We start from the raw sequence: 114,356 nt of genomic DNA, 5'->3' as shown, positions 1-114,356 counted from the left end.
TGACCGTGCCTGTTAACAGCCACCCTCGTCCGGTCATTCTGACCGAATCAGTCGACGCGGCGCGATGCGCCCGTCTTCGCTCACTTCACCGATACCGATAAAGCGACCGTTGTGATCTTGTACCCGCACCATCCCGAACTTCGGTGCATCCGGGGCACGTACCGGCTGGCCATTGAGCCAATAGAACGCACTGTGCTCCGAGAACTGCAGCAGCGGCCAATCCAGCAGGCCGCTGTCCGATGGCATCAAAAAGCGATCTACCGCTTCGTTGCCACCCTCGGCGTGCACTGCTTCAAGCTCCTCCAGGGTGACCGTCTGGGCCAGACTGAAAGGTCCGGCCTGGGTCCGGCGCAGTTCTGCGACGTAAGCACCGCAGCCCAATTTTTCGCCGATATCTTCCACCAGGGTGCGGATATAGGTGCCTTTGCTGCAGTCCACCGCCAGGCGCGCAGTGTCGCCTTCAAAGGCGAGTAATTCCAAGCGCGCAATAGTAACAGAACGCGGTTCGCGCTCCACCACTTCCCCTGCACGAGCCAGTTTATAGAGGGGCTGCCCATCGCGCTTGAGGGCGGAGTACATCGGCGGTATCTGTTTGATTTCGCCGCGAAACTCCGGCAATACCGCTTCGATATCGGCACGACCAACGGTCACCTCGCGCGTCAGCAAAACTTCGCCTTCAGCGTCCGCGGTGGTGGTGGTCTTGCCCAACTGCATCAGGGTTTCATAACCCTTGTCGGAATCGAGCAGGTATTGCGAGAACTTGGTGGCCTCACCAAAGCACAACGGTAGAACGCCGGTGGCCAGGGGGTCGAGACTGCCGGTGTGACCGGCCTTCTCGGCATTGAGCAACCAGCGGACCTTCTGAAGAGCCGCGTTGGAGGTGAAACCCAGCGGCTTATCCAGGAGGATGATGCCGCTGACGTTACGACGAATACGCTTGACCTGAGCCACCGCTTACTCCTTGGCGTCTTCAGGGGCTGGCGTGTCGCCGTGCTGGCTGTCTTCAGCCACCGCACGTTCAATCAAAGCCGACAGGTGCGCCCCGCGGGCCACGCTTTCGTCGTAATGGAAATGCAGTTGCGGCACGCTGCGCAGCTTCATTTCGCGAGCCAGCTGCATGCGCAGGAAACCTGCAGCCGAGTTCAGCGCCTTGATGCTCTGAGCGATTTCTTCGGCGTTTTCCTGGCCCATCACGGTGATGAAAATCTTCGCGTGACCGACGTCACGACTGACTTCCACGGCGGTGATGGTCACCAGGCCGACGCGTGGATCCTTGACTTCACGACGGATCAGTTGCGCCAGTTCGCGCTGCATCTGATCACCGATGCGTTGGGTACGGCTGTATTCTTTTGCCATGTCTTGTTACCTGTTACTGCCTCACGGTGAAACCCGTGTGGTCTGAAAGCGGCAAACGCCCGGCCTGACAGAAGCCAGACCGGGCGTTGCGTTTAGAGGCCGCTGACGGCGCCGTGCATTTGCATGCGATCGGCCCGCAGGGCTCTTGAAGTGCGCGAGTTAGAGGCTGCGAGCAACCTGGACCTTCTCGAAGACTTCGATCTTGTCGCCGACTTTGACGTCGTTGTAGCTCTTCACGCCGATACCGCATTCCATGCCGGCACGCACTTCGGAGGCGTCATCCTTGAAGCGGCGCAGGGATTCCAGCTCGCCTTCGAAGATAACGATGTCTTCACGCAGTACGCGGATCGGACGATTACGGTGCACGACACCTTCGATGACCATGCAACCGGCAATCGCGCCAAACTTCGGCGAGCGGAACACGTCGCGAACTTCGGCAACACCCAGGATGTTCTCCCGAACGTCGCTGCCCAACATACCGGTCAGGGCTTTCTTGACGTCTTCGATGATGTCGTAGATCACGTTGTAGTAACGCATATCCAGACCTTCCTGCTCGACGATCTTACGGGCGCCAGCATCGGCACGCACGTTGAAGCCGAACAGTACTGCGTTGGAGGCCAGTGCCAGGTTGGCGTCGCTTTCGGTGATACCACCGACGCCGCCACCCACTACGCGCACTTGCACTTCGTCGTTGCCCAGGCCATTCAGAGCACCTTGCAGAGCTTCCAACGAACCACGGACGTCGGATTTGAGGACGATGTTGAGCGTCTTCTTCTCTTCCTGGCCCATGTTTTCGAAGATGTTTTCCAGCTTGCCAGCGTGAGCACGGGCCAACTTGACTTCGCGGAACTTGCCTTGACGGAACAGCGCCACTTCACGGGCCTTCTTCTCGTCGGCCACTACGCTCATCTCGTCGCCAGCGTCCGGCGTACCGTCCAGGCCGAGAATCTCGACCGGAATGGCAGGACCGGCTTCCTTGATTGGCTTGCCGTTCTCGTCGAGCATGGCCCGCACGCGGCCGTAGTTCGAGCCGACCAGCACCATGTCGCCTTGACGCAGCGTACCGTCCTGAACCAGTACGGTAGCTACCGGGCCACGGCCCTTGTCGAGACGGGATTCGACCACGACGCCACGGCCAGGGGCCGAAGGAGTCGCTTTAAGTTCCAGTACTTCGGCCTGCAGCAGCACCGCTTCCAGCAGGTCATCGACGCCGGTACCCATTTTCGCGGAAACCGGTACGAACGGCGTATCGCCACCCCAATCTTCCGAGGTCACGCCGTGAACCGACAGCTCACTGCGGATACGGTCCAGATCGGCGCCTGGCTTGTCGATCTTGTTCACCGCAACAACCAATGGAACACCAGCCGCTACCGCGTGCTGAACAGCTTCAATGGTCTGCGGCATTACGCCGTCGTCCGCCGCGACCACCAGGATCACGATGTCGGTAGCCTTGGCACCACGAGCACGCATGGCGGTAAACGCGGCGTGACCTGGGGTGTCGAGGAAGGTGACCATGCCACGCTCGGTTTCTACGTGGTAGGCACCGATGTGCTGGGTGATACCACCGGCTTCACCCGCGGCCACTTTGGCGCGACGGATGTAGTCCAGCAGCGAGGTCTTACCGTGGTCAACGTGACCCATTACGGTCACGACCGGCGCACGGGCAACCGCTTCACCTTCGAACTTCAGGGACTCGGCCAGGGAATCTTCCAGGGCCGTGTCGCTGACCAGGGTCACTTTATGGCCCAGCTCTTCAGCAACCAGCTGGGCAGTTTCCTGATCCAGCACCTGGTTGATGGTGGCTGGAGTGCCCAGCTTGAACATGAACTTGATGACTTCAGCAGCCTTGACCGACATCTGTTGGGCCAGTTCGCCCACGGTGATGGTCTCGCCGATTTGCACGTCACGTACCACTGGCCCGGTTGGGCTCTGGAAACCGTGAGCGTTGCGTTTCTTCAGCTTGGCCTTGCCGCGACCACCACGACGGAAGCCATCGCTTTCTTCGTCGGTGGTACGTGGCGCAACCCGAGGCGCCGGCGCCTTTTCCTTGACCGAAGCGCGATGTGGAGCGTTTTTGCGCTCGCCATCACCGCTGCGACGGTTGTCGTCGTTGCGAGGCTTATCTGGACGGCGCGGCTCATCTTTCTTGCGCTCAGCAACAGGTGCCGGAGCCGCTACCGGAGCTTCCCGTACAGTTTCAACAGCGGCAGGCGCTGGTGCTTGCGCGGCAACAGGCTCAGCAACCGGAGCAGGCTGGCGACGCGCTTCTTCTTCGGCGCGACGCTTGGCTTCTTCTTCAGCCTTTTGACGGGCAGCATTTTCTACTGCGCGACGCTCTTCCAGCTCACGTTGACGCTCGGCTTCGATTTCTTCCGGGCTGCGCTGTACGAAGACTTTCTTCTTGCGCACTTCAACGCTGATGCTCTTGCTACCAGCAACACGCAGGGTGCTGGTGGTCTTGCGCTGCAATGTAATCTTGCGTGGTTCTTCCACTTTCGCCTTGTGGCTGCTTTTCAAGTGAGTCAGCAACGATTGCTTCTCACTGTCGCTCACATGTTCCTCGGCGGCGGTGTGCGGCAGACCTGCCTCACGCATCTGCTGCAGCAGGCGTTCTACCGGTGTTTTGACCTCATCGGCCAGTTGTTTCACCGTGACTTGCGTCATGCACTTCTCTCCTCAGGCCGCGCCTAATTACTCGAACCAATGGGCTCGGGCGGCCATGATCAACTTGCCGGCACGATCATCGTCAATGCCGTCGATGTCGAGCAGGTCGTCAATAGACTGCTCGGCCAGGTCTTCGCGGGTAATTACGCCGCGCACCGCCAGTTCCATCGCCAAATCCTTGTCCATACCCTCAAGCGAGAGCAGGTCTTCGGCCGGATGGGCGTCTGCCAGCTTTTCCTCAGTAGCGATGGCTTTAGTCAACAAGCGATCCTTGGCCCGAGCGCGAAGCTCGTTGACGATGTCTTCGTCAAAGCCGTCGATGTTGAGCATTTCTTCCAGCGGTACGTAGGCAATCTCTTCCAGGCTGGTGAAGCCTTCATCAACCAGAACCTGTGCCAGTTCTTCATCGACTTCCAGCTCATCGATGAAATTGCGCAGGATGTCGCCGGTTTCTGCTTGCTGCTTGGCCTGGATGTCCGATTCGGTCATCACGTTCAGGGTCCAGCCAGTCAATTGGCTGGCCAGACGCACGTTCTGACCACCGCGACCGATGGCCTGAGCCAGATTGTCTGCGCCAACGGCGATGTCCATAGCATGGGCATCTTCGTCAACGATAATTGCCGCGACTTCAGCCGGCGACATGGCATTGATCACGAACTGCGCCGGGTTCTCATCCCAAAGGACGATATCCACACGCTCGCCGCCCAACTCACCGGAAACGGCCTGGACGCGCGAACCACGCATACCAATGCACGCGCCCTGCGGGTCGATGCGCTTGTCTTTGGAACGGACTGCGATCTTGGCCCGCGAACCCGGATCACGGGAAGCGGCCATTACTTCGATCAGGCCTTCGGCAATTTCCGGCACCTCGATCCGGAACAGCTCGATCAGCATTTCCGGCGCGGTACGCGACAGGATCAGCTGCGGGCCGCGGTTCTCGGTGCGGATTTCCTTGAGCAGCGCACGCAGACGCACGCCCACTCGGAAAGTCTCACGGGAGATGATGTCTTCGCGGGCCAGCAACGCTTCAGCGTTGTTACCCAAGTCGACGATCACGTTGTCACGCGTCACTTTTTTCACGGTGCCGGAGATGATCTCCCCCAGACGCTCGCGATAGGCATCGACCACCTGTGCACGCTCGGCTTCACGAACTTTCTGCACGATGACCTGCTTGGCGGTCTGAGCAGCGATGCGGCCGAATTCGATAGATTCGATTTTTTCTTCGATCACATCACCGACTTTAGCGTCGGGATGGGTCTCGTGAGCCTTGCTCAGCCAGGTTTCCACCGCTGGATCATCCAGATCGGCTTCGTCCACCACCGTCCAGCGACGGAAAGTTTCGTAAGAACCGGTGTGGCGATTGATTTCCACACGCAGGTCCACTTCGTCTTCGAAACGCTTTTTGGTAGCCGTGGCCAGAGCCAGCTCCAACGCTTCAAAAATCACGCTTGCCGGTACACCCTTTTCATTGGATACCGACTCAACAACCAGCAGTACTTCTTTGCTCATCGTACGCCTCGCCTTTCGCAAGCCATTGGATCCGCGGGATCCGCGTCTCAGTCAAAACTGGGAATAATGTTGGCCTTGTCGATCATATCGATCGGCAATAGGAACTCGTGGTCTTCCACCTGCACCACAACGTCCTGCTCCTCCACCCCGCGGAGAAGGCCCTGAAAATTACGCCGACCTTCGAAGGGCGAGCGCAGCTTGATCTTCACTTGCTCACCGACATACTTGGCAAACTGTTCAAGGGTGAACAGCGGGCGTTCCATGCCAGGAGAGGACACTTCTAGGGTGTACTCAACGGAGATCGGATCTTCTACGTCAAGAACACCACTGATCTGACGGCTGACGATGGCGCAATCATCCACCAGCACACCGCCTTCTTTGTCGATATAAACGCGCAACAATGAGTGGCGACCCTGAGCCGAAAACTCAATACCCCAGCATTCATAGCCAAGGGCCACGACCACCGGGGCCAACAAGGCCTGCAACTGTTCTAGCTTGCTCGACACCTGAACCCCCTCGTGCATGCTTGTGCAAATAAAAAATGGGCGAAACGCCCATCCCGGAAACGCCGTTGAATAGCGGCGCTGTAAAGTGTCCAGCTAACAAAAAGCCCCTGAAAAGGGGCTCCGCTAAAACTGGTTGCGGGGGCCGGATTTGAACCGACGACCTTCGGGTTATGAGCCCGACGAGCTACCAGACTGCTCCACCCCGCGACAAAGCTGGGGCGGAAGTATACGACTGATCCCTTTTTGGGTCAATGTAACCTTCCACCTACAAGAAAGCCCGCGACGGCGGGCTCTCCTGATAATTGGTACCGAGAAGGGGACTCGAACCCCTACACCCTATGGGCACAACCACCTCAAGGTTGCGTGTCTACCAATTCCACCACCTCGGCATAGACTACGTTACTGCGCAAAACCCTTCTTACTTTTGCTCTGGAGCTGGAGGTACGTCAGTCGCATTAGTTGCCGACTTTTGCTCTTGGAGCACCGGGACATCATCAGAAGCCGGTTGTTGCTTTGGAACTTCAAGCACCGCTGGATCTGGCAAACCTACTTGAGTCAGCTGATGAGCTTTCTCTTTAGCAAAGTAACCTAACCCCAAGCTGGTTATGAAGAAACCGGCGGCAAGTATAGCAGTAAACTTACTAAGAAAGGTAGAGGAACCTTGGCTTCCGAACACAGTATTTGAAGCACCTGCACCGAAAGACGCGCCAGCATCGGCACCCTTACCCTGCTGCAGCAAAACCAGAGCAACTACGCCCAGGGCACCCAGCAGATGAAAAACGACTACGACTGTTTCCAGCATTTTTTCAGTTTCCCGCGGCGCGACAAATCGCACCGAACTCATCTGCATTCAGGGAAGCTCCACCAATGAGCCCCCCATCGATATCCGGCATGCCGAACAGTTCGACCGCATTGGCCGCCTTCACGCTGCCGCCGTATAGAAGCCGCACACCTCGTGCCACTTCAGAATTTTCTGCCGCTAACTGAGCGCGAATGGCTGCATGCACATCCTGCGCCTGCTGCGGCGTCGCAGTCAGTCCAGTACCAATGGCCCAGACTGGCTCATAAGCGATAACAGCATTGGCGAATGCGCCAACACCCAACTCTTCGATGATACTGCCCAGCTGACGCCCGACAACCTCAAGAGTCTTCCCCGCCTCGCGCTGCTCAAGGGTCTCCCCCACACACAGAACCGGCTTTAAGCCACAGGCCTGCGCTGCTGCGAACTTGCGATTGAGAGTCGCGTCACGCTCACCCATGATAAGGCGGCGCTCGGAGTGCCCAACCAGCACCAGGGAACAACCTACGTCCACCAACTGACTCGGGGCGACTTCACCCGTCAACGCGCCCTGCATCGGCTCCACCGCCGAGTTCTGCGCGCCAACCTGAATCGACTTACCTTTCAGACCGTCAACCACTTGATTGATATACAAGCAAGGGGGGAATACCGCGACATCAACACCGCTTGGCAAGGCCAAATGACGAAGGCCATTGATCAGCTCAGCGACGCTGGCGCGGGTACCGTGCATCTTCCAGTTACCAGCTACCATAGGGCGACGCATGCTGTACCTCGTCGGTCAAAGTGGGCGCAGATGTTACCCAACCAAAACAACACTGGCAAGCCGAAATCAGGCAGAAACTTCAGCAACCAGTTTTGCCAACTCATCAGCATAGGCACGAACCTGGGTCTCGTCGGCACCTTCGACCATCACTCGCACCAAAGGCTCAGTCCCGGACTTACGCAACAAGACCCGGCCACGACCTGCCATAGCGCCAGTAACACGCTCACAGGCCTCTTTAACCGCTGGGTGCTCAACCGGGCTATCACCCCCGCCAAAACGCACATTGATCAACACCTGGGGACACTTGCGCAACCCCTGGCGAGATTGAGCCAGGCTTTCATCCCGACTCTTAAGCGCCATCAACACCTGGAGCGCAGCAATGATTGCATCACCTGTAGTGGCATGACGGAAGCACACGATGTGGCCGGAGTTCTCCCCTCCCACCAACCAGTTACGCTCCATCAACTCGGCAATTACATAACGGTCGCCGACATTTGCCCTGACAAATGGAATACCCAGATCAGCAAGCGCCAACTCCAGTCCCAAGTTGCTCATTAGCGTGCCGACTACGCCGCCCTGGAGCTTACCGCGCTCATGCAGGTCCCGCGCGATAATGAACAGCAGCTCGTCACCATCAACAACTGCGCCAGTCTGATCGACCATCAATACTCGGTCACCATCGCCATCAAAGGCGATACCCAAGTCTGCATGCTCGGCCAGAACAGCAGCCTGCAACTGCTCCATATGGGTCGAACCGCAGTTGTCATTAATGTTCAACCCGTTGGGCTGCGCAGACAATACAGTGACTTGCGCGCCCAATTCTCGAAACACACTCGGCGCCACCTTATAGGTCGCGCCGTGAGCGCAGTCGAGAACAATTTTCAAGCCAGCAAAACTGGTGCTGGATGGCACACTACTCTTACAGAACTCGATATAGCGTCCTGATGCATCGTTGATCCGTGACACCTTACCGAGCTTGCTCGACTCCACCACGGTCATCGGCGCATCCAGCAACTCTTCGATCATCAACTCAACATCGTCGGGCAACTTGGTGCCCTGCCCCGAAAAGAACTTGATGCCGTTATCATCATGGGGATTGTGCGAGGCACTGATGACAATCCCAGCCTCGGCATGAAAGGTTCGCGTCAGATAGGCAATCGCCGGAGTCGGCATCGGCCCCAGCAGCAGGACATCCGCGCCTGCAGCAGACAGCCCCGCCTCCAGAGCCGACTCAAACATGTATCCGGAGATGCGCGTGTCCTTGCCCACCAACACGCGGCAAGCGCCCATGCTACGAAAAGCCATGCCTGCAGCCCAACCCAGCTTGAGCATGAAGTCAGGAGTAATCGGGAATTCGCCCACACGACCACGGATACCGTCGGTGCCAAAGTATTTCTTAGTCATAAGTACTCCATCATTCTTATTCAGCGGATTCCACTGCCGCAATCATTCGCACCACATCCACTGTCTCGGCGACATCATGGACACGGATAATTTTCGCCCCCTTGGTCACCGCCAGGGCCGCGAGTGCCAGACTGCCATGCAATCGCTCAGCGACCGGCCTATTCAATACCTGACCAATCATGCTTTTGCGCGAGACACCAACCAATAAAGGTCGCCCCAGGCCATGCAAGACCTCCATATGCCTGAACAGGCTCAGGTTATGTTGCAGGGTCTTGGCAAAGCCAAACCCGGGATCCAGAACAATCCGCTCAGCACCGATCCCCACCGCCGCACACGCAGCCATGCGCTCAGCTAAAAAGCCAGCAACTTCCTGGGTAACATTCTGGTAGTGCGGGTTGTCTTGCATGTCACCCGGCTCGCCGAGCATATGCATCAGGCACACCGGCAAACCAGTAGCCGCCGCAGCGTCCAGCGCCCCATCACGGCGCAGCGAACGCACGTCGTTGATCAACCCTGCGCCAAGGCGAGCGGTTTCACGCATCACTGCTGGCGTGGAGGTATCAACCGAAATGATCACATCCAATTCGCGATGAATTCGCTCGACGACAGGGGCCACGCGCTCCAACTCTTCCACCGGCGATACTGCGCGAGCCCCCGGACGAGTTGACTCGCCACCGATATCGATCAGCGTAGCCCCCGCCAAGACCATAGCCTCTGCATGCCGCAAGGCGACATCAAGCTGACTGAAGCGGCCACCATCAGAAAAGGAGTCAGGGGTTACGTTCAAAATACCCATGACATGCGCACGGGCCAAATCAAGAACCCGGTTGCCGCAAGGCAACCGGGTAGAGGAAGGGACAGAAGTCATCTAAAACCTTAGTGGTCGGCAGCAGGGCCGCCAATGGGTGTTTCCGGACGCTCGTTCTGCACGACTGGTGGAGGAGTACCCGAACCACCCTCCCAATCACGAGGCTCACGTGGAGTGCGGCCCGCCATGATGTCGTCGATCTGATCAGCATCAATGGTTTCGTACTTCATTAAAGCGTCCGCCATGGCATCCAGCTTGTCGCGGTTGTCCGTCAGGATCTGTTTAGCGGTGCCATAGCACTGATCGATGATGCTGCGCACCTCGGAGTCGATCAGCTTCGCCGTTTCAGCGGACAAGCTAGCGTGCTGACTGCCAGCGCTGCGACCCAGGAACACTTCGCCCTCTTCTTCCGCGTACATCAGCGGACCAAGCTTTTCGGACAACCCCCACTTGGTCACCATGTTCCGAGCGATCTGACTGGCACGCATGATGTCGTTAGAAGCACCTGTGGTCACACCATCAAAGCCCAGAGTCATCTCTTCGGCGATACGACCGCCATAAAGCGAACAGATCTGGCTAATCAAGGCCCGCTTGGACAAGCTGTAACGATCCTCTTCCGGTAGGAACATCGTGACCCCCAATGCCCGACCGCGAGGAATGATCGACACCTTGTAAACCGGATCGTGCTCAGGCACGACACGCCCCACAATGGCGTGACCAGCCTCGTGGTACGCCGTGTTCTGCTTTTCTTTCTCGGACATGACCATGGATTTGCGCTCGGCGCCCATCATGATCTTGTCTTTGGCCAGCTCAAATTCCTTCATCTCGACAATGCGCTTGCCGGTACGCGCGGCAAACAACGAGGCTTCGTTCACCAGGTTAGCCAAATCCGCACCGGAGAACCCCGGAGTACCGCGAGCGATCACCGCCGGCACCACGTCTTCGCCCATTGGCACTTTGCGCATGTGCACTTTGAGAATCTGTTCACGACCGCGAATATCCGGCAAGCCAACCACAACCTGACGGTCGAAACGACCAGGGCGCAGCAGCGCAGGGTCGAGCACGTCAGGACGGTTGGTAGCAGCAATAACAATAATGCCGTCGTTCATTTCAAAGCCGTCCATCTCAACCAGCAACTGGTTGAGAGTCTGCTCGCGTTCATCATGACCGCCACCCATTCCAGCACCACGGTGACGACCGACAGCATCGATTTCATCGATGAAAATGATGCAAGGAGCGTGCTTCTTGGCCTGTTCAAACATGTCACGAACACGGCTGGCGCCAACACCCACGAACATTTCGACGAAGTCGGAACCGGAAATGGTGAAGAATGGCACCTTGGCTTCACCCGCAATGGCCTTGGCCAGCAGAGTCTTACCAGTACCCGGCGGCCCCACCATCAGCACACCGCGAGGAATACGACCGCCCAGGCGCTGAAACTTACCCGGGTCGCGCAGGAACTCAACCAGCTCACCCACTTCTTCCTTGGCCTCGTCGCAACCTGCAACGTCAGCCAGCGTGGTTTTCACTTGATCTTCTGACAGTAGGCGCGCCTTACTCTTGCCAAAACTCATCGGCCCGCCCTTACCGCCGGCACCGCCTTGCATCTGCCGCATGAAGAACATGAAGACAGCGATAATTACCAAGATTGGAAAGCTGGCGACCAACAACTGAGTCCAAATGCTCTGTTGCTCTGGCTGCTTGCCTTCGACCACAACATGGTTATCCACCAGGTCGCCGATCAGACCGTTATCCTGGATCGCGGGACGGATAGTCTTGAAGCTATCACCATCATTGCGCTTGCCGGTAATCACGTAGCCGTCAACGGCCACGCGCTCAACCTTGCCATCCTTAACTTGCTGGATGAAGTCGGAATAGTTGAGGGTCTGCGGCTCGTTAGGGCTGGAGAAGTTGTTCATCACCGTCACCAGGACAGCCGCGATGATCAACCAAAGGATCAAATTCTTTGCCATGTCGTTCAATTAACTACCCTCTGAAGCAAGCTCCGCTGCTGGCGCGCGCTTCGCATGATATTCACCGGCCTAACTTACTACATTACCTACAGCTCTGGCAGGCGCTGTCTGTAACCCTATGTGAAACTTAGACTACACAATATGCGCTTAATCCGACGGGGCGAAATACGAAATCCCTATCACCCCGGTCAAAAATCCTACTTACTCACTGCGACCACGGAAGCCGCGCCCCAGCAAATATTGCTCGCGGGAACGGTCACGGGAAGATGACGGCTTACGCATCTGCACTTTCTCGAACATCTGCCGAACACTCTTGTGGTACTCATCAAAACCTTCCCCTTGGAAAATCTTGATCAGAAAATCACCACCAGGACGCAACACACGCCCCGCAAGATCCAGCGCCAACTCGCACAAGAACATTGCGCGAGGCATATCGACGGCCGCTAACCCACTCATATTGGGGGCCATATCGGAAATCACAAGGTCAACCTCAGAATTTCCGACCGCGTCGAGAATCTGCGCTAACACCGCATCCTCGGTGAAGTCCCCTTGAATAAAGGTCACGTCGGGAATGCTGTCCATCTCCAGAATATCGGACGCAATCAGTCGCCCCTGACCACCAATCAGACGACTGGTCACCTGCGACCAACCACCCGGAGCAGCACCGAGATCGATCACACTCATTCCAGGGCGGATAAGGCGGTCCTTTTCCTGGATCTCCAGCAGTTTGTAGCTGGCACGAGAACGGTACCCATCTTTTTGCGCCATTTTGACGAAGGGGTCGTTGAAGTGCTCTTTCAGCCAGTTATGGCTTGTCTTGGAACGGGCCACGGGCCACCTCAAAAATAAAACCGGTCGTGATTAACTGGGCGGCCCCGGACTCGCTCGGGTAAACTGGCCGCCGCTTTTTACAAGATCAGACGCAGGGGTCAGATTATGCCGCTCACTCAAGAGCAGAAGAAACAGTACAAATCCATTGGCCACCATCTGAAACCAGTATTGACTGTGGCTGACAACGGTTTGACCGAAGGTGTATTAGCCGAACTTGAACGCGCCTTGAGCGATCATGAGCTGATCAAGATCAAGCTCAACATCCCTGAGCGCGAATCGCGTCTGGAAACCATTGCCGAACTGTGCAAGGTCGGCAAGGCAGATCTGGTGCAGGTCATCGGCAAGATGGCGCTGATTTACCGCAAGAACGCCAAGGTAAACAAGCAATTGTCGAACGTCCATCGTTTCCACTGACGTCGACCCGGGCTAAGGGTGTGCCTGACGCACCCTGACACCCCATCCGGGCACCGGCTGCAAGACCAATACCAGACCGGAAAAGCCTAGAATCAGATAGCTGAACAACTGCCAGCGCTGAGCCTCCGGCAAAAAAATGCGCACCGCGAAATACATGCCGCACGCATAGATCGCCATCAACAGCAGTTGCCCCCGAATATCCCGCCATAGACTTCTCAGCCCTTCAGACTGAATCAGCACCAAGATCTGCAGGATCAGGCACACCGCCGAAAAACCAACCAGCAATGCACTCAGCAGCGTCGAAATTTCTTCGATCAGTAAGGGAGCGAGACCAACGAGCCCCAGAGCGGGCAGCAAGCCCAAATGCAGCAGCCATAAGCCACCGACCCACAACATCTGGGTCAGTTGCCAAAGCATGGCGCCCGCATGCAGCGGGCGCCTTCTTTCAGATGTGACGGACTTCAACAATCTCGTACTCGATAACGCCACCTGGCGTTTTAACCGCGACCACATCACCCTCTTCCTTGGCGATCAAGGCACGAGCGATCGGCGAGCCGACAGAGATTTTACCGAGCTTGATATCAGCCTCATCCTCACCCACGATCTGGTAGGTCACGCTTTCGTCGGTTTCGACGTTGGCGATCTCAACCGTGGTGCCAAAGATCACCTTGCCGGTATGAGGAATGGTCGTGACGTCAATCACCACCGAATTCTGCAGACGGCCTTCGATATCACGGATCCGCGCCTCAACCATGCCCTGCTGCTCACGAGCGGCATGGTATTCAGCGTTTTCCTTCAAGTCCCCCAACTCGCGGGCCGTGCCGATGTCCTGACTGAGCTTCGGACGCACGACCTTGGTCAGGTGAGCATGCTCTTCTTCCAGGGCGCGAGCGCCCTGGACGGTCATTGGGTATTTATTCATGCCTTCAATCCTGCGTGTAGATCCTGCAAGCGACGCACGGTTTTTTCCGGACCGAACTTCAACGCTTCGCAGATGGCTTCGCCAGCAGCAATGGTAGTGGTGCAGTAGATCTTATGCTGCAAGGCATTACGACGAATGGAGTAAGAGTCAGCAATCGACTGACGACCTTCGGTGGTGTTGATGATCAGGGTGACTTCGTCGTTCTTGATCATGTCGACCACATGCGGGCGACCCTCGGTTACCTTGTTCACGCGACGCACTTTCAGACCTGCCGCCTCGATCAGCTTGGCGGTGCCCGCAGTAGCGACCACTTCGAAGCCCAAGTTGATCAGATCGCGAGCCACGCCCGCAACCAGAGGCTTGTCATCGTCACGCACGCTGATGAACGCGGTACCGCCAGTCGGCAACACTTCGCTGGCGCCCATTTGCGCCTTGGCGAAAGCCTCACCAAAGGTATCGCCCACCCCCATCACCTCACCAGTGGACTTCATCTCTGGCCCAAGGATCGGGTCCACACCCGGGAACTTGGCGAATGGGAACACCGCCTCTTTCACGCTGTAGAAGTTCGGAATGATTTCCTTAGTGAAACCCAGTTCTTTCAGGGTTTTACCGGCCATGACGCGAGCCGCAATCATCGCCAGGGAAACACCGATGCACTTAGATACGAACGGAACGGTACGGGAGGCACGCGGGTTGACTTCGATGACGTAGATGTCTTCGCCCTGCAAGGCCAACTGAACGTTCATCAGGCCGACCACACCCAGCTCCAGGGCCATTTTCTTGACTTGCTCACGCATCTCATCCTGGATGTGCGCCGGCAGCGAGTACGGTGGCAGGGAGCACGCGGAGTCACCGGAGTGAACACCGGCCTGCTCGATATGCTGCATGATCGCGCCGATCACTACGTCGGTGCCATCGCAGACCGCATCCACGTCCATTTCGATGGCGCAGTTGAGGAAGTGGTCCAGCAGCACCGGGCTGTCGTTGGAAACCTGCACTGCTTCACGCAGGTAGCGCTTGAGCTCTTCTTCCTCGTAGACGATTTCCATCGCCCGACCGCCCAGAACATAGGACGGACGCACCACCAACGGATAACCGATCTTGGTCGCGGCACGAATCGCTTCATCTTCGCTACGCACGGTGGCGTTTGGCGGCTGACGCAGGTTCAGGCGCTCAACCATTTGCTGGAAGCGCTCACGGTCTTCTGCACGGTCGATAGCGTCTGGGCTGGTGCCGATGATTGGCACGCCGGCCGCTTCCAGGGCACGAGCCAGTTTCAGAGGCGTCTGGCCGCCGTACTGCACGATCACGCCTTTTGGCTTCTCGACGCGGACGATTTCCAGCACGTCCTCCAGGGTTACTGGCTCGAAGTACAGGCGATCGGAGGTGTCGTAGTCGGTGGAAACGGTTTCTGGGTTGCAGTTGACCATGATGGTTTCGTAACCATCGTCGCGCAGCGCCAGGGCGGCGTGCACGCAGCAGTAGTCGAACTCGATACCCTGGCCGATACGGTTTGGACCGCCGCCCAGGATCATGATCTTGTCACGGTTCGACGGCGCAGCTTCGCACTCTTCTTCATAAGTGGAGTACAGGTACGCGGTGTCGGTAGCGAATTCGGCGGCGCAGGTGTCGACGCGCTTGTAGACCGGGAACACTTCCAGCTTATGGCGGTGAGTGCGCAGGTTCTTCTCGGTCACCCCCAGCAGCTTGGCCAGACGCTGATCGGAGAAGCCTTTGCGCTTCAAGCGGAACATCAGGTCGCGGTCGATAGCCGACAGCCCCAAGGTCTTGACCTTCTCTTCTTCCTTGATCAGATCTTCGATCTGTACCAGGAACCAAGGATCGATCATGTTCATGCCAAAGATCTGCGCGACGGTCATGCCGGCACGGAAGGCATCAGCCACGTACCAGATACGCTCGGCACCTGGCACGGTCAGCTCGCGCTTGAGCACGTTCATGCTTTCCGAATTGCTCAGGTCGAGCTTCGGATCCAGGCCGCAAACGCCAACCTCCAAGCCACGCAGGGCTTTCTGCAGGGATTCCTGGAAGGTCCGACCAATGGCCATGACTTCACCCACCGACTTCATCTGGGTGGTCAGGCGTGCGTCAGCCTTGGAGAACTTCTCGAAGGCGAAGCGTGGCAACTTAGTCACCACATAGTCGATGGATGGTTCGAAGGACGCCGGGGTCTTGCCGCCGGTGATGTCGTTGGACAGCTCATCCAGGGTGTAGCCCACTGCCAGCTTGGCCGCGACCTTGGCGATCGGGAAGCCGGTAGCTTTCGAGGCCAGCGCCGAAGAACGGGACACCCGCGGGTTCATCTCGATCACAACCATGCGGCCAGTGTTCGGGCAAATGCCGAACTGCACGTTGGAGCCGCCGGTTTCAACACCGATCTCGCGCAATACCGCCAGGGAGGCGTTACGCAAAATCTGGTATTCCTTGTCGGTCAGGGTCTGTGCCGGGGCTACGGTGATCGAGTCACCGGTGTGCACACCCATCGGGTCGAAGTTTTCGATGGAGCAGACGATGATGCAGTTGTCCTTCTTATCGCGGACCACCTCCATCTCGTACTCTTTCCAGCCGATCAGCGATTCGTCGATCAGCAGTTCCTTGGTCGGCGACAGGTCCAGACCGCGGGCGCAGATCTCTTCGAACTCTTCCCGGTTGTAAGCAATACCGCCACCGGTGCCGCCCATGGTGAAGGACGGACGAATGATGCAAGGGAAGCCCAGCTTGTCGAGGACTGCATTGGCCTCTTCCATGCTGTGAGCGATACCGGAACGTGGGCACGCCAGGCCGATGGACTTCATGGCAGCGTCGAAGCGCGAACGGTCTTCAGCCTTGTCGATGGTGTCGGCATTGGCACCGATCATCTCTACGCCGAACTTCTCCAGAACGCCTTCGCGCTCCAGGTCAAGAGCGCAGTTCAGAGCCGTCTGGCCGCCCATTGTTGGCAGCAGCGCATCCGGACGCTCTTTCTCGATGATCTTGGCAACGGTCTGCCACTTGATCGGCTCGATGTAGGTGGCGTCGGCCATGGCCGGGTCGGTCATGATGGTGGCCGGGTTGGAGTTCACCAGGATGACCCGGTAACCCTCTTCGCGCAGGGCCTTGCAGGCCTGGGCGCCGGAGTAGTCGAATTCGCAGGCCTGGCCGATCACGATCGGGCCAGCGCCAAGAATCAGGATGCTTTTAATGTCTGTACGTTTTGGCATGGGTTGTCACTCAAATCCGCAGGTCAGTCGGCAAGCCGTCTTGAACATTCTCTGAGGCGCCTGAGGGGATTCAACCGGACGTGCCGGGACCGCCCTCAGGCGCTGCTCGCTACACTTTCAAGGCGAGCGCTTAGCGTCGCTTGGCCATCTCGTTGATGAAGCGGTCGAACAGCGGCGCCACATCGTTCGGGCCCGGGCTGGCTTCGGGGTGGCCCTGGAAGCTGAACGCGCTCTTGTCGGTACGCTCGATACCCTGCAGGGTACCGTCGAACAGCGACTTGTGGATCGCCCGGACGTTGCCCGGCAGCGTGGCTTCATCCACGGCAAACCCGTGGTTCTGGCTGGTGATCATGACCACGCCGGTGTCCAGGTCCTGGACCGGGTGGTTGGCACCGTGGTGGCCGTGGCCCATTTTCAGGGTCTTGGCACCGGAAGCCAGGGCCAGCAGTTGGTGACCCAGGCAGATGCCGAACACCGGAATCTCGGTCTCGAGGATTTCCTTGATCGCCTTGATCGCGTAATCGCAAGGCTCCGGATCACCAGGACCGTTGGACAGGAACACGCCATCCGGATTGAGCGCCAGGACGTCGCTCGCCGGAGTCTGGGCGGGCACCACGGTGACGCGGCAACCGCGCTCCACCAGCATGCGCAAGATGTTCACTTTGACCCCAAAGTCGTAAGCAACCACGTGGTACGGCAGCTCGGAGGCCTCGAGGGTCGCATGGCTGTCGGTCTTCAGGTCCCAGACAGTCGAACGCCATTCATAGCGCTGCTTGGTGCTGACGACCTTCGCCAGATCCATGCCTTTGAGCCCCGGAAAACCGCGCGCGGCGGCAATGGCAGCCTCTTCGGAAATATTGTCACCGGCCATGATGCAGCCGTTCTGCGCGCCCTTCTCACGCAGAATGCGGGTCAGGCGACGAGTATCGATACCGGCGATCGCCACTACATTGTTGGCTTTCAGGTAGTCAGACAGAGACAGGGTGTTGCGCCAGTTGCTGGCCACCAGCGGCAGGTCACGAATGACTAGACCAGCCGACCAGACGCGGTCGGACTCAGCGTCTTCCGGGGTAGTGCCGGTATTGCCGATGTGGGGATAGGTCAGGGTAACGATTTGCTGGGCGTAGGAAGGATCGGTAAGGATTTCCTGATAGCCGGTCATTGCGGTGTTGAACACCACCTCACCAACGGTTTGACCGTCGGCTCCAATGGCTTCGCCACGAAAAATGCTGCCATCAGCAAGGGCGAGTATGGCTGGCTTAGTCAAGAAGACCTCCCGTAAATAGAGCCTGAAAGGGCGATCGCAGGTTGCAAAAAAGCGGAATGACGTATAGACACGTCACCCCGCTTCTTCGTCGAATTATCTGCGCGCTTTTAGTGGACACACTAAAGCTGTAGCTTACAGAAAAAGGGTTTTTCGGTCCACCGCTAATGAGTCCTAAAGGCAGAGGAATGCGACAGAATATCGCTTAGCGGCTTGAAGCCGGGGCTGAAACCCTTTTCAACCCCACTTCTGATGCATCTCAGCGCAAATCCAGCACATCCTGCATGTCATAAAGACCGGCCTCGCGACCTTCCAACCACAAGGCAGCACGCACCGCCCCCTTGGCGAACGTCATACGGCTGGAAGCCTTGTGAGTGATTTCCAGACGCTCCCCCTCAGCGGCGAACAGCACAGTGTGATCCCCCACCACATCGCCGCCACGCACCGTGGCGAAACCGATGGTGTCACGCTCACGCGCCCCGGTATGGCCTTCACGACCATAAACCGCAACCTGCTGCAGATCGCGCCCCAAGGCACTAGCAATCACTTCACCCATGCGCAGAGCGGTACCCGACGGCGCATCGATCTTGTGCCGGTGATGAGCCTCGATGATTTCGATGTCGGCTTCATCCCCCAGCACCCGCGCCGCCATATCCAGCAGCTTAAGCGACAGATTCACGCCAACACTGAAGTTAGCGGCGAAGACAATTGGAATGTCCTTGCCCGCCTCGGCCAGCCATTGCTTTTCCTTGGCGCCCAGACCCGTAGTACCAATCACCATCGCCTTGCCCGCCCTACGACAAAACGCCAGGTTCTTGAGCATCACTTCAGGCAAGGTGAAATCGATCAGCACATCGAACTCATCGACCACCTTTTCAAGACCGTCAGTCATCGGCACGCCGAGACGCCCCAAGGACGCCAGCTCACCCGCATCCGCCCCGACTAGCGAACTGCCAGGACGCACAATGGCTGCCGTCAGCCCGGAGAGCGGCGAACGCAGCTGTACCGCCTCAACCAAGGTTTTACCCATGCGCCCAGCGGCACCCATCACAGCTATACGTCGCATGCATTACTCCTTACAGGTCGCCGAAGAAGCGCTTGACGCCCTCAAACCAACCCGTGGTTTTCGGCGAGTGCGAATTGTCGCCATCCAGCGAACCGCGCAGCTCTTCCAGCAGCTCGCGCTGACGACGACTCAGGTTCACTGGCGTCTCTACCGCAACCCGGCACATCAGGTCACCGGCACCGCCGCCGCGCACCGGAGCAACACCCTTGCCACGAATGCGGAACTGCTTGCCGGTCTGAGTCCCCTCAGGGATCTTCAACTTGACCCGGCCATCCAGGGTCGGAATCTCCAGCTCACCACCCAGCGCAGCATCAACAAAACTGATAGGCACTTCGCAGAACAGATGCTTGCCATCACGCTGGAAGATCGCGTGCTCGCGCACATTGATCACGACATACAAATCGCCGGTCGGACCGCCCTGGGCACCCGCCTCACCTTCACCCGACAAACGGATGCGGTCGCCGGTATCGACACCCGCCGGCACTTTCACCGACAACGTCTTGTACTCTTCGACCCGACCTTCGCCGTGACAAGAATCGCACGGATCGGAAATGATCTTGCCCTGCCCGTGACAGCGCGGACAGGTCTGCTGCACAGAGAAAAAGCCCTGCTGCATGCGCACCTGACCAATGCCACCGCACGTTGGGCAGGTAACAGGTGATGAGCCTTTCTTGGCGCCCGAACCATCGCACGGCTTGCAATTAACCAGCGTCGGCACACGGATATTCACCGAGGTACCACGCACCGCTTCTTCCAGATTCAGCTCAAGGGTGTAACGCAGATCGCTGCCGCGCTGTGCGCCGCCACGAGAACCACCACGCCCACCACCAAAGAAATCACTGAACACATCGCCGAAAATATCGGAGAAGTTCTGACCGCCGAAACCAGCACCGCCGCCCCCCATGCTCGGATCAACACCGGCATGACCGTATTGGTCATAAGCAGCACGCTTGCTGGAATCAGAGAGAACTTCATAGGCCTCATTGGCCTCTTTGAACAAATCTTCCGACGCTTTGTCGCCGGGATTACGGTCCGGGTGGTGCTTCATCGCCAAACGACGATAAGCCTTTTTCAGCTCCGCATCGCTGGAGCCGCGCTCCACACCCAATACTTCGTAATAGTCACGCTTTGCCATAAGTCTTTGCACTCTTAAGGACGCCCGGCAAACCCCTCCTGAGCTCCGCCAAACTCGCTGAGCCCCAATACAGGCCCGGACCCAACTCACGTCAATTCAACGATCCTGGTCTTAGGTAGACGACCCGATTGCAGGCCGACAATTGCGATCATCGCAGCCGGAAAGCAGGAGCTTCTCCGACCCGACCGCCAGCGCACGAACAGAGGCCGCACGCCTACAAAAATTCACTGACCCCAGACACGCCAACGCGGGAGCAAGCTCCCGCGCGGCGACATCCTACCAGCCACTGCCCGAAGGCAGTCAACTGACCGACCAACAAGCCATTACTTGTGGTCTTTTACTTCTTCGAACTCGGCGTCGACAACGTCGTCGGCTTTTTCAGCAGACTCAGCTTGCTGCGCCGCGCCTTCCGCAGGCTGAGCCTGCTCGGCGTACATCTTCTGAGCAACTGGAGCCGAGACTTTCGACAGCTCTTCGACCTTAGCGTCGATAACCGCTTTGTCGTCGCCTTTGACCGCCGCTTCCAAGGCAACCACTGCAGCCTCGATAGCGGTCTTCTCTTCCTCGGTCACTTTGTCGCCGGCGTCAGTCACCATTTTACGAGTCGAGTGCACCAGCGCATCACCCTGGTTACGGGCGGTAGCCAGCTCTTCGAACTTGCGATCCTCTTCCGAATTGGCTTCAGCGTCGCGGATCATCTGCTGGATCTCTTCATCCGACAGACCCGAGTTGGCCTTGATCACGATCGACTGAGTCTTGCCGGTCGCCTTGTCCTTCGCACCTACGTGCAGGATGCCGTTAGCGTCGATATCGAAGGTCACTTCGATCTGCGGCACGCCACGTGGAGCAGGCGGAATGTCGGCCAAGTCGAACTTGCCCAGGGACTTGTTCTGCGCAGCTTGCTTGCGCTCGCCCTGCAACACGTGAATGGTCACTGCGCCCTGGTTGTCGTCGGCCGTCGAGAACACCTGAGACTTCTTGGTAGGAATCGTGGTGTTTTTCTCGATCAGCGCGGTCATCACGCCACCCATGGTTTCGATACCCAGGGTCAGCGGGCTGACGTCCAGCAGCAGCACGTCTTTCACATCACCCGCCAGTACCGCACCCTGGATGGCAGCACCCATGGCAACCGCTTCGTCTGGGTTGACGTCCTTACGGGCTTCTTTACCGAAGAAGTCGGTTACGGCTTTCTGCACCAGCGGCATGCGGGTCTGGCCACCGACCAGGATCACGTCGTTGATCGCGCCAACGTCGATACCAGCGTCTTTCAGAGCGATACGGCATGGCTCGATGGTGCGCTGAACCAGATCTTCAACCAGCGACTCCAGCTTGGCGCGGGATATCTTCACGTTCAGGTGCTTAGGACCAGTGGCATCTGCAGTGATGTACGGCAGGTTGACATCGGTCTGCTGGCTCGAGGACAGCTCAATCTTGGCCTTCTCGGCAGCCTCTTTCAGACGCTGCATGGCCAGCGGGTCACCCTTGAGGTTCATGCCGCTTTCTTTCTTGAACTCGTCAACCAGGTAGTCGATCAGACGAATGTCAAAGTCTTCACCGCCGAGGAAAGTATCACCGTTGGTGGCCAATACTTCGAACTGGTGCTCACCATCAACCTCGGCGATTTCGATCACGGAAACGTCGAAAGTACCGCCACCCAGGTCGTAAACGATCACGGTGTGATCGCCCTTGGCCTTATCCATACCGTAGGCCAGAGCGGCTGCGGTTGGTTCGTTGATGATGCGCTTGACGTCCAGACCAGCGATACGACCGGCGTCCTTAGTGGCCTGACGCTGGCTGTCGTTGAAGTAGGCCGGAACAGTAATGACCGCTTCGGTCACGGCTTCGCCGAGGTAATCTTCGGCGGTCTTCTTCATCTTTTTAAGGATTTCAGCCGAAATCTGTGGCGGAGCCATTTTCTGGCCATTCACTTCAACCCAGGCGTCGTTGTTGTCAGCCTTGACGATCTTGTAAGGGACCATCTGAATGTCTTTCTGCACAACTTCTTCGTCGAAACGACGACCGATCAGACGCTTAACTGCGTACAGGGTGTTGTGCGGGTTGGTAACAGCCTGACGCTTAGCCGACTGACCTACCAGAATCTCGCCATCGTTGGCGTACGCGATGATCGACGGCGTGGTACGCGCGCCCTCAGCGTTTTCGATAACTTTTACGTTGCCGTTTTCAAGAATGGAGACGCACGAGTTAGTGGTCCCCAAGTCGATACCGATAATTTTGCCCATGTTAACTCTCCCGAAACTTTGGATTTGGATGCCGCAGTTGTGGTGGCAACCTGCGGTAGCACTTAAACGCTTGACTGATAAATGGGGGCTCTACAGCCGTTTTCAAGCCTTCTCATCAATAGAAGGCGAAACAGGTGCTGGGGCCTTGCTGACCACGACCATGGCCGGGCGCAGTAGGCGACCATTGAGCTGGTAGCCCTTCTGAAACACCTTGAGAACGCTATTGGGCTCGACATCAGCGCTTTCCTGCATGGCCATGGCCTGATGCTGTTCAGCGTTGAACGGTTCGCCGTGAGGATCGATGGCTTCTAGCTGATAACGCTTGAGAGTGTCGTGGAACATCTTCAAGGTCAGCTCGATACCTTCACGCATTGGACGGATGCTTTCGTCGTCAGGATTGGACAGCTCCAAACCGCGCTCCAGACTGTCGATCACCGGCAACAGGTCACCGGCAAACTTTTCAAGAGCGAACTTGTGGGCCTTTTCCACGTCCTGTTCGGCACGGCGACGGACGTTCTGCAGATCAGCAGCAACACGCAAAGCCTGATCCTGCGCACCAGCCAGCTGCTCTTCGAGCACTTGTACACGAGCCGCCAGGTCTTCACCCGAAGCCTCGGGAGCTTGATTGGCGTCTAGATTTTGCGTATCCAGCGTCTGTTCGTCAGCCATGAAATTCTCCTTTCAATATCGTCTGTGAGCCAAGCTCACTCTTCTGCACAGCTATATGGGGTCGCATTTTCAAGCTTCAAGTCCGCCCCCGCGGCAAAAGTCATTCATAACCGTGAAAGCCGACCCACGGCCATTTCAGATAGCACTAAAAAGCAACCTCGACCGAGCGAATCGAGCTAAGGGAAACATTGTCAGCCAGAAACAAAACACTGTATAAATAACCAGACATCTAGTTTGGGAGCGGCCTTAATGCTGGTGCACCTGTCCGTACACAATTACGCCATCGTCGAACACCTGGATCTGGAACTGGATCGCGGAATGAGCGTCATCACCGGCGAAACCGGTGCCGGCAAGTCGATCATGCTTGATGCGCTCGGCCTGACTCTAGGTGATCGCGCCGACAGCGGCGTGGTACGACCAGGAGCCGACAAGGCTGACATCCTCGCCACATTCGACCTGGCGGATATTCCCGAAGCCAGTGCCTGGCTCGCCGAACGCGACTTGGACAACGACGGCCCCTGCATCCTGCGCCGCGTCATCACCGCCGAAGGTCGTTCACGCGGCTATATCAATGGCACACCCTGCCCACTGGGCGACCTCAAGGCCCTGGGCGAACTGCTGATCGATATCCACAGCCAGCACGAGCACCAGTCACTGCTCAAGACCGATACCCACCGCCGCCTGCTGGATGAATATGCTGGCGCCACCGATCTTGCTCGCCAAGTGCAGCTTGCAGCCCAGCGCTGGCGCCAGACTCGCCTGGAACTGGAACACCTATCCAACTCCGGCGACGAACAACGAGCCCGCCATCAACTGCTCAGCTATCAGCTGGAAGAACTGGAAAACCTCGGACTAGGGGAAAACGAACTAGAGGAGCTGGAACAGGAACACAAGAACCTGACCAACGCTGAAACCTTGCTAGGCATCTGCCGCCAGGTAGTAGAGCAATGCAGCGAAAGCGATTCGGGCAACGTTCTCAATGCGCTGACCCTGAGCCTCAACCGCCTGTCCAGCATCGGTAACTCATCGGGCTCGCTGGGAGAAGCCACCAACCTGCTGGCCAGCGCGCAGATCCAGGTAGAAGAAGCAGTTGGCGAGTTGAACCGCTTCCTTGATCACTTCGATGCCGACCCGGCGCGCCTGCAACAACTGGAAGAACGCCTGGACTCGATCTACACCCTGGCACGCAAACATCGCATTCAGCCCTTCGAATTGGCTGCGATGCAGCAAACCCTGCTGGATGAGATCGAGACCCTGGACGCCAATGACGAATCCATCGAGCGCCTTGGCGAAGAACTGCAATCGTTCGCCCGCCACTATCACGAAAAAGCCAAGGAATTGAGCGCCCTGCGCCAGCAAGCAGCCACAGGGCTGGCAAACGCAGTGGAACTGGAAATTCAGCGCCTGGGCATGCCTGGCGGACGCTTCAACATTGAGCTTCGCGCCAACACCAGCGACGAACTGCTGCCCCAGGGCCTGGAGCACGTTGAACTGCTGGTCAGCGCCAACCCCGGACAACCGCTCAAGGCCCTGGCGAAAGTTGCCTCGGGTGGCGAGCTATCCCGCATCAGCCTGGCAATCCAGGTCATCACAGCACAGACCTCGCGTGTTCCAACCCTGGTATTTGACGAAGTCGACGTGGGAATCGGCGGCCCGACCGCCGAAATCGTCGGCCAACTACTGCGCCGCCTGGGAGCGCGCGGTCAAGTCCTGACAGTTACGCACCTGCCACAAGTCGCCGCTCAGGGCCATCAACACCTGTTTGTGCACAAAGTACGCGGCACCAATGCGACCCACACCGCCGTTTCCAAACTGGGCAAGAACGAAAGAGTTGAAGAGATTGCGCGAATGCTGGGTGGCATCGACTTGACCAAGGAGTCCCTGGCCCACGCGAAGAAAATGGTGGTCACGACTAAAGCCTGACCCTCTGCGCTTCTTTTATATAGGTACACAGCACGAAGGCGACCCTAAGGTCGCCTTCGATCGTTTCACGACAATGAAAGTCGCGTGAGAGGCTTACTTCTTCTTGCGCACGTACAGCACAAGATTGTGATCCACCAACTCGAAACCGTGCTTTTCGACAATCGCCTTCTGAAGCTTTTCGATTTCTTCGTCGAAGAACTCGATCACTTCGCCAGACTCCACGTTGACCATGTGGTCGTGGTGACCGCCATCTGCCAGTTCGAAGACCGCGTGACCGCCATCAAAGTTATGGCGTACCACCAATCCGGCTGCTTCGAATTGAGTCAGTACACGGTAAACCGTGGCCAGACCTACATCCTCACCAGCTTCCATCAGCGCCTTGTAGACATCCTCGGCGCTCATGTGCCGCTGCTCTGTGGAGTCGAGCATTTGTAGAATTTTGACCCGTGGCAGAGTCACTTTAAGGCCGGCTTTACGTAGTTCGCTATTTTCAACCATGGTCAGCTTTCTCGCCGATGCTGCTTCGCAGCTTCTCTTAATGCGGGTATGATCGGGGTTTACGTTGTCCCAGCCAAGATAGTGGAAGTCGCCCACCGATGCAAAACACCAAGCTCTTGCTAACCAGTTTCACCTTCGTGGGACTGCTCGCACTCGCCGGTTGTTCATTCCCCGGGGTTTACAAAATCGACATCCAGCAGGGCAATGTCGTCACGCAGGACATGATAGACCAGTTGCGTCCGGGAATGACCCGACGACAAGTAAGGTTTATCATGGGCAACCCTCTGTTGACCGACACGTTCCATGCCGATCGCTGGGATTATCTCTACAGCCTGCAACCTGGTGGTGGCGTACGCCAACAGGAACGCGTTAGCGTGATTTTCAATGGCAACGACCAATTGGTCAGCCTGTCCGGCGACTTCATGCCAGGCGTGAGCCGCGACGAAGCCCTGCTGGGCAAGGACAGCGACACCACAATGACCGCGCCGTCCGAGAACGTCGAAAAACCAAAAGCCGAGAAGCCAGCCAAACCTGGTTCGCTGCTTGATCAGATTCAGCGAGATGTGGACAACGTGAAAGCCGTTCCGGTCCCCACGCCTGAACCGCTGGATATTTCGCCGGAATAATAAGCCGATACAATAAAGCCCGGGAATTCCCGGGCTTTTTATTGCCTGCAAACAACATTCACTGCTCGCGTTTGCGCGCCTCGGCCGCCTTTAACGCTCGCAGGCGTCGAACCTCTTTTGGGTCAGCCAGCAGCGGACGATAGATCTCAATGCGATCCCCTGCCTGCATCAAGTGTCGCTCAGGATCAGCAATCTGCTTGCCGAAGATCCCTACCGGACAGCTCATCAAATCCAACTCCGGAAACTGCTCAGCGATAGAAGACGCCCGCAGTGCCGCACGCAGAGTCACGCCCTGAGGAACATCAATCGCAAGCAGCAACTGCCGGTCGGCAGCAGCGTAAACCACCTCGATTGCAATCAGCGACTCAGCCATGCAGTTGCTTGGCCCGCTGACAGAAAGCATCCACCAACGTATTGGCTGCCTGATTGAACAACGGCCCGAGGGTCGCTCGCACCAGAGGCCCAGCGTAATCGAAAGACAGATCAAGACTGATCTTGCAGGCCTTCTCCCCCAAGGGCTTGAATACCCACACACCGTGCAACTGATTGAACGGCCCTTCTTCCAGGTTCATCTCGATCGACTGTCCCGGCACCAAGGCATTACAAGTCACGAAACGCTGGCTCATGCCCCCCTTGGCCACCGCCAGACTGGCGCGCATCCGCTCCTCACTGCTCTCCAGCACATCAGCACTAGCACACCAAGGAAGAAACTCCGGATAGCGGGCCACATCATTGACCAAGTCATAAAGGAACTGCGCCGGATAGGGCAGAAGGGCCGAACGTTGAATATGGGTCGTCATGTGAGCTTCATTTCCACAACTGGGCGGCAAACACCACAAGAATGCCGACGGGCGCCACATAGCGCATCAAAAACAAGGCCAGGGTGAACAACAACGGACTGCGCAACGACAACTCATCACGAACAGCCTCACGGCCCATCACCCAACCTGCAAACACCACGAAGCACAAACCGCCAAGCGGCAACATGATTCGCGAAGTGAAAAAGTCGATCACGCCAAAAAAATCCAGACCGCCAGCCGCACCCCAGCGGTAAAGATGAAAAGCATCGCCTTCGTTCACAAAAAATTTCGCCTGCTGCCAGACATTGAAGGAAAACACCGTTCCCAAACCCACGAACCAGCAACTGAACGCCAGCCAGAACGTCACCCAGCCGCGGCGGATTTTAGTCCTCTCCACCAGATAAGCCACCATCGGCTCCAACAAGGAAATAGCCGAGCTCCAGGCAGCAATCGCCACCAGAACAAAGAACACTACGCCCATAAGCTGGCCGAACGCCACATTACCAAAGGCAAACGGCAGGCTGATAAACATCAACCCGGGGCCCTCGCTGGGGTTCAAGCCTGCGGCAAATACGATGGGAAACAGCGCCATGCCCGCCACCAAAGACACAAAGGTATCCAGCAACGCGACGCCCATCACGGTACCGGCCAAAGACGAGTGTTTGGGCATGTAAGCGCCGTAGACCATGATCGAACCAACCCCCACACTGAGGGAAAAGAACGCATGCCCCATGGCCGGCAGCAGACCGTCCAGCAAACGATCCAGGCTGAAATCGAACATGAAGTGCAGGCCTTGCATGAAGTGCCCGGTGGTCATGCTGTATCCCAGTAGCACCAGCAACATCACGAACAGCAACGGCATCATGATCCTCAGGCTGCGCTCAAGCCCGGCGACCACCCCCTTGGCAATCACCAGCGCCGACAACAGCATGAACAGTGTGTGCCACAACGTCAGGCGCCAAGGATCGGCCGTCACCGCGGAAAAATACGCACCGACCTGGTCCGCCGTCACCCCTTGGAAATCCCCCCGCCCCATATCGATGATGTAGTCCAGGGACCAGCCACCCACCACGCTATAAAAGGAAAGGATCAATAACGCCGTGATCATTCCGGCAAAGGCACCCCAGGACCACTTGGCCGAATGCCCGGCCTCCAGGGCCAGCGCCTTCAAGGCATTCGCCGGGCTTTGCCGCGCACGGCGGCCGATCAAGGTCTCGGCGAGCATCACCGGCAAGCCGATCAGTGCGATACACGCCAGAAACACCAGGACAAAGGCACCACCGCCATAGACGCCGACCATGTAGGGGAATTTCCAGATGCTCCCCAGGCCCACGGCCGAACCAGTTGCAGCGAGTATAAAGACCCAGCGGCTTGCCCAGCCGCCGTGGACAGAGACCCTGTCTGTCGACATCGTTAACGCGCCCAACCGAAAAAAAGAGGCCGCATTGTCCGGGATTCAATCAACCTGCTCAAGCACGCTGCGTCACCGTAGCCGACGCGCGCGCAACTCCCTATAATGCCGCCCCTATGGCTAAACAGAAGAAGCACCCAACAGGGACCATCGCGCAAAATAAAAAGGCGCGTCACGATTACTTCATCGAACATCGGTTCGAGGCTGGACTGGTCCTGGCCGGCTGGGAAGTAAAGAGTCTGCGGGCGGGCAAAGCGCAACTGGTGGACAGTTACGTACTGCTCAAGGATGGCGAGGCCTGGCTGTTCGGCAGCCATTTCACCCCGCTGACCACTGCAAGTACCCATGTCATTGCCGACCCGACGCGCTCGCGCAAACTGCTGCTCAACCAGCGTGAGCTGGAAAAGCTGTTTGCCGCCGTGCAGCAGAAGGGTTACGCCTGCGTGTGCCTTTCGCTCTACTGGAGCAAGCACCTGGTCAAGTGTGAAATCGCACTGGGCAAGGGCAAGAAGGAATACGACAAGCGTCACACTGAACGCGAGCGCGACTCCGATCGCGAACTGCAGCGTGCGGTGCGGACCAAGGGCAAGGAAGACTGATCTTCCTGCCTTGAGGTCGCTCTCGCCGGCAAGCAGGCTCCTACAACACCCTGGTAGGAGCCTGCTTGCCGGCGATTTGCATTACATGCCCTTGCGCCGCTCGGCCCGGGCCACTCGCTGCACTTCCTGGCGTACTTCTTCAAGCACCTCTTGCACATAGAGAATGTGCCGGCTGGAAACTTCCCGCGCCTCTTCCGCACGCCCTTCAATAATCGCCAAGTACAGATCTCGATGCTGACTGATCAACATGTCACGGGTTTCCGTGCGCTGCTTGTACATGCCGCCGATGTTGGTCACCACGTTGCGCTTGAGCAGGTCGAACAGACCGCGAATGGTATGCAGCAACACCGCGTTATGGCTGGCCTCGGCAATTGCCAGGTGGAACTTGGCATCCGCCGCGCCCTCCTCGATGCGACTGACATCGTCGGAGCGGGAATAACAATCCTGCAGCTCCTCAAAGGCTTGAGTCAGCCGCTCACGATCCACCGCCGTCGCCCGCAACGCCGCGTAATAAGCGCAAGACGCTTCCAGGGTATGGCGGAACTCCAGCAGATCGCGCTGGGCATCCGTGTTGTTTTCCAACAGATGCAGCAGAGGATCGCTGAAGGTCGAGCCCAGGGATTCCACCACGTAATTGCCGCCGCCCTGACGACTGATCAGCAAACCCTTGGCCGTCAGTTTCTGGATTGCCTCGCGCAGTGAAGGACGGGAGACACCGAACTGCTCGGCCAAGGCGCGCTCGGCCGGCAGACGCTCACCGGCCTTCAAGGTGCCTTCGAGAATCATCCCTTCCAGGCGCTCGACAATATCGTCGGACAAACGGCGCTGGCGTATCTGATTAAACCCCATAACTCACTCTCCACCCTCCCGACCCTTCGCCGGGGGGCTCTATTCTGGCCTATTCAAGGCGTGCCAACACCTGGCAGAACGCGCCCATTTGCACCGATCAGATGACCGCGCCATAGCGCATTCGACAAAAGTTTTAGGGCGGCAAATTGACACACCGAGCACAAGGCTTTTACCCTAGCCAACAGCGATTGTAAATTGGTCTTACCAATTAACCAAGACGCTAGCAGTGCCTGACCAACAACAATTAGGGGCCACCCCATTATGCAAACCTGGCAACAGCTCTATAGCCCGCTTGGCAGCCTCGGCCTGTCCGCCCTCGCCGCCGTTATCCCGATCGTGTTCTTCTTCCTGGCTCTGGCCGTGTTCCGTCTCAAAGGACACGTCGCCGGGAGTATCACCCTGGCCTTGTCGATCCTGGTGGCGATCTTCGCCTTCAAGATGCCCGCCGACATGGCTTTCGCTGCCGCTGGCTATGGATTTGCCTACGGTCTGTGGCCCATCGCCTGGATCATCGTCGCCGCCGTGTTCCTCTACAAACTGACGGTGAAAAGCGGCCAGTTCGAAATCATTCGCAGCTCAGTACTGTCGATCACCGACGACCAGCGCCTGCAGGTGCTGCTGATCGGTTTCTGCTTCGGCGCCTTCCTCGAAGGTGCGGCAGGTTTTGGCGCACCGGTGGCGATCACCGCCGCACTGCTGGTGGGCCTGGGCTTCAACCCGCTGTACGCCGCCGGACTGTGCCTGATCGCCAACACTGCGCCCGTGGCCTTCGGCGCCCTGGGGATCCCGATCATCGTCGCCGGCCAAGTGACCGGCATCGACGCCTTCAAGATCGGCGCCATGGCCGGCCGCCAGTTGCCATTACTGTCGCTGTTCGTGCCGTTCTGGCTGGTGTTCATGATGGACGGCCTGCGCGGCGTCAAAGAGACCTGGCCCGCCGCGCTGGTGGCCGGCCTGAGCTTTGCCGTGACCCAGTACTTCACCTCGAACTTCATCGGCCCGGAACTGCCGGACATCACCTCGGCCCTGGCCAGCCTGGTCTCCCTGACCCTGTTCCTGAAAGTCTGGCAGCCCAAGCGCACCGCCGGTGCGCAGATCGCCGGTGCCACCTCCAACGCGGCCGTCATCGCCAGCGTCGGCGGCTTCGGTCAGCCACGCAACACCGTCGCTTCGCCCTACAGCCTGGGACAGATCTTCAAGGCATGGTCGCCGTTCCTGATCCTCACCGTGCTGGTGACCGTCTGGACCCTCAAGCCCTTCAAGGCGATGTTCGCCGCCGGCGGCTCGATGTACGGCTGGGTGTTCAACTTCGCCATCCCGCACCTGGATCAGCTGGTGATCAAGGTGGCGCCGATCGTTGCCACGCCAACCGCCATCCCGGCGGTGTTCAAACTCGACCCGATCTCCGCCACCGGCACGGCGATTTTCTTCTCCGCGCTGATCTCTATGCTGGTGCTGAAGATCAACGTTAAAACTGGTCTGACCACTTTAAAAGAGACCTTCTACGAGCTGCGCTGGCCGATTCTGTCCATCGGCATGGTCCTGGCGTTCGCCTTCGTCACCAACTACTCGGGCATGTCCTCGACCATGGCTCTGGTCCTGGCGGGCACCGGCGCGGCGTTCCCGTTCTTCTCGCCGTTCCTGGGCTGGCTCGGGGTATTCCTCACCGGTTCCGATACCTCGTCCAATGCCCTGTTCAGCTCGCTGCAGGCCACCACCGCGCACCAGATCGGGGTCAATGACACCCTGCTGGTCGCGGCCAACACCAGCGGTGGCGTGACCGGCAAGATGATCTCGCCACAATCGATCGCCGTGGCCTGCGCCGCCACCGGCCTGGTGGGCAAAGAATCGGACCTGTTCCGCTTCACCCTCAAGCACAGCCTGTTCTTTGCCACTATTGTCGGCCTGATCACCCTGGCGCAGGCCTACTGGTTCACGGGCATGCTGGTGCACTAAGCAACACCGAAAGAACCGACGCCGCCCTTACCTGCGGCGTCCGCATTCACCACCCGGTCTGCAAGGCTGCTGAAAGCTTGCTGGTTTATCTTTCAGCCGCCGCAACGGACGAATAACCGGGACCACCCGGAGACACGCCTGATGAGCGAGCTTTTCTACAACGCCGTGCCCAATGCGACCCGCGTCGCACCGCCGCTGGCCGAACCCCGGCAATACCCCAGCGCCAAACCCGCGCGGGTCTACCTGTTCGGCACCTGCGTGGTCGACCTGTTCTATCCCGAAGCCGGGATGGACGCGATTCACCTGCTGGAACGCGAAGGCATTCGCGTGGACTACCCGCAAGGGCAAAGCTGCTGCGGCCAACCCGCTTACACCTCGGGTTACACCGAACAGGCGCGCACCGTGGCCCGCTCGCAACTGGCGCTGTTTGCCGGTGACTATCCGGTGGTGGTGCCCTCGGGTTCCTGCGCGGGCATGCTGCGCGAGCATTACGCGGACTTGTTCAAGGACGAGCCCGAAACCCTGAAACAGGTGCAGGCCCTGGCCGCCCGCACCTTTGAACTGGCCGAATTTCTCCTGCACGTGTGCAAGGTGCAGCTCAAGGACAGCGGCGCCCCGGTCAAGGTGGCGCTGCACACCTCGTGTTCGGCACGTCGGGAAATGAACACCCACCTACACGGCCGTGAGCTGCTGTCACAGCTGAGCAACGTGGAACGGGTAGAACACAGCCACGAAAGCGAATGCTGTGGCTTTGGCGGGACTTTCAGCGTCCGAATGCCGGACATCTCCGGCGCCATGGTCGCGGACAAGACCCGCGCGCTGAAGGAATCCGGCGCGCATCAGGTACTGAGTGCCGACTGCGGCTGCCTGATGAACATCAACGGCGCGCTGGAGAAACAAAAAGAGGCATTGCGCGGCCAGCACCTGGCGAGCTTCCTCTGGCAACGTACCGGAGGTGCGCAATGAGCACCCCCGAGCTGATTCCGACCACGACCGTGTCGGACGATTTTCGCACCCGGGCCCACCAGGCACTGGGTGACCAACAACTGCGAAACAACTTTCGCAGCGCCATGGACTCGCTCATGGCCAAGCGTGCGGCCTCGTTCAGCGATGCCCACGAAAGAGAACACCTACGCGCCCTGGGCAACGCGATTCGCGCCCGGGCGTTGTCCAAGCTGCCCGACCTGCTCGAGCGCCTGGAACAGAACCTGACCCGCAACGGTGTGACTGTGCACTGGGCGGAAACGGTGGACGAGGCCAATGGCATCGTCCTCTCGATCATCCGCGCTCACGAGGCGCGGCAAGTGATCAAGGGCAAATCGATGGTCAGCGAAGAGATGGAAATGAACCATGTCCTCGCTGAACAAGGCATTGAATGCCTTGAGTCGGACATGGGCGAGTTCATCGTCCAGCTCGACGTTGAAAAGCCTTCACACATCATTATGCCGGCGATCCACAAGAATGCCGGTCAGGTCGCGTCCTTGTTCCACGACAAACTCGGCGTGGAGTACACCAAGGACGTTGACCAACTCATTCAGATCGGTCGCAAGGTCTTGCGGCAGAAATTCTTCGAAGCCGATATCGGCGTCTCCGGCGTCAATTTCGCGGTGGCCGAGACCGGCACCTTGCTGCTGGTGGAAAACGAAGGCAACGGGCGCATGTCCACCACCGTGCCGCCAGTGCACATTGCCGTCACCGGGATCGAGAAAGTCGTCGAGAACCTGCGTGACGTGGTTCCCCTGCTGTCGCTGCTGACCCGCTCGGCCCTGGGCCAGCCCATCACCACCTACGTCAATATGATCTCCGGCCCGCGCAAAGAGCATGAGCTGGACGGCCCCCAGGAAGTGCACCTGGTGCTGCTGGACAACGGCCGCAGCCAGGCCTTTGCCGACAGCGAACTGCGCCAGACCCTGAACTGCATCCGCTGCGGCGCCTGCATGAACCACTGCCCGGTCTACACCCGGGTCGGCGGCCACACCTACGGCGAGGTCTACCCGGGGCCGATCGGCAAGATCATCACCCCGCACATGGTCGGCCTGGCCAAGGTGCCGGACCACCCCAGCGCCTCGTCGCTGTGCGGCGCCTGTGGCGAAGTCTGCCCGGTGAAGATCCCGATCCCGGCGCTGCTGCGACGCCTGCGCGAAGAGAACGTCAAGGCGCCGGACAGCCCGCATCAAGTGATGCGCGGCCAGGGCAGCAAGTACTCGCGCAAGGAGCGTTTCATCTGGAACGCCTGGGCCCGCCTCAACAGCTCGCCGACCCTGTATCGCCTGTTCACCCTCGCGGCCACCCGCCTGAGGGCGCTCACCCCGAGCAAAGTCGGCCCCTGGACGCAGAACCACAGTGCGCCAAAACCCGCCGCCCGGTCGCTGCATGACCTGGCCCGTGAGCACCTGGACAAGCAGGGAGACCGCTGATGAGCGCGAAACACAACATTCTCGCCAAATTGCGCAACAGCCTCGCCGGCACCACGCCGATTGTGGATAACTTCGACGAGGCGCTGGTCACCGAGCCTTACAGCTACACGGCGGAGCAACGCATTCCGCAGCTGCGCAAGCAAATGGAAGCCGTGCACACCGAGATCCACCTCAGCACCGCCGCCGGCTGGCCTGGACTGCTCGCCCGCTTGCTGCAGGAGCGCCAGCTGCCCAGCCTGCTGATCGCCCCGAGCACGCCCCACGGCCAGCGGGTCACCCAGTACTGGGCCGAGCGGCCGCAACTGCCGGCGCTCAAGGCCTACGACCGCCCGGTGGAAGAGTGGAAAGCCGAGCTGTTCAACGACACCCCGGCCAGCCTCACCGGCACCCTGGGTGCCATCGCCGCCACCGGCAGCCTGATCCTCTGGCCGACCCGGGAAGAACCGCGACTGATGAGCCTGGTGCCGCCGGTGCATTTCGCCCTGCTCAAGGCCAGCGAAATCCGCGACAACTTCTATCAGGTGCAGCAACAGATGAACTGGGCCGCCGGCATGCCGACCAACGCGCTGCTGGTGTCCGGCCCGTCGAAGACCGCTGATATCGAACAAGTCCTGGCTTACGGCGCCCACGGCCCGAAAGACCTGGTGGTGCTGATCCTGGAGGACCAATGAGCCTACCGGCCGCTTTTCTGCGTGATGCCCAGCAACTGATTCCCCAGGAGCGGCGTTTCGACGACCCGCTCTCGACCCTGGCCTTCGGCACCGATGCCAGCTTCTACCGGCTGATCCCCAAGCTGGTGATCCGCGTCGAATCCGAAGATGAAGTGGTCGCCCTGCTCCAACTGGCCCAGCGCGACCGGGTGCCGGTGACCTTCCGCGCCGCCGGCACCAGCCTGTCCGGACAGGCCATCAGCGACTCGGTGCTGATCGTTCTGGGGGATAACTGGAACGGCAAGGAGATTCGCCACCAGGGTTCGCAGATTCGCCTGCAACCCGGGGTAATCGGCGCCCAGGCCAATGCCTGGCTGGCGCCGTTCGGGCGCAAGATCGGGCCTGACCCGGCCTCGATCAACGCCTGCAAAATCGGCGGCATCGTCGCCAACAATGCCAGCGGCATGTGCTGCGGCACCGCGCAGAACACCTACCACACCCTGGCCGGCATCCGCCTGGTGCTGGCCGATGGCACGCGCCTGGACACCGAGGATGCGGCCAGCGTCAACGCCTTCCGCGCCAGCCATGGTCCGCTGCTGGAACGCCTGGCCGAACTGGGCCGCAGCACCCGTGCCAACAGCGAGCTGGCGGCGAAGATCCGCCACAAGTACCGCCTGAAAAACACCACCGGACTGTCCCTCAATGCCCTGGTGGATTTCGACGACCCGCTGGACATCCTCAGCCACCTGCTGGTGGGCTCCGAAGGCACCCTGGGCTTTATCAGCGCGGTGACCTACGACACGGTGATCGACCACCCGAACAAGGCCTCGGCGCTGATCGTGTTCCCAGATGTAGAAACCTGCTGCAATGCAGTGGCCGTGCTCAAGAGCCAGCCGGTGTCGGCGGTGGAACTGCTAGACCGCCGCAGCCTGCGCTCGGTGCAGGACAAGCCCGGCATGCCGGCGTTCGTCCAGCAGCTCTCGGCCAACGCCTGTGCGCTGCTGATCGAGTCCCGCGCCGCGTCCTCGTCACTGCTGCACGAGCAACTGGCGCAGATCATGCGTTCCCTGGCCGCCTTCCCGGTGGAAAAGCAGGTGGACTTCACCGAAGACCCGCAGGAAAACGCCAAGCTCTGGGCGATCCGCAAGGACACCTTCCCGGCGGTGGGCGCGGTGCGCAAGACCGGCACCACGGTGATCATCGAAGACGTGACCTTCCCCGTGGAACAGCTGGCCATCGGCGTCAACCGCCTGATCGAGCTGTTCGACAAGCACCACTACGACGAAGCGATCCTGTTCGGCCATGCCCTGGAGGGCAACCTGCACTTCGTCTTCACCCAGGGCTTCAACAGCCGCGAAGAAGTGAACCGCTACCAAGCGTTCATGGACGACGTGGCGCAACTGGTGGCGGTGGAATTCGGCGGTTCGCTGAAGGCCGAACACGGCACCGGGCGCAACATGGCGCCCTTCGTCGAGCTGGAATGGGGCAGCGACGCCTACCAATTGATGTGGCAGCTCAAGCGCCTGCTTGACCCCAACGGCATCCTCAACCCGGACGTGGTGCTCAGCGAAGATCCGCAGATCCACCTGAAGCATCTCAAGCCGCTGCCGGCGGCCGACGAGATTGTGGATAAGTGCATCGAGTGCGGTTTCTGCGAGCCGGTGTGCCCATCCAAGGGCCTGACCCTGAGCCCGCGCCAGCGCATCGTCATCTGGCGCGACATCCAGGCACGCAAACGCGCCGGCATCGATACGTCCGAGCTGGAGGCGGCCTATCAATACCAAGGCATCGACACCTGCGCCGCCACCGGCCTCTGCGCCCAGCGCTGCCCAGTGGGCATCAACACCGGCGAGCTGGTGAAGAAACTGCGCAGCGAACACGCCACCCACAGCGGCACCGCCGACTGGCTCGGCTCACACTTCGCCAGCACCTTGCAGGGCGCCCGCCTCACCCTGCACGTGGCCAATGGCGCGCGCATGCTCTTGGGCGCGCCGCGCCTGAGCAAGCTGTCGGCGAGCCTGACGCGTCTGTCCAAAGGCCGGGTGCCGCAGTGGAACAACGCCATGCCCCAGCCGGAAAAGGCCATTCGCTTCAGCCCGAGCATCAGCGACGCGCGCCCGCGAGTGGTGTACCTGGCGGCCTGCGTGTCTCGGGTCATGGGCCCTGCGGCGGGCGACAAGGAACAATCGTCGCTCTACGAAAAAACCCGCGGTCTGCTGGAAAAGGCCGGCTATCAAGTGGTGCTGCCGGACAACCTGGACAACCTCTGCTGCGGCCAGCCCTTCGCCTCCAAGGGCTACGCCAGCCAGGCCGAGGACAAGCGCCAGGAACTGATCGGCGCCCTGCTTCACGCCAGCCGGGGCGGCCTCGACCCGATCTACTGCGACACCAGCCCCTGCACCCTGCGTCTGGTGCAGGACCTGGGGGATGTGCGCCTGGACCTCTACGACCCGGTGCGCTTCATCCGCACCCACCTGCTGGAGCGCCTGGAGTTCACTCCCCAGGAAGCACCGATCGCCGTGCACGTCACCTGCAGCACCCAGCACCTGGGCGAGAGCCAGGCGCTGATCGAACTGGCCCGGCGTTGCAGCAACAACGTGGTGATCCCCGAAGGCATCCACTGCTGTGGTTTCGCCGGCGACAAGGGCTTCACCACCCCGGAGCTCAATGCCCACTCCCTGCGCAGCCTCAAGGACGCGGTGCAGTATTGCAGCGAAGGCATCTCCACCAGCCGCACCTGTGAAATCGGTCTGAGCCAGCATGGCGGGATCGACTATCACGGGCTGGTCTACCTGGTGGACCGAGTAACCCGGGCCAAGGCGGTCTAAGAGCTAGCGCACGGCACAAAGGGGCGTTTTCACACCGTCTGAAAACGGCCCTTCGTGCCAGCCACGGCAAGGCAAGGCAAGGCAAGGGTTTTACAGCTCATCGCAAAAAACCAAACCCCGGCACCCGGCACCCGGCACCCGGCACCCGGCACCCGGCAAGCGTCCACTACTCAGGCCCGCAGCAAAAGGACTTTCTCCCACTGGGCTGCCCGTCACGTCGACCGGCAACGCCGAGCCCCTTTGTTAATGGAGATAACCATGAAGGGTTCCGCACTGGCTGGACCGTTCATCACCGCCGCGATGCTGGCCTCCCCGGTGTTTGTCGCCGGGCAAGAGGACCTGTGCCAGGTCAACCTGAAAAAGATCAAAGACGCCAAAGTCGGCGCCCAAGCCATGAGCTCGGGCCTGAGCAGCAACATCGACGCCAAGGTCCAGCAAGCCACCGCCGAACAGGCCAAAGGCACCGAGCAAGGCACCAAGAACTGCATCTCCCTGACCACCCAGGCCATCCAGCAATTGCAGAACAACACCAAGGGCGACCAGTAGGCCGATACATCGGCCAACCTTCGGGTTGGCCTTCTGCCCTCGGTTAGCGTAGAATCGGTCCACCTGTTGGTAATGCACAACAGGTTCGGGGCCGTTTAGGATTCGACGCCGGTTGCGAAACTTTAGGTGCATGCCGAGTTGGTAACAGAACTCGTAAATCCACTGTTGCAACTTCCTATAGTTGCCAATGACGAAACCTACGGGGATTACGCTCTCGCTGCGTAAGCAGCCTTAGCCCTTCCCCCCTGGTACCTTCGGGTCCAGCAATCATCAGGGGATGTCTGTAAACCCAAAATGATTGTCATATAGAACAGAATCGCCGTGCAGTACGTTGTGGACGAAGCGGCTAAAACTTACACAACTCGCCCAAAGCACCCTGCCCGTCGGGTCGCTGAGGGTTAACTCAATAGACACGGCTAAGCATGTAGTACCGACAGCGGAGTACTGGCGGACGGGGGTTCAAATCCCCCCGGCTCCACCAATTTTCTTGTAAGTCGTTCATTTCTAAGGCTTTTTTCCAAAGCGGTATTCCAAGATTTCATCTTGGGGCGGCAAAAGGCGGTAGGAATGGGCGGCATGCCACCCTTGACGCACTCACCAGGAGTGCGCCATGCCTCGCTACATCGAACGAAGCCGTCACGGCCTCTATTATCTTCGATTGCCCAAACACCTTGCCCACTTCAACCAGGGCAAGCGCGTATCCCTGCACACCCACAGCAAACGGCTTGCTATCCAGCGCGCCAGTCGGCATATAAGCAGTCTCAACCTGTACCAGAGCCTGAGCCCGACCATGACCGACTCCCTCCCCACCTCTCTCGCCGAGTACCAAGCACTCAAGGAAGAAATGGTGCGGGACTTTCAAGCTGAAAACCGCGAGCTTGACCAGGTGTTGCAGAAGGCTGCGCGGCTTCCGGACAGCTCGAATGCGGTTAAGCTTGCCCTTGAACGGCGCCTGCGCAATGTCCTGGTCGAAGAAGCCATGCGCTACATCACGCTGCAACTCGAAGGCACTGCGCTCCCCCTAAGTGGCAGCGCCCAGGATCAGTACTCAATCCTGAACGACTTGCTGACCTTTGCGGAAAACAAGGCACTGGAGATCAATGGCGTCCGGCAAGCGGACGGCACCATTAGCCGATCGTCATTGGAGATTGCCGAGGGAGTATTCCGAGACGCGATCTACAGCAAACATGAAGAAATGTCTGAAAGCCTACGAGGCACCACCAAGGCACCTGAGCAGAACGAGCGAGCACCGTCACCATCAGCTTCCGGTCCCACTCCCCCCACCCCGACATTGACCCTGCTGGCGCTGCATGACCTCCAGCAAGTGGATGCCGAGGAACTGGAGGGGCCTCTGACCAAAAACACGCGTACAGAATATGAGCGCCAGTCCCGTGTGCTGACCGTACTGAGCGAACGCAAACCCATCCACGAATTCACACAAGACGATTTTGAGCAGCTCCACAGAGCCGTGCTAAGAATCAAGCTGGGCGCAGTACGGGGTTTGGATTGCGATAAGGCGAAACGTAGGGATCTGATACCTACGGATGCGGACTACACCGCCATTAGTGTCGAGACGGCCAGTGCCTACTCCATCCGTCTGCATACCCTGCATCTGTTCGCGTACAGAAAAGGGTACACGGCGATACACCCGGACAAAATCGACAAGCCTCGCTTCAGCAAGATTTCCAACAAGCAAAAGAAATCTACGCCTCTGGACCAGACCAAGGCCAAGTCCTATCGCCTCGATGAACTTCAGGCCATTTTCGATGGCTATCTGTATCACCCGAGCAAGCTGAGCCCGCGCAAGGAGATCCATCCCTACCAGTTTTGGCTACCACTGATCGGGATCTACAGCGGCATGCGGATTGATGAAGTTTGTGGCCTGTCCACGCGAGCCGTGGAGTGCAGCACCTCGGGCATCTGGCACTTCAAGATCGAGGAGGAAGTAGCGCTCAATCGGAAGCTGAAAAACAAGGCGTCCAAACGGCGGGTGCCTGTACACCGGCATCTGATCGAACTCGGCTTCATCGACTATGTAGAAGAGCGTAGGAAGAAAAAAGCCAAGATGCTGTTCGATGGCCTGCACTACAACAAGAATGGCTGGGGCAACACCGCCACGCGCTTCTTTACTCGGTTGCCGTCTCCCACGTCTCCGGGTACGGGCTACCTGTACGACGTGGGTATCCACCGAGAAAAGCATGATGGACGGGATTATCATGCCTTCCGGCATACGTTCATCGACCGAATGAGAGCTTGCGGGGTGGACAGTGGCTATGACATCGAAGCCATCACTGGACACGAGAAGGAAAATGTCAGCGAGGCTGACCGCTATGGCGATGGCCCTGAACTCAAAGAGAAAGCGGAAAAGGTCAATCGCGTTTTCTATGAGCTGGACCTGGCGCACATCGACTACAAGGCGTTTAAAGCGTCTAACCATGCAGCATTAGCTCGCTCAGAACGAGCATTCGCTACAAAAATACTCTCGCCGCCCCACGCTGACTAAGGTAAGTTTCAGCTTTCGAGAAAGCGCTGAATCATGGACATGGCGACTCTGAAGCCAGCCGGTGATCTGTCCAGAAGGCGTGCAACCTGTGCCTTGCTCATCAAAGGGCCCAATCAGTATAGAAGGTACTCTTCAGCAGTCATGGACCCTCTCCTTGCTTACGTTGGATTACGTGTCTTTGTAAGCTCGGAGTGAAGCTATCAATTAAGTTTGGTGAGAGTGAGGACAGTCAAGACAGAAAAACTCCATTGAGTTTAGAGTACAAAGCAGCTCGCTCTGGTCAAGGGCAGATGAAACACATGGCCTTTAGTAGTGCTAGTTACTGAAGTAGAGTATTTTTGTCTAATAATTTACGCGCGAGAATTTAGATGCTTGGCATGGGACTGTATTGTTTATTTCTAATTTCGACTGGATTGGTGCTTTGGCATAGGAAATGGTATGTCATTGATCATTCATCATTGCTGAGGCAAGGTTTGTTTTGGTGGGCAATTATAGTCCCTGTGCTTTCTTTTTTTTATTTTGGCTACTTTGCTTGGAGTGGTTACACTGTCTCGCTAGACTCTGAAGGATTCAATCAGTTCGTATCAATAAGCAAATTGCCCATAGGATTGCTTTCGTTGTCAATCCCGCTTGTCGCTATTGTTGTTGGTGCTCATAGGTCTATTCAGACTCGTGAGCAGATAGAATCCACTACAGATCAAATAGCGATCACAAAAAAGAAGAATTCGCTAGACGAGTATTATGCACGAGAAAAAAACTTCCTTGATAAATGTGTTTTCGTCGAAAAACGCGTAGGGGCCTTGCCGGTTTCAATGAGTTCTGGACCGGAGGAACACCCCGTCTCACTATCAGCCCCGCATAAACTTTTTAAGAAAATATACTTGGATGCCAGACCCGAAGAAGTATCCATCTATGAACCGTCTGATGTTTTGTATCGGCAGATAGTTAATGAAGTTGATACTATAAATATTAATCTTAAGCCTTACATGGAAAAAATCGAAGCTGGGCAACCCATGAATGCAGAGGAAGAGGCTGCAATACTATTTGTTATTCAGCGGGCTATCTGTAAGACCTTCGACTTGCTAAGTATTGAGTTATTCCCGGTTCCATATTTTTATATAAAAACACCCAAAGGAAGTTTTCAGCTGTGCGTAGCTACGGAGGCTGACCTAAAAATTTGGTTGAGGAAATTTCTGATACTTGTCGAGTCTTTCGTAGGTTCAATTTGGCCAGAGCGTAAGCTCGAAGTTTTTCCTATTAGGCGTTACGTTTTTCTAGGAGCGTTTTTTTTCAGGTGCTTTGAATTAGGCAACATTACTCAGAAGTACGAGGCGCTGAACTGGGAACAAACGGTAAATCCGTTTAAATAATGTCGGCCGACCGTCACCCCCACACACATGTGGGCATTAAGCTAGTCAGGGCATCACCACAACCTACCCAGGCCAGTTGCAAGACGTTTACTGGAGTCTTCAGTAGTGGTGCCTTTGATTATTTCTGTGGTAGCTCTTTACTTGTCACCTTATCGCTAGTGGTTGATGGCTATAAGGAACACAGCTAACAGCGGACTCAGACTCCATAGTCTGGAACGCTTTTGACGAATGACAAATCTAAATAGGTGCTTATATAGCACCTATTTTTATTTTGTCAGGCCAAGTAAAAATCGCCACAAATTGCGTTACAATAATAATAACAAAACTAAAGACCATGAATAAAAACACTTCAACTACTCACCACAAAACTCTCAGCCCAGAGTTCAAACACTTCCTGAAAGCTCTTTCATACTTTGATGATAACGAGCTTGAACTACTTTCTGCGGGAAAAATCCCACCGCCCGTGGTTCTCAATCGCGCTGTGTACTTGAAACACGCAACACCAGAACAAATTTCTGGGATAGCAAAGGATCTGGCCCACATCCACTCGTTATCATTGAGGCGGCTTAACGTCCTCGAAATGATGGAGTATATCAACACTGAAGAACTCGGTGCATATCAACGTGAGGTCATCGAGAGTATGGCCATTCTTGAAGAGACCGAAAAGTGGATACCCCTCAGTTTCGGGTTACCTACAGAGCAATCTTTGGCAAGGGCATGCGATTACCGCTCTATTAAAAAGCAACTGGTTAAGATTGCTAATGACGAGCGAATCAATACTGAGGCCAATAGGCGTAAGGTAGGCGGAAAGACTGATCAGCCCTACTGCTCAGATCAAACACTTACGTTTAGAAAAACTCAGGAAGCAATCAGCCTGAAAACGCTAGAAGGCGTCTATGTTTCCAGGGTCGGCTCAGGCCAAATCATCACCCTCGCGGATATTGCTAAAGATCAAGAGCAACGACGGTTTAATCAGTTGTTCCATATATCGAAGAACCTGCAATCAGTTGCTGATGATGCAGGTTTTGAAGGGTATTTTGTGACGTTTACAGCGCCTGGAAACTATCACCCCAATCCGGCTCTAGGCAAGCGCAGCTACGATCGAGAGCGGTTGCGGAGTGGGCACGAGTACATTCAAGACCGCTGGAAAAGAATCAGAGCGCGTCTTGCCAAACTAAAATGCCCATTATCTGTTGAAACTTTCTTCGGCATGCGGTTTGTTGAAGCGCATAAAGACGGCTGCGCCCATTGGCATTTGTTATTCTTCACCACGCCTGAGCGCTTTGCTCAATTTCAGAGTTTGGCAAATGAATACTTCCCTGCGCGTAGACAGTGGGACTACGAGAAAGTGGATCGGGCACGCGGCGAAGCAAGTAGCTATCTTTTCAAATACGTAGCAAAAACAGTCAACATCTCAAAATTTGAGGATGCCCGATTAGCACCTAATGAAGAAGACGAAAAACGACTAGATAATGATCAGTCAAGTTTAAAACATATTGATCGAGTCACCGCAGCTCTACGGGCGCAGCGAATCAGGCAATTTCAATGTTTCGGCATCAGCAATACCCTAACCAAATATCGCATCATTAACAAAATCGAAGAAAATGTTGACGAGTTCGCTAGTGATTCAGTACGCCAGTCGCTTTTAGCATGCAGAATGTACAATAACGGCAAAAAAGATAAGAACGACAGAAATCTGATAGGGTTCAAAAACCTCATCACCAAATTTTCTGATTCATTTGAGCTGATCAAAGAGCCATACTTAAACCGTTTTGGCGAACCGTCGTCACGAATAACCGGCATCCTATTCAATTGTGGATTCGCTTACTATCTTCCGGAATACGAAATTAGCCGAAATTTTGAGGACTTACTGGGAGATATTCAGTACTGGGCAAGTGATGAAGAGCTTGATAAGGTTGAACGCGACACGTTTATCACGAATACGCCGCCAGACTTCGATATCTCATGGGATGAACTTTTTAAAGAGCCAGAGACAGTTACAGTTATTTATAGTGATCCAAGACCAACCGCATCTCAACTGATAGAACTCGTCAAACATCAGCAGCCAAAGCGTTTTTTTGTCAAATACACTGACATTCAGTCAAAAATCGAAGCGAAGCCACCGCTAAGTGTGCATGAGATCATCGAATTATTGACAACCTGACAAACACTGTAAGCCCCATTGACTTTCGACCGCCTGCTACGCTGGCGAATTCGACCAGCGGAGCGGGCGGCCTACACAGCGGCCCAAGATAAACGAGTCCAAGTTCATCACAGAAACATACACAAAAAGCGCAATCTTTGAAGATTTGCGCTTAACAGGCAAGGAAAATTAAGAAAGTGATTGGCTCACTCAAGCGATCGCTTAATGATCAGATTTACATCTCATTAATGGATTCACTATTAGTTTTTCTAAGCTGCTTACTCAGCAGTAGGTTTAGATCAATTGATCTAGTGGCCAATCACTTTCTTAATATGCCTCGCTGCTTTAGATGGCTTCATATTAGCGAACCGTATTCATAACCACCAATTATATATCTGGATCGAAAAACCTGAATTTGATAGCCTTTTTCTATGTCAATAACACAAACAATTGACATACCCTATTGACCCTTTGTAGGGGGTTCCCCCCTTTCCCCCGATCAGCAGGGCAAGACAAGGCAGCCAACAGCGGCTGCCCTGCCTTGACCTGCTCCGCTTCATTCAAGCCCGCTTGCTCCGGTATCGCCACACAGCCCGTGCAAGCTCACGATTAAGCCCCTTCAGACCTGACACCCAATCACCTGGGCACAGCCGTCCAGGACCTGCCGAGACGTGCGCTAGGATGCGGGTACAGAGTTCCTGAGCAACCACCACTTGCCGCCACCAGTCCTCAATGGGCTTGAAGACAGCGTCCAAATCAACCGTATGAGCCTCACAGTAGCGATGGAGGCCTACGCCGCACATTCCGAGCACGAACACATAAACCTCTTCCCTAGTCTTGAAGGCCTTCTGCCGTCGCTGTGCTAATGACAGTGGGCACGGAACGACGCTGACTGCGCTGCGTGGTTTGAGCGAAATAACATTCGAGCCCGGTTGGTCTACAAGACGCAATTCACGCAATCTTCTGGCGTAAATCTCTTCTAACGCTCGAATACGACATGAAAAGATCGCGACTTCTGTTTTGAGCGCACCAGGCCATCGCTCAAACTTTACCGAATCCTGCATTAAGATAGCGCAATATTTTTTAAGGCAGAGCAAATTCCCTGCCAACAAGAACAACTCTTCCGCAACTGAATATATACAGGCGCTGTGGTCACCAGTTAGTTTTATGGATATTCCCGGCATCTTACAAAGCATACGCCCTCCACTTGAATGTGCCTACCATAACTGAGAGATCACAAATCTAAAAATAAACAATAACTATAGACTCAAGAACAACTAATCGACAACTTCTATGTCAATAACACAAACTTTTACGCGAAATTAAAATAACGAAATACGTGATATAATAAAAAAATAACAATAATAAAGGACACTGCAATGGCTAAAGATCTAAAAGACCATACTACTCCCGACATGTTTGACGCTGTATATCCAATACAGAAACGTGGACGTAAACCTCTATTCGAGCAGCCCATGTCTGCCGCTCAAAGGGCGCGACGGTATCGTGCCAATAAAAAAGTGCGTAACGAAACCAACTAAGAACAAGGCTACTCAGGGTGTGTGCTTCGTACACCCTGATCCTTGCTAGGGTTTCACCCTAGAACCCTGCACACCGTGGGGTTCCCCCACACCCCAGACCATAAAAACAATAAGAATGGGTATTATATGAGCGAACAAGAAAACGCACCGAGTGCTAACAAACCACTGTCAACTACACGCATACACGTAAAGTTGAGGAAAGCACTTAAGTCCGAACTTGAGAAAAAAGCGGCTGACAATTTTATGTCGTTGTCACAATTGCTACTGCAATCTGCGAGAAATTCAACGATAACCGTTCGGCGTATAGATGCGCCGAAAAACTCGAAAGAGCTGCTGGCATTGACGGCTGCTTACAACAAGTTCGGCGCACAGCTGAACATGATTGCGAAGCACTGCAACACATTCAAAGCCAACAGCGACAGCGTCAAAATCCTCACCGCCTTGATCGACATCGAGCGCTCTATTGCCGAGCTGAAAGCCGAAACGCTGGGAGAAGACTGATGGCCATGCACGGTTTTAGTAGGCACTCAGGCAGCGGTGGAGGCGGCGGTAGCGGGCCTGTCGATTACTTCATTGACGACCAGTATCGTGACAAAGAAGAAGGCATATGGCTGCCTCGCGATCCGCTGCCGGAAGTCATCGAGGGTGATCCAGCGTTGATGGTGCAGATGATCGATGCGCTCGACTACAAACATAAATATACATCCGGCGTGCTGTCGTTCACCCATGGTGACACTGAAAAGCTCAGGCTATCTGGACTCAGTGAAGCGATTGCGGACATTAACGGTCGGCTTAAAGAAATGCTATTTTCCGGTATTGCGCCAGAACACCAGCATATCTTGATCGTGAAGCAGAGCCATCTGGATCGGCTTGAGCTGCATTACGTGCTGCCGAGGCACAACTATGAAGTGGATAGGGCATGGAATCCTGCACCTCCAGGCGAAGCAAAATTTAGGCAGATGGACGCCCTGGTGGATTTTATTAATGTGAAGTATGGCTTAGACGATCCACGTGATCCATTGCGTGCTAGAGCGACGAACGAAATCGAATGGGAGCCAGCTGGGAAAAAAGCGACACGCGAAACACTTAATGACTTTTTCAAAGAAGCTGTTATAGATGGTGTGATTAATAACCGCGAGCAATTGATTGACTTAGCGAAAATAGCGGGCTTTGAAATAACTCGAATTGGCGATAATTACGTGTCGATGAAACCGCCTGGCGTTGATAAAGCAATAAGAATGAAAGGAGAAATTTATGACAGACAATTCACTAGCTCAGCTGAGCTTACAGACACAAAAACAAAGAGTGCAGAACGAGCAGCTTATCTCGCAAAACCAGCAGTTGCTGAACGATATAAACAAGCAGTACGAGAGCGTCAAAACTTTATCGAAAAGCGTTTCGAGAAAATACTTAGCGTTGTTAGAACTGGAAAAAACTATTCGGAAACACAGAAATTCAACAACACAAAACGCGGCGACATCATCAAAATCCGTGAAAATCGTTCTCGCAACTTCGCTGATAAGCTTGGCAATCCACCTACTAACAATAACAATGAGGTAATCAGAAATGACGATTTTGGAAAAGAAGCTGATGCAATTATTGCGCGAGCAGAGCGAGTCATCTACAACACTCAACAATCAGCTACTAAAGCAAGTCGAGTCCTTGAAGCTGGAACTAAAATTTCTCAATCAGCACATACAAGAGTTACAAACCCAACTGTGAAGTCTCCTTATGGAACTCCACGTAGTGCTCCCCTGGCGAGCGTCGGCACGGCTGGGCTCGCCATCAGTGATGTGGCAGGGGGTATTGCAGGTGCGGATACAGGGGACGCTGAGAGTGATCGAATCTTGACGGCTAAACGTCACGAAGCTGTCGAATCAGCACAACGATCTGCCACGAGAGCGAAGCAAGACGCTTTACGTAATCAACAGAAAGCTAATGACGATCTGAGCATATGAATCATGACCAAAATTATAAACTGGAGAGAAACGAATGCAACAACGCACAGCACTTGAACAAGATGTAATAGATTTGGCTCGCGAGTCTTATGAAATACTGGAAAAACAACTAGAACTACAAACTAAGCTGATGGAAATGTTTAAAGCCTTAACAGAAAACATACTCACCGAGCACCAATTTCCGGAATTGATCCTTACAGAAATAGGCGTAAATAGTAAGTCTGTGACAAGCGGAAGAACGATTCACAAAAACACAACTACTACGGGTTCGTTCTCACCTTAGCTAGACGAACAAAATGCCTCGACTAACGAGGCATGAATTTTACTTACAAAGCCCGGCATTCATTTCATCGAATCCCGAAGTGCTATACACATAGCCTACCGACGAATTACGACCAACAATTCCCTGGGTAGTAACAACAAGTTTTTCGGATCGCTGAAGTTCATTTGCCAACCGGCTACCGCTTGGTGCTTTTAGCTCCGCGTGCTGCCAGTCCAGTGGCCAGGTCTCCGTGAGCGGTGGTCTGTTATCAATTTTGAACGTTAGATCAAATGTTTTGTTTGCACCATTTGATAGGCCAAGCATGTAAGGCAAAGCGTCGATTCTCATAGAGCGCTTACTGGCAAAGCAATCTATTGTGAGCTTGAGCTTACCTTGATGCGGTACGCCAAGTGTACCGATCGCAGGTGTTGTGCCTGAGACAAAGCGTCCCTTTGACCCTGTGCTCGGTTGACTGGCAATCTCTGGCTTCAATCGCAACCAGTTTCCGAAAACTGTCGCTCCCATCCCGCGTACATTAACGCGACAGCTTTCAGCAGCGCCTTTGGCAAGAATGTCGCAGAAATCCGCCAGAACGAAAGTGGGAGTCGACATCAGCAGGGCGGCCACCACAAGAGGTCGAATATTTTTTCGCTTTTGCATAGCCAATGTCCGATCAGTGAGCATACGACTCAACTACCTGAGCAGCATATTTAAATGCATGGTGGGAATAGATGAGGTAAAGCGTCATCGGAACTAAGATGAAGCCCAGCAGCAGAGCAATCATTCCAATGCTAACCGGCAACACACCAACCCACAGACCAATCAAGACCAGTGAATTGTAATGATCATAATATGCACCGGTGGAGATGTTTTTTAGTGCATACCCTTCAAGCTGCCCTTTCTTCATCCGGCCCACAATTACAACTTCGTCACCTTCACGAATGCTTACACCGCCTTCGTACTTAAAGGTCGCCGGAGTGTTACCAACACGAAAAGTAAACTGGTCAGCACTTGTGATACTACCGGACACATTGCCGGTCAATGCTCCTGTCCTAATGCTGCCGGAAGTATGCACACTATCGTGAAGATGTGATACTTTACCAACAACCTTGACCAGTCCCTTTTTGATCTTTTCCATTTCAATATTTCCCAAATGTGTACGGATCAAATCTTGGTCTCGAATATTACCTTGTCACCAGAGTCGATCAGCAAAAGCTTCTGAGGTGCAATCAGTACCGTACGCTCCTTCACGAGATTCCCGCCAACTCGCTCACGCTCAACAGAATCAACGTATCCGAACACTTCGATTTTCAGATTGCCGCGTTCGCCTTCAATCTTTCTCGCCAGATCCGAATCCTCAACTTTAAAACGGACATCAGACCCGCCAACGAATCCGACTCGTAGCTCAGTATTCGTGGTTCTGAAATAGCACCGTTCTTGATCCGCTCCCTTCATGCTTTGAGCGAGTCGCGCCTCTTCTTTTGTGTACTTCAGTTTATCTGAGAACAAGCAATGATCGATCTTGAAGCTTTTTTCATCGAAATTATATTTGCCCAGTTCTAAGGAGACCGGATTAGTCGGCACGCTCAAAAACTTAACCAGACGATTGCCGTTGACTTTTTCCGCTTCGGCTGTAAGCGTCTGCCCAACTCACGTTGCGTAAGTCAGACAGATACCCACTGATGCGGCAGCAGTTGGTCGATCTCACTCGCCCGTTGCGTCGGCAACCGCGTCAGCACATCTTTGAGATAGGCATACGGATCGTGCCCATTCATGCGCGCCGACTGGATCAAGCTCATGATCGCCGCCGCCCGTTTGCCGCTGCGAAGCGATCCGGCAAACAACCAATTCGAACGGCCAAGCGCCCACGGTCTGATCTGGTTTTCGACTGGATTGTTGTCTATGGGGACAGCGCCATCATCCAGGTAGCGCGTCAGCGCGATCCAGCGTTTAAGGCTGTAATCCAAGGCTTTGGCCGTCGCTGACCCGTTGGGCACAAGATCGCGCTGGGTCAACATCCAGTCGTGCAGTGTTTTTGCCAGCGGCGCTGCTTTTTCTTGCCGTATTCGGCGGCGATCCTCATCGCTCATGTCCCGCGCTTGGCGTTCAACTTCGTACAGGCCACCAATTGAGTGCAGCGCCTGTTCGGCCAGCTGACTTTTATTCGCCACGTGCAGATCGAAAAACTTGCGGCGGGCGTGGGCCATGCAGCCGATTTCGATCATGCCTTTCTCGAAGCCAGCTTTGTAGCCAGCAAAGTCGTCGCACACCAGCTTGCCGTTCCATGAGCCGAGGAAGTTACGTGCATGCTCACCTGCCCGGCTCGGGCTGAAGTCATAGACCACGGCCTTGAGCACCGAAAACGGCGTGGTGCAGTAAGCCCATACATAAGAACGGTGAGTTTTCTTCTGTCCGGGCGCAAGCATCTGCACCGGCGTCTCGTCGGCATGGACGACTCGTTGGGCCAAAACGGCTTCTCGCAAGGCATCAACCAGCGCCTGAAGCTGCACACCGGTCTGTCCAACCCATTGAGCCAGTGTGGAGCGCGGGATCGCTAAACCGGCACGTCCGAAGATTTTCTCCTGCCGATACAACGGCAAGTGGTCAGCGAACTTCGCAACCATCACATGGGCCAGCAGACCTGCGGTTGGGATGCCTTTGTCGATCACTTGGGCCGGTACTGGTGCCTGGATCAGTGTTTCGCACTGACGGCAGGCCCATTTCCCACGCACATGCTGTTCGACGGTGAACACGCCTGGCGTGTAATCCAGTTTCTCGCTGACGTCCTCGCCGATGCGCTGAAGTTGGCAACCGCAAGTGCACTGAGTGTTTTCTGGTTCGTGATGAATGACGGTACGTGGAAACTGCGACGGCAGCGGCGCGCGCTTTGGCTTTTGGCGCGCTACTTCTGGAGCAGGAGTCGGAAGCAGTGCCGTCAGCTCGGCGTCGATAGCCTCAAGATCGGTGTTAAGAAGATCGTCGAGCAAGCTGCCTTGCTCAGGACTGATCTGCTCGCTGCGCTTGGCAAACCGGTGCCGCTTGAGGATCGCGATCTCGTGGGTCAACTGTTCGATGATGGTTTGATCGCGGTGGTTCTTTCTGCCCATGGTGTCGACCTTCGACATCAACTGCGCAGCGAGTGCACGCAGTTGGTCGGGGGTCATGTGGTCGAGGTTTGGCATAGAAGTCATGCCGTGGATTTTACCAAAGCCGACCGCGTGCGACAGCGTGTTCTGGGTTTAATTACAGCTTTTTAAAGGATCGTGATTGCACCGCCAGCGCCAACGCGCTGCCAAGGCAAACCAAGTACCAAGGCCTGAAGTTGCTCACTATCCAGTTCCAACTCGCTGCCTTGTCGTATGCCTGGCCAGTGGAATTTTCCTTGGTTCAACCGCCGTGCCGCCAGCCAAACGCCGATTCCGTCATGCACGAGAACTTTCATACGATTGGCCCGGCGATTGGCAAACAGATAAGCGCAGTGCGGCTTCGCCGCACCGAATACTGCGATCACTCTGGCCAGCGCAGTTTCGGTGCCGGCACGCATATCCATGGGTTCGGTGGCGAGCCAGATGGCGTCAATGCGGATCACTTGGCAAGCTCTCGGATAAATCGAGCGCACCCATCAGGATCGGACACTGGCCACTTCACGGCGATGGCTTGTTCGCCAACGGGTATCTCGATGATCGCCAATGCCTCTGACGGCCGCTTAGGAGGAGCCTTCAACGGGACAAACGCAGGCAACGCGGGCACTGAGCTGTGCCGGTAAAGCGGCAGCCATTTACGAATGACGTTGGCGTTGATGCCGTGAGCGATGGCGACGCTTGAAACGGTGGCGCCGGGCTGAAGGCATTCCTGAACGACCTGGGCTTTGAACGGTTTGGGATAAGAGCTTCGTTGGCGCATGAAAATCCTGGCGATTAAGGGCGATGGTGTCCGCTTAAAAATACGCGGACACCATCGCCCTTAATGCTGGAGTTTTGAAGGTGACTTGGCCAGACGCTTACCTATGCGTCACCAAATAGACAGTTGTATTTCCTGCCAACAGCCCCTCAGCAATAGCCCACAACCCAATTTGGGTCTTGCCAGTAGAGGTGGGAGACACCACCAGCATGCTTTGCGCTTGCGCTACGCCAGACTCAAGCGCTAGGTACTGAACGTCGGTGAGGGACACCCTCCCCTCAGACTGGTAAACCAAGCCATCAGCTACAGATGCGGACAGACCGTGTCCTTCTGGAAAGGTATCCCTCATGAAACGCAACTCCTGTCATTCGTTTAGGTTCAAGCGCACAGAGCGGTCTGAGCGCTGTATGGCTGTATGTCCGAATTCGGCATTGGCATACGTAGCATTAAATAGCCATACTGGCCATCCTACTAAGCGTCAAGGGCGGCAATCTCGGAAGAGAACGGGCGGTAAAACGGTCAACCACTAAGTGCGTAACCTGTTGTTTTTTATGGATATTTTGCAATTATCGCACTGGGTTCACCTCCCCCCGGCTCCACCAACTCAACAAAAAAAGACGTCCAAGGACGTCTTTTTTTGTGCCTGACATTCAGTGAACGCCTGATCGGGCAATTATCCAAGCCCACAGACTTCCAGCACGCTCCACGCCACCATTCGCTCGTTCAAAAGCGTGTGCGGGTTGCTGGGCCCACGCCCAGCATTCAACCGTCGCCCCTTTCAACCTCCAGAACGTCGAGCATGACCTGCTCCAAAATCTCAAAGAAACCCCTGATGTGCGCCTGCTTCAACGCCTGAGGCCGGGTGACCAGATAGACCTCCATATCTGGAAGTTCAAGATCCGGGAACACCTCGGTCAGGTCCTTCGCCAGAATGCGCGGCAGTACCGCCACGCCCAGGCCTCGCCTCACAGACTCCAGTTGCACGGCGAACGAATCCACGCTGATTGGCCCACGGTCCAGGCCCGCCGCCTTGGCGGCACGCATTTGCGGCAACATATCCAGCGGCGGAAGCAAGGCGATGTTGGCCGCCGTCGCCAGGGTCACCTCCGGGAACCGCTGCAGATAGCCAGCCTGGGCGAAGACGCCGTAGGCGAGCTTGCCTAGGGGCCGATAGATCAGCGAGGGCTCGCCCAGGTGCGCGGTGCGTATTGCAATATCGGCCACACCGCGGACGACCTTATGAAAGTCGGCGGTGACCAGTAACTCCACGGAGCAATGCGGATGCAGGGCCGTAAAACGACTCGCGGCCTCCAGCACACAAGAAGAAAAACCCTCTCCGGCACTCACCAGGACACTGCCACACAGCTCCGTCTGCACCCCGGACAGATCCGTCGCCGTTTGGCGCCGCAAGCCAGCTTCCGCCGCCAGAGCGACATCCACCAGGGACTGGCCCCGCGCGGTCAGCCAACAGCCTTCAACGCCTCGCTCAACCAGCGGCTCACCCAGGGCCACTTCCAATTGGGTCAGGCGGCGGGACACGGTAGACGCCGCGATACCCAGCAGCTGGCCCGCCTGAAGAAAACTGCCTCGCCGCGAGACGGCCAGCAGCAGCCGAAGATCGTCCCAGTTTGCCTGCAACGCCATACCTCCCATCCTCCCTGGTTTGCATAAATGCAAAGCCATTATGCAGTAGTCGCTGTTTTTCAAGCATGGTATCGCCGGTATATCTACGGGCCTTCGAAACCACTGGAATGCACTGTATGACGACAGGTCCCTACGACTACGCAGAACGCGCCGCTCGTGCCTTCAACCACCGTGACCTGGAGTCGATGCTCGCGCTGGTGTGCGAAGACTTCATCTACCTCGACGGCATGGGCATGCAAAGCGGCCGTGAATCCATGCGCAAACGGGAGACCGCCCTGTTCGAGGCGTTCCCTGATGCCCACGTGGCCTTCACGCCCTTTATCATCACTGACGACCGACTGGCGCTGACCGCCCTACTGACTGGCACCTTCACCGTGCCTCTGGTGCTGCCGGGCCGGGTGATCCCGCCTCATGGGCGCCCGATTGCCGTGCGCTACAGCGCGCACTTCACCTTCAGAGACGGGTTGGCCTGCCGCGAAGAAGTGTTCTTCGACAGCGCGGCGTTGATGCCCTCAGCCGAACAGCAGGAGGGTTGAGCCATGGGTCACGCATTCGTAACGGGCGCCACCGGACTGCTGGGTAACAACCTGGTGCGCGAGCTGGTCGCCCGTGGCTACAGCGTCAAAGCTCTGGTCCGCTCAAGAGCCAAAGGTGAAGAGCAGTTCAACGATCTGCCAAGTGTGGAACTGGTCGTGGGCGACATGGCCGATATCGACGCCTTCGCACCTTCGCTGCAAGGCTGCGATACGGTGTTTCATACTGCGGCGTTCTTTCGCGATAACTACAAGGGCGGCAGTCACTGGGCAGCCCTGGAAAAGATCAATGTCACCGGTACGCGAGACCTGCTGCACCACGCCTACCGCGCGGGCATACGCCAGTTTGTCCACACCTCTTCGATTGCCGTGCTCGACGGCGCCCCTGGCACCTCCATCGATGAGAGCTGCCTGCGCGCCGAAGCCGATGCGGATGACTACTACCGCAGCAAGATCCTCGCCGATCGCGAGGTCTTGAGCTTCCTCGACACCCATCCGCAGATGCATGCCTGCATGGTGCTACCCGGCTGGATGTGGGGCCCGGGCGACAGGGGCCCGACTTCCTCGGGACAATTGGTCAAGGATGTGGTCAACGGCAAGCTGCCCGGGCTGATCCCCGGCACCTTCTCCGTGGTCGATGCCCGTGATGTGGCCTGGGCTCAGATCGCTGCCGCGAAAAATGGCCGCCGTGGCGAGCGCTACCTCGCCGCCGGTCAGAGCTTGAACATGCGCCAGTTGGTGCCGCTCCTGGGGCGAATAGCGGGCGTCAAAACCCCTGCCCGGCAACTGCCAGTGCCCGCGCTGTACCTGTTGGCGGCGGTGCAGGAGGTGTACGCGCGCCTGACCGGCAAGCCGATTTTGCTGAGCATGGCGACGGTGCGCCTGTTGATACGCGAAGAGAACCGGACCAGCTTTAACCACCGCAAGAGTGAACAAGAGCTTGGCGTGAATTTTCGAGCGCTGGAGCAGACTATTTCTGACACCGTGGCGTGGTATCGGCAACATGGCGGGTTCACGAAAACCAAAGAAGACAACCAACGATGAGCAAGACAATCATCCTGATGCGTCACGGCCAGCCAAAGATCGCCGCGGCGGAAAAGATCTCAATGCTTGAGATGAAGGACTGGATCGCGCAATACAATCGCTCCGAAATCGTCCGCGATCCCGCGCCGGAGGCCAGCCTGCAACTCGCCACAACCGCCAGCACCGTTGTTTCAAGCAGCGCGCCTCGGGCCCTGACCTCCGTCGAGGTACTCGGGCTGAAGCCTGCCGTGATCGATGCGACGTTCTGCGAAGCGCAACTGCCTCATGGTGGCTGGCGATTTCCCCGGTTATCGCCGTTTACCTGGGCCTTCATTTTTCGCGTCCTGTGGCTGTGCGGCTATTCGAGCGGCGTCGAATCCTTCGGTGCGGCGAAGCAACGTGCCAGTGCCGCCGCCCAGCGGCTGCAGGCTCTTGCCGGCGAAGAGTCGGTGCTGCTGCTCGGTCATGGCGTTATGAATCGGATGATTGCCAAGCAACTGCTGGCAAGCGGGTGGACTCGCCAACAGCGTAGTGGCAGCCGCTATTGGAGCGCGTCGGTGTATCAATACGATGGTGTCTGAACGGTGCCCGGCGCGGAGCACGCAAACGTGCTGGACAGCGACACTTCAATCGCCGATGTCGCCCCTCCCCGCAATGGCAGATCACTCTCAGACCAAGCCTTCGTTCCCTGGAGCAGCGTTAAGTCTCTTTCTATTGTGCGAACTTTCCTAGAAACTCCTAGCCGCTTGCGCCTCCCCCCTCACCCTGGCTAGCCTCGATCCGTCACTGCACATTCAGTGACCGGGTTTAGCAGCTCGACGTGTAACTAGGCGCATGGCGCCCCCATTACGTGGCGCTTTTTTTGGCTCCGCTTTATGGCGGCCGTGCGCAGGGCACCCTCGGGTGCGCCGGGGTCCTAGTCACCGGTCTGCTAACCTGCGAACGGCCGCCACCCTATCGTTTAGCAGCGACGGTGAAGGCTCCTATCTCTGTACTAGGAGTTACGCCATGAAAAAGCTCGTCCCCGATCCGCCTCACACTGCTGCCCATCGCGGCAGAAACCCCGAGCACCATCTGGCCAATCAGCAGATCCGGCAGAAACTGTCACTTCAGCCTGCCGATGCTTCTCTGATCCAGTCACTGGAGCAAACCATCAGTACCCCGGTGAGTCGCGATTCTTTGTTCTCGGTACGCGGCGGCATCAACGCCGAAGAAGCCCTGCTCCACGTCTCCCTGCTGCTCAAAAGCGCCGAGGAGGTTTCCGATGAAATCACCGAGCGCGGCAGCGGTATCGAGCGCGGTCTGATCTGGTCCCTGGTGCACTCGGTGGAGATGGCGCGAGCGGTGGTGGATGCCTTGCTCGATGGCAGTCGCCACAGGCCTTCGCTTAAGTAGCAGACCTCGCAAAAGCACAGCGCGGCAGCACGACCTGCCGCGCTGTCTCCTCAAACAAACCGCCCCGCCCGAAGCGCCTTCAAAAAGGTGTAAGACGCATGGTTCAAGGTCTCTCGCGGGGCGGTGATCACGCTCACCGAGCGCACGATGCGCTGGTCTTCCAGGCGCAGGAAGTTCAGTTGGTCGCCCGCTGTGGAGCGGCTCAGCAGTTCCGGTAGCAGGGTCACGCCCATGCCCTGGGCCACCAGGGCCAGTAGCGAGGTGGTGTTTCTGACGCTGAGGGTCGAGTGGTCGCGGATGTGCCGGAACTCGGGGGCCTGGATCTCGGCGCCCAGGCCGCTGTTGATGAAGGTCTGGCCGTCGAGGTCGCTCCAGCGCAGCGGGCGCGTGAGGCGGTTGAGGGGGTTGTCGCTGGCGCAGACCACGCAGAAGGCGTCGGAAAACAGGAAGTCCTGGTCGATGTTGGGAATGCTTGCCGGCACGGTGGCGATGCCGATGTCCACCTCGCCGCTGAGCACCGCCTGCACCACGCGGGCGGAATCCATGTCGCGGATGTCCAGGTGGAACTGCGGGTGCTGTTCATGGAATTGCTTGAGCAGCGGCGGCAGCAGGGTGATGGCGAAGGACGGCACCGCCGCTACGCGCACCAGGCCGGTGTCGGCCTTGGCGTAGGTCTTGATGGTGCTGATGGTGCGGTCAAAGTGCGCCAGTTCGCGCTGGGCTTCCTGCAGCACGAAACGCCCCAGGGGGCTGAGCTGGTTCTTGCGCTCGCCTTCGAACAGCGCGCCCCCCAGCTCTTCTTCCAGTTGCTTGAGCGAGAGCGACACCGCTGCCGGTGTGCGGTGCAGGCGTTGGGCGGCCTGGGTCAAGCTCTGGCTGGTGGCCACCGCGACGAAAAACTGCAAGTTGGAGATTTTGATGCTCATGGCGGCGCGTCCTGCAAGCAAAGGCAATTGTTAAATATTACTTAAACAACCTTAAAATTTATTAGATTTACTTAATACAAGGCCGACTCATAATCCTCCCAGAACCGCACAAAGGCAACGCCCTGCCTGGCGTGCCGCCCTGGAGGATTTCATGAGCGACCACCACCACAACTACATCGCCGGCCAATGGCTCAAGGGCGCCAGCGAGATCGAAAACCGCAACCCGTCCGACACCCGTGACCTGATCGGCCTCTACGCCCAGGCCTCCCGGGCGCAGTTGGACAGCGCGATTGCCGCCGCCAGCGAGGCCCAGCAAATCTGGGCTCGCAGTGGCATTGAGCAACGCTACAAAGTGCTGATGGCCATCGGTCAGGAGCTGATGCAGCGTTCCTCGGAAATCGGCCAGACCCTGTCCCGGGAAGAAGGCAAGCCCATGGCCGAGGGCGCCGGCGAGGTGTACCGCGCCGGGCAGTTCTTCACCTATTACGCTGCGGAAACCTTACGTCAGCTGGGCCAGACCGCCGACTCGGTGCGCGATGGCATCGAGATCGATATCCGCCGCGAACCCATCGGCGTGGTAGCGATCATTTCGCCGTGGAACTTCCCCATGGCCACCGCCTGCTGGAAGATCGCCCCGGCCCTGGCCTTCGGCAACGCCGTGGTGTGGAAACCCGCCAATCTGACCCCGGCCAGCGCGGTGATGCTCAGCCAGATCATCGCCCGCCAGGACCTGCCCAAGGGCCTGTTCAACCTGGTGATGGGCGCCGGCTCCGAGATCGGCCAGGCGCTGATCGAACACCCGGGCATCGGCGCCATTTCCTTCACCGGTTCGGTGGACGTGGGCAAAGGCATCGCCGCCTCGGCCGCCGCCAACCTGACCAAGGTGCAGCTGGAAATGGGCTCGAAAAACGCCTTGGCGGTGATGGACGACGCCGACCTCGACCTGGCGGTGAGCTGCGCGGTGAATGGCGCCTTTGGCGGCACCGGGCAGAAGTGCACCGCTTCCTCGCGGCTGATCGTGCATGAAGGCATTCACGATGCCTTTGTGGAAAAACTGCTGGCCGCGACCCAGGCGCTCAAGGTCGGCCACGCCCTGGAAGCCGGCACCCAGATCGGCCCGGTGGCCAGCGCCGCGCAGCTGGAAGCCAACCTGGCGAACCTGCAACGGGGCCAGCAGGAAGGCGCCGAACTGCTCACCGGCGGCCAGCGTCTGGAGCTGGAAAGCCCCGGTTACTACCAGGCACCGGCGCTGTTCATTGGCGGCAGCAATGCCATGGGCATCAACCGCGAAGAGCTGTTCGCGCCCATCGCCTGCGTGATCAAGGCCGGCAGCTACGAAGAGGCCCTGAGCCTGGTCAACGACACCCGCTTCGGCCTCACCGCCGGCATCATGACCCGCTCCCTGGCCCGCGCCAGCCACTTCCGCCGCCATGCCCGGGTCGGCTGTGTGATGGTCAACCTGCCCACCGCCGGCACCGACTACCACGTGCCTTTCGGCGGCCGTGGCGACTCCAGCTACGGCCCCCGCGAGCAGGGGCGCTCGGCGGTGGAGTTCTACACCCACGTGAAGACCGGCTACATCGCCGCGGGGGCGCCACTATGAGCCTGCCCCAGACCTTCGCCAGCCGCGGCCCGCGCATCGATGCCATGCAGTACGACAACTGGTCGGAAAAGATCTTCCAGCAGATGCGCGAAGGCGGCGTCGACGCGGTGCACGTGACCATCGCCTACCACGAGACCTTCCGCGAAATGGTGGCCAATATCGAAGCCTGGAACCGCAGGTTCCAGCGCTACTCGCACCTGATCCTGCACGGCAAGTGGGCCAGCGACATCGCCCTGGCGCGGCAGACCGGGCGCACGGCGATCTTCTTCGGCTTCCAGAACCCCTCGCCCATCGAGGACGACATCGGCCTGGTGGAAGTGGTGCACAGCCTCGGCGCGCGCTTCATGCAACTGACCTACAACAACCAGTCGCTGCTGGCCACCGGTTGCTACGAGCAGGAAGACCCGGGGCTGACCCGCATGGGCAAGCAGGTGGTGCGGGAGATGAACCGGGTCGGCCTGGTGGTGGACATGTCGCACTCCGCCGAACGCTCGACCCTGCAAGCCATCGAGCATTCCGAGCGCCCGATCGCCATCACCCACGCCAACCCGGCGTTCTGGCACGCGGCGCTGCGCAACAAATCCAACACCGTGCTCAAGGCCTTGGGCCAGAGCGGCGGCATGTTCGGCTTCTCGCTGTACCCGCACCATCTCAAGGACAAGAGCGCCTGCAGCGTGCAGAGCTTCTGCGACATGGTCGCGCGCACCGCCGAGCTGATGGGCGTCGAGCACCTGGGCCTGGGTTCGGACCTGTGCCAGGACCAGCCCAACAGCGTGGTGGACTGGATGCGCGTCGGCCGCTGGACCCTGGAGGTCGACTACGGCGAAGGCTCCAAGGCGCAGCCCGGGTTCCCCCAGCAGCCGAGCTGGTTCCGCGACAACCGCGACTTTCACAACATCGAATCGGGCCTTCTGGCCGCAGGCTTCAGCGCCCAGGACGTGGTCGCGATCATGGGCGGCAACTGGCTGCGCTTCTTCGAGAACAATTTTGTTCCGGCCAAGGCCCAGGCAGGTGCCGCCGTCCACCCTGACGAAATCGCGGTCTGAGGCCCCCGTTTGTGTCCTGATTGTCCTGACTCATCGCCACGCACCAACAATAAAAAATGCGCCCATAACAATTATTAGCGATCGACAACGCAACACGGAGGCACCATGGAAATTCCGAGCGAAATCAACGCGGGGATCGACACCCGCGCGCTGGGCAGCCGCGCCGCTGGAACCCTCGACTGGCCGATTTTCTGGATCAGCGGAGGCTTCTTCCTGCTGTTCCTGATCATTGCCCTGATCGACCTGAACACCCTGTCCAGCCTGATTGGCAGCGCCTTCACCTGGAGCACCCGATTCTTTGGCCTGTACTGGCAGGTACTGATGCTGGCGACCTTCGGCGCCAGTCTGTACATCGGTTTCACACGCCTGGGCCGGGTCCGCCTGGGTGGCCTCGGACACACCCCCAGCATCAGCACCTTCAATTGGGTATCGATGATCATGTGCGCCCTGCTGGCCGGGGGCGGCGCCTTCTGGGCCGCGGCCGAACCGATGATGCACTTCATCAACCCGCCACCGTATTTTGCCGACGTGGCCAAGACCGACGGCGCCGCCGTCGCCGCGCTGTCGCAATCGTTCCTGCACTGGGGCTTCATGGCCTGGGCGGTGCTCGGCAGCCTGCTGACCGTGGTCTACATGTACCTGCACCACGAAAAGAACCTGCCGCTGATGCCACGCACCCTGCTCTACCCGCTGCTGGGCGAACGTGCCCTCAAGGGCCCGATCGCGGTGTTCGCCGACGCCTCGGCAATCATCGCGGTGGTGGCCGGCACCATCGGCCCGGTGGGTTTTCTCGGCCTGCAGATTGCCTTCGTCCTGCACTCGGTGTGGGGCGTACCCAACACCATCATGGTCCAGGCCATGGTGATTCTCTCGGTGACGGTGATCTACACCCTGTCCTGCGTGGTGGGCCTGGGCGGCCTGCGTCTGGTGAGCAAGGTGCATGTGTGGCTGATGCTGGGCCTGGCGGCGTTCCTGTTCATCTTCGGCCCGACCCTGTTCCTCAGCGAGACCTTCGCTCAGAGCCTGGCGGTGCACGTCACCGGTTTCTTCCAGACCGCCCTGTACCGCGACGACACCTCCTGGCTCAACAGCTGGACCCTGTTCTACTGGGGCTGGTTCATCGGTTACGCGCCGATGATGGGCATCTACGTGGCCAAGGTCTCTCGCGGGCGCAGCATCCGTGAAGTGATCACCCTGATGTCGGTGGCCGCACCGCTGATCACCATGCTCTGGTTCACCCTGGTGGGCGGCACCGGAATGGGTGTTGAATTGCAGACAGCGGGCAAGGTCATCAGTCACGGCGTGCAACCCGAAGCGCTGCTGCTGGGCGTAGCCCAGTCGATGCCCCTACCGAACCTGATTTCCGCGCTGTTCCTGTTCCTGAGTTTCTTTTCGGTGGTCACCAGCGCCGGCTCCATGTCCTACACCGTGGCCATGGCCATCAGCAGCGACCACGACGAATCCCCGGCCTGGCTACGGGTGTTCTGGGGCGTCGGCATGGGCTTGGTGGGGGCCACCCTGATCACCCTCGGCGAGGGCGGTATCAGTGCCCTGCAATCCTTTATCGTGATCACCGCGGTGCCGGTGTCATTGCTGATTCTGCCGGCGGTGTGGGACGCGATCCGCATCGCCCGGCAGATGGCCCGTGATCAGGGGGTGCTCTGAATGAACCTGCGACCACCCGCCAGCGTCATGAAAGCGGCGCGCCTGGGGGCCTTTCACCAGTCCCGGCTGTCGTTCATGCGTCAGTTGCTGCGCCGGCTCAAGGCCGAAAACTGGCAGTTCCAGCGCCCACTGTGGACCCTCGACAGCCAGGGCGTGGGCCGCGCGGTGTACACCGCCAGCGGTCCCGAACGCAGCTACAGCCTGGTGGCCTTTGCCCATGACCTGGACCCGGCGCTGCGCTCGGACCGGGTCATCGCCACCGCCTGGGACGCCACCTTCGCCCTGTTCGACGGCATCCCCGATGCCGCCGACCTGGACCGCCTGGAAGCCAATGTGCCCAAGCAAGAGGCGGGGCGCATTTCCTCCCGCGAGCTGTGCATGGCCCGGGCCAACCGCTCGGTGCGGCTGTTCGAGCATGTGGTCGAGGCCCTGGCCGGCGGCCGCCAGCCACAGCGCGAGTTCATCGACGAGGTCGGTTACCTGATGCGCACCACTGCGGTCTACGGCAGTGGCAAGTTCGGTGCGGCCGACCGTGAAAGCATCGCCCAGCGGCCGGAGCTGGCGGCACCGTTCCAGGCGGAAATGCTCACCGTGTTCCTGATCCGCACCTTCACCCTGGACCTGGTGGAACACCTGGCCCAGACTCGGGCGCCCCGACAAGCGGTGACCCTGGAGCCGCAACTGCGCCGGCGCCTGGGCATCGGCAACTCCACGGGCCTGGGCATGGCCCCCTTCCTGCTCAACCATCCGGTGCTGCTGAACAACTGGGTGCTGGCCCGGGAAACCGCCCTGCAGCGAGTGCGCGCCGTGCGTCGGCCAGCGCCCGCCGAGCGCCAGCAGTTCGTCGAGTTTCTCGCCCGGGCCCAGGCCGGCATTGACCACTGGCACTCCGAACACGAACTGCAACACGACCGTATCCGGCAACTGCAAGATGACCTGCAACACCTGGAACAACACAGTACCAGCGGCCTCCTGCAGCAAGACTTTCCCTGGGATGCCCTGTATCGCTGGGCCGAGGGCGCACTGTCGCTGGAAGCGCAGGAGTGCCTGGTATCCCTGCTGCTGGAGCCCTACGGGCATCTGGTGGACGAGCTGGGGGCGAACATGCAGGCCGATGAGCAAGCGAGCTTCAGCGTCGATGGCAGCATGAGCATCGCCCACCTGCGGCAGATCCTCGCCGAGCATTATTCCTGGGTGGCGGCCATCGATTTTTCCACCGAAGGCAGCCGAGCACTGTTTTGGTACGTCTCCGAAGAAAAACTCGAACCGCGTATCGGCCAGCGCTTTGCTGAACCTGGGCAGGACCTGGAGCAACCCCTGGCGGTGGCCCGGGACATTGCCCTGCTGCAAGCCGCACTGCATGGCTGGGCGAACGAGCAAGCCGTGGCCAGCTTCCTGCTCCGGCACCCGGAACACCGCCACAGCCTGCGCCGGGTGCAACTGGCCCCAGCGTTCCCCTATGCCGACATCCAGGACAACCTGATCGACCAGGCGCTGCTGCCCATCGACCTGCTGCGCTGCAAGCTGTCGTTCTTCGGCGCCACCCACTTCGACCCGCGCTCGGATCGCTGGGTACGCATCACGCTGTACAAGAACGCGCCCTTCCCCCATGAGCTGGGGCAGGTGGCCGCGGATGACTGGTCCTACCCCAACCTCGACAGCCAGGAGCAACGCCGTGCATGCCTCGTTGAATGAAATCGAAAGCCTGTGCAAGAAAGCCGCCCGCGGTGCCGGGCTGTCCTGGGGCCTGGCGGAGGAAGCCGGCAAGGCCGCGCGCTGGCTCTCCGCCCACGGCCTCGACGGGCCCGGCTTGCTGGCCACGCAACTGCGACAGAATGACGGCTGTGCCTACCAACAACTGGCCCCGGATGTCAGCGCCGAGCCCTGGCAGGTGCCGGGGTATGCCCAGTGCCCGCTGATCGCCGGGGCGACCCTGAGCGACCACGCCTACCTGCTGCGCCGCAACGGCCGCATCGAGCTCCGGCAGGTGGCGCACCCGCAACTGCTGCTGCCCTTTGCCAGCGCCACTGCGCGCCAGCTCGGCCTGTGGCTGGAGCTGTCCTGGAACGGCTGCTGCCTGAAGTTTTCGCCCTCGGGCGCAGCCTGGCTGGTACGTGCGCAGAACCTGGGCGTCGCCACAGCCGCCCAGGTGCGCTGCGCTTGCGCGGCCCCTGACGGCACCCTCGGCAAGCCTCTGGCAGGCAGCATTCCGGACCTGGGCGACAACCCCCAGCACGACCTCGACCACCTCGCCGCCCGCACCTACGTACCGGCCTCCGAAGCCTCGCGCCTACTGGGCGCCGGCGCCGGCCTGAGCGACAACAACTAACCTTTCCATCCTTGAACCAACGGAACTCGACATGACCTCATCCCTCCAGCGAATCGGCACCACCACACGCTTCAGCCAAATCGTCATCCACAACCGGAGCGTCTACCTGGCAGGCCAGGTTTCACAATTGACCGAAGGGGACATCCGCGCCCAGACCCAGGACGTGCTGCAACAGATCGACGCCCTGCTGGCCAAGGCCGGCACCGACAAAGGCCACTTGCTCAGCGCGCAGATCTGGCTCAAGGACATGGCCGACTACCCGGCCATGAACCTGCTCTGGGATGCCTGGCTCGAAGGTGTCCAGGCACCCGTGCGGGTTTGCGTGCAGGCGCCAATGGCCAAGCCGCACTACCGCATCGAAGTGTTGGTGATTGCTGCGCAACCGGCCTGAATCAGCTCAACCCTGACCCTGTCTCGACGGCCATCAGGGCCCGCTCCATGATCAGCGTCAGTTCCTCGCCCTCGTACTGCTCGCGTACCCGGACAAAGCCCAGGCGGGCATAAAAGCCTTCGGCGGTGACCGACGAGGGCACCACCAGCGAGGTCTGGCCCGAATCCAGCGCCGCCTGCTCGACCGCGGCCATCAGTTGCCGGCCCAGACCATGGCCGTGGTACGCCGGATCGACAAACACCGAACGCACCGCGCGCCCGTCGAGGCTGGCGGTGCCCAGCAATGTGCCGTCCACCAGGGCGACGAACATCTGCCGATGCTGCATCAGTTGCAGGATGGCGTCCGGGGTAAAACTGTCTTTCACCCGCTCGATCACACTGGCGGGATAGTCCTGGGCATTGCTGGTGAGCAAGGCCGCCAGGATCACTTGGCTGACCCGCGCGGCATCGGCCTCTAGGGCCGGACGAACTTGGCATTCCATGACCACTCCCTGGTTTCAACGCGGATCGCAGTGGCCAAAAATACGACCCGCACCACTCGCTGCCAAGGACTTACTGCAACTGAAACACCAAACAGGGATTGTCATTCAAGCGCCCCTCGTACACCGGTTGCAGGTTTTCCAGCGAGGTGCCCTGGAGCTTCTCTCGATCCTTGCGCGCCACGATCACCCACGAGCCGTGGGGCAATGTGTCCAGTTGCTCGGGGGCATCGCCGCTGACAAACAGCGGCTGTTCGTCGTGGTCCAGGTTCATCATGTAGCGCACGGCCCAGGTGTCCCGGCCCAGATTGAAGAACACCAGCGGGCCGTGTTCGGCCGCGCGCCGTTGCTCCACCTGAGAAACAAAACCCTGGGTGTCGAATTGCCGGTCCTTGGCCGGGTCCAGCACGGCCACCAGCAGCGTCCATTGCGCCGCCAGGGCCAGGGCGCTGAGCAGCACCAGGCGCCGCCCGAAGCTGCCCAGGGTCGTGCGCCAGGCGTACAGCGCCAGCAGCTGCAACACGACGAAGATCACGATCAGCAAGGGCATCGACACCGGCGGCCAGTCACCGTGCTTGTGCCAGTGGTGGCGCAGGATGAACAGCACCAGGATGCACAACCCCGGCAGCACACCCACCAGCCACAGATAAGCGTTGCGGACCTTGCTCATCCGGCCCCGGACCATCAGCAAACCGTAGGCGGCCACCGCAGCGAACATCGGCACCATGGGCAAGATGTAATAGGCGCGTTTGAAGTGCGGCACCGACAAGCCCAACAGAATCATCAGGCCGCAGGCGCCAAGACGCAGTACCAGGCGCAGCTGCGGGTCGGCATGGCGCCGGAACACTTGGCGACGCAGCATCCACAAGGTCACCAGCGCCAGGGGCACCACCGGAAAATAGCGGTACAACGCCAACTGAAAGTAGAAGTAGAACGGCTCGCCACTCTCATCCAGACGCCCGCCCACCTGCATGTGGTAGACCTGCTGCACAAAGGCCTCGCCACCGCTGAGATAAGCCAGCTTCAGCAGCAGCCACCAACAGGCTGCCAGCAACAGCAGGCCGCTGAAGCCGTAGCCGAGCACGCGCTTGAACAAGGTCCGGCGCGCCTCCTGGGTGCGGCTGTCTCCCAGCAGCCAGTAGGTGCAGACCACCCCGCAGACTTCCACCAGCCCCAAGGGCCCGCGAATGGCGAAGGCCAACACGAACAGCGGTAGCACCATCAGTAAGCGCAGCCGCGAACCCCGCAGCTCGCCGCTGTGCAGCAGGTAGAAAGCCCCTAGGCACAGCAGCGAAACCATCTGGTCCAGGCACACCGAGCGCGACTTGTCCAACAGCTGGCTGGTCAGTGCTGTCAGCAACACCGCGAGCAGCGCCCAGGTGCGGCCCATGGGCGCCAGCAAGCGATACAGCAGCGCCAGTACCCCGGCCGACGCCAGCGCGGTGGGGAGGATATTGGCCAGGTGATTGGGGGCGCCGAAGGCCTGGGCGAACAGGTAGCTGAAGAAGGTCGCCGTGCCCGGGTAATCCGGATACGGCTGGCCGTAAGTGGTGGGGAACAGGCTCGGCCCGTGGCGGAACATTTCCTGAAGAAACAGCGCCCAGCGCCCGTCAAAACCCTGGGGCTGCTGGTCCCAGATGCCAAAGGTGAACAGCAGCAGGGCCACCAGGTAGATACCCCAGGACTCAATCCCGAAACGCGTTTCTCGAACCATCTTCGCCCCACCAGAAAGCACCGCGCCCTGCGCCCGGCGTAAGGCTGGACATGGTGCGCGCAATACCCCTGAACGGTGACTGAACGAGGATAAGAAACCCGCCTGCGCCACCGACTGTAGTCGCTGCCGAGGCCGCGAGGCTGCGAAAAAGCCCGCAGGGCCTTGCCTAACGGATTCCAAGCAAAACTCCGATGGCTTCAAGCCCCCTGAACCTCCTGCGACGCAGTGCCGCCCAGAGCGTTCGCAGCCTGCGGCAGCGGCTACAGGGAACGGCGCCCCAGGGCCGAAAACCGGCGCCAGTCGAACTGCCCCACGGCCAGCGCCAGCAGGATCAGGCCCATGGAAACGCCCTCATCGACCCCGACCCGCTGCCCCAGGATCAGCACCGACCCGGCCATGCCGAACACCGGGATCAGCAGCGACAAGGGCGCCACCCGGGAGACCGGGTACTCGCGCAGCAACAGGTTCCAGCCCCAGTAACAGAAGTGCGTTGCCGCATAGACCTGGAACATCAGGGACAACACCGCACTGACGGAGAGTTGCCCGGCCAGTTGCCGAAACGGCGCATCGCCATGGCTTATCCAGGTCAGTGCCAGCAGGGGCAACGGCGCAAACAGGCTGGCCCAGACCACGAAGGCGAATACCTCCCGCACCCCGCAGCGCTTGATGATGACGTTGCCCATGCTCCAGCTGAACGCACTCACCAGCAGCAGGGCATAACCCAGGCTGGTGGCGTGCCCGGGGCTGTCGCCGATGATCCGCAGCAGCCCCCACAGGGCAATGGCCGTGGCCAGCACCTGTTGCCCGCGCAGGCGCTCGCCGAACAACAGCACGCCCCAGCCCAGGGAGAAAAAGGCGCTGAACTGGATCAACAGCGCAGCGGTGCCCGGCGCCACGCCCTGATCGATCCCCAGGTTGATCAGCGCCCACATGGCCACGCCGAAAATCAGCCCGTAGGCCGCCAGCCAGCCAAACCCTACCGCTGGGCGCGGCACTAAAAATACCCAGGGCAAGGCCGCCAGGGTGAAGCGCAAGGCGGTGAGCAGCAACGGATCGATACTCGCCAAGCCAAGCTTGGTGATGGGAAAGTTCAGGCCCCACAAGGCCGTCACCAGCAGGGCCAGGAACAGGTGTTTGTTCTGCATGTCGCGCGGTCCAGGAAAGGTGGCCGCGGGTCATTCCCCGGCCGGGGCCGAACTATCGCCCCAGCGCGGCTTGGCCCGCTTGCAGTATCAGGTCAACTATCAGTAGATTCGGGCCATGCACCCTATCGCTATCGACCCTTACGAAAATACCCCGCGGGATGTGGTGGTCAGCGCCATCGACTACCCCGACGGCCTGCACTTCGCCGAGCACCAGCACCGGCGCGGGCAATTCGCCTATGCCGCCACCGGAGTGATCAGCGTCTTTACCGACCAGGGCAACTGGGTGGTGCCGCCACAGCGGGCCATTTGGGTGCCGGCCGGGGTGACCCATGCCATGCACATGAGCGGGCCGGTGACTATGCTCAACACCTATGTGCGCCCCCGGGCGGCAAAGCGCCTGGGCTTGCCGGAGCAATGCGAGGTGCGGGAAGTGTCCGAATTGCTGCGCCAACTACTGCTGCGGGCCATGCACCTCCCCACGCTTTACGCCAGGGACGGTGTGCCGGGGCAGTTGATGAACCTGCTGCTGCATGAAATCGCCAGCATGCCGGCCTTGACCCTCAACGCCCCGCTGCCGGACGAGCCGCGGCTGGCCAGGGTCTGTCGCGAGCTGCTGGAACAGCCATCGCTGGAGTTGGGGATCGATGCCATAGCCGAGCGCGCCGGCATGAGCCGTCGCACCTTCACCCGGCTGTTTCGCCAGCACACCGGCATCAGTTTCGTCGAATGGCGCCAGCAGGCCTGCCTGTTGGCGGCCGTGGTACGCCTGGGCCAGGGCGAGGCGGTGACCCGGGTTGCCAGCGACCTGGGCTACAGCAGCCCGAGTGCGTTCAGCAGTGTGTTTCGCAAGGTCCTGGGCGAGGCGCCCAGCCGCTACTTTGCCCGGGCCCGGGCCTGAAGGACCCGAGCCGGAGCGAGGCCGTGCTACAGGAACACGGCGGACAACATCCCCAGCGCGCCGAGGCAGAAGCCGATCAAGGCACCGCGCCCGGGCGCCTGCTGGAACAGCGCCCAGATCACCAGCGGCTCCAGGAGCAGCAGCGACGTCACCGAGACCACGGTGATGATCCAGATGTCGCCCACCGCCACGTACCCCAGCCAGTAGGCCGCCAGCAGGCAGATACCGCCCAGGCACATGATCAGCACCGGCAACGCCAGCTCGGCACCCGAGGTGTTGCCGGAATGGGCCAGCCGCGCCACCACCACTTCACTGTAGATGGCGCAAAACTCGCCCAGCACCATCAGCCCTACAGCAGAAACTCCGAGTAATTCTTTGGACATGTGACAAACCCCTTGGTATTGAGAGCCCGATTTTTCAGCTCCCAGGCATTGATCGCTCCGCTGACGGAGCCGGAATCACGATGCGCAGGGGTACGGGGCAACTCGGTAATATCCAGGAACTTGAACATGTCCATCTCCTTCTGGGTGGGTGACGCAAACCAGGCCCGTGAACTGTCGACGGGCCGCTGCCTGTATAAGGGATTTGCGCCCCCGGCGTCATCTGCCACGCGCATTCACCGCGAAAAAACCACGCAAACTCCACAATCAAAAGGCCTGCCTGCCGATAGCCTGGGTCCGGTCATCCTCAGCCTGAAGCCCGTGCCCACCATGTCCCAAGCGCCCCAATCCGTTCGCCCCCTGAACCGCGGTCACTGGATCGCCACCTACTTCATCGGCGTCGCCGGGCTGTCCCTGGCCCTGATGCTGGTGCTCAACCTGGTGCTGCTGAGTACCAGCCAGAATCCATGGAAGGCGCTGCTCGACGCCCTGTCGTTCAGTGTGGCGGTGCTGATGGTGAGCCTGGTGCTGATTACCCTGATCGCCGCCTTGCCGTGCATCCTGTTCTTCTGGCTGGCCCAGCGCTTTACCTGGCACCGCCTGTGGATCTACCTGGTGAGCGGAGCCTTGGCGGCGCAGTTCGCCATTCCCGTGATGACCCAGCTGCTCCCCGAACTCTTCAACCTCCCGCACGGCGTCAGCGCTGCGCTGCACTATTTACAGCTGGCATCGATGTTCGGCGGCTGTGGGGGTGTTCATGGGGGTAGTGTTCTGGTGGCGCAGCGGGCGTCACTTGCGCTGAGCCGAGTCTTTACTCACCAGCGGCCCGACGCCAAGCAACCCGCCCCTTGAGCAGGGCCAAAGCAGCCACCCATAGAGCGATCTTTTCCATGCCCGCAACAACTCCACCCCAACGCAGCGTGCAGCTGGAAGACTGGTTCGCCGCTTACTTCATCGGCGTCACGGCCCTGGCCACGGTGCTGGCCTTACTGCTGATGCTGACGATGCTGGCCAGCGCCGGCTCGTTGAACACAGACATCATTCTGCAGACGCTGTTCGTGGGCCTGCTGACCCTGGTCGTCAGTGGCGTGCTGACCGGCATTCTCACGGCGTTGCCTTGCGCGCTGTTCTTCTGGCTGGCCCAGCGCTTTGCCTGGCGCAACCTGCTGATCTACCTGTTCAGTGGCGCTGTGGCCGCCATGCCGACCATCCCCGTGGTGGCGAGCCTGGCGCCCTCCAGCTTCTATACCGACCGCGACGAGGATCAACCGCTACCCGACGGTTTGCCGCGCTACCTGCCGCTGGCGCCGCTGTTCGGTTGTTCAGGGGCCTTCCTCGGCGGCATCTTCTGGTGGCGCAGCGGGCGCCACCTGCGCTGACCGGTCTCCGCCGCCCCATTCCCGTAGGGGCCGGCTTGCCGGCGAAGAGGACCTCCAGCCCTCCACCAGGCTTGATGACGCTTTCTCCGGCCAGCCAGCTCATACCACGCCAACAGCAAAACGGCGCCCCCCCCGCCAGCCTCTACAACGAGGCGCTGGGCTCGGCCTCGCGGGCTACCACCACCTTGCCCAACAGACCGCCCTGCTCCAACTGGGCATGGGCGTGAGCCTTCAGGGCTACTCCACCGAATGCGCTGAAGAGGCCATCGAGATCAGCGTGCTGGGCATTGGCTACCCTCTCTACGAGCAACTGTTCCCGCACGCCGTGGCGGCCTACCTGAAAGCCCCGGGATAACTCGGCCCACGCGCGGGAAAACCGACTATTTCCCCCTACTTGTTCACAATTTGTTAAGACTTGCCTCCGTATACTTTGGCGCTTGCCCGCAGCCTTCCGGCTGCGCCTCTTGACCTGCCGGCGCACCACTCATGTCCCGACCCGCTCCGCTGCTGTTCCTGCTGGCCTGCCTGCTGTTCTTCTTCGCCCTGGGCAATCACCAATTGCAAGGCTCGACCGAAGCCCGGGTGGCCGGGATCGCCATGGAAATGCACCTGGACGACGACTGGGTCACGCCGCGCCTGTTCGGCACGCCATTCCTGGAAAAACCGCCGCTGAGCCTGTGGCTCGACGCCGGCGCCATTCGTGCCTTCGGCGGCACGCCCCTGGCGGTGCGCCTGGCCTCGGCCTTTGCCGGGCTGTTCAGCGTGATGCTGCTGTACGCCATGCTGCGCCGTTTTGGCCGCCCGGCCACCCTGGCGGCAGTGGCCGGGCTGATGCTGGCGACCATGGCCAGTTACTGGAGCAACGTGCGCGGCGTGGGTGAAGATGCCCTGCTCAGCCTTGGGGTGACCCTGGCCCTGCTGGCGTTCTTTCAGGCCCAGCGCCGTCAGGCTGAACAGCAACCGGCGTTGCTGGCCTGGCTGGCCTTCGCCGGCGGCATCGCCATCGCCACCCTGAGCAAGGGCGTGCTGGGCCTGGCCATGCCGGGGGTGGTGATCTTCGCCTACCTGCTGGCCGACAGCCTGATCGAAAAACGCTTTAGCTTCAGCCTGTGGCTGCGTCCAGGGTTGTTGACCCTACTGGGGCTGGTGCCCTTGGCCATCTGGCTGTGCGTGCTGTATCAACGCGGTGGCCTGCAAGCCCTGGGCGAAGTGCTGTGGACCAACAGTGTCGGGCGCTTCGATGGTTCCTTCGTCGAGGCCGGGCACTACGAGCCCTTCTACTACTACCTGGCCAAACTGCCCCAGGCCTTCTTGCCGTGGAACATCCTGGTCTACCTGGGCCTGTGGCATTTCCGTAAAACCCTGGTGCAGAATCGCTACCTGCTGTTTTTCACGCTCTGGTTGCTGGCACAGTTCACCCTGTTGTGCCTGGCCTCCAGCAAGCGCACCGTGTACTTGATGTCGCTGACCCCGGCCGCCGCGGTGTTGGCCGCCGAATACGGCGCGGTGCTGTACCAGCGTCTCGCCCAGCGGGCTCGGGGTACGGGGTTCTGGAGTGCCGTGGGACGTCAGCGGCGAGGCCTGGCCGTCACCGTCATGGGCTTGGTGATCTGCGCGTACCTGGTGAACGCACAATGGGCCGCGCCCCGGGCTGATCGCACACTGTCCTTCGTTCCCGTGACCGATCAGATCATGGCGCTGCAGGCCAGCGGTCATCGCTTGGCGCTGTATCAAGCCAATGAACGCATCGGCGGGGCCAGCGTGTTCTACACCCAAAGCCTGCTCAAGGACCTGCAGACCGAGACGCAGTTGCAGGCCTTTCTTGCTGAGTCGGCGCAGCACATGGCGGTGCTCGGTGGCGCCGAAGTCCCCCAGCCGCCCTTGCAGATACAGCGAACCATCCTGGTCGGCCGCCAACCCTACTACTTCGTCAACCTGACACCCGCCCACTGAGGCAAACAGAAACGGCACCTGAATCAGGTGCCGTTTCTGTTCGGCGGACGTTTAACCGGCCGCGCCTCAGCAGAGAATCACTGAGGGTTTTTGAGCTTGACCACGTCACCGGAGACCTTGGTGGTGTAGCCGTTCAGGACCCAGGCCCAGAACCAGCTTTCCTGGACCTGGGTGTTGATCAGAGCATCACCGCCCTTGGCCTTGATCGCCGCAGTCTGGGCGCGTACGAAGCGGTTGTTCTGCTGGATCGGGAACATGCCCAGCAACATGATGCCGGTGGCGCTCCCTTCGCTGTGACCAATGACGGTGTACTGGCTGCTGTCCAACTGCTGGGTTTTCATCGGGGCGCCGGTGCAGCCCGCAAGAACCAGACCGAGGCAGGCAGAGGCAACGACTTTGCTGATGTGCTTCACGACGTAACTCCATGGAAAAAGCGTCCGGGATTCATTTCCCGGGCGCCGCACTTTACTCGCGGGAAATTGAAATGCCCATCCCCGTCGTCCCCTATCCCTAGAACCCCACCCCTGAACCCTTTCCCGCTGATACCCGCTCACCGCCCTTGAAACCATGACTCCTGCCCATTGACGGGCATTTCCTCAAAGGAGTCAGTCATGACCATCAGCGTTACCACTACGACCCTGGACCAGGCCGTCGCCCAGAAACGCTTCGACGATGCCTGCCGCTATCTGCGCCAATCCGACCTGGCCAATTTCCTGCTCGACGAACTGATCGCCGTCAAGGAAGAGCTGATCGTGGAAGTCACCAACTCGTCGGCCCCGGACAAGACCGACCGCTGGATTCCTCCGGCCACCACCTCCACCACTTCCGCCGGGCGCGTGGTGTGGAACCTCAAGTCCCAGGTCTATGCCATCGAGAAAAAATACAAACAGCCGGACCTGAGCAACTTCCAGAAATTCCTCGCGCTGTTCAGCAGCGATCGGGTCGAGCGCCTGTCCCCGGCCCTGGTGCTGATGCAGGAGCTGGGACACGCCTGCCAGTTCCTCACCAACAAGGCCGAGTTCCGCAAGCAACTGGCGGACAAAAACATCCTCGAAGTGGAAAACATCAACGTCAACGCCATCGAGAACACCGTGGCCAAGGAACTGACTGCTAAAAACAACAAGGAAGGCCTGCGCTGGGATTACCTCGACGCCCGCTAAGCTTTGCTGCCCCGGCGGCACCCTGTCGCCGGGGGACTTCCCCGTGTTCGGCTCGGGCCGTTGCGGCCTGGAAAAGGAGATATTCCCATGTTGATGCTGCGTTCACTGATCCTCGGCCTGAGCCTGCTGGCCAGCGCTGCCCACGCCCTGGAAACCACCCACCTCCCACCCGCCACCCTCAAGGCCTACGCCGCCACCCTGAGCCCCGCCGCCGGCAACAGCCAATGGCAGCAACTGTGGAAACGCTCTCGGGACAAGGGCGCGTTCACCCAACAGGGCGAGCAACCGCGCTTTACCGTCAGCCACGACAAACTGCCGGACATGGCCCGCACTACCTTGCGCAATGCCAACAGCGTGTCCGCGCAAAACACCACCCAGGCGCTGTACCGCTACGAGTTTTCCAACTTCATCGGCCAGGCCAAGGGTATTTCCCTCAAGGCCATGTGCCTGTTGGTGGACTGGCGTTCGCTGCCCAGCAACACGCAGCCCGATGACACCAGCCACATGGGCAATGCGAGCCTGCTGCACACCTACCCCTGCCCTTGAAGCCGGCGAGCCGCCCAGGTCTTGAGCCTGGGCGGCAAGCGCTTACGAGGTTAGCTGCGAGCCCAGCAGATCGGCCTCCTTGCGCCGACGGGTGGTGTAGCTGTCGCCAAAACTGCGCAGGTTGGCCAGGGCACTCTTCCAGTCGCGGGACACCACCTGGGCCCAGAAGTTCGGCGTGCGAGTGGCCAGATTGCCGTACTGAAAGGCCACCGAGGCGATCACGGTCTGCATCGGCGCCGGCAGTTGGGCAAAATCCACCCCGCTGGCCCGGGTATAAGCCGCTGCCAGTCGATCGACGAAGGGCGCCTTGTACGCCTCGTCGATAAGCTCGGCCTCGGCGCTGCTGATGCTCAGGGGCTGGTCAGTGAGAAACTGCTTAGCCTTGGGCCCCGTCAGCCCCAGGTACGGTGTCAACCGCCGCAGCAGATCCGCCGGCAGGTTGAGCGCCTGCAGATCCCGGACCCCGCGCTGCCCCAGGTCGAACCCGGTGCCCACCGTGACCCCGCTTTTGCTGTTGGCCGCGTCCGGCACGTAACCGCGAGTCATGGCACCGCCTTCGAGGGCGGCGATGAAACTGAAATCAATCGCATAACGAGACATGGATATTTCCTCATCCAGTTGAAGAAAAGCCAGTGCACCACCCGCGACCGATACAAAATCAGGATGTAATAGTTCCCATTAATAGGGGGGAAATTTCCCACTGAACAACGGACGAGGCACCTCCTTAGGATCGAACCAGCGTTACCCATAATTCCAAGGAGGTACCAAATGGACGTGAAAGACCTCAGTCTCATTGATGTTCGCCAACTCCCCCACTCGCTCCAGGCCCTCATCGACTGCATCGGCCTGGAGAACGCCTACCGCCTGACCCGCGAATACGGCGGCCGCCCCAAGTACATTCCCAAGCACGCCGAACGCACCTCGCTGGCCCTGATCCTGCCTCCCGACGCCCTCAACGCCCTGATCGAACGCTTCGCCGGCCTGGCCCTGGAAATCCCCAAGGCCGACCACTTCTGCCGGCAGATCCGCAACCAGCACATCCAGTTGGAAAGCCTGGGGGGCATTTCCCGCAGCGTGCTGGCCGACAAGTACGGCCTGAGCCTGCGACAGATCGGCAACATCCGCCGCCTGGAGGTCAACACACACCGGTAAGCGATTCCCGCTGATTCGGCCGTCACGGTTTTCTTAAGGTGCAGGTGCGCATTTCGCGCAACGAAAAACAAGGAACTAGACCATGGCAGATATTGATAAGGGCTTGATCGGTGGCGTGATTGCCGCGCTGCCCCTGGACAAGATGATCACCGGTCCGTTGATGGCGATGATTCAGGCGCAGGTCGCCGCGAGCAAAGCCTATGCGGACTTCCTGATGGGCGTGTGCATCAAGGACGGCCAGGCGGTCTCGGTGCAGTTCGACTACGACGAAACCCTGGTGGATGAACAGGGCGTCTACAAGGGCACGGTGAAGAAGTCGATGCGCATTCCGCTGCTGGCGGCCATCAGTCACCCCAACATCACCATCGAGGAAGGCTCCATCGAGTTCGAGCTGACCATCAGCCAGATGGCCGAAGACACCAGCGCCACCGAAGCCTCCGGCAGCTTCGAGGCGAAGCTGGGCTGGGGCCCGTTCAGTGTGTCGGTCAAGGGCGCGGCGAGCCACAAATCCACCCAGACCCGCAAGACCGACACCCGCGCGCGCTACGCCATCAGCACCAAGATCGTCCGCCAGGACCCACCGGAAGCCCTGATGCGCGTCATCGACTTCCTCACCGACGCCGCCACCAAGCCGGTGCGGCTGCCAAGCACTCAAGCGACCGACCCGGACAAGCTGCCAACCGCTAATACGCTGGCAATGCCGGGCGCCGCGGCCGAGAAGAAAACCGGTACCGGCGGTTGATCCACACCGCACCTTCGCCCCAGTCACCCGCCCCGCCTTCACGGCGGGGCACCTCAGCCACCGAACAAGGAACGTGATCCATGGCGTTTTTTTCCCGCAGCAAGGAGCCCATGTCGGCCAGCGACCTGAGCCACATCACCCGAGGCATGCATCAGGCCGCCGCCGCCACTCACAACCTGATCGCCCAGCAGTACATCAAGTTGTTCGACCAGTTCTTCGACTACAACGTCAACGACCTGGGCACGCCGATGAAGGCCAAGATGGTCGAGGTGGCGCTCAACGAAGACCACATCATCAATGTGCCGCTGATTGCCCTGGTCTCACCCAAGGGCCTGGCCCTGCACAAGATGACCGTCGACCTGTCGGTGCGCATGCAGGCCACCGAGCTGCAGAAGGCCAGCCACGACTTGGAGAATGGCGAGCTGCAAAGCGAGACGTTTTTCGTCACCTTCGGCAGCGGCAAACGTGATGGCCAGGAACGCGACCCGGACGAGGTACAGATCAGCATGGAGTTTCGCGACTGCCAGCCGCCGGAAGCGATCCAGCGCTTGATCGAAGAGTTCACCAACCTGATCAGCCCGCAACGCTTCAATGAGGGTCCGGCTCCGGCAGCACCCGCCGGCAATGCGCCTGCCGACCCGGACGTACTGGCGCCTTGAGCTACGGCAGATGACCGGCCCGATGGCCCATGAGGGCCGGCCAGCCCCAGCGGCCGCCTGCCCTCAGAGTTTGAGGTTCACCGAGCGCCAGTCGCTGGCCTCGATCAGGCCGAGCATCTTCGGCGCGCCATTGAGGGTGTCGGTGGAGACAAACACCGACGCACCGTAACCCAGGGTCGGGGTCGCCAGCTTCAGGTCCTTCTCCAGTTGATCCATGCATTCACTGTGGGTGACCAACACCAGATTGCGCCCGCTGACCTTATGCGCCAGCACGTCATGCAGCATGCTGTTCTTGCAATTGAACAGCCAGTCGTCGCCGCTGCTGACTTTGCTGAACATGTAGCCAGCCGTCTGTGCGGTACGGGTCATGGGGCTGTTGTAGATATCGGTATGCGCAAGGCCCAGGTGTTCGAACTGCGCACCGATACTCACGGCCACATCGCGGGCGCGATCGGTAATACCGTCGGCCGGCCCCAGACAAACGGCATTGGAGCGATCGCAACGCTCCACATGGCGCACCAGCACGATCATGTCGCCCTTGGCCCAACTGCGGGTCAAGGCCTTGATCCCCGCCACATTGCCGTGGGCCAGGTCGGGCACAGCCGCCGGCTCCAGCCAGAGCAGCCCCAAAGCAAATACGAACAGAACACCTGCCAACAGTGCCAGCCGGCGTCTGTAACCCAGCAGCGCGCTTGCCAAGAGCGAGCGTTTGACCGGCGCAAAAGCGAGTCGTGTGGTCACGGTGCAACTGCCCCTCTGAGAATGATTCGGTGCATTGAGCCGCTCGCGCCGAGACTACAAGTCCCAAATGACAATTGAGCGCTGTCGAGTGCCTGGGCGATCGACTCAGCCGACTCTAGGGAGGCAAGCGTGGGGCTCGGGTGAAATGAATGTGAAAAAAAGCTCAACGGACCGGCGGTTAAGCCCGAAAAAAATAGCGCACATCATCTGAAACATTGTCTTGACGCAATGCCAACGAAATCGTTTCAGCTATGGCACCTCCCGCCGATACCCCCCCTACAAAACACCTTGCTGGTCATCTACAAAAACAATCTTCCAGCCAACTTAAAGATCAAGAAGCGAAATGTTCCTGGAGGAATTTAATGAATAGTTGGTTTGCCAACATCAGCGTCAACCTCAAGCTGGGCCTGGGTTTCGGCCTGGTCCTGGCCCTGACCACCGTCCTTGCGCTGACCGGCTGGACCAGCCTGGGCAGCCTGATCGATCGCAGCAACTGGATGAGCGACATCACCCAGTTCAACGCCGGTCTGACCAAGCTGCGTGTCGCCCGCCTGCAATACATGCTGGCCAACGGTGACGAAAGCGCCGCGCAGAATGTCCAGAGCCACCTGGACAGTTTCAGCGCTCAGCAGAAACGCCTCCTGAATTCCTTCACCAACCCGGAAAACGTCAAGCAACTGCAAGCCCTGGGTGCCACCATCAGCGCCTATCAGGAGTCGCTGAACAAGATGCGCAGCGCCTACCGCAACGGCGACGCCGCGCGCCTGAGCATGAGCCAGAACGCCGAAAGCGCTAACGCGCTGATCAACGAGATCAACACCCGGGTCACGCAAATGCCCATGAGCGACGAGCGTTTCGTACAGCTCCAGGCCATCACCCAGGCCAAGGAAGCCTTCCTCCTGGCACGCTATGAAGTGCGTGGCTACACCAACACCAGCAACCCGCAAAACGAACTCAAGGCGGTAACCCAACTCAACGCCGCGATTACCGAACTGGGCCAGCTCAAGGCTCATTTCAGCGGCACCCAGCACGAGGCCCTGCAACGACTGGAAAGCGCCCTGAACGGCTACCGCGGTTCGCTGCAGTCGTTCAAGGCAGCCCTCAACGATGCCGTACAAGCGCGCAAGGAAATGACCGAACAGGGCGCCGACATCGTCAGCCGCAGCGACGCCATGTACCAATTCCAACTGGATCGTCGCGACGTCGAAAGCGCCCAGGCGCGTAACCTGCAATTGATCAGTACCCTGCTGGCGCTGCTGGTGGGCGTACTGGCCGCGGTGATCATCACCCGGCAAATCACCCGACCACTGCAGGAAACCCTGGTCGTGGTCGAGCGTATTGCCTCCGGCGACCTCACTGAAAACCTGCGGGTCACCCGCCGCGACGAACTGGGCGTGCTGCAACAAGGCATCGCCCGCATGGGCGTGACCCTGCGCGAACTGATCGGCGGCATCCGCGACGGCGTGACGCAGATCGCCAGCGCCGCGGAAGAGCTGTCGGCCGTGACCGAAGAAACCAGCGCCGGGGTCAACAGCCAGAAAGTCGAGACCGACCAGGTCGCCACCGCCATGCACGAGATGACCGCCACCGTGCAGGAAGTTGCACGTAACGCCGAAGAAGCCTCCCAGGCCGCGGCCGCCGCCGATGGCGAAGCCCGTCAAGGTGACAAAGTGGTGTCCCAGGCCATTGAGCAGATCGAGCGCCTAGCCAGCGAAGTGGTGCGTTCCACCGATGCCATGACCGTGCTGCAAAAGGAAAGCGACAAGATTGGCAGCGTCATGGACGTGATCAAGGCTGTGGCCGAACAGACCAACCTGCTGGCGCTGAACGCCGCCATCGAAGCCGCTCGCGCCGGTGAAGCCGGTCGTGGTTTCGCCGTGGTCGCCGATGAAGTACGGGCCCTGGCCCAGCGCACCCAGAAGTCCACCGAAGAAATCGAAGAACTGGTGGCGGGCCTGCAAAACGGCACCCAGCAAGTGGCCACCGTGATGAGCAACAGCCGCAGCCTCACCGACAGCAGCGTCGAGCTGACCCGCAAGGCCGGCGCCTCGCTGGAAAGCATCACCCGCACCGTGTCCAACATCCAATCGATGAACCAGCAGATCGCCGCCGCTGCCGAGCAACAGAGCGCCGTCGCCGAAGAGATCAGCCGCAGCATCATCAACGTGCGCGACGTGTCCGAACAGACCGCCGCCGCCAGCGATGAAACCGCTGCCTCCAGTGTTGAACTGGCGCGCCTGGGCGGCCAGTTGCAGATGATGGTCAGCCACTTCCGCGTCTGATTTGCAGCGCGCCCTTCGCCGGCAAGCCGGCTCCCACAGACCGTTGTAGGAGCTGGCTTGCCAGCGAAAGGCGCAACGCGCTGGCCCTACCTCACTTCAACAAGGGTGGCGGCTGCGTGCAGGCCTGCAATGCCAGGAAGAAGCAACCTGGTGGATCCGAAAATCCGCCAGCACGCAACCGCCATTAATTGACACGGCTACAAGCGTGATTGCAAACACGCTTGATGTACCACTACCGGTTTAGGTTAGCCCGGTCCCTGCCGGCGACGTCCTGCCCTACCCCGCCGGTTTACTAGCGCCATCCAACAGCGCATCCACCACCGCCCGCGCCATCTCCACCGAATGAATCATCGACCAGATCAGCCCGCGCTCGATGCCGCTGGCACTGGTGATTTCGTCGGCCGTCTCTTCCGCGCACTTGAGCAGCAATGAAACGTGCAGCAGCGCCTCTTCGGCACTGACCCCTTCACATACCGCAAACAGCGGACGGCCCTCGCCATCCCGACAACCAAAGCGGGTGCTGCCAGTGGCAGTGAAGTGCTCATGCAAAGGGGGCGAAAGCGCGGTGTTTTGCAGCGCCTGTAGCAAGGTCTTGTTGGGTTCTTCCAGCGCAGTGATCAACTCACGGCTGGGTTGCAGAACGGGTGGATCGGGAACGATTTTCTTCACGGCAAAACTCCTGGAGAAGTTGAACCGCCACGCATCGCTACCAAACGATCAAGGTGGCGGCCATACGCAGGTTGGTAGACCGGGACTCCAGGAAACCCAGCGCACACGAGGTGCCCTGCGCACAGCCGCCATAACACGTCGACAGATTAAGGCCTGTCGAAAGTCAGCGGCGCTTGTGCCTGAAGTGATGCGGGCTACCAAACCCGATCGCTGAAATGCAGCGACGGCCGAAGACTAGCCCTGGACATTCGATAGGCACAAGCCATGCAAACAGTTGAAATGTAACGGGGGGATTCTCGCGGAAACGCCCTACAAATCAAAGCGAAAATCCGCCATCAGAGGCAAACTTTATCGCATCCCTGTAGCCGCTGCCGCAGGCTGCGACAAGGCCCGCAGGGCCTTCCGAGGCCCTCAAGGGCGGCGTCCCCTTCGGGGCCGGTCGCAGCCTGCGGCAGCGGCTACAAGAAGCGGGGTCGCCGGCCATTTACAGCACTTGGGGTTTGCCCTTACCTTTCCCGGTCCGCGTCCTGCTGTCCGAAGGATCTGTCACCAGGAATATCTCGATGCCCAGCCTCGGTTTTACCTCGGTCCCACCCCTGCTGAAATATCTGCTCTATGCCGAGCAATTGGGTATTGCCACCGAGCCGGCGCTGGCGGCGGCCGGGCTTGGCGCCGCGCAGTTGAACGACACCAGCCTGCGCCTGCCGCTGGAGGTGCATGAGCGGCTGCTGGACTATTTCTGCCAGTACTCGGGCGATCCGCTGTTCGGGCTCAATTCGGCGCGCTTCGTCAAACCCAGCTCGTGGAATGTGCTGGGCTACATCACCATGAACTGCGCGACCCTGGGCGAGGCCATGGGCCGCATCATGCCGTTCGAGAAGCTGGTGGGGGACATGGGCACCAGCCGCGCCGACGTCGCTGGCAATGAAGTGCGGCTGATCTGGAGTTGCCGCCATCAGCGCCCGGACATTCGCCGGCACCTGGTGGAAAACGTCCTGGCGTCCTGGCTGTTGTATGCGCGCTGGATCGCCGATTCGCAGTTATCGCCCAGCGCTGTGTGGTTCGAGCATGCGCTGCCGGAACAGGCCGAAGCGGCGCAGTATGAGGCTTTGTTCGGCTGTCCGGTGCTGTTCGGGCAAGCCTGCTCGGCCCTGGTGGCGCCGCTGGAGTACCTGCAAATGCCCCTGCGCCAGGCCGATGCGCGTTTGCTCAAGACTCTGGAAGATCACGCCCAGGCGATGATGGCGGCGCTGGCCGATGCGCCCCTGGCGTTGCAGGTGCACAACGTACTGCGGCAGTTGCTCAAGGACGGCCTGCCACGCAAGGAACAGGTGGCCGAACAGTTGCGGATGTCGGAGCGGACGTTGCAGCGCCAGTTGCAACAGGCGGGCACCTCGTATCAGCAGATTCTCGATGACTTGCGCCAGGAGCTGGCCGAGCACTATCTGCGCCACAGTGCGTTGTCGATCCAGGACATTGCCGACCGCCTGGGGTATAGCGAGCCGCGTTCGTTTCACCGCAGCTTCAAGAGCCGCACCGGGCTGACCCCGGGGCAGTTCCGCCAGGCCGTCCCCGGCCTCGACCCAGCCTGAAACCTGAAACCGATCAGACGCTGATGGCGTTGGTGAACACCAGCCGGTTGCCGAACGGATCACTGATGCTCATGTCCTGGCTGCCCCAGGGCATCGCCTGAATCTGCGGGTGGGAAAAACGGTACTGCTTGGCCAACAGTTGCTGCTGGAAGGCTTCCAACTCATCGGTCTCGATGCGCAGCGCCGCGCCCGGGGTGCAATCGCCATGGTGTTCGGACAGGTGCAGCACACACTCGCCGCGGGACACTTGCATATACAAGGGGAAATCATCTCCAAAGCGGTGTTGCCAGTCGAGGTTGAAACCCAGGAAGTCGAGGTAGAACTCCCGGGCCTTGGCTTCGTCGAAGATCCGCAGGATGGGGGTGGTTTTGCCAAAACTCATTGCGCGACTCCCTGACTGAAAGACGCCGACTCTACCGAGGGCGATTATCAGCAGTTCGGCGCCACCCGGGGATTCTTTAATAGCACTGAGCCAGCACTGTGATGAACGTCAAGAAATCAGTCCGCTGAGTTAAAGCCTCTGGACAAATCCCCATGGCGTGGCAGAAAACGCCCCATGCGCTGTCCACTGGCCTGCCCTTCGACGTAGCTGCACACGCCATTGACCCAAACCCCGTCGATCCCTTCTGCCGCTTGCTGCGGGTGCTTGAAGTCGGCCAGGTCGCGCACCCGCGCCGGGTCGAACAGGACCAGATCGGCCCAGTGGCCTTCGCGGATTTCACCGCGCTGCTGCAAACCGAACCGCGCGGCGCAAAGCCCGGTCATCTTGTGCACGGCGGTGTGCAGCGGGAACAGGCCCAAGTCACGACTGAAGTGCCCCAGTACACGGGGAAAGGCGCCCCACAAGCGCGGGTGAGGAAAGGGATCTTCCGGCAGGCCATCGGAACCGATCATCGACAGCGGGTGGGCCAGGATGCGTCGCACATCGTTTTCATCCATGCCGTGGTACACCGCCCCCGCCGGTTGCAAGCGCTCGGCGGCGGCCAGCAGGCCAAGGCCCCAGTCGCTGGCGATTGCGTTCAGATCACGACCGTCCTGTTCCGGATGCGGCGTCGACCAGGTGATGGTGATGGGATAGGCCTCGGTGACCTGTTTCAGGTCCAGGGTCGAGGAGCTGGCGGCGTAGGGATAGCAGTCACACCCCACCGGATGCTCCCGGGCCGCCTGTTCCAGGGCCGCCAGCAGTTGCGGACTGCGCCCCCAGTTGCCGGCGCCAGCGCATTTGAGGTGCGAGATGATCACCGGCACCTTGGCCGCGCGCGCAATGAAAAAGGCTTCATCCATGGCCTCCAGCACCGGCTCGAATTCGCTGCGCAGGTGGGTGGTGTACACCGCGCCGAACGCCGTCAGTTCCTGGGCCAGTTGCAGCACTTCGTCGGTGTCGGCGGCAAAGGCGCTGGCATAAGCCAAGCCGCTGGACAGCCCCAGGGCACCGTCTTCCAGGCTTTCGCGCAGTTGCTCGCGCATGGCCGTGATCTCATCGACGCTGGCCGTGCGGTACAAGTCCGTCAGGTGGTTGCTGCGCAGCGCTGTGTGCCCCACCAGCGCCGCGACGTTGACCGCCGGGCGCGCTGCATCCACCGCCGTGCGGTAGTCGCGAAAGCGCGGGTAAACAAACATCGAGCGCTCACCCAGCAGGTTCATCGGGTCCGGCGGATCGCCCTTGAGGCTCACCGGCGCGGCGCTGATCCCGCAGTTGCCGACAATCACCGTGGTCACGCCCTGGCTGAGTTTGGGCAACATCTGTGGCTGGCGGATCACCACGGTGTCGTCGTGGGTGTGCACGTCGATAAAACCCGGCGCCAAGACCCGGCCGGCCGCGTCGATGTCTTGCACGGCCGTGGCGCCGGCCAGCTCGCCAATACGTTGGATACGCCCGTCGTGAATCGCAAGGTCAGCGGGGTAACCCGGGCGGTTGCCGCCGTCGATGATCAGGGCATTGCGGATCAGCGTGTCATAGCGCATGTCAGTCTCCCAGGGGCAGGCAGTCGTCGCCGCCACGGTAATGGTCTAGGGCCAGCTTGATGCGTCGCAGGCGTTCCTGATTGTCATCGGGCAAGGCCAGGGCCAGTTCAGTGGCCAGAACGTCGACGGCCAGTAACATGCCGTAGCGGGCGGCGGTGGGTTTGTAGATGAACGCGGTTTCGGCGCTGTGCAGTGCCAGCACCACGTCCGCCAGTTGTGCCAGGGGGGAGTCGGGCAAGGTGATGGCAAGGACCCCGGCGCCATAGCTGCGGGCCAGGGTTACCGCCTCCAGCAACTCGGGGGTGATGCCGCTCAGGGAGCAAGCGATCACCGCGTGTTGCGGGCCCAAGGCCGCCGCGGTGACCCGCATCATCACCGGGTCGTGGCAGGCAGCGATGGGATAGCCCAGGCGCACCAGACGCACTTGCAACTCATCGCTGCACAGGGTCGAGCAACCGCCGGCGCCGAAGGCATGTATCATCCGCGCCCGGCCCAGCAGGCGCACCGCGTCAGCGAAGCGCGCTTCGTCGAATCCCGCCAGATGCTGATGCAGCGCCGACTCGATGTCACCGACGATCTGCCGGTAGAAACCCGATTGCGCAGGCGCCCCGGCGGGGTCAAGAAAACGGCTGCCGACAGCGCTGGCCTGAGCCAATTGCAGGCGCAACTGGCGCAAGTCACGGCAACCGACACTGCGGGCAAAACGCGATAAGGTCGCCGCACTGACGTCGGCGCGCCGGGCCAGTTCATCGAGGCTGGCATCGGCGGCAAAGCCGACGTCATCGAGCATCAGGCGGGCGACCCGCGCTTCCCCGGCGCTGAGAAACCCCAGGCATGAGCGGATCTGGTACAGGATGTCCATCTACAGAAACTCCGCGAGGACCAGGGTCAGCGCGAAGGCGATCACCGAGATCAAGGTCTCCAGCACAGTCCAGGTCTTGAAGGTTTGAGCGACGGTCATATTGAAGTATTCCTTCACTAGCCAGAAGCCACCGTCATTGACGTGGGACAGAATCACCGAGCCGGCGCCAGTGGCGATCACCAGCAGTTCCGGGTGGGGATAACCCAGGCCCAGCGCCACTGGCGCCACCACCCCGGATGCGGTGGTCAGGGCCACGGTGGCCGAACCGGTGGCGACCCGCATCAGCACGGCGAACAACCAGCCCATCCACAGCGGCGACAACTGGAATTCATGGGCCAGGCCGACGATCTGCTCGGTCACCCCGGAGTCAATGAGAATGCGGTTGAGGCCGCCGCCAGCCCCCACCAGCAAGGTAATGCTGGCGGTGGGAGCCAGGCATTCGTTGGTGAACTTGAGGATCGACTCACGGTTAAAGCCTTGGGCCAGACCCAGGGTCCAGAAGCTCACCAACGTTGCCACCAGCAAGGCAATCACCGAGTTGCCGATAAACTGCAAAAACTGGTTGAGGCCAGTGCCCGGCGCCGCCAGCAGGTTGGCCCAGCCACCGATCAGCATCAGCACCACCGGCAGCAGGATGGTCGCCATGGTCAGGCGAAAGCTGGGCAGGCGCGAACGCGCTTCACGGGCGATGAACTGACGCTCCAGGGGATTCTGCGCCGGCAAATGAATGTGCGGCACGATCAACCGCGCGTACACCGGTCCGGCAATGATCGCCGTGGGCATGCCAATCAGCAGTGCGTACAACAGCGTCTGCCCCACCGACGCCTGATAGGCCTGCACCGCCAGCATCGCCCCCGGATGAGGCGGTACCAGGGCGTGCACCACCGACAGCCCGGCGACCATGGGCAGGCCCACCATCAGCAGCGACACCCCAACCCTGCGCGCCACGGTGAAGGCGATCGGCACCAGCAGTACAAAGCCCACCTCGAAAAACAGCGGCAGCCCCACCAGAAAGGCAATGCACACCATGGCCCAGTGGGCGTTGCGTTCACCGAAGCGCTCGATCAGGGTCCGCGCCACCTGGTCCGCCCCGCCGGATTCGGCCATCAGCTTGCCAAGCATGGTGCCCAAGGCCACCACCAGGGCGATGTGGCCCAAGGTTTTACCAACGCCGGCCTCATAAGCCCCCACGACCCCGGACGGCGGCATGCCGGCCATCAACGCCAGCCCGACGGAGACCAAGGTGATGACAATGAAGGGGTTGAGGCGATAGCGAGCAATCAGCACGATCAACGCAATGATGGCGACTGCGGCGTAACCCAGCAGCCAGTAACCCGATGCAGGAGCCATGGCGTCCTCCTCGAAAACAGCGTCACTTGGAATGGTTGTGAAATTCATTAATCACTTAAGAAAGTGATATTCAAACCAGGCGAAACTTATTTTCGTAAAGAGGCAGGTGTTGTCGCGAACAGCTAAGCAAAGGCGGCGATGATGAAAATCAACAAGGAGGATTTTCATCCGCGAGTGCCGAAAAACGGGCGAGCACGGCCACTCGCCCGATGCCCTCAGTCGTGCTGCTCGCGTGCGCGTTTGAGCAGTTTCTTGCAACGCTCCGACAGGTGCAGCACCCGCAGTTGCTTGCCAGCCTTGGCGTAGCGCTCGCGCAGGGTTTTCAGCGCGGCGATGGCCGAGTAGTCGACAAAGCTCAGGTGACGACAGTCGATGGTCACGCGCTCTGGGTCGTTGGCCGGGTCGAACTGGTTGAGAAAGGGCGTGGTGGAGGCAAAGAACAAAGTCCCGTGCAAGTGGTAGAGCTTGCTGCCGTCGGCCTCCAAGTGGCTGTCGGCGTACAGCTCACGGGCTTGCTGCCAGGCAAAGTTGAGGGCTGCGATAACAATGCCGCAGAGCACCGCAGTGGCCAGGTCGGTGAACACCGTGATCACGGTCACGGCCAGAATCACCAGCACATCGTGCAACGGCACCTTGTTGATCACCCGCAGGGACGCCCAGGCGAAGGTCTGCTGCGACACCACAAACATCACCCCCACCAGCGCGGCCAGAGGAATACGCTCGATCAGCGGCGATAGAAACAGCACGAACAGCAGGATCAGACCGCCGGCCACCACCCCGGACAAACGCCCGCGGCCGCCGGAGCTGAGGTTGATCACGGTCTGGCCGATCATCGCGCAGCCGCCCATGCCGCCGAACACTCCCGAGACCATATTGGCCGCGCCCAGGGCCACGCACTCGCGATCCGGGTAGCCACGGCTCTCGGTGATTTCATCGGTGAGGTTGAGGGTCAGCAGGGTTTCCAGCAGACCGACCATGGCCATCAGCAACGCATACGGCGCAATGATCGACAGGGTTTCCAGGTCCAAGGGCACCTGGGGCAACGACAGGCTGGGCAGGCCACCGGCGATATGCGCCATGTCCCCCAGGGTGCGGGTCGGCAGGCCCATCAGGTACACCAGCAGACCGACGCCGAGGATCGCCACCAGGGCCGGCGGCACCGCCCGGGTCAGGCGGGGCAGCAGGTAGACAATGGCCATGGTCAGCGCCACCAGGCCCGCCATCAAGTACAGCGGCTGCCCGCTGAGCCAGTGTTCACCGCTCTTGAAATGCTCCAACTGGGCCAGGGCGATGATGATCGCCAGACCGTTGACGAAACCCAGCATCACCGGGTGCGGCACCATGCGCACCAGTTTGCCCAAACGCAGCAAACCAAAGGCGACCATGATCAGCCCGCCGAGCAACACCGTGGCCAGCAGGTACTGCACCCCGTGCTGCACCACCAGGGCGACGATCACCACCGCCATGGACCCGGCAGCTCCGGACACCATGCCCGGCCGGCCGCCGAACAGCGCGGTCAAGGTACAGATAAAGAAAGCGCCATACAGGCCCATCAACGGATTGAGATGAGCGACCAAGGCAAAGGCGATGCACTCGGGCAGCAAGGCGAAGGAGGTAGTGAGTCCGGCCAGGACATCGGCACGCAGACGTTTTGCTTTCATGATTGACCTGATAGTTGGACCGGCAGAAGCGGCCCTGGGGAAATGACGGAACGAGCGCGGAATGGTACGGAATTGAGCGCGAGCACACCAGCCGAATGGCTGAGAGCGAGAGGGCGAGAGCCGGCCAGCGGGCTCTCGCCAGGAGGCAACGATTACTTCACCACATGTCCCACACCCCGGCCACGCGGGTCGGACGCGGTTTCCAACTGAGTGCCATTGATCCGGATTGCCTGGATATCACCCATTTCCCAGCCCTGATCTTCCAGGGTGTAACCCATGGCCTTCAACGCATCGGCCACCTCGCCGGTGAGCGGCGCATAGGCGTCGTAATAGATCGTGTCCTTGGGCAACAACTGGTGATGCACGCGTTGCGCGGCCACGGCTTTTTCCAGGGGCAGGTGGTAGTCGTAGAGGTTGTTCAGCACCTGGAAGATCGAGGTGAAGATCCGCGAACCACCGGGGGTGCCCAGCACCAGGGTGACCTTGCCATCGCGGGTCACCAGGCTCGGGCTCATGGACGACAGCATGCGCTTGCCCGGGGCAATGGCGTTGGCATCGCCACCCACCACGCCGAAGGCGTTGGCCACGCCAGGCTTGGCGCTGAAGTCGTCCATTTCGTCGTTGAGCAGGAAACCCGCGCCCTTGACCACCACGCCACTGCCGTAATCCCAGTTCAGGGTGTAGGTGTTGCTCACCGCGTTGCCCTGAGCATCGACGATGGAGAAGTGGGTGGTCTGGTGTGGCTCAAGCCCCGGACGCACCTTCTCGGTGGGCGAGATAGCGTTAGGGTTGATCTCGGCGGCGCGCTTTTTCAGGTAGGCCGGGTCGGTCAGTTGCTTGACCGGTACCTCGGAAAACGCCGGGTCGCCCAGGTAGTCGGCACGGTCGGCGAACACGCGCTTTTCGATTTCCGCCAGCAAGTGAATGTACTTGGCCGAGTTCAGCTCGACGCCCTTGAAGTCCGCGGCGCGTTCTTCTTTGATGCTGATCAGCTGCGCCAGGGCGACCCCGCCAGAGCTGGGCGGCGGCGCGGTGTACAGGGTGTTGCCACGGAAGGTCACCTGCAGCGGCTGGCGCCACTGGACCTTGTAGTCCTGCAGGTCCTGCTTGGTGATCAGGCCCTTGTCGGCCTGCATCTGCGCCACCAGCAAGTCGGCGGTCTTGCCGCTGTAGAACTCCTTGGCGCCCTGGTCGGCGATGCGTTCCAGGGTGGCGGCCAGCTCCGGCTGACGGAAGGTTTCACCCGGCTTCATGCTGCCGAAGTAGTCACCGAAGTTGGTGCTGCCGTTGAACAGCTTCAACGCATCCTCGCGGTACTGGTACTGCTTGTCGGCCACCTTGAAGCCGTTTTTCGCGTAGCCCACGGCCGGAGTGATCAACTCGCTCCACGGTAACTTGCCGAACTTCCGGTGGGCCTCCCACAGCCCCATCACCGTGCCCGGCACGCCGGCGGCGCGCGCGCCCACCAGGCTCAGGTTTTCGATTACCTCGCCCTTTTCATTCAGGTACATGTCCCGGGTCGCGGCCTTGGGCGCGGTTTCCCGGTAGTCGAGGAAGTAGGGTTTGCCGTCGATGAACATCGTCATGAAACCGCCGCCGCCAATATTGCCGGCTTCGGGGTAAGTCACCGCCAGGGTGAACGCCGTGGCCACCGCGGCATCCACCGCGTTGCCACCCTTCTTCAGGATCTGCGCCGCGACATCGGCTCCGTACTGGTTGGGGGCCGCTACCGCGCCGCCTTCCAGCGTCACGGCAAAGGCCGAACCGCTGGCGGCGATGGCGGCCGCCAGGGCCAGGGACTTGAACAACAGAATGCGCATAAGGTCCTTCCTTTTCTTGTTATAGAACGGCAAGAACATAGGCCCGAGACGCGGGTTTGAGCAATCGCCAATCGCTGTACGAACGTCCCAACCCACAGCCATGGATAACCGTAAGGAGCTGGACGGCTTCCTGGCCCCCCTCGATGATCAGTCGATGAGTTTTCGCTCCTGACGCAGCGGTAGTCGAGATACAAGGAACTGACTTGCCAGCGAAAGCGCTTTCGGGACTTGCGCAAAATCCGCCCCACCTTCGCCGGCAAGCCGGCTCCCACGACGGATCGGTTGCCAGGCAGACCCGATGCATACGGGGGAGGCGCGGAACCTTCAGCCCTGGAATTCAGGGTGGGCGTAATCGGCCAGCTTGAGCTGGATGAAATCCAGGAAGCACTGGATGCGCAGGGCCAGTTGCGAGTTGCGGTAGTACACCGCGTTGATCGGCTGGCGATAGCCGCTGTTGAACGAGGCCAGCAGCGGCTGCAGACGTCCGCCGCGGATGTCGTCGATGGTCATGAAGTGCGACAGGCAGGCAATGCCCTGCCCTGCCAGCGCCAGGTGGCGCAGGGTCTCGCCGCTAGAGGCACTGATGTCTGCCTGGATCTGCCAGCGGTCGCCGTGGGCATGGCGCAGCGGCCAGTGATTGAGGGTCTCGGTCTGGGTGAAGCCGAGCAAGGTGTGGTCGGCCAGTTCGGCCACGCTTTGCGGCGTGCCGTGGCGGGCCAGGTAATCGGGGCTGGCGAGGATATGCAGCGGGCTACAGCCCAGGGAGCGGGCATGCAGGGTCGAGTCCGCCAGCACGCCGATGCGGATGGCGATGTCGGTGCTCTGCTCCAGCAGGTCGATGATCAGGTCGTCGCTGTTGAGTTCCAGCTGGATATCCGGGTACAGGCGGCGGAAATCGGCCACATGGGGAACGATGGCATGCAGCATGAAGGGCGATGCGGCGTTGATCCGCAGGCGCCCGGACGGGGAGTTCTGGCGCGACGACAGATGGGCCTCGAGCGTGTCCATCTGGTCAAGGATCCGCTTGGCCTGCTCGAAGAAGTAGCGCCCCTCTTCGGTCAGGTCCATGCGTCGAGTAGTGCGGTTGATCAGCGTGGTGTCGAGCTTGGCCTCCAAGCGCGACACGCTGCGGCTGACCGCCGAAGGGGTCTGGGCCAATTGCTCGGCGGCGGCGGAAATCGAACCGCACTCGATGACGCAGACGAAGACTTGCAACTCGTCGGATCGGGCTTTCACAGGCGTCCTTTATCGGCGGTGGTGGGCTCCGGCCAACCAGAGCTCGGCTTCAAAGCGCTCAATAGTAGCCGGATTCAGCCCTGGAGATTGAACACCGCCTTGAGGTGCTGCGCATAACGCTGCACATCGCCTTCGATGTTCGGGCGCTTCATTACGTCCACACAGAGAAAGGTCGGCAAGCCGCTCATGCCGAGGAACTGGTTGGCCTTGTGGAACGGGAAGTACACCGCGTCCACGCCCTTGGCTTCGAAGAAGTCGGTCGGATCGTCAAAGGCCTGCTGCGGCGCGTTCCAGGTCAGCGAGAGCATGTACTGCTTGCCCTGGATCAGGCCGCCGCTGCCGTATTTCTGCGAGGCGTCGGAACGGGTCCGGCCATCGCTGGCGTAGAGGCTGCCGTGGCCTTCGGTGAAGACTTCGTCGATGTACTTCTTGACGATCCACGGCGCGCCCATCCACCAGCCGGGCATCTGGTAGATGATCACGTCGGCCCAGAGAAACTTCGCCACTTCTTCCTGAATGTCGTAGCCCTCGTCGATATGGGTGACCTTGACCTCCAGGCCACCGCGATCCAGCACCGCCAGGGCGGTGTCGTGCAGGGTGGCGTTGTAACGGCCATCGGAGTGGGCGAACTGTTTGGCGCCATTGAGCAGCAGTACTTTTTTCATGATCCGGCCTCATCGGGGACAGCCCATCGCGCATCGGCAGCGACGGGCTGTGAAGGTTGCAAACGATGGCGGCAGGTTAATCAGGCCGGGAGCGGAGAATAAGCCCGGGTTGCTCAAAATACATTTGACTCAAACGCACGAATCGACAGCCGATCTTTGCCTTAGGATTTTCAGCACCTTCCCCGTCAATGAGTGCTTTGCGCATGTCCACGCCCCAGGCCTTTATCCTTCAGGCCAAGACCCGTCCCGAGCGCGCCGACGCTTTCGAAGCCTTCTTCCTCAGACACGTCGCGGCCAGTCGCGCCGAAGCAGGCTGCATCGAATACCACATGCTGCGGGACCGGCAGGACCCGAGCCTGTTCATTTTCTATGAGGTCTGGGCCTCCCAGGAGGCGCTGGATATCCACTCCAACCTGCCGCACATGCAGCAGTTCCTTGAGGCCCGTATGGACTACCTGGAGCAGGACTTCGAGATCCGCGCCATCGACATGCTCAGCCCGGCCGCGGCTGGCCGCTGAGCAAAAGGTCTAGCCGCTGATCAGCAGGTGCCCGCCCAGCAGCCCCAGGCCGATGAAGAACGCCCGCTTGAACAGCAGGGCGCTGATGCGCTGGCGCAACCATTGCCCCAGCCACATGCCCAACAGCGCCGGGACCAGGGTCAGCAAGGAAGCCCCCAGCTCTGCGCTGCCCAGGGCGCCACGCCACAGCAGGCCGGCGGCCAGGGCCAGGGTCGAGACGGTGAACGACAGGCCCAGGGCCTGCACCAACTGATCCTTGTTCAAGCCCAGGGCCTGCAGATAGGGCACCGCCGGGATCACGAACACCCCGGTGACCGAAGTAATGACCCCGGTGACCAGCCCGCACAGCGGGGCCAGCCAGCGCTCCTGGGCCGGCGACACGCGCAGGGTCGGCAACAGCAGGCCGCTCAGGGCATACAGCAGCAACGCCGCGCCCAACCCCCGCACCACCCAATGCCCGCCCTCGATGCCCAGCCACAATGAACCGGCGGCCGTGCCCACGAAGATCGCCAGCAGCATCGGCCACAGGCGCTTGAGCAAGGCCGGCAGGTGCCCGCCAAAGGCCAGTTGCCAGAGATTGGTCAGGGTCGCCGGAATGATCAGCAAGGCCGCAGCCTGCGCCGGCGCCATAGCCAGTCCCAACAGCCCCATGGCGATGGTGGGCAAGCCGAGGCCGATCGCTCCCTTGACCATGCCGGCCAGTACAAAGGTGCCGACCACCATAAGGGAAAGGGCTGTTCCAAGGTTCTGATAAAACGCGAGTGAGCTGTTCATGGGCCAATGCTGCACCCGGAGCGGCACGCTGAAAATCTGCCATATACTGAGCCAGCCTCTTGCCAGGCAATAGGCACATACCAAAGCCTATTGCCCGTACCTCTGTAGGAGCTGGCTTGCCAGCGAAGGCGCACTCAAGCCCGATGCCAAATCCAAAGGCCTCTTCGCCGGCAAGCCGGCTCCTACAAAAACATCTGCACGGCCTCCGTAAGAGACCCCGTTCCCCGAGGAATGCCCCATGCACTTCGACCTGATCGACCTGCGGCTGTACTTGAACATTCTGGAAGCCGGCAATATCACCGCCGGAGCCGCTCGCAGCCACTTGTCACTGGCCGCCGCCAGTGCTCGGATCCGTGCCATGGAGGCCTCGCTGGGCATCGAGTTCCTCGAACGCGGGCGTCGCGGCATCCGCCCGACAGCCCCAGGCAAGGCCCTGGCCCAGCATGCGCGGACCCTGCTGCTGTATGTCGAGCACCTGCAACAGGACCTCGCTGAGTACGCCAGGGGAATCAAGGGCCAGGTGCGCCTGTTGTGCAACACCACCGCCCTCAGCGAGTACCTGCCGGAGCTGCTGGCGGACTTCCTGCACAACCAGCCCCAGGTGGATATCGACCTGCAGGAATTGCCCAGCCAGCGCATCACCCACGCCCTGCGCCAGGGTGCGGCAGACCTGGGTATCGTCTCCGACGCGGTGGATATTCAGGGACTGATGAGTCGGCCCTTCCGTGATGATCCGCTGGTCCTGGTGATGCCCCAGGATCACCCGCTGAGCCTGCAGCCCAACCTCAGCTTCAACGACACTCTGGCCCACGACTATGTTGGCCTGGCCAACCACAGCGCCCTGGCGGTGTATCTGGAGGAACAGGCCCTGCACCTGGGACGACGCATGCAATTGCGCATCCGCGCCGAAGGCTTCGACACCCTGTTGCGCATGGTGGCCCGTGGTGCCGGGCTGGCGCTGGTGCCCCTGGCCGCCCTGGAGCGCAACCGTCACCTGCCGTTGCAGTCCCGTCCCTTGAACGAAGCCTGGGCACGGCGCCGGTTGCTGTTGTGCGCCCGTGACTTCGAGGCCCTGCCGCTGTATGCCCAAGGTTTGTGCGCGGCACTGCTGCCGCCTTGACTCTCCCCTTAGGGGCAGACTTTAGCCTTGGGGTTTATCCCTCAAGGACCACGGCAATGAGCAAACGCATCCTGGTGATTCTCGGCCACCCCTCGCGCAACAGCCTGTGCGCGGCATTGAGCGAGCGCTACGTGAAAGCGGCGCAAGAGGCCGGGCATGACGTGCGCCAGCTCAGGCTCGGCGACCTGTGCTTCGATCCGGTGCTGCACGAAGGCTACCGGCAGATTCAGCCTCTGGAGGAAGACCTGCAACGGGCCCAGGCCGACATCCTCTGGGCCGAGCACCTGACCTGGGTCTTTCCCATCTGGTGGGGCGGGATTCCAGCCCTGATGAAGGGCTTTCTCGACCGTGTGCTGCTGCCGGGCTTCGCCTTCAAGTACCGCCCCGGCAAGGCCTTTCCCGAGCAACTGCTCAAGGGCCGCACCGCCCACCTGATGGTGACCATGGACACCCCGCCCTGGTATTTCCGCTGGTTCTATCGCATGCCCGGCTTGCAGCAGATGCGCCGCACCACCCTGGCCTTCTGCGGCATCAAGCCGTTGCGCACCCTGACCTTTGGCCCGGTGCTGGACGCCAGTGAAGAGCGCAAGGCGGATTGGCTGATGCAGGCGCAGTACCTTGCCAGGCAGTGAATCCACCGGATAATGCGCAACGCTGTCCACCGCCCGAAACCGGTACTGAACAAGGAGTTTTCATGTACATCGGCCAAGCCGCGCAACTGTCCGGGACCACGGTCAAGAGCATCCGTCACTACGAAGCCATCGGCCTGTTGCCCGAAGCTCCGCGTCAGGGTCGCTACCGCCTCTATGACGCCCAGAGCGTCGAGCAACTGATGTTCATCAAGTGCGCGCAACAGCTGGGGTTCAAGCTCAAGGAATTGCAGCAGGTGTTCGCCACGCACCAGGGCCAGGCCTTTCCCTGGGACCGCGCGCAGGCCGCCCTGGCGCAAAAAAGGCGCGAGCTGCATCAACAAATCGAAGACTTGCAGCAGTTGCAGAGCCGGCTCGAAGTCTTCGAGACCAGCCTGCAACAGGCTCGCGAAGAATGCCCCCTGGGCAGCCTCTAGCAGGTCGTTGAGAAAGGAGCAAAAAAGTGCATTCCGATAGAAAATTCAATTACCTAGTGACGCCACTCAGGCTCAGCGGCTCGCACGAATAAGTACGCTGGCACCGTCCAGACCTCCGGACTCGCTCCACCAGCTCCGCCCTTGGACTTTCGGAGGCAGCTTGGGGCACCAAACCAAACTGCGATGTGTTCCTCGGGGACATTGGGGTCCCCCTCAATGCCGACCACGACCGCAAGAAGGCCGTCTAGCTCGACTAAGTCACCACGTTGCCAATTTGTCATGCGCAGCACCTTTGAAGGCTTTCGATTTTCAAGTCGGCTCGTTCGTCGCAAGCGCGACACTCACCACAACTCAAGTCGGGGATGGCTGCCACCACCCAGCGATTGCGCCCAGGCGGATCGCATTGTAAGCCGCTAAGGCCCAGGTGACCCAGCCTCGCACGGTGGCGAGACCTGCCCCCCCTCTTTAGTCGCTCACTACGCACGCTATACACAACCTTCACCAGCGATGCCCGGAGAATCCGCTCAGGTGGAATCGACGGCCACCCAGCGTCGCATAGCGGGTGTCCAGCAGATCGCTCAGCTCGCGGAGAATCGTATCGACCAGGATGCGAAGCCTACGAATGGGGTGATCGGCCGGTACACCGGCCGCCACCGATACGTACGAGCTATACGTACGAGAGCAGGCCAAGCTGCTGGACATCCGGAAGGCGTGGCCTCAGACCTCGGACAACCCGGCGACTGTCCTGGGCTTACGGAAGCACAGGTAGTAGACCAGGGTCAGCAACAGCAGGAAGGGCACGCCGAACACCAGGGTCATCTTGAACGCCTCGGTGAAGAAGGTGGTGATCATTACCGCCCCCATCAGCACCAGTCCCAGCAGGGTGCTGAAGGGAAACAGCCGCATGCGGAACGACAGTTGCTGTTCACCATGACGCTGGTGATAACGACGGAAGCAGTAGTGGGTGAGGAAGATCATGAACCAGGTGAAGATCGCGCCAAACATCGAGATCGCCATCATCAGGACGAATGAGCTCTCCGGGTACAGCACGTTGATCAAGGTGGCCAGGGCGATACCGGAGCTGGACAGCAGCAAGGCATTCAGCGGAATCCCGGTCTTGCTCAGGGCGCCCATGGACTTGGGCGCAAAGCCGGCGCGGGACAGGCTGAACATCATCCGCGTGGTGATGTAGAGCTGGCTGTTCATCGCCGACAGGGCCGCAATCAGGATCACGAAGTTCATCACCCCGGTGGCCCCGGGAATGCCGATGGTCTGCATCACCGTGACGAACGGGCTCTGGGCCTTGCCCGCCTGGACCCAGGGCACGATCGCCAGCATCAGCGCCAGGGTCAGCAGGTAGAACACCACCAGGCGCGCGATGGTTGCGCGAAACGCCTGCTTCACCGCACGCTGCGGGTCCTTGGCCTCCCCCGCCGCCACGGCGATCATTTCCACGCTCAGGTAGCTGAAGATCGACACGATCACCGCGATCCACATGCCCTCGAAACCGTTGGGGAAAAAGCCGCCGTGGGCGCTGTAGTTGTGCACGCCGTAATCGGGGTTGCCGGAGCCGAACACCACATACACCGCGAGGATGATGAAACCGACGATGGCGGCGATCTTGATGGTGGAGAACCAGTATTCGAAATTGCCGAAGGTCTTCACGCTGATGGCGTTAAGCAGAATCAGCACGCTGGAGAAGGAAACAATCCACACCCACTCCGGAACGTTGGCGAACCAGTACTTCATGTACATGGCAATGGCCGTGACCTCGGCGCCCACCGCCAGCACGATGGCCGCCCAATAGGCATAACGCACCAGGAACCCGGCCAGCGGGCCGATGTAGAACTCGGCATAGGCGCCAAAGGAGCCGGAGGTGGAATGGGCCACGGTCATTTCCGCCAGGCAGCCCATCAGGATCAAGGTGATCAGCGCACCGATGGCGTAGCTCAGCAGCACGCTGGGGCCGGCATAACCGATGGCATAGGCGCTGCCCATGAACAGCCCGGTGCCGATGGCCCCGCCGATGGCGATCATACTCATCTGGCCGGCGGTCAGCTGGCGCCTGAGGCCCTGCTCGCGATTGGAAATCGCTTCGAAACCCTTGTTGGAGGTGGTCACTTTGAGTGTCTCTTTATTCTTGTGTGCACGTATAAATCGTTGTGACGGCCCGTCCTTGTGCCGCAGCCCTGGTCGCCGCATGCAGCAGCAACCAGGGGATAAAGCGCGTCTCAGGTCACGCTGTGACGCACCTGGAACTGCGCCTGGGCCCAGGTTTTCTGATCAAGGATTTCACCGAGAATCTGCACCGCCTCCCAGACTTCGCTGAAACGGGTGTAGAGCGGGGTGAAGCCGAAACGCATGATCCGCGGTTCGCGGTAGTCGCCGATCACGCCCCGGGCGATCAGGGCCTGGATCACCGCGTAGCCTTCGGGGTGCTCGAAGCTCACGTGGCTGCCACGCTTGGCATGATCGCGTGGGGTTACCAGCTTCAGGTCGTGGCCGGCGCAACGCTGTTCCACCAGTTCGATGAACAGGTCGGTCAGGGCCAGGGACTTGCGCCGCAGGCTCTGCATGTCGGTCTGTTCGAAGACCTCCAGGCCGCACTCGACCATGGCCAGCGAAGTGATCGGCTGGGTGCCGCACAGGTAGCGGGCGATACCGCTGGCAGGCTCGTACTGGGTGGCCATGTCGAACTGCCGGGCATGCCCGAACCAGCCGGACAGTGGCTGGGTCACCAGATTGCACAGGGCAGGAGCAACCCAGGCGAAGGCTTGCGAACCCGGACCGCCGTTGAGGTATTTGTAGGTGCAGCCGATGGCGTAGTCGGCGCCGCTGCGATTCAGCTCCACCGGCACCGCGCCGGCCGAGTGGGCCAGGTCCCAGAGGCTCAGGGCGCCGGCTTCGTGGATCAGCGAGGTCACGGCCTGCATGTCGTGCATGTAGCCGGTCTTGTAGTTGACGTGGGTGAGCATCACCACCGCCACGTCCTGGTCGATGGCGGCTGGCAGTTGTTCCGGGCTGTCTACCAGGCGCAGGGAATAGCCCTGCTCAAGCATCTGGGTCAGTCCCTCGGCGATGTACAGGTCGGAAGGGAAGTTGCTGCTTTCGGAAACGATCACCCGCCGTTCGGGGGCGCGTTCGGCCTGCACCCGCAAGGCCGCACTGAGCACCTTGAACAGGTTGATGGTGGTGGTGTCGGTGATCACCACTTCGCTGCTGCCGGCGCCGATCAACGGGGCCAGTCGGTCCCCCAGGCGCTGGGACAGGTCACGCCAGCCGGCGCTGTTCCAGCTGCGAATCAGGCCATCGCCCCACTCCTGCTCGATCACTTGCCGGGCCCGTTCCAGGGAGGCCACGGGACGGGCTCCGAGGGAGTTGCCATCGAGGTAGATCACGCCCTCGGGCAAGGCGAACTGTTGGCGCAGCGGCGCCAGTGGATCCTGTTCATCGAGACGCAGGCAGTGGTTTTTATCGATCATTGGAAATCCTGTCTTAGTCAAGTCATGTCCGCCAGGCGCAGGCCGGGCACAGGGTCTGGGCGACCCGTAAACTCAGGAAATAATGGATGAAGCTCGCTAGAATTTTCGTGCAAAGTGCAGCGCCTTACCGTACTAATCTCGAATAAAATTCTAATCCTTCAATAAAAAACGTGGATTTATGCCAACCATGACCCTCGACTCCACCGACCTGCGCATCCTCTACTTTCTGCAACAGGATGGACGTATCAGCAACCAGGAACTGGCCGAAAAAGTGGCCCTCTCGCCCTCGGCCTGCCTGCGTCGCCTGCGCATGCTCGAAGGCGACGGGATCATCAGCGGCTACCGCGCCCAGCTCAACGCCGAACGCCTGGGCATCGAGCTGGAAGCCATCGTGCATGTGTCGCTGCGCCAGGACGTGGAAGGCTGGCACGAGACCTTCATCGGCAAGGTCCAGCAGTGGCCGGAAGTGGTCGCCGCCTACGTGATCACCGGCGCCAGCAACTACGTGCTGCGGGTGCAGGCGCGCAACCTCAAGCACTTCTCGGATTTCATCGTCAACCACCTGAACCGCGCCTCCGGGGTCACCGACATCCGCTCGGAAATCGTCCTGCAGAAGATCAAGGAACAAAACAGTCTGCTGGACCTGGTGCTGCGCAAGTAGGCCCTGCTAGAAACCCGCCGGGCGTCGCGCCGGATGGCGCTGCGCGGTGGCGCTGGGCGCCTCGTCGAACAGCTTGCGGTACTCCGCGGAAAACCGCCCCAGGTGGGTGAAGCCCCAGCCCAGGGCGATCTCCGAAATGTTGCGCGCGGCGCCGTGCTCAAGGATTTCCTGGCGCACGCCGTTGAGCCGATGGCGCTTGAGATAGGCCATGGGCGACAGGGCGAAGTACTTGCGAAAGGCCTCGAACAGCTTGAAACGCGACACCCCGGCGGCGGCTTCCAAGTCTTCCAGGTGCACCGCCTCGCGGGCATGTTCGTGCAGGTACTGGCGAGCCCGCACCAGGTAATGCGGCAGCTTGACCCCCAGCATCGCCTGCAACTCTGCGGAGTAATTGTTGGGCTGGGCGAGGATCAGGCCTTTGATCAATGAGCTTTCGATTTCCCGGGTAAAGGCCAACTGCTCGTACAGCTCGTTGCCCTGGTTCAACTCGCCAATAAAGTGCTGGGCCATGCGCCACCAGGCCGCGGCGGCGCCGTGCAGCGCGTCCATGGCCGGCTCGAAGCGCAGCGGCTGCTGCACCGGGCGTTGCAGCAAGGTTTCCAGGGCCTCGCTCATGGCCGGCCGGGAGATCACCACTTGCAACTTGCGGCAGTCGCCGGAAATGGCCAGCACCTGGCTTTCGTTGGGGGCAATGATCACCCCCTGGTCGCGGTCCGAACGCAGCAGCCGACCGTCCTTGCTCAGCTCCTGTTCACCGCACAGCGGCAGGCTCAGGCTGTAGCTGCTAAAGCGCTCGGTGTCTTCGATGTCCACCACGACATCGGTGCCGTACTCAATGATCCCCAGGGTCGTGGAGCGCGACCTGAGCACGTTGGCACTGTGGTGAAAACGGATACGTTCAGGGTTGGCGGTTTCCAGGCGATGAGGACCGCAGATTCCCGCCATCCAGCTCCTGGCCCCCTCAAGGTCATAGCGATCGATACGAATCTCGCGAAACGGCCCATCAGCTTTGCTATTCATCATGATGCACCCACGGCGATATTTTTATTCAGCGCGCTCTGACGGCACGTCTTGTGTGACAGGGCAAGTTTTGCGCCAGCCGGCAACGCTGCCAACCCATTGGATAGCAATCGCCCACTAAGTGGATAACCACGCCCCGTCGCCCTCTTTGGCTGGGCTCACAGTAGCCGATCAGCGCCCCGTGATGCAGCCGCCGATCACTTATCCGCGCGATTGTGGGTAGAGGCTACCCAGGCAAATTTTATGGATGGCCTTGGCCGACTAAGCGGATAGCCACCGGCGCCCTGCACTCTCTCTAATGACGGCACCCGATTGACCTGAATAAAAAAGGTACCGACTCATGAGTGGTGCAAGAAACGTCGAGCAGTGGAAAAGCTTCATCGACAACTGCCTGGATTTTCGCCCCGCGGACGGGGTGTTCCGGATCGCTCGGGAGATGTTCACCGAGCCCGAACTGTTCGATCTGGAGATGGAACTGATCTTCGAGAAGAACTGGATCTACGCCTGTCACGAAAGCGAATTGCCCAACAACCACGACTTCATCACGATGCGCGCCGGGCGCCAGCCGATGATCATCACCCGCGACGACGAGGGCCGGCTCAATGCCCTGATCAACGCCTGCCAGCACCGCGGCACCACCCTGACCCGGGTCGCCAAAGGCAACCAGTCGACCTTCACCTGCCCGTTCCACGCCTGGTGCTACAAGAGCGACGGGCGTCTGGTGAAGGTCAAGGCGCCAGGGGAATACGACGAAGGTTTCGACAAGGCCACCCGCGGCCTGAAAAAGGCTCGCATCGACAGCTACAAGGGCTTTGTCTTCATCAGCCTGGATGTGGCCGCCGACAACAGCCTGGAAGACTTCCTCGGTGATGCCAGGATCTTCTTCGACATGATGGTCGCCCAGTCGCCCAACGGTGAGCTGGAGGTATTGCCGGGCAAGTCCGCCTACACCTACGACGGCAACTGGAAGCTGCAGAACGAGAACGGCCTGGACGGTTATCACGTCAGCACCGTGCACTACAACTACGTGGCCACGGTGCAGCATCGCCAGCAGGTCAACGCCGACAACGGCACTGGCACCGGCGCCACCCTGGACTACAGCAAGCTCGGCGCCGGCGACGCCAGCACCGACGATGGCTGGTTCGCCTTCAACAACGGCCACAGCGTGCTGTTCAGCGAAATGCCCAACCCGGCGGTGCGCTCCGGCTACGCCACGATCATGCCGCGCCTGGTGCAGGAGCACGGCCAGGCCAAGGCCGAGTGGATGATGCACCGCCTGCGCAACCTGAACATCTACCCGAGCCTGTTCTTCCTCGACCAGATCAGCTCGCAACTGCGGATCATCCGCCCCATCGCCTGGAACAAGACCGAGATCATCAGCCAGTGCATCGGGGTCAAGGGCGAGAGCGATGCCGACCGGGAAAATCGCATCCGTCAGTTCGAGGATTTTTTCAACGTTTCGGGCATGGGCACGCCGGACGACCTGGTGGAGTTTCGCGAGGCCCAGCGCGGCTTCCAGGGGCGCCTGGAGCGCTGGAGCGATGTCTCGCGCGGCCATCACCGCTGGACCAAAGGCCCTACCGCCAACAGCGAGAACCTGGGCATCCAGCCGGCCATGACCGGCACCGAGATCACCCACGAGGGGCTGTACGTCAACCAGCATGAAAACTGGCAGAAATTCCTCCTCGACGGCCTGCAGCGCCAGTCCCTGAAACTGCGTGAGGTGTAAGCATGAATGCGCAATTGCAGTACCAGATCGAGCAATTCTTCTACCGTAAATCCGAACTCTGTGACGCCCAGGACTGGGACGCCTACCTGGAGCTTTTTGCCCCGGACAGCGAGTTCCACCTGCCGCAATGGGATTCCGAACACGTCTACACCCAGGACCCGAAACGCGAGATGTCGCTGATCTACTACGCCAACCGTTCAGGGCTGGAAGATCGGATATTCCGCCTGCGCACCGGCAAAGCCGCGTCGACCATTCCGATGCCGCGCACCCTGCACATGGTCAGTAACCTGCGGATCACTGAAGGTGACAACGGTCACCTGCAGGTGCGCCTGAACTGGCACACGCTGTTCTATCGCCTGGCCATGTCCGAGGACTTCTACGGGCACGCCACCTACGACCTCAAGCCCCATGGCGACAGCTGGCTGATCCAGCGCAAGCACGTACTGCTGCTCAACGACACGATCAACTCGGTGCTCGACTTCTACCACCTCTGACTCGACGGACATCTCTCCATGACGCACAAGGTCGCGTTCAGCTTTGCCGACGGCAAGACCCTGTTCTTCCCGGTCAAGGCCAATGAAATACTGCTCGACGCTGCCCTGCGCAACGGCATCAAGATCCCCCTGGACTGCCGCGAAGGGGTCTGCGGCACCTGCCAGGGCCGTTGCGAATCGGGCCAGTACAGCCAGGACTACGTGGACGAGGAAGCCCTCTCGCCCCAGGACCTGGAACAACGCAAGATGCTCACCTGCCAGACCCGGGTACAGTCCGATGCGGCGTTCTACTTCGACTTCGACTCCAGCCTGTGCCACAGCGCCGATCCGATACAGCGCACAGGATCGGTGATCGATGTACGCCAAGTCTCCGACAGCACGGCGATCCTGCACCTGGACCTGGGCAGCAGCGAAGCACCGCTGGACTTTCTACCCGGCCAGTACGCGCGCTTGAGGGTTCCCGGCACCGACAGCAGCCGCGCCTACTCCTTCGCCAATCGGCCAGGAACCGACAACCAGTTGCAGTTCCTGATCCGCCTGCTGCCCGACGGGGTGATGAGCAACTACATTCGCGAGCGTTGCCTGGTGGGCGACAGTATTGCGCTGGAAGCGCCGCTGGGAGCCTTCTACCTGCGCCAGATCAGCCGGCCGCTGCTGCTGGTGGCCGGCGGTACCGGGCTTTCGGCGCTGCTGGCGATGCTTGAACAGGTGGTCGAACAAGGCTGTCAGCAGCCGGTACACCTGTACTACGGCGTGCGCCACAGTGCCGACTTGTGTGAGCTGGCGCGCATTCAGGCCCTGGGCGAACGCCTGCCGGCATTTCGCTTCACCCCGGTGATCAGCGAGGCCGACCCGGACTGGTCGGGCAAGCGCGGCTACATCACCGAGCATGTTGACAGTAGCGAACTGCGCGACAGCGACAGCGACATGTACGTTTGCGGACCGCCACCGATGGTCGACTCGATCCGTATTTGGCTACAAGAACAGCAACTTAACCGCGTTCAGTTGTATTACGAGCGCTTTACCGAGAGTAATATCTGATTCCGTCTGCATTCAGCTGCGATCGGTCCCCGTTAACCGGGGATCGATCCTGATAACAACTAGAAGAGAGCGAACATTCGTGGATCAAACCGCACAGCCTGGCGAACTCAAGCGTGGCTTGAAAAACCGTCATATTCAGTTGATCGCCCTGGGCGGGGCGATCGGTACCGGACTCTTCCTCGGCTCGGCCGGGGTACTCAAGTCCGCCGGTCCTTCAATGATCCTCGGCTATGCGATCGCCGGGTTCATTGCCTTTCTGATCATGCGCCAGCTGGGGGAAATGATTGTCGAGGAGCCGGTAGCCGGTTCCTTCAGCCACTTCGCCCACAAGTACTGGGGCGGCTACTTCGGCTTTCTCGCCGGCTGGAACTACTGGGTGCTGTATGTACTGGTGGGTATGGCCGAGCTCACGGCGGTGGGCAAGTACGTGCAGTTCTGGTGGCCGGAAATCCCCACCTGGGCCAGCGCCGCGGTGTTCTTCGTGCTGGTCAACCTGATCAACATGATGAACGTGAAGTTCTTCGGTGAAGCCGAGTTCTGGTTCGCCATCATCAAGGTGGTGGCCATCGTCGGCATGATCATCCTGGGCTGCTACATGCTGTTCAGTGGCAACGGCGGTAGCCAGGCGTCGGTGAGCAACCTCTGGTCCCACGGCGGTTTCTTCCCCAACGGCGGCACCGGCCTGCTGATGGCCATGGCCTTCATCATGTTCTCTTTCGGCGGCCTGGAACTGGTGGGCATCACTGCCGCCGAAGCCAGCGAACCGCGCAAAGTGATTCCCAAGGCCATCAATCAGGTGGTTTACCGGGTGCTGATCTTCTACGTCGGCGCCCTGGCAGTGCTGCTGTCGCTGTATCCGTGGAACGAACTGCTGGTGAGCCTGAATGCCGGCGGCGACGCCTACAGCAGCAGCCCGTTCGTGAAGATCTTCTCGCTGATCGGCAGTGACGCCGCGGCGCAGATCCTCAACTTCGTGGTCCTGACCGCGGCACTGTCGGTGTACAACAGCGGCGTGTACTGCAACAGCCGTATGCTCTACGGCCTGGCCGAACAGGGCGATGCACCCAAGGCGCTGATGAAGCTCAACAAGCAAGGCGTGCCGATCCTGGCCCTGGGCATTTCCGCGCTGATCACCCTACTCTGCGTGTTGGTCAACTACCTGGCGCCCCACGAAGCGCTGGAGTTGCTGTTTGCCCTGGTGGTGGCCGCATTGATGATCAACTGGGCGCTGATCAGCCTGACCCACCTGCGCTTTCGCAAGGCCATGGCCGAGCAGGGCGTGGTCCCGGGGTTCAGAGCCTTCTGGTCGCCACTGAGCAACTACCTGTGCCTGGCCTTCATGCTGATGATCATTGGCGTGATGTGGATGATCCCGGGCATCCGCGCCTCGGTGTATGCGATTCCGGTGTGGGTCCTAGTGATCTGGGGCTTCTACCGCCTGAGCCATGCGCGCAAGGCCGGGCAGCCCGCCCTGCACTGAGACTCACGGTTGCAACACCCGAAAGCCCGGCCAGAATCAAGGCCGGGCTTTTTGGTCGGTGGCCGCAAAGCGGTCTGCCAACAAGGGAAAATGCGGCCTGAAACAACAGTCCGCCCTCCCCCTAGAATCGACTCCCTCAAGGCCCCCGAGCCTGGGAGCCTGTTTCTGGATGGAGAGCGGCTGATGAACAGAACGGCGACAAGCCTGCGCTGGACCGATGTTTTCTCGCCCACCGTGGCGGCGCTGATTTCAGTGCTGGTGAACTACGGCGGGACCTTTGTCCTGGTGTTCCAGGCCGCCGAACTGGCGCGCCTGTCAGCGGCCCAGACCGCGTCCTGGGTCTGGGCGGTGTCTGTGGGCGTGGGGCTTACCGGGCTGTGGCTGAGCCTGCGTTACAAGGCGCCGATCATCACTGCCTGGTCCACACCCGGCGCGGCGTTCCTGGCCACGGTGATGCCGTTCACGCCCTATGCCGAGGTGATCGGTGCCTACCTGATCTCGGCCCTGGGGTTCATCATCCTCGGCGGCTCCGGGGCCTTCGACAAACTGGTGCGGATGATCCCCAAGGGCATCGCCGCCGGCCTGCTGGCGGGCATTCTGCTGCAGTTCGGGATCCATGCCTTTGGCGGCGCCAGCGCCGACCCGCTATTGGTGACAGTGCTGCTGGTGTCCTACGCCTTGCTGCGGCGTTTCACCTCGCGCTTTGCCGTGGTGGGCATCCTGGTCATCGGCCTGGGGCTGCTCATCCTTCAGCAGCGGATCGACGTTTCTGCCGTGCACTTGAGCCTGGCGGTGCCGGTATTCACCGCGCCGCAGTTCTCCCTGCAGGCCTTGCTCGGAGTGGCCTTGCCGCTGTTCGTCATCACCCTCACCGGCCAGTACATGCCCGGCATGCTGGTGCTGCGCAATGACGGCTACAGCACCAGCGCCAACCCAGTGCTCACGGTTACCGGGCTGGGCTCGCTGCTGCTGGCACCGCTCGGCGCTCATGCCTTCAACGTGGCGGCGATTACTGCGGCGATCTGTACCGGCAAGGATGCCCACCCGGACCCGAAAAAACGCTACATCGCCGGTATCGCCTGCGGGCTGTTCTACATCCTGGTGGGCACCTTCGGCGTGACCCTGGCCAGCCTGTTCATGGTGCTGCCCAAGACCTTTATCAGCACCCTGGCGGGCCTGGCGCTATTGGGGGCGATCGGTGGCAGCCTGGCCAATGCCATGGCCGACGCGGCCACCCGGGAAACCGCGCTGATCACCTTCCTCGCCACCGCGGCCAACGTCACCCTGTTCGGGGTCGGCGGTGCCTTTTGGGGGCTGGTGGCCGGCTTGACCGCGCACCTGCTGATCCACGGCCAGGCCAACCTGTTTGCCGCCCGAGCCGCCAAACCCTGAAGGCCAGCGCCTGGCTAGGCCTTTCTCAGGACCTGGGCCAGGCGCACCATGATCGCCTCGATTTCATGGGCACTCAACGAGGCGTAGCCGAGCAACCAGCCTGGCTGCTTCTGCTCCCCGGCATACAGCCGGCTGAGCCCCGGCAACTGGATGCCGGCCCGGGCGGCCCGCTGCTGGGTCAGTTCCTCGCTCCAGCCGGGCTCAAGCAGGCAAGGAATCTGCAACCCGCCCGGTGGTGGCAGGGCCACGGCAATGCCCTGCAAATGCCTCCCGATGGCATCGAGCATGGCTTGCCGGCGCCCGGCGTAGAGCTTGCGCATGGCCCGCACATGGGCGTTGTAGTGCCCCTCCTCCATGAACCGCGCCAAGGTCAGCTGGAGGATCTGCGGCGTGTGGCCGTCCATGATGCTGCGGGCCGCGCTGAAGGCGCTCACCAGCTCGCTGGGCAGGGCCATGTAGCCCATGCGCAGACCCGGGTAGAGGGTCTTGCTGAAGGTGCCGATGTAAAGGGTGCGCTGATACGGGTCCAGGCCTTGGACACAGGCGGTGGGCAAACCGTCGTAGTGGAACTCGCTGTCGTAGTCGTCCTCGATGATCCATTTCTCCTGCTCGGCCGCCCAGCGGGTCAGTTCCAGGCGGCGCTCCAGGGACAGGGTGACGCCCGTGGGGTACTGATGGGACGGCGTCACATAGACACAGCGGGCGCCACTGCGGTCGGCCCGCAGCAGGTCGGTGCGAACGCCCTGGCTGTCGACATCGATAGGCACGATCCGTGCCTCGGCGGCCTCGAAAGCCTTGCGTGCGCCGAAGTAGCCCGGGTTCTCCAACAGGATCGGCTTGCCGGCGTCCACCAGCAGTTGGGCACAGAGGTACAGCGCCTGGCGGGTACTGCTCAGCACCAGGATCTGCTCGGGCTGTACCTTGGCTCCGCGCTCCAGGTTCAGGTAGGCCGCAATGGCCTTGCGCAGGGGCAGCGCGCCCTGGGGATCACCATGCAGCAGTACATTGGCACGGTAATCCTTCAGCGCCTGGCGTTGCAGGCGTTCCCAGACATCCAGCGGGAAGCTGCGGGTTTCCGGCAGCCCGGTAGCAAAGGCGGTGACGGCCTGCTGATCGCTGACGCCGCCCCTTTGCAACAGCAGCGCGCCGCGCCGGCTCAGGCCCGCCCCAGGCTCTCGGCTGTAGCCAAGCTGCCCCTGCAACTGCTGGCGGCGGACTGAGCCGCGCAACTGGGCACCGATGGCTTCACAGACATAACTCCCCGAACCTTCGCGGCGTTGGATAAAACCATCGCGTTGCAACTGCACATAGGCGTTTTCCACGGTGTCCCGGGAGACCGCCAGCGACTGGGCCAGGGCCCGACTGGCCGGCAACTTCACTCCCGGCCCCAGGGCGCCATCGAGGATCAGCCCGCGCAACGCACGCTGGATGCGCTGGTGCAGGTCCAGAGGACGGAACTCAGGGTCGCTGAGGCGCATCTTGAGGGTTTCAAGCTCGAAAGTCCGGGACATGTGGTCTGCCTGGGAGAGTAAAAATTCTGCACTTAAGGCAGCCACTTTATCTCCAGAGCGCAACTGTCACCAATGCCTACCGCTCTGCAACGACCTCTGTAGCCGCTGCCGCAGGCTGCGCTAAGGTCCGCAGGACCTTCCAGACCTCAAGAGAGCGTCTGCTGCACAGGCGATCGCAGCCTGCGGCTGCGGCGACATTAGGGACTCAGGCAATCAGACGCCGGCAGGCAAATGAAAACGCCCCGGCAGGCGGAGCGTTTTGCGGATCAGAGCGAGGATCGCACTCGCCACAATTCGGGGAACAGCACGGTGTCGAGCATCTTGCGCAGGTAGCCCACGCCTTCGGTGCCACCGGTGCCGGGCTGGAAGCCGATGATGCGCTCGACGGTGGTCACGTGGCGGAAGCGCCACTGGCGGAACGAGTCTTCCAGGTCGATGAATTTTTCCGCCAACTGGTACAGATCCCAATAGGTCGAAGGATTGGCATACACCTCCCGCCAGGCCGCTTCTACCGACGGCTCATGCTGAGTCGTGGCAGTGCTGTTCAGCGCCAGACGCGCAGGATCGATGCTCAAACCACTACGGGCCATCAGGGCAATGGCTTCGTCATACAGGGACGGGGTAGCGATCGACGCCTCCAACGATTGCAGCAATTCGGGACGATGAGCATGGGGCCGCAGCAGCGCCGCGCTCTTGTTGCCAAGAATGAATTCGATCTCCCGGTACTGGAACGACTGAAAGCCCGAGGACTGACCCAGGTACGGACGGATCGACTTGTACTCGGACGGCGTCATGGTCGCCAGCACCGCCCAGGCATGCACCAGTTGATCGAAGATCCGCGAGACCCGCGCCAGCATCTTGAACGCCGGGGGCAACTGGCCCTGGCGCACCTGCTCGCGAGCGGCCTTGAGCTCATGCAGCATCAGCTTCATCCACAGCTCCGAGGTCTGGTGCTGGATGATGAACAGCATCTCGTTGTGGTCCGGCGACAGCGGGTGCTGGGCACTGAGGATGCGCCCCAGGTCCAGGTAGTCGCCGTAGCTCATGGAGTCGGAGAAATTCAGCTCGGCATTATGCCATTCATCCGGTGGGTTGCTTGAAAAGGGACATTGGCTCATGACGTGGGCTCCTCGCCTCAGGCAGCGGTTACCACCCGCAGGCTGCGCAACCCGGACTCGGGATGCACAACGGCGCGGACGGCCAGCGGTGTATTTATTGTAGGAATCAATCGGCCAAGGGGCGCAGGATCGCCCGCACCGGACTGGCGTCCAGGTGAGCGAAGCGCAGTGGCAGGGCAATCAGTTCGTAGTCGCCTTCGGCCACTTCATCGAGCACCACGCCTTCGAGGATCGCCATGCCGTGGCAGGCCACGGTGTTGTGGGCCTCCATGGTCTTGGATTGCTGAGGGTCGAGGGACGGCGTGTCGATGCCGATCAGGCGCACGCCGAGGCTGGCCAACAGCTCGATGGTGGCCGGGGCGACGGCGGTGAAGTCCGGGTCCCAGGCACTCAACGGCGCCTGTGGATAAGTACGCAGCAAGACTCGCGGGGGCAGGTTGTCCAGGCGCCCGATCAAGGCTTCGGGTTGCACCAGGGCGCCGCTGTCCAGGCAATGCACAACCCTGCATGGGCCCATGTAGACATCCAGCGACACTTCACCGATGGGCAGGCCGTCCGGCCGGTAATGCAGAGGCGCATCGACATGTGCACCGGTGTGGGGCGACAGGGTTACCCGGCCGACATTCACTGGGCACTCGGGCCCGAACTGCCAGACGCGCTCCTCCTGGAACGCTGTATCTCCCGGCCAGGTCGGGGTCGCGGTACTCAACGGCGGGCTGATATCCCACCAGCGTGGTGTATTTTCCATTTATGCGGCTCTCGATCACTCCGAGCTGAATGATACGAGCGATACCGGTAAAGATTCTTGCGAAATAACTCGGACCATCTCAGATATTTCGCAAATCATGCTAACAAAGCGCGGTTTATCGAATGAATCGTGCAAGCACCAGAAGCCTTCCTCAGTCCATCCACGGCAGGCCTTGCCCTGCCGCTTGCGCTGATCACGTCTGCGCTTCTAGATACCTCGAGGTCGACAACAGACATCCCCCGGGATGCCGGGCGCTATAGGGTGCGTCTTCAGTTCTCTGCCCGCTAGGAGCACAGCATGTCGCAACCCATTACCGTTCTGCGCGATACCCATCCGCTGCCCGTTCTCGACGCCTGCAAATGGGAAAAACTCGCAGGTGACCCGCACACCGTCAACCTCAACGCCTACACCAGCGAGGACGGCAGCAAGATCATGGGCACCTGGATCTGCACCCCGGGCAAGTGGCGAGTGGCCTATGAGAAATGGGAGTACTGCCATTTCCAGGAAGGCTACTGTGTGATCACCCCGGACGGCCGTGACCCGATCCACCTTCGCGCCGGCGATATCTTCGTGATCGAGCCCGGGATGAAAGGCACCTGGGAAGTGCTGGAAACCGTGCGCAAATACTTCGTGTTCGCCTGATCTCTGAACACCCGCCGGGAGCCCGCGCAATCCGGGCTCCTCCGGCATGGCGGCCACTCAACTCAACGCGCCACGCCAAATGTCTATATAATCACTGCCAAATGGCAAAGGCAGGAGTAGACCCATGGTTGCGCTGACAGACACCGGCCTCACCCCCAAGCGGCGGGGCAAGCTGGTATTGAAAGAACAGTCTTCGGACATCCTCCTGGGTGGCCGGGCACGCTTTGACGACCGCATCTCGATCTATCGGCTGACCGAGGAAGGCATCCCGCTGACGGCGATCATCAAGTTCGTCTCCTCGGTGCCCATGCTCAAGGACGAACAGGTCCTGGCCAAGATCATCGGCCTCTCCGAACGCACCCTGCACCGCCGCCTGAAAACCCCGGACGAGCCCCTGAACCCGGAACAAAGCGCCCGCGCGGTACGCTTTGCCCAGGTGCTGGCCAAGGCCCAGGACATCTTCGGCAGCAGTGAACAGGCGCAGGACTGGATGGCCAAGCCGGTGATGGGCCTCGATGGCCATAAACCCGTGGACCTGTTGACCAACCCCATCGGCTTCGAATTGGTGGATGAGTTTCTCACTCGCCTGGAATACGGGGTCTATCAGTGATCAGTGTTCCCGGCAGCAGCGCGATTCATTTCTGGCGACTGGACGCCGCCCGGCATGCCGACAGCTGGGACAGCGGCATCGGTGCCGAGCTGTGCGGTGGTCGCTGGAACTCCAAAGGGGTCAAGGCGGTGTATGGCAGCGCCGACCCAGCCACGGCGATTCTCGAAGTGGCGGTGCACAAGGGCTTTGCTGCCCTGGACAGCGTGCCCCATGTGCTGACCGGGGCCCTGATTCAGGACCCGTCGGCCATCTACCGCGTGGATGAACGCAGTCTGCCCAATCCCAACTGGCTGATCCCGGGGATTCCCAGTGCCGGCCAGCAGAAATTTGCCGACCAGTTGCTGGCCGACCACCCATTCGTACTGCTGCCCTCATCGGTGTCGCGCCACAGCTGGAACATTCTGATCAATCCGTTGCTGGCCAAAGGGCTGTACCAGGTGGTGATCCAAGAGCGCTTCGGCCTCGACACCCGCCTCAACCCTCCCCCGCACACCGCTGCCAATCGCCCGAACTGAACCCACAAAAAAGCGGGAACCTGCCCGACGCAGATTCCCGCAAACGCCCCGGCTGAAGGGGCCGCGTTCAATACCAATCTTCGCCAGACGTGAAATCGCTGCGGCCCTTCGGGCCGTTCGCAGCCTGCGGCAGCGGCTACACCCATCCTTGTAGCCGCTGCTGAGCCCGCGAAGCGGCGAAAAGGACCGCAGGGCCTTGCTTGGCGCTATCCAGCTTTGAGATCGCTGCGTCCGTTCGCAGCCTGCGACAGCGGCAACACAAGCTTTGCCTTACTGCGGTTTGCGGTAGCTGTTGACGATGGCCGAGAAGTCCTTGCCGCCTTCCCCACGCTGGCTCATGGCCTGGTACAGCTGCTGGGCCACGGCGCCGAGCACCACCGGCTGATGCGCCTGGCGCGCGGCCTCGGTGGCCAGCCCCAGGTCCTTGAGCATCAGCTCGGCACCAAAGCCGCCGGTGTAGCCCCGGGACGCAGGGGCGGTTTCAATCACTCCAGGCCACGGGTTGTAGGTATCGGAACTCCAGCAACGGCCGGTGGAGCTGTTGATAATCCCCGCCAGCACTTGAGTGTCGATACCCAGGGCATCCCCCAGGGCCATGGCTTCGCTGACGCCGATCATCGAAATCCCCAGCAGCAGGTTGTTGCAGATCTTGGCGATCTGCCCGGTGCCCACTTCGCCGCAATGCACGATGTTGCGCCCCATCTGCGCCAGTACCGGTTGCAGGGTGGCGAACAGCTCGGCACTGGCGCCGACCATGAAGGTCAGGGTGCCGGCCTGGGCGCCACCGGTGCCGCCGGACACCGGCGCATCGGCCATGGCCACGCCTTGCTTGGCGGCAACGGCAGCCACTTCGCGGGCGGTCTGCGGGTCGATGGTGCTGCAGTCCACTGCCGGCACGCCGCCAGCGATCCCCGCCAGCACCCCGTCTTCACCCAGCCACACACTGCGCACATGAGCCGCGGCGGGGAGCATGCTGATCACCAGCTCGGCGCCTTCGGCGGCGGCCTTGGGCGAGGCACTGATGCGCCCGCCCAATTGCGCCAGCTCCGCCAGCACGCTTTGGTTGAGGTCGAACAGGTTCAGCTGATGGCCGGCCTTGATCAGGTTGCGGGCCATGGGCGCGCCCATGTTGCCCAGGCCGATAAATGCAATCTTCATGTCAGGCTCCTCAACGCAGGCTGATGGTGGTGTTCACACCGTCGTTGACGCTGTCGTCGTCGAACCAGCGGCTGGTGACGGTCTTGGTCTGAGTGTAGAACTGCACCACTTGCTTGCCGTAGGGCCCCAGGTCGCCGAGCTTGGAACCACGGGAACCGGTGAAACTGAAGAACGGCACTGGCACCGGGATCGGGATGTTGATGCCGACCTGGCCGACGTCGATTTCGCTCTGGAACTTGCGCGCCGCCGCACCGCTCTGGGTGAACAGGCCGGTGCCGTTGCCGAAGGGGTTGGCGTTGACCAGGGCAATGGCCTGATCCAGGGTGTCCACCTCCAGCACCACCAGCACCGGGCCGAAGATTTCCTGGGTGTAGATCTGCATAGAGGGGGTTACCCCGGAGAACAGGGTCGGCCCGATGAAGTTGCCCTGCTCGTAGCCTGGGACCTGGATATCGCGGCCGTCCAGCTCCAGCGTGGCGCCTTCTTTCACGCCGCTCTCGATCAGCTGCAGAATCCGCGCCTTGGCGCGCTTGGAGATCACCGGACCGACGTCGGTGCCCGGCTCGCTGCCAGCGTTGACCTTGAGTTTCTGCGCCAGGGCCTTGAGGTCCGGCAGCCACTGTTTCGAGGCGCCCACCAGCACCACCACCGAGGTGGCCATGCAACGCTGACCGGCCGCGCCGAAGCCGGCGCCCACCAGGGCATTGAGGGTCTGTTCGCGGTTAGCGTCGGGCAGCACCACGGCGTGGTTCTTGGCGCCCATCATCGATTGCACGCGTTTGCCGTGCTTGCCGGCCAGGTCATAGACGTGAGTGCCGACCGCGGTCGAACCGACGAAGGACACGGCCTTGATGTCTTTGTGGGTGCACAGCGCATCCACCACGTCCTTGCCGCCGTGTACCACGTTGAGCACGCCGGCCGGCACCCCGGCTTCCACCGCCAGCTCCACCAGCAGCATGGTGGACAGCGGGTCCTGCTCGGAAGGCTTGAGAACGAAGGTGTTGCCGCAAGCGATGGCCATCGGGAACATCCACAGCGGAATCATCGCCGGGAAGTTGAACGGGGTGATCCCGGCGCACACGCCGATCGGCTGACGCAGGGTGTAGGTGTCCACGCCGCCGGCAACGTTTTCGGCGAATTCGCCCATCTGCAGGGTGCCGATGGAGCAAGCATGTTCCACCACTTCCAGGCCTCGGAAGATATCGCCTTCGGCGTCGGCGAGGGTCTTGCCCTGCTCGGCGCTGAGGACCACGGCAATGCGTTTGGAATGCTCGCGGATCAGGGCCTGGAGCTTGAGCATGATGCGCATCCGCGCGCCGATCGGGGTCAGTTTCCAGGTCTGGAAGGCGCGC

Annotated in this window: 108 protein-coding genes, 2 tRNA genes, 1 other RNA gene and 2 pseudogenes (1 of these 113 only partly in view); 53 read left to right on the top strand and 60 right to left on the bottom strand. The window is 60.1% G+C overall.

Annotated features, from left to right (window positions below):
* Window positions 1-33 precede the first annotated feature (33 nt).
* The 13 genes from truB to rlmE all read right to left on the bottom strand — a co-directional run bounded on the left by truB (window position 34) and on the right by rlmE (window position 12,613).
* Window positions 34-951 (bottom strand): tRNA pseudouridine(55) synthase TruB, encoded by a 918-nt coding sequence (gene truB / locus PLD_RS19505; protein ID WP_159895566.1) that lies wholly within the window; start codon window positions 949-951, stop codon window positions 34-36.
* A gap of 3 nt (window positions 952-954) precedes the next feature.
* A complete protein-coding gene (rbfA, locus tag PLD_RS19500) occupies window positions 955-1,356 on the bottom strand; it encodes a 30S ribosome-binding factor RbfA (protein WP_159895564.1) in 402 nt (133 codons plus the stop codon).
* A gap of 159 nt (window positions 1,357-1,515) precedes the next feature.
* The gene (gene infB, locus PLD_RS19495) at window positions 1,516-4,020 is read right to left on the bottom strand and encodes a translation initiation factor IF-2 (protein ID WP_159895562.1); all 2,505 of its coding nucleotides are present in this window, start codon (window positions 4,018-4,020) and stop codon (window positions 1,516-1,518) included.
* A 27-nt stretch (window positions 4,021-4,047) separates the two neighbouring features.
* Complete coding sequence (gene nusA, locus PLD_RS19490; protein ID WP_159895560.1) at window positions 4,048-5,529, bottom strand: transcription termination factor NusA; 1,482 nt, start codon at window positions 5,527-5,529, stop codon at window positions 4,048-4,050.
* A 47-nt stretch (window positions 5,530-5,576) separates the two neighbouring features.
* Complete coding sequence (rimP, locus tag PLD_RS19485; protein ID WP_159895558.1) at window positions 5,577-6,035, bottom strand: ribosome maturation factor RimP; 459 nt, start codon at window positions 6,033-6,035, stop codon at window positions 5,577-5,579.
* A gap of 130 nt (window positions 6,036-6,165) precedes the next feature.
* Window positions 6,166-6,242, bottom strand: a tRNA-Met gene (locus PLD_RS19480).
* A 96-nt stretch (window positions 6,243-6,338) separates the two neighbouring features.
* Window positions 6,339-6,424: transfer RNA gene (locus PLD_RS19475), tRNA-Leu, on the bottom strand.
* A gap of 29 nt (window positions 6,425-6,453) precedes the next feature.
* Complete coding sequence (gene secG / locus PLD_RS19470) at window positions 6,454-6,837, bottom strand: preprotein translocase subunit SecG (protein WP_159898176.1); 384 nt, start codon at window positions 6,835-6,837, stop codon at window positions 6,454-6,456.
* Between the two features lie 4 nt (window positions 6,838-6,841).
* A complete protein-coding gene (gene tpiA / locus PLD_RS19465; RefSeq protein WP_159895556.1) occupies window positions 6,842-7,597 on the bottom strand; it encodes a triose-phosphate isomerase in 756 nt (251 codons plus the stop codon).
* Between the two features lie 66 nt (window positions 7,598-7,663).
* Window positions 7,664-9,001: a phosphoglucosamine mutase gene (gene glmM, locus PLD_RS19460; protein ID WP_159895554.1), complete on the bottom strand. Its 1,338-nt coding sequence runs from the start codon at window positions 8,999-9,001 to the stop codon at window positions 7,664-7,666.
* Window positions 9,002-9,017: 16 nt separating this feature from the next.
* The gene (folP, locus tag PLD_RS19455; protein WP_159895552.1) at window positions 9,018-9,869 is read right to left on the bottom strand and encodes a dihydropteroate synthase; all 852 of its coding nucleotides are present in this window, start codon (window positions 9,867-9,869) and stop codon (window positions 9,018-9,020) included.
* A gap of 8 nt (window positions 9,870-9,877) precedes the next feature.
* Window positions 9,878-11,782 (bottom strand): ATP-dependent zinc metalloprotease FtsH, encoded by a 1,905-nt coding sequence (ftsH, locus tag PLD_RS19450; protein ID WP_159898175.1) that lies wholly within the window; start codon window positions 11,780-11,782, stop codon window positions 9,878-9,880.
* A 201-nt stretch (window positions 11,783-11,983) separates the two neighbouring features.
* Window positions 11,984-12,613: a 23S rRNA (uridine(2552)-2'-O)-methyltransferase RlmE gene (gene rlmE, locus PLD_RS19445; protein ID WP_159895550.1), complete on the bottom strand. Its 630-nt coding sequence runs from the start codon at window positions 12,611-12,613 to the stop codon at window positions 11,984-11,986.
* 105 nt (window positions 12,614-12,718) lie between these two features.
* Here rlmE and PLD_RS19440 point away from each other — a divergent pair, with 105 nt between their 5' ends.
* Window positions 12,719-13,027 carry a YhbY family RNA-binding protein gene (locus PLD_RS19440; RefSeq protein WP_159895548.1) on the top strand — a complete coding sequence of 103 codons (309 nt, stop codon included), beginning with the start codon at window positions 12,719-12,721 and terminating at the stop codon, window positions 13,025-13,027.
* Between the two features lie 12 nt (window positions 13,028-13,039).
* Here the strand turns inward: PLD_RS19440 and PLD_RS19435 are convergent, their stop codons facing one another.
* From PLD_RS19435 to grpE, 8 genes are all read right to left on the bottom strand, one after another.
* Window positions 13,040-13,444 (bottom strand): MFS transporter, encoded by a 405-nt coding sequence (locus PLD_RS19435; RefSeq protein WP_159895546.1) that lies wholly within the window; start codon window positions 13,442-13,444, stop codon window positions 13,040-13,042.
* Window positions 13,445-13,472: 28 nt separating this feature from the next.
* Window positions 13,473-13,949 carry a transcription elongation factor GreA gene (gene greA, locus PLD_RS19430; protein ID WP_011059193.1) on the bottom strand — a complete coding sequence of 159 codons (477 nt, stop codon included), beginning with the start codon at window positions 13,947-13,949 and terminating at the stop codon, window positions 13,473-13,475.
* Window positions 13,946-17,167 carry a carbamoyl-phosphate synthase large subunit gene (gene carB, locus PLD_RS19425; RefSeq protein WP_159895544.1) on the bottom strand — a complete coding sequence of 1,074 codons (3,222 nt, stop codon included), beginning with the start codon at window positions 17,165-17,167 and terminating at the stop codon, window positions 13,946-13,948. The genes greA and carB overlap by 4 nt, the downstream gene beginning before the upstream one ends.
* Window positions 17,168-17,297: 130 nt before the next feature.
* Window positions 17,298-18,434, bottom strand: a complete 1,137-nt coding sequence (gene carA / locus PLD_RS19420) for a glutamine-hydrolyzing carbamoyl-phosphate synthase small subunit (protein ID WP_159895542.1) — start codon at window positions 18,432-18,434, stop codon at window positions 17,298-17,300.
* Between the two features lie 256 nt (window positions 18,435-18,690).
* Entirely contained in the window at window positions 18,691-19,497 is an 807-nt protein-coding gene (gene dapB, locus PLD_RS19415; protein ID WP_159895540.1) for a 4-hydroxy-tetrahydrodipicolinate reductase, read from the bottom strand.
* A gap of 10 nt (window positions 19,498-19,507) precedes the next feature.
* Complete coding sequence (gene dnaJ / locus PLD_RS19410) at window positions 19,508-20,632, bottom strand: molecular chaperone DnaJ (RefSeq protein ID WP_159895538.1); 1,125 nt, start codon at window positions 20,630-20,632, stop codon at window positions 19,508-19,510.
* 323 nt (window positions 20,633-20,955) lie between these two features.
* Window positions 20,956-22,872 (bottom strand): molecular chaperone DnaK, encoded by a 1,917-nt coding sequence (gene dnaK, locus PLD_RS19405; protein WP_159895536.1) that lies wholly within the window; start codon window positions 22,870-22,872, stop codon window positions 20,956-20,958.
* 102 nt (window positions 22,873-22,974) lie between these two features.
* Window positions 22,975-23,541, bottom strand: a complete 567-nt coding sequence (grpE, locus tag PLD_RS19400) for a nucleotide exchange factor GrpE (RefSeq protein WP_102861075.1) — start codon at window positions 23,539-23,541, stop codon at window positions 22,975-22,977.
* A gap of 249 nt (window positions 23,542-23,790) precedes the next feature.
* Here grpE and recN point away from each other — a divergent pair, with 249 nt between their 5' ends.
* Window positions 23,791-25,464 (top strand): DNA repair protein RecN, encoded by a 1,674-nt coding sequence (gene recN, locus PLD_RS19395; RefSeq protein WP_159895534.1) that lies wholly within the window; start codon window positions 23,791-23,793, stop codon window positions 25,462-25,464.
* A 93-nt stretch (window positions 25,465-25,557) separates the two neighbouring features.
* Here the strand turns inward: recN and fur are convergent, their stop codons facing one another.
* Entirely contained in the window at window positions 25,558-25,962 is a 405-nt protein-coding gene (fur, locus tag PLD_RS19390) for a ferric iron uptake transcriptional regulator (protein WP_011059185.1), read from the bottom strand.
* Window positions 25,963-26,060: 98 nt separating this feature from the next.
* Between fur and PLD_RS19385 the strand changes: the two genes are divergently transcribed.
* The gene (locus tag PLD_RS19385) at window positions 26,061-26,588 is read left to right on the top strand and encodes an outer membrane protein assembly factor BamE (RefSeq protein WP_159895532.1); all 528 of its coding nucleotides are present in this window, start codon (window positions 26,061-26,063) and stop codon (window positions 26,586-26,588) included.
* Between the two features lie 58 nt (window positions 26,589-26,646).
* Here the strand turns inward: PLD_RS19385 and PLD_RS19380 are convergent, their stop codons facing one another.
* Genes PLD_RS19380 through PLD_RS19370 form a run of 3 tightly spaced genes read right to left on the bottom strand, consistent with a single transcriptional unit; the run spans window position 26,647 to window position 28,799 of the window.
* Window positions 26,647-26,961 carry an RnfH family protein gene (locus tag PLD_RS19380; RefSeq protein WP_159895530.1) on the bottom strand — a complete coding sequence of 105 codons (315 nt, stop codon included), beginning with the start codon at window positions 26,959-26,961 and terminating at the stop codon, window positions 26,647-26,649.
* Window positions 26,954-27,388, bottom strand: coding sequence for a type II toxin-antitoxin system RatA family toxin (locus PLD_RS19375; protein WP_159895528.1), 435 nt, complete (start codon window positions 27,386-27,388; stop codon window positions 26,954-26,956). The genes PLD_RS19380 and PLD_RS19375 overlap by 8 nt, the downstream gene beginning before the upstream one ends.
* Window positions 27,389-27,395: 7 nt before the next feature.
* Window positions 27,396-28,799: a sodium-dependent transporter gene (locus tag PLD_RS19370; protein WP_159895526.1), complete on the bottom strand. Its 1,404-nt coding sequence runs from the start codon at window positions 28,797-28,799 to the stop codon at window positions 27,396-27,398.
* A 116-nt stretch (window positions 28,800-28,915) separates the two neighbouring features.
* Between PLD_RS19370 and smpB the strand changes: the two genes are divergently transcribed.
* Window positions 28,916-29,398, top strand: a complete 483-nt coding sequence (gene smpB / locus PLD_RS19365; protein WP_047283878.1) for an SsrA-binding protein SmpB — start codon at window positions 28,916-28,918, stop codon at window positions 29,396-29,398.
* Between the two features lie 81 nt (window positions 29,399-29,479).
* Here smpB and PLD_RS19360 read toward each other — a convergent pair whose 3' ends face one another.
* Complete coding sequence (locus PLD_RS19360) at window positions 29,480-30,247, bottom strand: GntR family transcriptional regulator (protein WP_159895524.1); 768 nt, start codon at window positions 30,245-30,247, stop codon at window positions 29,480-29,482.
* A 261-nt stretch (window positions 30,248-30,508) separates the two neighbouring features.
* Here PLD_RS19360 and PLD_RS19355 point away from each other — a divergent pair, with 261 nt between their 5' ends.
* The 13 genes from PLD_RS19355 to PLD_RS19295 all read left to right on the top strand — a co-directional run bounded on the left by PLD_RS19355 (window position 30,509) and on the right by PLD_RS19295 (window position 48,442).
* Entirely contained in the window at window positions 30,509-32,203 is a 1,695-nt protein-coding gene (locus PLD_RS19355; RefSeq protein ID WP_159895522.1) for a lactate permease LctP family transporter, read from the top strand.
* A 141-nt stretch (window positions 32,204-32,344) separates the two neighbouring features.
* Window positions 32,345-33,169 carry a (Fe-S)-binding protein gene (locus PLD_RS19350; RefSeq protein ID WP_159895520.1) on the top strand — a complete coding sequence of 275 codons (825 nt, stop codon included), beginning with the start codon at window positions 32,345-32,347 and terminating at the stop codon, window positions 33,167-33,169.
* Complete coding sequence (locus PLD_RS19345) at window positions 33,166-34,620, top strand: LutB/LldF family L-lactate oxidation iron-sulfur protein (protein ID WP_159895518.1); 1,455 nt, start codon at window positions 33,166-33,168, stop codon at window positions 34,618-34,620. The genes PLD_RS19350 and PLD_RS19345 overlap by 4 nt, the downstream gene beginning before the upstream one ends.
* A complete protein-coding gene (locus PLD_RS19340) occupies window positions 34,620-35,291 on the top strand; it encodes a lactate utilization protein C (protein ID WP_159895516.1) in 672 nt (223 codons plus the stop codon). The genes PLD_RS19345 and PLD_RS19340 overlap by 1 nt, the downstream gene beginning before the upstream one ends.
* Window positions 35,288-38,098 (top strand): FAD-binding and (Fe-S)-binding domain-containing protein, encoded by a 2,811-nt coding sequence (locus PLD_RS19335; protein WP_159895514.1) that lies wholly within the window; start codon window positions 35,288-35,290, stop codon window positions 38,096-38,098. The genes PLD_RS19340 and PLD_RS19335 overlap by 4 nt, the downstream gene beginning before the upstream one ends.
* Window positions 38,099-38,356: 258 nt before the next feature.
* The gene (locus PLD_RS19330) at window positions 38,357-38,644 is read left to right on the top strand and encodes a hypothetical protein (RefSeq protein ID WP_159895512.1); all 288 of its coding nucleotides are present in this window, start codon (window positions 38,357-38,359) and stop codon (window positions 38,642-38,644) included.
* Between the two features lie 87 nt (window positions 38,645-38,731).
* Window positions 38,732-39,125, top strand: a transfer-messenger RNA (tmRNA) gene (gene ssrA, locus PLD_RS19325).
* Window positions 39,126-39,254: 129 nt separating this feature from the next.
* Window positions 39,255-41,147 (top strand): site-specific integrase, encoded by a 1,893-nt coding sequence (locus PLD_RS19320; RefSeq protein ID WP_159895510.1) that lies wholly within the window; start codon window positions 39,255-39,257, stop codon window positions 41,145-41,147.
* A 368-nt stretch (window positions 41,148-41,515) separates the two neighbouring features.
* The gene (locus tag PLD_RS30760) at window positions 41,516-42,517 is read left to right on the top strand and encodes a hypothetical protein (protein ID WP_256674690.1); all 1,002 of its coding nucleotides are present in this window, start codon (window positions 41,516-41,518) and stop codon (window positions 42,515-42,517) included.
* A gap of 334 nt (window positions 42,518-42,851) precedes the next feature.
* On the top strand, window positions 42,852-44,681 hold the full coding sequence (locus PLD_RS19310; protein WP_159895508.1) for a replication endonuclease: 1,830 nt from the start codon (window positions 42,852-42,854) through the stop codon (window positions 44,679-44,681).
* A gap of 1,646 nt (window positions 44,682-46,327) precedes the next feature.
* Complete coding sequence (locus PLD_RS19305; RefSeq protein ID WP_159895506.1) at window positions 46,328-46,702, top strand: hypothetical protein; 375 nt, start codon at window positions 46,328-46,330, stop codon at window positions 46,700-46,702.
* On the top strand, window positions 46,702-48,159 hold the full coding sequence (locus tag PLD_RS19300) for a hypothetical protein (RefSeq protein ID WP_159895504.1): 1,458 nt from the start codon (window positions 46,702-46,704) through the stop codon (window positions 48,157-48,159). Before PLD_RS19305 ends, PLD_RS19300 begins: the two co-directional genes overlap by 1 nt.
* Before the next feature lie 34 nt (window positions 48,160-48,193).
* Window positions 48,194-48,442, top strand: coding sequence for a hypothetical protein (locus PLD_RS19295; RefSeq protein ID WP_159895502.1), 249 nt, complete (start codon window positions 48,194-48,196; stop codon window positions 48,440-48,442).
* A gap of 39 nt (window positions 48,443-48,481) precedes the next feature.
* Here the strand turns inward: PLD_RS19295 and PLD_RS19290 are convergent, their stop codons facing one another.
* The 7 genes from PLD_RS19290 to PLD_RS19260 form a co-directional block, all read right to left on the bottom strand.
* Window positions 48,482-49,081 (bottom strand): hypothetical protein, encoded by a 600-nt coding sequence (locus PLD_RS19290; protein WP_218575865.1) that lies wholly within the window; start codon window positions 49,079-49,081, stop codon window positions 48,482-48,484.
* A gap of 13 nt (window positions 49,082-49,094) precedes the next feature.
* On the bottom strand, window positions 49,095-49,559 hold the full coding sequence (locus PLD_RS19285) for a hypothetical protein (protein WP_063977511.1): 465 nt from the start codon (window positions 49,557-49,559) through the stop codon (window positions 49,095-49,097).
* Between the two features lie 26 nt (window positions 49,560-49,585).
* Window positions 49,586-50,011, bottom strand: coding sequence for a hypothetical protein (locus PLD_RS19280; protein WP_159895498.1), 426 nt, complete (start codon window positions 50,009-50,011; stop codon window positions 49,586-49,588).
* Window positions 50,012-50,085: 74 nt separating this feature from the next.
* Entirely contained in the window at window positions 50,086-51,612 is a 1,527-nt protein-coding gene (locus PLD_RS19275) for an IS66 family transposase (RefSeq protein ID WP_159889786.1), read from the bottom strand.
* A gap of 62 nt (window positions 51,613-51,674) precedes the next feature.
* The gene (gene tnpB, locus PLD_RS30755) at window positions 51,675-52,010 is read right to left on the bottom strand and encodes an IS66 family insertion sequence element accessory protein TnpB (protein WP_159889784.1); all 336 of its coding nucleotides are present in this window, start codon (window positions 52,008-52,010) and stop codon (window positions 51,675-51,677) included.
* A complete protein-coding gene (locus PLD_RS19265) occupies window positions 52,007-52,324 on the bottom strand; it encodes a transposase (protein ID WP_159889782.1) in 318 nt (105 codons plus the stop codon). The genes tnpB and PLD_RS19265 overlap by 4 nt, the downstream gene beginning before the upstream one ends.
* Window positions 52,325-53,083: 759 nt before the next feature.
* Window positions 53,084-53,965, bottom strand: a complete 882-nt coding sequence (locus PLD_RS19260; protein ID WP_159895496.1) for a LysR family transcriptional regulator — start codon at window positions 53,963-53,965, stop codon at window positions 53,084-53,086.
* Between the two features lie 116 nt (window positions 53,966-54,081).
* Here PLD_RS19260 and PLD_RS19255 point away from each other — a divergent pair, with 116 nt between their 5' ends.
* The 4 genes from PLD_RS19255 (at window position 54,082) to PLD_RS19240 (ending at window position 56,916) form a co-directional block, all read left to right on the top strand.
* Window positions 54,082-54,501: an ester cyclase gene (locus tag PLD_RS19255; RefSeq protein ID WP_159895494.1), complete on the top strand. Its 420-nt coding sequence runs from the start codon at window positions 54,082-54,084 to the stop codon at window positions 54,499-54,501.
* A 3-nt stretch (window positions 54,502-54,504) separates the two neighbouring features.
* The gene (locus tag PLD_RS19250) at window positions 54,505-55,542 is read left to right on the top strand and encodes an SDR family oxidoreductase (protein WP_159895492.1); all 1,038 of its coding nucleotides are present in this window, start codon (window positions 54,505-54,507) and stop codon (window positions 55,540-55,542) included.
* On the top strand, window positions 55,539-56,102 hold the full coding sequence (locus PLD_RS19245) for a histidine phosphatase family protein (RefSeq protein ID WP_159895490.1): 564 nt from the start codon (window positions 55,539-55,541) through the stop codon (window positions 56,100-56,102). Before PLD_RS19250 ends, PLD_RS19245 begins: the two co-directional genes overlap by 4 nt.
* A gap of 427 nt (window positions 56,103-56,529) precedes the next feature.
* Window positions 56,530-56,916, top strand: coding sequence for a DUF6124 family protein (locus tag PLD_RS19240; RefSeq protein ID WP_159895488.1), 387 nt, complete (start codon window positions 56,530-56,532; stop codon window positions 56,914-56,916).
* 50 nt (window positions 56,917-56,966) lie between these two features.
* On the opposite strand, the gene PLD_RS19235 is transcribed toward PLD_RS19240, so the two are convergent.
* On the bottom strand, window positions 56,967-57,842 hold the full coding sequence (locus PLD_RS19235) for a LysR family transcriptional regulator (protein ID WP_159895486.1): 876 nt from the start codon (window positions 57,840-57,842) through the stop codon (window positions 56,967-56,969).
* A gap of 151 nt (window positions 57,843-57,993) precedes the next feature.
* Here PLD_RS19235 and PLD_RS19230 point away from each other — a divergent pair, with 151 nt between their 5' ends.
* From PLD_RS19230 to PLD_RS19205, 6 genes are all read left to right on the top strand, one after another.
* Window positions 57,994-59,445, top strand: coding sequence for an aldehyde dehydrogenase family protein (locus PLD_RS19230; protein WP_159895484.1), 1,452 nt, complete (start codon window positions 57,994-57,996; stop codon window positions 59,443-59,445).
* A complete protein-coding gene (locus tag PLD_RS19225; protein WP_159895482.1) occupies window positions 59,442-60,491 on the top strand; it encodes a membrane dipeptidase in 1,050 nt (349 codons plus the stop codon). The genes PLD_RS19230 and PLD_RS19225 overlap by 4 nt, the downstream gene beginning before the upstream one ends.
* A gap of 105 nt (window positions 60,492-60,596) precedes the next feature.
* Window positions 60,597-62,156 carry a BCCT family transporter gene (locus PLD_RS19220; protein ID WP_159895480.1) on the top strand — a complete coding sequence of 520 codons (1,560 nt, stop codon included), beginning with the start codon at window positions 60,597-60,599 and terminating at the stop codon, window positions 62,154-62,156.
* Window positions 62,157-63,851, top strand: a complete 1,695-nt coding sequence (locus PLD_RS19215; RefSeq protein ID WP_159895478.1) for a hypothetical protein — start codon at window positions 62,157-62,159, stop codon at window positions 63,849-63,851.
* Complete coding sequence (locus PLD_RS19210; RefSeq protein ID WP_159895476.1) at window positions 63,832-64,485, top strand: DUF3726 domain-containing protein; 654 nt, start codon at window positions 63,832-63,834, stop codon at window positions 64,483-64,485. Before PLD_RS19215 ends, PLD_RS19210 begins: the two co-directional genes overlap by 20 nt.
* A gap of 31 nt (window positions 64,486-64,516) precedes the next feature.
* Complete coding sequence (locus PLD_RS19205; protein WP_178116191.1) at window positions 64,517-64,876, top strand: RidA family protein; 360 nt, start codon at window positions 64,517-64,519, stop codon at window positions 64,874-64,876.
* Between the two features lies 1 nt (window position 64,877).
* Here PLD_RS19205 and PLD_RS19200 read toward each other — a convergent pair whose 3' ends face one another.
* The 3 genes from PLD_RS19200 to PLD_RS19190 all read right to left on the bottom strand — a co-directional run bounded on the left by PLD_RS19200 (window position 64,878) and on the right by PLD_RS19190 (window position 68,213).
* Window positions 64,878-65,357 carry a GNAT family N-acetyltransferase gene (locus tag PLD_RS19200; protein ID WP_159895474.1) on the bottom strand — a complete coding sequence of 160 codons (480 nt, stop codon included), beginning with the start codon at window positions 65,355-65,357 and terminating at the stop codon, window positions 64,878-64,880.
* Between the two features lie 70 nt (window positions 65,358-65,427).
* Complete coding sequence (locus tag PLD_RS19195) at window positions 65,428-67,068, bottom strand: glycosyltransferase family 39 protein (protein ID WP_159895472.1); 1,641 nt, start codon at window positions 67,066-67,068, stop codon at window positions 65,428-65,430.
* 260 nt (window positions 67,069-67,328) lie between these two features.
* A complete protein-coding gene (locus PLD_RS19190) occupies window positions 67,329-68,213 on the bottom strand; it encodes an EamA family transporter (protein ID WP_159895470.1) in 885 nt (294 codons plus the stop codon).
* A gap of 115 nt (window positions 68,214-68,328) precedes the next feature.
* On the opposite strand from PLD_RS19190, the gene PLD_RS19185 reads away from it, so the two are divergent.
* Entirely contained in the window at window positions 68,329-69,111 is a 783-nt protein-coding gene (locus tag PLD_RS19185) for a helix-turn-helix domain-containing protein (protein ID WP_159895468.1), read from the top strand.
* A 26-nt stretch (window positions 69,112-69,137) separates the two neighbouring features.
* Here the strand turns inward: PLD_RS19185 and PLD_RS19180 are convergent, their stop codons facing one another.
* Window positions 69,138-69,455: a hypothetical protein gene (locus tag PLD_RS19180; protein ID WP_011059155.1), complete on the bottom strand. Its 318-nt coding sequence runs from the start codon at window positions 69,453-69,455 to the stop codon at window positions 69,138-69,140.
* 5 nt (window positions 69,456-69,460) lie between these two features.
* The gene (locus PLD_RS30480; protein WP_178116190.1) at window positions 69,461-69,622 is read right to left on the bottom strand and encodes a hypothetical protein; all 162 of its coding nucleotides are present in this window, start codon (window positions 69,620-69,622) and stop codon (window positions 69,461-69,463) included.
* On the opposite strand from PLD_RS30480, the gene PLD_RS19175 reads away from it, so the two are divergent.
* From PLD_RS19175 to PLD_RS19160, 4 genes are all read left to right on the top strand, one after another.
* The gene (locus PLD_RS19175) at window positions 69,621-70,343 is read left to right on the top strand and encodes a hypothetical protein (protein ID WP_256674689.1); all 723 of its coding nucleotides are present in this window, start codon (window positions 69,621-69,623) and stop codon (window positions 70,341-70,343) included. The two genes, PLD_RS30480 and PLD_RS19175, sit on opposite strands and share 2 nt — an antisense overlap.
* Window positions 70,344-70,381: 38 nt before the next feature.
* Window positions 70,382-70,870, top strand: a complete 489-nt coding sequence (locus PLD_RS19170) for a hypothetical protein (protein WP_178116189.1) — start codon at window positions 70,382-70,384, stop codon at window positions 70,868-70,870.
* 217 nt (window positions 70,871-71,087) lie between these two features.
* On the top strand, window positions 71,088-71,225 hold the full coding sequence (locus tag PLD_RS19165; protein ID WP_159895466.1) for a hypothetical protein: 138 nt from the start codon (window positions 71,088-71,090) through the stop codon (window positions 71,223-71,225).
* Between the two features lie 131 nt (window positions 71,226-71,356).
* Complete coding sequence (locus tag PLD_RS19160) at window positions 71,357-72,823, top strand: glycosyltransferase family 39 protein (protein WP_159895464.1); 1,467 nt, start codon at window positions 71,357-71,359, stop codon at window positions 72,821-72,823.
* A gap of 77 nt (window positions 72,824-72,900) precedes the next feature.
* On the opposite strand, the gene PLD_RS19155 is transcribed toward PLD_RS19160, so the two are convergent.
* Window positions 72,901-73,236 (bottom strand): hypothetical protein, encoded by a 336-nt coding sequence (locus PLD_RS19155; RefSeq protein ID WP_053156290.1) that lies wholly within the window; start codon window positions 73,234-73,236, stop codon window positions 72,901-72,903.
* Between the two features lie 198 nt (window positions 73,237-73,434).
* On the opposite strand from PLD_RS19155, the gene PLD_RS30750 reads away from it, so the two are divergent.
* Together PLD_RS30750 and PLD_RS19145 are read left to right on the top strand one after the other, a co-directional pair.
* Window positions 73,435-73,983 (top strand): hypothetical protein, encoded by a 549-nt coding sequence (locus tag PLD_RS30750; RefSeq protein WP_256674688.1) that lies wholly within the window; start codon window positions 73,435-73,437, stop codon window positions 73,981-73,983.
* A gap of 87 nt (window positions 73,984-74,070) precedes the next feature.
* Window positions 74,071-74,529, top strand: coding sequence for a hypothetical protein (locus tag PLD_RS19145; protein ID WP_159895462.1), 459 nt, complete (start codon window positions 74,071-74,073; stop codon window positions 74,527-74,529).
* A 42-nt stretch (window positions 74,530-74,571) separates the two neighbouring features.
* Here PLD_RS19145 and PLD_RS19140 read toward each other — a convergent pair whose 3' ends face one another.
* The gene (locus PLD_RS19140; protein WP_159895460.1) at window positions 74,572-75,129 is read right to left on the bottom strand and encodes a pesticin C-terminus-like muramidase; all 558 of its coding nucleotides are present in this window, start codon (window positions 75,127-75,129) and stop codon (window positions 74,572-74,574) included.
* A gap of 168 nt (window positions 75,130-75,297) precedes the next feature.
* On the opposite strand from PLD_RS19140, the gene PLD_RS19135 reads away from it, so the two are divergent.
* The 3 genes from PLD_RS19135 (at window position 75,298) to PLD_RS19125 (ending at window position 77,082) form a co-directional block, all read left to right on the top strand.
* A complete protein-coding gene (locus tag PLD_RS19135) occupies window positions 75,298-75,681 on the top strand; it encodes a transcriptional regulator (protein WP_159895458.1) in 384 nt (127 codons plus the stop codon).
* Window positions 75,682-75,763: 82 nt separating this feature from the next.
* Window positions 75,764-76,423: a DUF2589 domain-containing protein gene (locus tag PLD_RS19130; protein ID WP_159895456.1), complete on the top strand. Its 660-nt coding sequence runs from the start codon at window positions 75,764-75,766 to the stop codon at window positions 76,421-76,423.
* A gap of 80 nt (window positions 76,424-76,503) precedes the next feature.
* Window positions 76,504-77,082 carry a DUF2589 domain-containing protein gene (locus PLD_RS19125; RefSeq protein ID WP_159895454.1) on the top strand — a complete coding sequence of 193 codons (579 nt, stop codon included), beginning with the start codon at window positions 76,504-76,506 and terminating at the stop codon, window positions 77,080-77,082.
* 63 nt (window positions 77,083-77,145) lie between these two features.
* On the opposite strand, the gene PLD_RS19120 is transcribed toward PLD_RS19125, so the two are convergent.
* Window positions 77,146-77,823 (bottom strand): histidine phosphatase family protein, encoded by a 678-nt coding sequence (locus PLD_RS19120; protein ID WP_159895452.1) that lies wholly within the window; start codon window positions 77,821-77,823, stop codon window positions 77,146-77,148.
* Window positions 77,824-78,074: 251 nt separating this feature from the next.
* On the opposite strand from PLD_RS19120, the pseudogene PLD_RS31270 reads away from it, so the two are divergent.
* Window positions 78,075-79,247, top strand: a pseudogene (locus PLD_RS31270) (methyl-accepting chemotaxis protein); the annotation flags it as partial.
* Complete coding sequence (locus PLD_RS31265) at window positions 79,242-80,105, top strand: methyl-accepting chemotaxis protein (protein ID WP_371929098.1); 864 nt, start codon at window positions 79,242-79,244, stop codon at window positions 80,103-80,105. The pseudogene PLD_RS31270 and the gene PLD_RS31265, both read left to right, overlap by 6 nt.
* Before the next feature lie 276 nt (window positions 80,106-80,381).
* On the opposite strand, the gene PLD_RS19110 is transcribed toward PLD_RS31265, so the two are convergent.
* Window positions 80,382-80,774, bottom strand: a complete 393-nt coding sequence (locus PLD_RS19110) for a DUF3077 domain-containing protein (protein WP_159895448.1) — start codon at window positions 80,772-80,774, stop codon at window positions 80,382-80,384.
* A gap of 563 nt (window positions 80,775-81,337) precedes the next feature.
* Here PLD_RS19110 and PLD_RS19105 point away from each other — a divergent pair.
* Entirely contained in the window at window positions 81,338-82,366 is a 1,029-nt protein-coding gene (locus PLD_RS19105; protein ID WP_159895446.1) for an AraC family transcriptional regulator, read from the top strand.
* A gap of 13 nt (window positions 82,367-82,379) precedes the next feature.
* Here the strand turns inward: PLD_RS19105 and PLD_RS19100 are convergent, their stop codons facing one another.
* The 8 genes from PLD_RS19100 to PLD_RS19065 form a co-directional block, all read right to left on the bottom strand.
* Window positions 82,380-82,748: a glyoxalase superfamily protein gene (locus PLD_RS19100; RefSeq protein ID WP_159895444.1), complete on the bottom strand. Its 369-nt coding sequence runs from the start codon at window positions 82,746-82,748 to the stop codon at window positions 82,380-82,382.
* A 116-nt stretch (window positions 82,749-82,864) separates the two neighbouring features.
* Entirely contained in the window at window positions 82,865-84,331 is a 1,467-nt protein-coding gene (locus PLD_RS19095; RefSeq protein WP_159895442.1) for an amidohydrolase family protein, read from the bottom strand.
* Window position 84,332: 1 nt separating this feature from the next.
* On the bottom strand, window positions 84,333-85,193 hold the full coding sequence (locus PLD_RS19090) for a MurR/RpiR family transcriptional regulator (protein WP_159895440.1): 861 nt from the start codon (window positions 85,191-85,193) through the stop codon (window positions 84,333-84,335).
* The gene (locus tag PLD_RS19085) at window positions 85,194-86,543 is read right to left on the bottom strand and encodes a gluconate:H+ symporter (protein ID WP_159895438.1); all 1,350 of its coding nucleotides are present in this window, start codon (window positions 86,541-86,543) and stop codon (window positions 85,194-85,196) included.
* 215 nt (window positions 86,544-86,758) lie between these two features.
* A complete protein-coding gene (locus tag PLD_RS19080; RefSeq protein ID WP_159895436.1) occupies window positions 86,759-88,204 on the bottom strand; it encodes a SulP family inorganic anion transporter in 1,446 nt (481 codons plus the stop codon).
* 152 nt (window positions 88,205-88,356) lie between these two features.
* Window positions 88,357-90,024, bottom strand: coding sequence for a gamma-glutamyltransferase (gene ggt, locus PLD_RS19075; protein ID WP_159895434.1), 1,668 nt, complete (start codon window positions 90,022-90,024; stop codon window positions 88,357-88,359).
* Between the two features lie 324 nt (window positions 90,025-90,348).
* Window positions 90,349-91,260, bottom strand: coding sequence for a LysR family transcriptional regulator (locus PLD_RS19070; protein ID WP_159895432.1), 912 nt, complete (start codon window positions 91,258-91,260; stop codon window positions 90,349-90,351).
* Between the two features lie 74 nt (window positions 91,261-91,334).
* Window positions 91,335-91,925, bottom strand: a complete 591-nt coding sequence (locus PLD_RS19065; protein ID WP_060837426.1) for an NAD(P)H-dependent oxidoreductase — start codon at window positions 91,923-91,925, stop codon at window positions 91,335-91,337.
* A gap of 203 nt (window positions 91,926-92,128) precedes the next feature.
* On the opposite strand from PLD_RS19065, the gene PLD_RS19060 reads away from it, so the two are divergent.
* Window positions 92,129-92,443, top strand: a complete 315-nt coding sequence (locus PLD_RS19060; protein ID WP_159895430.1) for a putative quinol monooxygenase — start codon at window positions 92,129-92,131, stop codon at window positions 92,441-92,443.
* 9 nt (window positions 92,444-92,452) lie between these two features.
* Here the strand turns inward: PLD_RS19060 and PLD_RS19055 are convergent, their stop codons facing one another.
* Window positions 92,453-93,217 (bottom strand): sulfite exporter TauE/SafE family protein, encoded by a 765-nt coding sequence (locus PLD_RS19055; protein ID WP_159895428.1) that lies wholly within the window; start codon window positions 93,215-93,217, stop codon window positions 92,453-92,455.
* 238 nt (window positions 93,218-93,455) lie between these two features.
* Here PLD_RS19055 and PLD_RS19050 point away from each other — a divergent pair, with 238 nt between their 5' ends.
* The 3 genes from PLD_RS19050 to PLD_RS19040 all read left to right on the top strand — a co-directional run bounded on the left by PLD_RS19050 (window position 93,456) and on the right by PLD_RS19040 (window position 95,403).
* A complete protein-coding gene (locus tag PLD_RS19050) occupies window positions 93,456-94,337 on the top strand; it encodes a LysR family transcriptional regulator (protein ID WP_159895426.1) in 882 nt (293 codons plus the stop codon).
* 56 nt (window positions 94,338-94,393) lie between these two features.
* Window positions 94,394-94,969 carry an NAD(P)H-dependent oxidoreductase gene (locus PLD_RS19045; RefSeq protein ID WP_159895424.1) on the top strand — a complete coding sequence of 192 codons (576 nt, stop codon included), beginning with the start codon at window positions 94,394-94,396 and terminating at the stop codon, window positions 94,967-94,969.
* A 62-nt stretch (window positions 94,970-95,031) separates the two neighbouring features.
* Window positions 95,032-95,403 carry a MerR family transcriptional regulator gene (locus PLD_RS19040; protein WP_159895422.1) on the top strand — a complete coding sequence of 124 codons (372 nt, stop codon included), beginning with the start codon at window positions 95,032-95,034 and terminating at the stop codon, window positions 95,401-95,403.
* A gap of 707 nt (window positions 95,404-96,110) precedes the next feature.
* On the opposite strand, the pseudogene PLD_RS19035 reads toward PLD_RS19040, so the two are convergent.
* Together PLD_RS19035 and kynU are read right to left on the bottom strand one after the other, a co-directional pair.
* A pseudogene (locus PLD_RS19035) lies at window positions 96,111-97,524 on the bottom strand (amino acid permease); the annotation flags it as partial.
* A gap of 110 nt (window positions 97,525-97,634) precedes the next feature.
* On the bottom strand, window positions 97,635-98,885 hold the full coding sequence (gene kynU / locus PLD_RS19030; protein WP_159895418.1) for a kynureninase: 1,251 nt from the start codon (window positions 98,883-98,885) through the stop codon (window positions 97,635-97,637).
* A 187-nt stretch (window positions 98,886-99,072) separates the two neighbouring features.
* On the opposite strand from kynU, the gene PLD_RS19025 reads away from it, so the two are divergent.
* Window positions 99,073-99,546, top strand: a complete 474-nt coding sequence (locus tag PLD_RS19025) for an Lrp/AsnC family transcriptional regulator (RefSeq protein WP_159898170.1) — start codon at window positions 99,073-99,075, stop codon at window positions 99,544-99,546.
* Between the two features lie 6 nt (window positions 99,547-99,552).
* Here the strand turns inward: PLD_RS19025 and PLD_RS19020 are convergent, their stop codons facing one another.
* On the bottom strand, window positions 99,553-100,566 hold the full coding sequence (locus PLD_RS19020) for a helix-turn-helix domain-containing protein (RefSeq protein ID WP_159895416.1): 1,014 nt from the start codon (window positions 100,564-100,566) through the stop codon (window positions 99,553-99,555).
* A 340-nt stretch (window positions 100,567-100,906) separates the two neighbouring features.
* On the opposite strand from PLD_RS19020, the gene antA reads away from it, so the two are divergent.
* The 5 genes from antA (at window position 100,907) to PLD_RS18995 (ending at window position 106,702) form a co-directional block, all read left to right on the top strand.
* Window positions 100,907-102,295 (top strand): anthranilate 1,2-dioxygenase large subunit, encoded by a 1,389-nt coding sequence (antA, locus tag PLD_RS19015; protein ID WP_159895414.1) that lies wholly within the window; start codon window positions 100,907-100,909, stop codon window positions 102,293-102,295.
* 2 nt (window positions 102,296-102,297) lie between these two features.
* Window positions 102,298-102,789 carry an anthranilate 1,2-dioxygenase small subunit gene (gene antB / locus PLD_RS19010; protein WP_159895412.1) on the top strand — a complete coding sequence of 164 codons (492 nt, stop codon included), beginning with the start codon at window positions 102,298-102,300 and terminating at the stop codon, window positions 102,787-102,789.
* Window positions 102,790-102,807: 18 nt separating this feature from the next.
* Window positions 102,808-103,830 (top strand): anthranilate 1,2-dioxygenase electron transfer component AntC, encoded by a 1,023-nt coding sequence (gene antC, locus PLD_RS19005; protein ID WP_159895410.1) that lies wholly within the window; start codon window positions 102,808-102,810, stop codon window positions 103,828-103,830.
* 79 nt (window positions 103,831-103,909) lie between these two features.
* Window positions 103,910-105,310 (top strand): amino acid permease, encoded by a 1,401-nt coding sequence (locus tag PLD_RS19000; RefSeq protein WP_159895408.1) that lies wholly within the window; start codon window positions 103,910-103,912, stop codon window positions 105,308-105,310.
* A gap of 183 nt (window positions 105,311-105,493) precedes the next feature.
* Window positions 105,494-106,702: a benzoate/H(+) symporter BenE family transporter gene (locus tag PLD_RS18995; protein ID WP_159895406.1), complete on the top strand. Its 1,209-nt coding sequence runs from the start codon at window positions 105,494-105,496 to the stop codon at window positions 106,700-106,702.
* A gap of 14 nt (window positions 106,703-106,716) precedes the next feature.
* Here PLD_RS18995 and PLD_RS18990 read toward each other — a convergent pair whose 3' ends face one another.
* From PLD_RS18990 to kynB, 3 genes are all read right to left on the bottom strand, one after another.
* Window positions 106,717-108,213: a PLP-dependent aminotransferase family protein gene (locus PLD_RS18990; RefSeq protein ID WP_159895404.1), complete on the bottom strand. Its 1,497-nt coding sequence runs from the start codon at window positions 108,211-108,213 to the stop codon at window positions 106,717-106,719.
* Window positions 108,214-108,479: 266 nt separating this feature from the next.
* Window positions 108,480-109,331 carry a tryptophan 2,3-dioxygenase gene (gene kynA, locus PLD_RS18985; RefSeq protein WP_159895402.1) on the bottom strand — a complete coding sequence of 284 codons (852 nt, stop codon included), beginning with the start codon at window positions 109,329-109,331 and terminating at the stop codon, window positions 108,480-108,482.
* A gap of 106 nt (window positions 109,332-109,437) precedes the next feature.
* Window positions 109,438-110,079 carry an arylformamidase gene (gene kynB / locus PLD_RS18980; protein ID WP_159895400.1) on the bottom strand — a complete coding sequence of 214 codons (642 nt, stop codon included), beginning with the start codon at window positions 110,077-110,079 and terminating at the stop codon, window positions 109,438-109,440.
* 297 nt (window positions 110,080-110,376) lie between these two features.
* Here kynB and PLD_RS18975 point away from each other — a divergent pair, with 297 nt between their 5' ends.
* The 3 genes from PLD_RS18975 to PLD_RS18965 all read left to right on the top strand — a co-directional run bounded on the left by PLD_RS18975 (window position 110,377) and on the right by PLD_RS18965 (window position 111,846).
* Window positions 110,377-110,721 (top strand): cupin domain-containing protein, encoded by a 345-nt coding sequence (locus PLD_RS18975; RefSeq protein ID WP_159895398.1) that lies wholly within the window; start codon window positions 110,377-110,379, stop codon window positions 110,719-110,721.
* 124 nt (window positions 110,722-110,845) lie between these two features.
* A complete protein-coding gene (locus tag PLD_RS18970; RefSeq protein ID WP_159895396.1) occupies window positions 110,846-111,331 on the top strand; it encodes an antitoxin Xre/MbcA/ParS toxin-binding domain-containing protein in 486 nt (161 codons plus the stop codon).
* Entirely contained in the window at window positions 111,328-111,846 is a 519-nt protein-coding gene (locus PLD_RS18965; protein WP_159895394.1) for an RES family NAD+ phosphorylase, read from the top strand. Before PLD_RS18970 ends, PLD_RS18965 begins: the two co-directional genes overlap by 4 nt.
* A gap of 270 nt (window positions 111,847-112,116) precedes the next feature.
* Here the strand turns inward: PLD_RS18965 and mmsB are convergent, their stop codons facing one another.
* Window positions 112,117-113,004, bottom strand: coding sequence for a 3-hydroxyisobutyrate dehydrogenase (gene mmsB, locus PLD_RS18960; RefSeq protein WP_159895392.1), 888 nt, complete (start codon window positions 113,002-113,004; stop codon window positions 112,117-112,119).
* A gap of 10 nt (window positions 113,005-113,014) precedes the next feature.
* Window positions 113,015-114,356 carry the 3' portion of a CoA-acylating methylmalonate-semialdehyde dehydrogenase gene (locus tag PLD_RS18955; RefSeq protein WP_159895390.1) on the bottom strand. Its footprint extends 185 nt past the window's final position, so only the last 1,342 of its 1,527 coding nucleotides appear in the window; its start codon lies beyond the right edge, outside the window; it ends in the stop codon at window positions 113,015-113,017.

Source organism: Pseudomonas sp. LD120 (genome assembly GCF_009861525.1).
Lineage (GTDB): Bacteria > Pseudomonadota > Gammaproteobacteria > Pseudomonadales > Pseudomonadaceae > Aquipseudomonas.
This window is presented reverse-complemented; position numbering and strand designations above follow the sequence as displayed.

Bases quoted from the DNA above. Each gene is read 5' to 3' on its own strand.
- rbfA (WP_159895564.1), bottom strand. From the start codon at position 1,356: ATGGCAAAAGAATACAGCCGTACCCAACGCATCGGTGATCAGATGCAG.
- infB (WP_159895562.1), bottom strand. From the start codon at position 4,020: ATGACGCAAGTCACGGTGAAACAACTGGCCGATGAGGTCAAAACACCG.
- nusA (WP_159895560.1), bottom strand. From the start codon at position 5,529: ATGAGCAAAGAAGTACTGCTGGTTGTTGAGTCGGTATCCAATGAAAAG.
- secG (WP_159898176.1), bottom strand. From the start codon at position 6,837: ATGCTGGAAACAGTCGTAGTCGTTTTTCATCTGCTGGGTGCCCTGGGC.
- tpiA (WP_159895556.1), bottom strand. From the start codon at position 7,597: ATGCGTCGCCCTATGGTAGCTGGTAACTGGAAGATGCACGGTACCCGC.
- glmM (WP_159895554.1), bottom strand. From the start codon at position 9,001: ATGACTAAGAAATACTTTGGCACCGACGGTATCCGTGGTCGTGTGGGC.
- folP (WP_159895552.1), bottom strand. From the start codon at position 9,869: ATGACTTCTGTCCCTTCCTCTACCCGGTTGCCTTGCGGCAACCGGGTT.
- ftsH (WP_159898175.1), bottom strand. From the start codon at position 11,782: ATGGCAAAGAATTTGATCCTTTGGTTGATCATCGCGGCTGTCCTGGTG.
- PLD_RS19440 (WP_159895548.1), top strand. From the start codon at position 12,719: ATGCCGCTCACTCAAGAGCAGAAGAAACAGTACAAATCCATTGGCCAC.
- PLD_RS19435 (WP_159895546.1), bottom strand. From the start codon at position 13,444: ATGCTTTGGCAACTGACCCAGATGTTGTGGGTCGGTGGCTTATGGCTG.
- greA (WP_011059193.1), bottom strand. From the start codon at position 13,949: ATGAATAAATACCCAATGACCGTCCAGGGCGCTCGCGCCCTGGAAGAA.
- carB (WP_159895544.1), bottom strand. From the start codon at position 17,167: ATGCCAAAACGTACAGACATTAAAAGCATCCTGATTCTTGGCGCTGGC.
- dapB (WP_159895540.1), bottom strand. From the start codon at position 19,497: ATGCGACGTATAGCTGTGATGGGTGCCGCTGGGCGCATGGGTAAAACC.
- dnaJ (WP_159895538.1), bottom strand. From the start codon at position 20,632: ATGGCAAAGCGTGACTATTACGAAGTATTGGGTGTGGAGCGCGGCTCC.
- dnaK (WP_159895536.1), bottom strand. From the start codon at position 22,872: ATGGGCAAAATTATCGGTATCGACTTGGGGACCACTAACTCGTGCGTC.
- grpE (WP_102861075.1), bottom strand. From the start codon at position 23,541: ATGGCTGACGAACAGACGCTGGATACGCAAAATCTAGACGCCAATCAA.
- recN (WP_159895534.1), top strand. From the start codon at position 23,791: ATGCTGGTGCACCTGTCCGTACACAATTACGCCATCGTCGAACACCTG.
- fur (WP_011059185.1), bottom strand. From the start codon at position 25,962: ATGGTTGAAAATAGCGAACTACGTAAAGCCGGCCTTAAAGTGACTCTG.
- PLD_RS19385 (WP_159895532.1), top strand. From the start codon at position 26,061: ATGCAAAACACCAAGCTCTTGCTAACCAGTTTCACCTTCGTGGGACTG.
- PLD_RS19380 (WP_159895530.1), bottom strand. From the start codon at position 26,961: ATGGCTGAGTCGCTGATTGCAATCGAGGTGGTTTACGCTGCTGCCGAC.
- PLD_RS19375 (WP_159895528.1), bottom strand. From the start codon at position 27,388: ATGACGACCCATATTCAACGTTCGGCCCTTCTGCCCTATCCGGCGCAG.
- PLD_RS19370 (WP_159895526.1), bottom strand. From the start codon at position 28,799: ATGTCGACAGACAGGGTCTCTGTCCACGGCGGCTGGGCAAGCCGCTGG.
- smpB (WP_047283878.1), top strand. From the start codon at position 28,916: ATGGCTAAACAGAAGAAGCACCCAACAGGGACCATCGCGCAAAATAAA.
- PLD_RS19360 (WP_159895524.1), bottom strand. From the start codon at position 30,247: ATGGGGTTTAATCAGATACGCCAGCGCCGTTTGTCCGACGATATTGTC.
- PLD_RS19355 (WP_159895522.1), top strand. From the start codon at position 30,509: ATGCAAACCTGGCAACAGCTCTATAGCCCGCTTGGCAGCCTCGGCCTG.
- PLD_RS19350 (WP_159895520.1), top strand. From the start codon at position 32,345: ATGAGCGAGCTTTTCTACAACGCCGTGCCCAATGCGACCCGCGTCGCA.
- PLD_RS19345 (WP_159895518.1), top strand. From the start codon at position 33,166: ATGAGCACCCCCGAGCTGATTCCGACCACGACCGTGTCGGACGATTTT.
- PLD_RS19340 (WP_159895516.1), top strand. From the start codon at position 34,620: ATGAGCGCGAAACACAACATTCTCGCCAAATTGCGCAACAGCCTCGCC.
- PLD_RS19335 (WP_159895514.1), top strand. From the start codon at position 35,288: ATGAGCCTACCGGCCGCTTTTCTGCGTGATGCCCAGCAACTGATTCCC.
- PLD_RS19330 (WP_159895512.1), top strand. From the start codon at position 38,357: ATGAAGGGTTCCGCACTGGCTGGACCGTTCATCACCGCCGCGATGCTG.
- PLD_RS19320 (WP_159895510.1), top strand. From the start codon at position 39,255: ATGCCTCGCTACATCGAACGAAGCCGTCACGGCCTCTATTATCTTCGA.
- PLD_RS30760 (WP_256674690.1), top strand. From the start codon at position 41,516: ATGCTTGGCATGGGACTGTATTGTTTATTTCTAATTTCGACTGGATTG.
- PLD_RS19310 (WP_159895508.1), top strand. From the start codon at position 42,852: ATGAATAAAAACACTTCAACTACTCACCACAAAACTCTCAGCCCAGAG.
- PLD_RS19305 (WP_159895506.1), top strand. From the start codon at position 46,328: ATGAGCGAACAAGAAAACGCACCGAGTGCTAACAAACCACTGTCAACT.
- PLD_RS19300 (WP_159895504.1), top strand. From the start codon at position 46,702: ATGGCCATGCACGGTTTTAGTAGGCACTCAGGCAGCGGTGGAGGCGGC.
- PLD_RS19295 (WP_159895502.1), top strand. From the start codon at position 48,194: ATGCAACAACGCACAGCACTTGAACAAGATGTAATAGATTTGGCTCGC.
- PLD_RS19290 (WP_218575865.1), bottom strand. From the start codon at position 49,081: ATGCAAAAGCGAAAAAATATTCGACCTCTTGTGGTGGCCGCCCTGCTG.
- PLD_RS19285 (WP_063977511.1), bottom strand. From the start codon at position 49,559: ATGGAAAAGATCAAAAAGGGACTGGTCAAGGTTGTTGGTAAAGTATCA.
- PLD_RS19275 (WP_159889786.1), bottom strand. From the start codon at position 51,612: ATGACTTCTATGCCAAACCTCGACCACATGACCCCCGACCAACTGCGT.
- PLD_RS19265 (WP_159889782.1), bottom strand. From the start codon at position 52,324: ATGCGCCAACGAAGCTCTTATCCCAAACCGTTCAAAGCCCAGGTCGTT.
- PLD_RS19260 (WP_159895496.1), bottom strand. From the start codon at position 53,965: ATGGCGTTGCAGGCAAACTGGGACGATCTTCGGCTGCTGCTGGCCGTC.
- PLD_RS19255 (WP_159895494.1), top strand. From the start codon at position 54,082: ATGACGACAGGTCCCTACGACTACGCAGAACGCGCCGCTCGTGCCTTC.
- PLD_RS19250 (WP_159895492.1), top strand. From the start codon at position 54,505: ATGGGTCACGCATTCGTAACGGGCGCCACCGGACTGCTGGGTAACAAC.
- PLD_RS19245 (WP_159895490.1), top strand. From the start codon at position 55,539: ATGAGCAAGACAATCATCCTGATGCGTCACGGCCAGCCAAAGATCGCC.
- PLD_RS19240 (WP_159895488.1), top strand. From the start codon at position 56,530: ATGAAAAAGCTCGTCCCCGATCCGCCTCACACTGCTGCCCATCGCGGC.
- PLD_RS19235 (WP_159895486.1), bottom strand. From the start codon at position 57,842: ATGAGCATCAAAATCTCCAACTTGCAGTTTTTCGTCGCGGTGGCCACC.
- PLD_RS19230 (WP_159895484.1), top strand. From the start codon at position 57,994: ATGAGCGACCACCACCACAACTACATCGCCGGCCAATGGCTCAAGGGC.
- PLD_RS19225 (WP_159895482.1), top strand. From the start codon at position 59,442: ATGAGCCTGCCCCAGACCTTCGCCAGCCGCGGCCCGCGCATCGATGCC.
- PLD_RS19220 (WP_159895480.1), top strand. From the start codon at position 60,597: ATGGAAATTCCGAGCGAAATCAACGCGGGGATCGACACCCGCGCGCTG.
- PLD_RS19215 (WP_159895478.1), top strand. From the start codon at position 62,157: ATGAACCTGCGACCACCCGCCAGCGTCATGAAAGCGGCGCGCCTGGGG.
- PLD_RS19205 (WP_178116191.1), top strand. From the start codon at position 64,517: ATGACCTCATCCCTCCAGCGAATCGGCACCACCACACGCTTCAGCCAA.
- PLD_RS19200 (WP_159895474.1), bottom strand. From the start codon at position 65,357: ATGGAATGCCAAGTTCGTCCGGCCCTAGAGGCCGATGCCGCGCGGGTC.
- PLD_RS19195 (WP_159895472.1), bottom strand. From the start codon at position 67,068: ATGGTTCGAGAAACGCGTTTCGGGATTGAGTCCTGGGGTATCTACCTG.
- PLD_RS19190 (WP_159895470.1), bottom strand. From the start codon at position 68,213: ATGCAGAACAAACACCTGTTCCTGGCCCTGCTGGTGACGGCCTTGTGG.
- PLD_RS19185 (WP_159895468.1), top strand. From the start codon at position 68,329: ATGCACCCTATCGCTATCGACCCTTACGAAAATACCCCGCGGGATGTG.
- PLD_RS19180 (WP_011059155.1), bottom strand. From the start codon at position 69,455: ATGGTGCTGGGCGAGTTTTGCGCCATCTACAGTGAAGTGGTGGTGGCG.
- PLD_RS19175 (WP_256674689.1), top strand. From the start codon at position 69,621: ATGTCCATCTCCTTCTGGGTGGGTGACGCAAACCAGGCCCGTGAACTG.
- PLD_RS30480 (WP_178116190.1), bottom strand. From the start codon at position 69,622: ATGTTCAAGTTCCTGGATATTACCGAGTTGCCCCGTACCCCTGCGCAT.
- PLD_RS19170 (WP_178116189.1), top strand. From the start codon at position 70,382: ATGCCCGCAACAACTCCACCCCAACGCAGCGTGCAGCTGGAAGACTGG.
- PLD_RS19165 (WP_159895466.1), top strand. From the start codon at position 71,088: ATGGGCGTGAGCCTTCAGGGCTACTCCACCGAATGCGCTGAAGAGGCC.
- PLD_RS19160 (WP_159895464.1), top strand. From the start codon at position 71,357: ATGTCCCGACCCGCTCCGCTGCTGTTCCTGCTGGCCTGCCTGCTGTTC.
- PLD_RS30750 (WP_256674688.1), top strand. From the start codon at position 73,435: ATGACCATCAGCGTTACCACTACGACCCTGGACCAGGCCGTCGCCCAG.
- PLD_RS19145 (WP_159895462.1), top strand. From the start codon at position 74,071: ATGTTGATGCTGCGTTCACTGATCCTCGGCCTGAGCCTGCTGGCCAGC.
- PLD_RS19140 (WP_159895460.1), bottom strand. From the start codon at position 75,129: ATGTCTCGTTATGCGATTGATTTCAGTTTCATCGCCGCCCTCGAAGGC.
- PLD_RS19135 (WP_159895458.1), top strand. From the start codon at position 75,298: ATGGACGTGAAAGACCTCAGTCTCATTGATGTTCGCCAACTCCCCCAC.
- PLD_RS19130 (WP_159895456.1), top strand. From the start codon at position 75,764: ATGGCAGATATTGATAAGGGCTTGATCGGTGGCGTGATTGCCGCGCTG.
- PLD_RS19125 (WP_159895454.1), top strand. From the start codon at position 76,504: ATGGCGTTTTTTTCCCGCAGCAAGGAGCCCATGTCGGCCAGCGACCTG.
- PLD_RS31265 (WP_371929098.1), top strand. From the start codon at position 79,242: ATGGGCGTGACCCTGCGCGAACTGATCGGCGGCATCCGCGACGGCGTG.
- PLD_RS19105 (WP_159895446.1), top strand. From the start codon at position 81,338: ATGCCCAGCCTCGGTTTTACCTCGGTCCCACCCCTGCTGAAATATCTG.
- PLD_RS19100 (WP_159895444.1), bottom strand. From the start codon at position 82,748: ATGAGTTTTGGCAAAACCACCCCCATCCTGCGGATCTTCGACGAAGCC.
- PLD_RS19095 (WP_159895442.1), bottom strand. From the start codon at position 84,331: ATGCGCTATGACACGCTGATCCGCAATGCCCTGATCATCGACGGCGGC.
- PLD_RS19090 (WP_159895440.1), bottom strand. From the start codon at position 85,193: ATGGACATCCTGTACCAGATCCGCTCATGCCTGGGGTTTCTCAGCGCC.
- PLD_RS19085 (WP_159895438.1), bottom strand. From the start codon at position 86,543: ATGGCTCCTGCATCGGGTTACTGGCTGCTGGGTTACGCCGCAGTCGCC.
- PLD_RS19080 (WP_159895436.1), bottom strand. From the start codon at position 88,204: ATGAAAGCAAAACGTCTGCGTGCCGATGTCCTGGCCGGACTCACTACC.
- ggt (WP_159895434.1), bottom strand. From the start codon at position 90,024: ATGCGCATTCTGTTGTTCAAGTCCCTGGCCCTGGCGGCCGCCATCGCC.
- PLD_RS19065 (WP_060837426.1), bottom strand. From the start codon at position 91,925: ATGAAAAAAGTACTGCTGCTCAATGGCGCCAAACAGTTCGCCCACTCC.
- PLD_RS19060 (WP_159895430.1), top strand. From the start codon at position 92,129: ATGTCCACGCCCCAGGCCTTTATCCTTCAGGCCAAGACCCGTCCCGAG.
- PLD_RS19055 (WP_159895428.1), bottom strand. From the start codon at position 93,217: ATGAACAGCTCACTCGCGTTTTATCAGAACCTTGGAACAGCCCTTTCC.
- PLD_RS19050 (WP_159895426.1), top strand. From the start codon at position 93,456: ATGCACTTCGACCTGATCGACCTGCGGCTGTACTTGAACATTCTGGAA.
- PLD_RS19045 (WP_159895424.1), top strand. From the start codon at position 94,394: ATGAGCAAACGCATCCTGGTGATTCTCGGCCACCCCTCGCGCAACAGC.
- PLD_RS19040 (WP_159895422.1), top strand. From the start codon at position 95,032: ATGTACATCGGCCAAGCCGCGCAACTGTCCGGGACCACGGTCAAGAGC.
- kynU (WP_159895418.1), bottom strand. From the start codon at position 98,885: ATGATCGATAAAAACCACTGCCTGCGTCTCGATGAACAGGATCCACTG.
- PLD_RS19025 (WP_159898170.1), top strand. From the start codon at position 99,073: ATGACCCTCGACTCCACCGACCTGCGCATCCTCTACTTTCTGCAACAG.
- PLD_RS19020 (WP_159895416.1), bottom strand. From the start codon at position 100,566: ATGAATAGCAAAGCTGATGGGCCGTTTCGCGAGATTCGTATCGATCGC.
- antA (WP_159895414.1), top strand. From the start codon at position 100,907: ATGAGTGGTGCAAGAAACGTCGAGCAGTGGAAAAGCTTCATCGACAAC.
- antB (WP_159895412.1), top strand. From the start codon at position 102,298: ATGAATGCGCAATTGCAGTACCAGATCGAGCAATTCTTCTACCGTAAA.
- antC (WP_159895410.1), top strand. From the start codon at position 102,808: ATGACGCACAAGGTCGCGTTCAGCTTTGCCGACGGCAAGACCCTGTTC.
- PLD_RS18995 (WP_159895406.1), top strand. From the start codon at position 105,494: ATGAACAGAACGGCGACAAGCCTGCGCTGGACCGATGTTTTCTCGCCC.
- PLD_RS18990 (WP_159895404.1), bottom strand. From the start codon at position 108,213: ATGTCCCGGACTTTCGAGCTTGAAACCCTCAAGATGCGCCTCAGCGAC.
- kynA (WP_159895402.1), bottom strand. From the start codon at position 109,331: ATGAGCCAATGTCCCTTTTCAAGCAACCCACCGGATGAATGGCATAAT.
- kynB (WP_159895400.1), bottom strand. From the start codon at position 110,079: ATGGAAAATACACCACGCTGGTGGGATATCAGCCCGCCGTTGAGTACC.
- PLD_RS18975 (WP_159895398.1), top strand. From the start codon at position 110,377: ATGTCGCAACCCATTACCGTTCTGCGCGATACCCATCCGCTGCCCGTT.
- PLD_RS18970 (WP_159895396.1), top strand. From the start codon at position 110,846: ATGGTTGCGCTGACAGACACCGGCCTCACCCCCAAGCGGCGGGGCAAG.
- mmsB (WP_159895392.1), bottom strand. From the start codon at position 113,004: ATGAAGATTGCATTTATCGGCCTGGGCAACATGGGCGCGCCCATGGCC.